Below are 108981 nucleotides of genomic sequence, written 5' to 3' on the forward strand. Positions count from 1 at the left end.
CTTGCCGGAGGTGAACATCAGATACCAACGATACCCCTTGGGCCCCTTGAGGCGGTGGAATTCAAAGGCCCAGAAGTTACAACAGCGACTGGCCTCGGTTTCCGACCACAGATAAACGGGAGGGGCATCTTTGAGGCCGGCCAGGGTCGGAGACTTGCGCATCACCAATTGGGAGGTCCAGGTGGTGGTGGTCAGGTAATAGTTGCCGTCGAAATACTCGAGCCAGGGATCGGCCCCGTTGGGGAAGATGGGATTGGTAAAGCTGCCATCGTCCTTGCCGGTGTTCAGGGCCGTGGTATCGGCACAGCCAGCCAGGGCAGCCGCCAGGGCCAGGCTCAGGGTGGTAATGCGTAGCGCTGACATATTCTTCTCTCCTGCCTCAGTCTCGATGCTGGGGTTTTAACGCCGCCTTGGCCCTGCGGTTCTGGGGCCGCTCCGTCGCAGCATTCAATTTGTATTACGATATGACTGACGAGTGTAGAGCGAAGAAAACGCAGGTTCAACACCTAAAGTTAACCTTTAGGGAATTCCGTTAACGTCAACGATGAAAGTACTGCCATGGCGGGAGCTCTGAGACTGGTCAGATAAGTTAAAGGCCCCGTTGCGGGGCCTTTGCCATCACTGCTCCAAGACGCTTTGGTAGCTGTCCAGGGCCTTGGGATCGATCACCGGCCAGCCTTGCTGCCATTGGATGGGAGCTATCTTGAGCTTCTGCAGGCCGTTATCAGCCCCTTCGTAGGCGTGGAAAACCAGCAGATCCTGGCCGTCAAAGCGATAGACGCTGTTATGGCCCAAGCCAGGCCAGGCGCTGTTGCCCTTGAGGATCACAGTGCCGCCCCCCTGGTCTAGATCCTTGCCTTCCTTGTCCAGGTAAGGCCCCGTTACCGACGCAGAACGGCCGACCGCCAGGTGGTAGGTGCTGTCCTGGCCACGGCAGCACAGGCCCAGTGACACGAAGAGGTAGTAATAGTCACCGTGCTTGAAGATAAAGGGGGCTTCCAGTTCACCTGGGCCGGCCTGGCTGTCCGGCGTGAAAGCCGGGCGGGCCTGGCGGGCAATGCTGTGCCATTGCTGGGGTTCGGCCAGGCGGGTCAGGCTGGGGTCCAGTTTGACGATCTTAAGGCCATCCCAAAAGGAACCAAAGCTCATCCAGGGGGTACCTTCATCGTCAAAAACCACTGCCGGATCAATGGCATTCCACAGATCTCGCCCCGGCACCGACTGCAGGACTATGCCCTTGTCCTGCCAGCCGTATTCAGGGCTGCTTCTGTCCAGGGTCTTGGTGACCGTGACGCCGATGGCCGAGGTGTTCTTACCGAAGGCCGATACCGAATAGTAGAGGTAGAAGCTGCCGTTGTGCTGCACCAGATCCGGTGCCCATAGGTGCCCGGCAAAGTCGGGGATGGCGCTCCTGGCCCAGCTGGGCTCAGGGTCAAACACCGGCCCATCCAGTTGCCAGTGCACCTTGTCTTTGGAGTGGTATTGGGTAATGCCAGGGCCCGTTGAAAAGAGGTAGTAGGTGTCACCGTCCTTGGCCATGACAGGGTCGTGGATACTGACTTGCTGGGCACAGGCACTGCTGGCCAGCAAGGCACAACCCAGCAACAGTTTCAGGGGGTTTGGGGGCTGCATAAAGGCTCCTTAATTAGTATTGTATTACTTTTCTGCCGGACCCAGTCTAACGGCAAGCTGGGGCCAGACAAAACCCCTGTCGCCCCATCACTCCCCCAGTAGCCTTTCTTTCTGGCGCCAGGCCGGTCAGCCGCAGGCCAAGCTCCCTATTAGGGTCTTTGCAAACTGTTAGCAGGCTTGCAACACCACACAAATTAGTAATACGATACGACTTTACGCGTACGTTAACCATTACAACCCTATACCATGACGGTGCCGTAAAGCAGCAAAAAGGTGGCACCTGCTGGTCATAACCCGGGGGAAGCGGTAGTGAAAAACCAGAAACTGTCGGTGCTGGAAAAAGTCGGTTTTGGGGCCGGCGACATGGCCGTCAACGTGGTGATGTCATCCATGATGTTGATCATCACCTTCTTCTATACCGACGTTTTCGGCCTGAAGGCGACCGATGTAGCCGTGCTGTTCCTGGTGGTGCGCCTGATCGACGCCTTCACCGACCCGATGATGGGCATGCTGACCGACCGCCACACCACGCGCTGGGGTCGCTACCGCCCCTACTTCCTGTTCCTGTCGGTACCTTTTGGTATTGCCGTCTTCCTGACCTTCAGTACCCCAAACTGGGATTACAACGCCAAGCTGGTGTGGGCTTACGCCACTTACATCTTCGTGACCCTGATGTTCACCGCCGTCACCATTCCCTACATCTCCATCATAGGGGTGCTGACCGACGATCCCAAAGAGCGACTGTCCGCCAACGGCTATCGCCTGTTCTTCGCCAAAGTGGCTGCTTTCCTGGTCACCATAGTGGTACCTATCCTGGCCGAAAGCTGGGGAGGCAAAGCGCAGCTGGCGGCCGGTTACCAGGCCGCCATGGGACTGATGGCACTGATGGCCTGCCTGCTGTTCCTGTTCTGTTTTTTCACCACCACCGAGAGGGTACAGCATCAGGTGGAGCGCAAGCCCCTGAGCGAACAGCTGGCCACCTTGTTGAAAAATGACCAATGGCTGGTGCTGTGCGCCGTCTGTGTGGTGGGCACCATAGGCTATGTGGTGCGCGGCTCGGTAGCGGCCTACTACGCCAAATATTTCCTGGGCGGGGACGCCACGCTGATGTCCATGTTCCTGTCCACCGGCGTGGTGGCGGCCATTCTGGCCATGGTGGCCTCCACCTGGATCACCAAGCGCTACTGTAAGGTCAAGCTGTTCAGGGTCAGCCAGATTGCGGTCGGAGCCATCAGCCTGGTGCTGTACTTCGCCGTCGGCCAGGGGGACGTGCTGCTGGCCTTCGCGCTCTATTTCCTGCTGTCGTTCGTGGTGGACCTGCACGCCCCCGTGTTCTGGTCGGCCATCGCCGAAGCGGTGGACTACGGCCAGGCCAAAACCGGCAAGAGGGTGTCTGGCCTGGCCTTTGGTGGCATCAGTTTTTGCCAGAAGGCAGGCATGGGCATCGCCGGCTTCCTGGTGGGCAGCCTGCTGACCTTCTTTAACTACGAACCGGACCAGGTGCAAAGCGGCTACACCCTCAACGGCCTGGCCCTGATGCTGACCATCATTCCCGGTGTTTTCCACTTCCTGATGGGGCTGCTGATGTACCGATACCGCATCACCGACCGCTTCTATCAGGAAATCAAAAAAGGCGTCTTGACCGAGGCCCCCCAGGGTGCACCGGTCAGCCAGCGCCAGATCATCAATGCCAAATAGCCTGTTGGAGCCAGACGTGACCCTACTGACGCCCCTGATTGAGCAGCGCGCCGATCCCTTTATCTACAAACACAGTGACGGCTATTACTACTTTACCGCCTCTGTACCGGCCTACGACGGCATAGAGCTGCGCCGTGCCAGGACCATTGCCGGCCTCAAAGACGCCGATACCGTGATGGTGTGGCGCAAGCCCGATGAAGGCCCCTACTCGGACCTTATCTGGGCACCGGAGATCCACTTCAACCAGGGGGCTTGGTACATCTACTTTGCCGCCGCCCCCAGCCGGGAAATCAAAGACCAGCTGTTCCAACATCGCATGTATGTGATCCGCTGCCAGGACGCCAACCCGGTGGCCGGCCACTGGGAATTTTTGGGGCAAATCGACACCGGTATCGACAGCTTCTGCCTGGACGCCACCACCTTTAGCCACCAGGGCCAGCTCTATTACCTCTGGGCCCAGAAGGCCAACGACATTGCCGGTAATTCCAACCTCTATATCGCCAAGATGGACAAGCCATGGCGCATTGCCAGCGAGCCGGTGTTACTGACCAAGCCAGAGTTCGACTGGGAATGCCGTGGCTTCCTGGTCAACGAGGGGCCGGCGGTGCTGCACCGTAACGGCAAGTTCTTCATTACCTATTCCGCCAGCGCCACCGACGAGAACTACGCCATGGGCCTGTTGTGGGCCGACGAAAACAGCGACCTGTTGGATCCCAAGAGCTGGACCAAGTCCCAAAGCCCGGTGCTGGTCAGTGCCCCCGAGCACAAGATCTTCGGCCCCGGCCACAACAGCTTCACGCTCGGCGAAGACGGCCAAACCGACTTGTTGGTCTACCACGCTCGCACCTACACCGAGATCGAAGGGGACCCCCTTTGGGACCCCAACCGCCACACCTTTGTCAAGCCGCTGCGCTGGGATGAAAACGGCATGCCCGTTTTCGGCAGCGCCGCCCTCGCTGACTAACCAGAGTACGACCCCTTCCCCGCCCCCCGGCGGGGCTTTTTTATGAGGTATGCCATGAAACGCCTGCTGTTGCTGCTGGCCCTGGCCCCCACCCTGGCCCAGGCGCTCCCCCTTGAAACCCTGCCGTTACAAGAGGTGCGGCTGCTGCCAAGTCCCTTCAAGCAGGCTCAGGATACCAACCGCCACTACCTCGACAGCCTGGACCCGGACCGCCTGCTGGCACCGTTCAGGGCCGAAGCCGGCCTGCCCCAGCCCAAGCCCGGTTACGGCAACTGGGAAGCCGACGGCCTGGGCGGGCACATGGGGGGCCATTACCTCAGCGCCCTGTCGCTGATGTATGCCAGCACCGGCGACCCGGCGCTGCTGGCCAGGCTCCAGTACATGCTCGACGAGCTGAAAAAATGCCAGGACAAGCTGGGGACCGGTTATATCGGCGGCGTCCCCGGGGGCAGCGCGCTTTGGCAGCAGATCCACCAAGGGGATATCCAGGCCGACCTGTTCACCCTCAACCAAAAGTGGGTGCCCTGGTACAACCTGCACAAGCTCTATGCCGGGCTGCGCGACGCCTACCGCTACACGGGGTCGGCCCAGGCTCTGGCCATGTGGATCAAGCTTAGCGATTGGACCGATTGGCTGGTCGAGGGGCTCAGCGACGAGCAGATGCAAGCCATGCTGGTTACCGAGTACGGGGGCATGAATGAAGTCTTTGCCGACCTCTACGAGATAACGGGCCAGGACAAATACCTGCAGCTGGCCAAGCGCTTTTCCCAGCAGCAGCTGCTGCAGCCGCTGGCCCATGGGCAAGACCAGCTCAACGGCCTCCATGCCAACACCCAGATCCCCAAGGTCATCGGCTTTGAGCGCATAGCCCAGGTTTCAGGGGACAGGGCCATGGGCGCGGCGGCCGACTATTTTTGGCACCAGGTGGTGGAGCAGCGCACCGTCGCCATCGGCGGTAACAGCGTCAGGGAACACTTCCACCCCAAGGACGACTTTTCCAGCATGGTGGAAGAGGTGGAAGGGCCTGAAACCTGCAACAGCTACAACATGTTGAAACTGGCTCGGCTGCTCTACCAACGACAAGGGGGCCTCGACTACCTGGCCTACTACGAGCGGGCCCTTTACAACCACATACTGGCTTCCCAACATCCAGACGACGGCGGCCTGGTCTACTTCACGCCCATGCGCCCCAACCACTACCGGGTCTATTCCCAGGCAGACAAGGCCATGTGGTGCTGCGTCGGCTCAGGGATCGAAAGCCACAGCAAATACGGCGCCATGATCTACGCCACCGACCAGAGCGCCCTCTACATCAACCTCTTTATCCCTTCCCGGCTGGATTGGACTGAGAAAGGGGTCAAGCTCAGCCTGGACACCCGTTTTCCCGACGATGACAGCGTCTTTATCACTTTCGAGCAGGCCAGCTCCCTGCCCCTGAAGATCCGCTATCCCAGTTGGGTCAAGGCCGGGCAACTGGAACTGCGGGTCAATGGCACACCCAGGGCCGTTACCGCCAAGCCAGGCCAATATCTGAGCCTGGCCGGCCAGTGGCAAAAGGGGGACCAGATCAGCCTCAAACTGCCCATGGCATTGTCGCTGGAACAAATGCCCGACCAGTCCAACTACTACGCCGTGCTCTTTGGGCCCATAGTGCTGGCCGCCAAGACCAATCCCTACCCCGGTGAAAAGCTCAACTTCCTGGCCGACGGTTCGCGCATGGGCCACATTGCCCAGGGCCAGCGCTGCCCCCTGGAAGCGGCCCCCATCTTCGTGGCCGACAGCACCGATTTCCTGGCAGGCTTGCAACGGCAGCAAGGCCCACTGGCCTTTAGCACCGGGGACCTGCTCTATCCCAAAGACCAGCCGCCGCTGCAGCTGGTCCCCTTCTTTCGCCTGCACGACTCGCGCTACATGCTCTACTGGCCCTACAGCACCCCGGACGGCCTGAAGGCCCTGACCGCCAAGGCCCAAAGCCGGGAAGCGGCCAGGCAGGCCTTGGCCAGGATCACCGTCGACACCATAGCGCCGGGCGAGCAGCAACCGGAGGCAGACCACTTCTTTGAGAGCCAGGGCAGCCGGGCCGGAGTAAACCAGGACCGCCATTGGCGCGACGCCAGCGGTTGGTTCAGCTACCGCATGAACAATCCACAGGGCAAGGGTAAAACCCTGCGCCTGACCTTCTTCGGCCTGGACAAGGACCGCCGCTTCAGCATCCTGGTTGACGGTCAAAAGCTGGCCGACATCACCTTGGACGGCAGCCAGGGCCCAGGCTTTTTCAGCCGGGATTTTGCCTTGCCCAAGGAGATACGGCAGCAGCCCCAGTTCAGGCTGCGCTTCGAAGCCGCCCCCGGCTCCATCGCCGGCGGCCTCTACGGCATCAGCTTGCTCAGCGAATAAAAAAAGGGCGCCGAATGGCGCCCTTTTTTACTTCTCCACAAAGCCAGGTCCGACAAAGGTACGCAGCGGCTTACCGCGTTCCAGCTCCCAATGCTGTTGCCAGCGCCGGCGTTGTTGCTGGTCCCTGGCCTGCTGCTGGCGCTCGGCGAGCTTTTGCAGCAGCAAGGCCCTGGCCAGCCGCTTGTTGGCATGCTGGCTGCGCTCTGAAGACACCGCCACCCTAAGCCCGCTCTCCAGGTGCACCGCCTGGATGGCCGACGCCGTCTTGTTGACGTGTTGGCCACCGGGGCCGGACGCCTTGCAGGCCTTGTACTGAATGCCCTCATTGAGCGCCGGTTCGCTGACGGCAAAACCCCGGCCTGAGAAAAACCAGTTCTTGCGGCCGTGGCGAGGCCTGAAGGGGCTTTGGCATACCCAGAGCAAGGTGCCCTGCCAGCGCCTGACCAGGGCCTGGGCCCCCTGCCCCGACAAGGCATAGAGCAGGGACCTGGCGTCCTCCCCCTGCTCTGACACTGGTGTCAGGGTCACGTCCAGGGCGCTGGCTTCCAGCGCCAGTTGCCGCGCCGCCAACACCAGGGCCTGCTGGCATTCCTTGGGGCCCTGGCCGGCAGACAGTTGCAATAGCATCATCCTGCGCAGCCTCCCTGGGTTTTGAAGGTCACCACCGGTTTGAGCCTGGCCACCAGCTGGACCAGGCCGGCCTGGACCAGGTCGTCGACCACACTGTGGCAGTCCTTGTAGGCCTGGGGCGCCTCGTCAAACAGCAAGGTCTTGTCGGCACAGATCACCTGGCTGCCGAAACGGGTGCGGACCAGATCTTCCCGCCGGTATTTATGGCTCAAGCGGCTCTTGCATTCGCCCCTTTGCCACTTGCGGCCAGCCCCGTGCGCCAGGGAATGTAGGGCTTTGGCGTCGGCCTTGGGCTGCACCAGGTAGCTGTAGTCGCCCCTGGAGCCGGGTATGACCACCAGCCCCTGATCGGCCGGGGTGGCACCTTTGCGGTGCAGCCAGCCGGCTTGCCCGGCCAGGCTGTAAGGGCTGACCAGGTTATGGTTCAGGTCAAACAGGCATTGCCCTTCGGCCCTAATGGCCGCCAGGAAGCGCCTGGCGATAAGCTCCCGGTTGAGCTCGGCCCAACGCACCGCTTCATCATGCTGCGCCAGGTAAGTGCCAAAGGCCGGCGTGTCTGCTGCCAGGGCTTCATGGCCGTGCTCAACAAGGTGGCGGGCCAGAATGGCCTGGCCCAGGCCGCGCGAACCGGAGTGCACCAACAGCAGCAACCGGCTCGGGTCACCGGGAAAGGCGCCAGCATCATGGAGGCAGTCCACCGCCTGGAATTCGGCAAAGTGGTTGCCACCACCTATGGTGCCCAAGGCCTGGTCGAAGTGGGCGTTATCGATACCCAGCCTGGCCTTGCCTTGTGCCACCAGCTCTGCCCAGGGTGCTCCCAGTGGGCCTTCCAGGTCCACCAGACGGCGGGCCAGCTTGTCGATTTTGACCTTGGCCAACGGCAGGCTGGTCTGCCAAAAGCCCATGCCACAGCCGATGTCATTGCCCACCAGGGCCGGGTAGATACAGCCCTGGCTGAAAAATGCGGCGCCAATGGGGTAGCCCCGGCCAGGATGCAGATCCGGCATGCCGGCGACCTTGACCATGCCGGCCAAGGCGGCGGTATGTCGCAGTTGTTGTATTGCCAGTCCCTCGACCCAAGTGGTGGGCGAGGCGATCAGGGTGATCTTGTCAGTGAGAATTTGGACGGAGTTGCCCATATCACCAATTTCCTATTGTTGCGAAATCACAGATGGAAAATTGGCAGGCCAGGGGCCGGGCAGAGCGGGTAAGTCAGGAAGTAATGCGCTTGATTACCGGCCGCGACCTGCATTGGATTGGATGCGTTTTGTCATTGCTGTTTCTCCTATGCAGTCAAATGGGCCATAAAGTGGCGGGCATCATAGTGGATACACGCTCATAAAATCAACACCTTAAATCAGGCCCCCTGGTAACGGCCCGGTTTGTGGTTGGCCGCCAGGATAAAGTTGAGGGCCAGGGCCCCAAGCACCGAACAGGCCAACAGCCAAGGGCTTATCACGAAAAACGACGCCACCACTATGGTGCAATCCAGGGCCATCTGTACCAGGCCGGCACGCAGCTGGTAACGCTCCTGCAGGTAGAGGGCAAAGATGTTAAAGCCCCCCAGGCTGGCCCTGTGGCGAAAGAAGATCAACAGCCCCACCCCCATCAACAAGCCCCCTATCAGGCCGGCAAAGGCCGGCGCCACCTGGCTGAGCTGCACCACAGTCCCCAGGTTGTCCGTAAGCAGGGACACCACCAGTATCGACAGCAAGGTGCGCAGGGTGAAAGCCGGCCCCATCTTTCGCCAAGCCAGGTAGAAAAAAGGCAGGTTTACCAGCAAGAACACCGGCCCGAACGGCCAGTGGCCCAGTTGTGCCAACAACAGCGCCAACCCGGCGGTGCCGCCGGTCAAGAGTCCCGCTTCACGCAGTAAGAAGATGCCGAAGGACACCAGGCAGGCACCGGTCAACAGGGCAGCCAGATCTTCGATAAGGGAATGGCGGGCGGCGATAGGTGGGGCAAGGCTGGACATGGACAGGGCTCTGGCAATCTGGAACCCTGCCACCTTAGCCCAGAGCCCGGCCAGGCTGAAGCCAGGCATTTTAGATAAAAACTGCATGTTCATTCACGCAGATTGTAAAGGGCCGAGAACGGCTGGCGCTTTACAAGGACAACACCCGAGGCAAAACAAAGACTAATTACATGATTTTTATTGTTATTAGTACCGAAAAACCATTCCCACCGATTATTGCACAGAGCAATGAATTAGAGTTTTTACGTAACTTTTTATTTACGGCATCATTCAGGCCTTCAATGGCGCACTATGTCACCCCTGAAATACACCTCCAGGCGCAGCTTGATCTGCCAACTGGGATCGAAATCCACTTCCCTTGGAAAGTGCAGGGACGGGGCCACATCAACAAACAGAATGCCCTTGTGAATGTCACGCCGGTAGAGGGCTTCGAGGTAGTAGTCGTCTATCTGCGGGTGATGGGCGCTTTGGCCCAGGGCCACCAGGGAATAGCGCATGGCGCTGCGGGGGTTGATCAGCTGGTTCAGTTCGCCCTTTTGGTAGAACTCCAGCTTGTCGTAGTGCTCCTGCCACTGAAGCTGGGTTAGAAAGCGCAGGTAGAAGCGCTCGTCCAGGGGCCTTCCCAGGTCGAACAAGGTGCGGGCGGAGTAGCCGTCGCTGTTGAACCAGGACAGGCGGTTGTCCATCTCCAAGCGCCAGGGGGACTGGCCCAGTTTCCAGAGCCGCTCGCTGGTAAAGCGCAGGTAAGGGTCCAGCGGCAGGCGCAGCTTGATACCCCCTGACAGGCGGTTTTCCCAGCCCTCGTCTTTACTCTGGCGGCCGGCCTTTTCCAGGCCGATCACCGAGCCTTTGGCTCCATCGAAGCGGCCGGTACGAAACTCCTGGCTGGCCTGGTCCTGCAAGGTACCCAGGCCCTCCTCTGGATCACTCTCGATGATCAGCTTGAGGCGCTTTTTGGTGGTGGGCAGTTGCAGCTTATAGCGGATCCCAAGATCGTTGTCGTTGGACAGGCGCTGGCGCAGCACCAGCTCTTCGCTGAGCCTCAGGTAGGAGTGGTTCTCGACCTTGAGGTATTCGTCGGAACCGAAGTAACCGTCGATGCTGCGGGACACGTCATCCACCCAGCCGGCCACCCACTGGTGCATGGGTTCGATCCGCTCCACCGCCCAATTGGGCAGGTCGGAGTCGTCCGGAGCAGGGATTGTCTCTTCGGCACGGGCCAAGGGGGCCAGCAACGCCAGCCAGCTAAGGCACCACCATCGGCAAGCAGGTAAGGGCATAATTGCCCCTCTTGGTTTTGTTTATACCCTGAGTATTGCAGCACCCAAGGCATTTTGCCCGGCAGATAGCAACCCAGGTTTGCTTACCTATCAATACCTTAAGAAAAAGTTAACCGGGCGAACTTCAGGCAAGGGCAAAACGCAGCACGGCGATGCCCTGCGCCAGCAAGGCCAACATGAAGACCAGCAAAGACACCAGGCCGAACTTGGGCGGGTTGCCTTTAACCCCCAACGGGAAATCCACCTTGCGGGCAAATTCGTGGCTGCCGGTTTGCGACAGCTTCCAGACCAGCCAGCCATAAGGCAGCAGGGGCAGGCACAGCAGCAAGGCCCCCGCCCCTTTGGCCAGGCCCCAGGCCGACAGGGCCTTGACACTGGCCACCGGCACAACCAGCACGAACAACAGAAAATACACCAGCTCCGCCGGCAGCTTTTTCAGCATCAGCCACAGGGCCGCCAACACCAGGTAGCCCCAACAGAGCACGGTCAACAAGGTCGCCAAGATTCAATCCTCCCAACTTGGCCGGTCATTCTAGCAATTTCGGCAGCTCAGGTTGGGAAATCAAAGCGTTAACGCCGGTCTTTGGGCTCCTCCACCAGAGCTTGGGGGCTGGCGGGCAAGTCGCCCTCGTCCTGGCCAAAATCAGGCATGCCGTCTGCTTGCCAGTGGATCAACTTCAGGCGGGCGTCCCTGTTGGGGTCCTCCAGGGGCGAGCCTTGCAGTTCTGCCTGGTAACGGGCGTGGTAAACCAAGATGTCCCGGCCTTGTTTGTCCCGGGTAAAGCTGTTGTGGCCGGGGCCGAACCGCTTGACCTTGGCGTTGGTACTGAGCACCGGTTTGGCCAGCTTGTGCCAGCTGGCCGGATCCAGCAGGTCGGCGTCTTCATCGGCCCACAGCAGGCCCATGGCGTAATTGGCGTCGGTCGCCGAAGCCGAGAAGGTGACCAGGAACTTGCCGTTGCGCTGCAGTACGGCCGGCCCTTCGTTGACCGCATAACCGACGGTTTCCCAGGACAGGGTCGGCTCGCTGATCAGGGTCTGGGGCCCCAGTTGGGTGGGGCCGGTCAACTGCGCGATATAAAGGGCCGAGTTGTAGGCCTTGCCCGGGGGATGTTGGGCCCAGATCAGGTAGTGCCTGTCCCCCTGCTGTAGCAGGGTGGCATCCAGGTTGAAGCTGTCCCATTGGGTTTGCATCTGCCCTTGCCACTGCCATTGGCCCTGGGTGGGGTCGGCGGCGCTGTTGGTCAGCACCTGGGTGCGCACCTGGAAGGGGCTTTGCTGGCTGCCGACGGCCACCAACAGATACCAGTGGCCGTCCAGGTAATGCAGCTCCGGCGCCCAGACAAAGCCAGCCAGTTTGCCTTCGGCGGGACGCTGCCAGGCGGTGATCTCGCTAGCCTGGGCCAGGCCTGCCAGGCTATTGGCCTTGCGCAGTACCACCTTGTCGAAGCTGGGCACCGAGGCGGTAAAGTAGTAGTGGCCGTCCTTCTCCAGCACCCAGGGGTCGGCCCGCTGTGGGATAAATTCGGCCAGGGCCGGGGCGGCCAGCAAGGCCGCCAGCAGCAGATACCTAGTCATGGCCTTGCACCTCGGCGTCCACCAGGCCCCGGTAAGGGGATTGGTAGATCAGCAGGCTGCCGGCAAAGGGCTCGGCCGCCAGTTGGGCGGCGCTGAGGCCGTCACGGGCAGTGGTGACAAACAGCAGGTCCATATTGGGGCCCCCAAGGGCCACACAGGTCGGCTGGGTCACCGGCAAGGGATGCAGGCTCTGCAGCTCCCCTAGCGGGGTGAAGCGCGCCAGCGCCCTGCCGCCCCAGAGGGCACAGATCAGGTGATCTTCGGCATCCACTATGGCGCCGTCCGGCTCCCCCTGGGGCACGGTGGCAAAGTGCCTGCCCTGCCCCACCTCCCCCTTGACGGGGTCAAAGTCATAGACCCGGATCGCCTTTGACGGCATGTCGGTATGGTAAAGGCGGCGGGCATCGGCGCTCCAACACAGGGCGTTGGGGATCTGCAGGTTATCCAGCTGCGCCACGCACTGGGCACCGTCCAAGCGGTAGAGCACGCCCCTTGGCTGGCCCTGTTCCTGCTCCACCATGGTGGCGGACCAGAAGCGCCCCTGGCGGTCCAGGCGGCCGTCGTTGAAGCGGTTGCCCTGGATATGGGCCTGGGGCTTGGCCAGCCATTGCAGGCGGCCGCTGTCCGGCCAACAGTAGGCAAAACCGGACTTGAAGCTTCCCAGTATCCGCAGCGGCGCCGTTTCCAGCACCACAAAGGCCGTAACCCCTTCCGGCAGCGCCCAGCTGTCCAGTTGCTGGCTGGCCCAGTCCAGCCGGTAAATGGCATTGCCATGGATATCGGTCCACCACAGGCTTTGGCTGGGCTGGTGCCAGAACACCCCTTCACCCAGCTGGTTTTTCACATCCAGGGTTTTGATGAGCTTAAGCATGGGCTTGCCTTACCGTCATGATTTTTTGAAGGGCGATGAAGACGAACAGCAGTATGCCGATGACGATCTTGGTCCACCAACTGTTGAGGGTGCCGTCAAAGGTGATGTAGGTCTGGATAACCCCCATCAGCAGCACCCCCAGTACCGTACCCAGCACATAACCGGCGCCGCCGGACAACAGGGTGCCGCCGATCACCACGGCGGCAATGGCATCCAGTTCGGTGCCTATGCCGGTCAGGGCGTAGCCCGAGAAGGTGTAGAAGGTAAAGACGATGCCGGCCAGGGCGGCCAGGAAACTGGACAGGGCATAGATGCCGACTGTGGTCCTGGCCATGGGTACCCCCATCAGGGCCGCCGATTGGCTGTTGCCGCCCAGGGCATAGATGTAACCCCCAAAGCGGCTGTAATGGGCCAGCAGCAGGACCGCCGCCAGCACCACCAGCAGCACCATGGCCGAACTGGACAACCAGGCGCCACCGGGCAGGGCCAGGCCGAAATCGGAGACGCTGTCGTAAAAGGGGTGCTCTATGGCGATGGACTCTTCACTCAACGTGGTGGCCAGGCCCCGGGCCAGGAACATGCCGGCCAGGGTGACGATAAAGGGCTGGAGCCGGTAGTGGTGGATAAGGCAGCCCATGGCGGCGCCAAAGGCGGTGCCTACCAGCAGTACCAAGGCAAAAGCCGCCAGGGGATGCCAGCCCAGCTTGGTGATCAGCAGGGCACATAGCACACCCGACAGGGCGATGACGGCCCCCACCGACAAGTCGATGCCGCCGGACAGTATGACCAGGGTCATGCCAAGGGCGGTGATCAACAAGAAGGCGTTGTCGGTAAAGAGGTTCAGCACCACCCGCAGGCTGCCAAAACCCTCGAACTGCCAGGCCCCGGTGGTAAAGAGGGCCAGCAACAGCAATGACGTGATGCCAAGGGGCAAGAATCGATGGGCCATCATGCTTTACCCCCGGTCAGGGCCTTGAGTTGACGACGAAAGGGTGCCGATTGCAACAGCAGCACCGCCAGCACCACCAGCGCCTTTATCAGCAGGTTGAAGCGGGCATCGATACCGCTGACGATGATGGTGGTGGACAGGCCCTGGATGATCAGCACCCCCACCAGCGACAAGGGCAGTGAGAAACGGCCACCGGTAAGGGCGGCGCCGCCGATCACCACCGCCAATATGGCGTCCAACTCCAGCCAAAGGCCGGTGTTGTTGGCGTCGGCGCCCTGGATGTCGGCCGTGGCGATCATGCCGGCCAGGGCGGCGCAGGCTCCGGCCAGCAGATAGACGAACAGCTTCACTCCCCTGTCGTTGACCCCCAGATAGCGGCTGGCGCTGGCATTGCAGCCCACCGCCTCCACAAAGAGGCCAAGGGCGCTGCGGCGCAGCAGCAACTGGCAGCAGGCAAACACCAGCAATACCAGCCATACCGGCATGGGCAGGCCCAACAGGCTGCCGGTGCCCAGGAAGGCAAAGCCGGGGCTTTGGAAGGTGACTATCTGGCCGGCGTTGATCAGCTGGGCTATGCCGCGCCCCGCCACCATCAGCAGCAGGGTAGCCACTATGGGCTGGATCCCCATGTAGCTGACCAGGCCGCCGTTGATAAGGCCACACAACAGGCCTGTACCCAGGCCGGCCAACAACACCAGCGCCAGGCTCGGCTCGCCGCCAGCCAGTAGCTTGGCGCACACGGCTCCGGCCACGGCCATCACCGCCCCCACCGACAGATCGATGCCGCCGGTGGCGATCACCAACGTCATGCCGATGGCCAGCAAGGCAACAGGCGCGGCGCGGTTAACGATATCGACCAGGGAGCCATAGAGGCGGCCGTCCTGGTAGCTCAGGGCAAAAAAGGATGGATCCAGCAGCAGGTTGACCACCAGCAGCAGGGCCAGGGCCAGCAGCGGCCAGCCGTAACGGGGGTTGATGCGCAGCCTTGTGCTGTTGGCCGCTGCATCCTGGGAAAGGGTCAGGGGTTTGTTCATTCTAAGCCTCGGCTATGGCGTGCAGTATGCCCTGGGGCGAGAGTGCCTCGCCGCTGAGCTCGGCCACCTTCTTGCGATCACGCATCACCACCACCCGGTTGGCGAAGGCCACCAGCTCTTCCAGTTCGGAAGAGGCCACCAGCAGCGACATGCCGTCCTGGCACAGCTGTTTGATCAGTTTGAGGATCTCGCTGTGGGCGCCGATGTCGATGCCCCTAGTGGGCTCGTCGAGGATCAGCAGCTTGGGTTGAATCGCCAGCCAGCGGGCCAGTATTACCTTCTGTTGGTTGCCCCCGGACAGCTCCCCTATGGCCTTGCTGGCGTTGGGGGTGGCTATCCTGAAGGCCTTGATAAAGTCCTCGGCCATGGCCTGCTGGCGGGCCGGGCTGATGTAACGCCACCAGCCCAACCTGGCCTGTAGCGCCAACACCAGGTTCTCGCGGATGGACAGGGGCCCTATGATGCCGTCGGCCTTGCGGTCCTCGGGGCAAAGGGCGATACCGGCGCGGATGGCATCGGCGGCCCTGGCCAGCTTGAGGGGCGCCCCTTCCAGCCGGATCTGCCCGGCCACCAGAGGGTCGACGCCGAAGGCGGCCCGGCACACTTCGCTGCGCCCCGAGCCCAAGAGTCCGGCCAGGCCCACCGCTTCGCCCTTGCCCACCGACAGCGACACCTCCTCGATGGAGTGGCGCACGCTGACATCGGCCATGTCAAAGAGCCGGGGAGCGGCCTGGCCGCCGGCAACAGCCTGGCTGGCCGTCATCTCCTGCAACTCGGCTCCCAGCATGGCTTCGATAAGCTTGGCCCTCGGCAGCTCCCGGGTCAGAAATTCCCCCACCAGGGTGCCGGAGCGCAGCACGGTGATCCGGTCTGAGACCGCATAGACCTGGTCCAGGAAATGGGTGATAAAGACGATGGCGATGCCGTCGGCCTTGAGCCTGTTGAGGATGCCAAACAGCATGGCAACTTCCCCTGCGTCCAGGCTGGCGGTGGGCTCGTCCAGCACCAGCACCTTGGCATTCATGCCCACGCCCCTGGCGATGGCTACCAGTTGCTGCACCGCCACCGAATACTGGTTGAGGGGTTTGCTGACGTCGATATCCAGCTCAAAGGGCGCCAGCAGGGCCTTGGCCTGTTCACGCATCTTGGCCCAGTGTATAAGGCCCCAGCGCTTGGGCTCGCGGCCCAGAAACAGGTTGTGGGCAACCGACAGGTTGGGCAGCAGGTTCACTTCCTGGTAGACTGTGGCAATGCCCAGCTCCTGGGCTTGCTTGGTACTGCCGGGGGACACAGGCCGGCCCGCCAGCACCATGCTGCCTTCGTCTTTTTGGTAGGCCCCGGTCATGACCTTGACCAGGGTGGATTTACCGGCGCCGTTTTCCCCCAGCAGGGCATGGACCTCGCCGGCAAAAAGCCGCAGCCCCACCGAGTCCAGGGCCTTGACCCCGGGAAAGGCCTTGTGGATACCGGACAGCGCCAGCAAAGGTTGTGGCTCGGTCATGGCCCGCTCCTTACTTGCGCTTCTGGTACTCGGTGGCGGCGGTGTCCTGGCCGAACACCTCCCCTGTGGTGCTGATGAGCTTGGGAATGCCCTTGTCACCGGCCAGCACCTTCTCCACCACCTGGTAGGCGGGAGCGCCTAGATGGGGATTGAGCTCCACCGTGATGTTGGCATCCCCTTCGGCCATGGCCTTGAAGTAGTCGGGTACACCGTCCACAGACACCACCAGCAGGTCCTTGCCGGGCTTGAGACCGGCTTCCTTGATGGCCTGGATCGCCCCCAGGGCCATTTCGTCGTTATGGGACCAAAGGGCACACAGGGATTGGGGATCTTCGGCCTTGAGGAAGCTCTCCATCACTTCCTTGCCCTTGGCACGGGTGAACTCGGCGGTTTGGCTGCGCACTATCTTGGCCTGGGGATAGGCTCCTATCACCTCGTTGAAACCCTTGGCCCTATCGATGGCGGCGGTGGCACCTACTGTTCCCTGCAGCTCGACGATGTTGCACTGCCCCTTGGTCTTGTCCATCAACCAACGGGCCGCCTTGCGGCCTTCTTCGGTGAAGTCGGAGGCGATACGGGTGACATAAAGGCCCTCGGCGGCCTTGATATTGCGGTCCAGGATAACCACCGGAATGCGGGCCCTTTTGGCTTCCTTCAAGACCGGCGTCCAACCGGTTTCCACCACCGGGGCTATGATGATGGCGTCCACCCCCTGGGCGATAAAGCTGCGCACGGCGCGGATCTGGTTTTCCTGCTTTTGTTGGCCGTCGGCGAACTTGAGGTCTATGCCTCTGCTCTTGGCCTCGTCTTTCATGTCCTGGCTGAAGCTGCTGCGCCAGCCGCTTTCGGAACCGACTTGGGAAAAGCCGACGGTGATGGCCAGGGCACTGTGGCTCAAGGCCATAAGGCCGGCTGCGAACAGGGTTTTGAGTGTCATTATTTCCCCCTTTGCTACTGCTGACTGGTTGTTATGGGTTCAGGTCACCGAGAACCGGTAGAGGCTGCGCTGCCGGTAAGGTTGGTGGGCTTTGATCAGGGTGCTGGGAAAGCCGGGATGATTGACGGCGTCCGGGTGGATATGGGGTTCCAGGCAGATCCCGCCATGGCGGATCAAGGCGTCGCCCTGCTCCCCTTTTAGGCTGCCGTCGAGGAAGTTGCCGCTGTAGAACTGCACCCCGGGTTCGGTGCTGAGCAGCTCCAAGGTGCGGCCTGATTTGGGGTCACGCAGGGTGGCCAGCAACAGCGGCTCTGCCACTTTGTGGTCCCTTGCCACCCAGAAGTGGTCATACCCTCCAGGCAGGGCTTCCAGCTCTAGCCCTATGGCTTTGGGCCGGCGAAAATCCATGGCGGTGCCGGCCACCGCCAGCAAGGCCCCGGTGGGGATAAGACCGCCGTCCACCGCCAGATAATGGTTGGCCGCCAGGGTCAACTCCTGGCCCAGCACGTCCCCTCGCCCAGCCAGGTTGAAATAACTGTGGCTGGTCAGGTTGATGGGACCGTCCTGGTCGGCCTCGGCGCTGTAATCGATGGCCAGCTCCCCGGCGTCATTCAGGCTGTAGCTGACCTGGGCCTTGAAGTTGCCGGGATAACCCTGGTCGCCGTCGTCACTGGCAATGACAAAGGTCACCCCTACCCTGTCCGCCAGCTGCCAGGACCAGCTGTCCCAGAAACGCGTGGACAGCCCCTTGGCGCCGCCGTGCAGGTGGTTGGCACCGTCGTTGCGGTCAAGCTGGTAGCTTTTGTCATTGAGGGCAAATCGGCCCTGGCCGATACGGTTGGCACAGCGCCCCACTATGACCCCGAAGTAATAAGGGTTGGACAGCCACTGGGCCTTGTCCTGGTAGTTGAGGGTCACGTCCTTGATACCGTCCCGCCCCGGCGCCTTGATGGACCAGACGGCGGCGCCGAAGTCGGCCAGGGTGACCGACAGGCCATGGCTGTTGCCAAGCTGGTAGAGGTTAACCGGCCTGTGGAAGGCCGGTTCCACCCATTGCTTTTGGCTGAGGGTAAGCGCCATCGGTTAGCCCCCGATAACGCCGTTGCTGCGCTCGCCGTTGACCCAGCGGCTGATCCCCCAGGGATTGTTATCCAAAAGGGCCGCAGGCAGCAGCGCCTGGGGGTAGTTTTGGAAACAGATGGGCCGTACGAAACGGTCGATGGCCTTGGTGCCCACCGAGGTAAAGCGGGCATCGGTAGCCGCCGGGAAAGGCCCGCCGTGCATCATGGCGTGGCACACTTCCACCCCGGTGGGGAAGTTGTTGAACACCAGCCGGCCCACTTTTTCCTGAAGCAGGGTCAGCAGTTCGGGGTAATCCCTGAGTTCATCGGCATTGGCCTGCAAGGTGCCGGACAGCTGGCCTTTGAGGCAGGCCACGGCGGCAAGAAGTTCGGCGGCGTCCTGGCATTGGACCACCACGGAGCTGGGGCCGAACACCTCTTCTTGCAGCTGGGCGTTGGCGATGAAGTCCTTGGCGTCCACCTTGAGCAGCTGGGCCTGGCCGCAAAAGCCGTTCCCCTCCTGTTGCTGGCCCTTGGCCGCCACCACAACCCCTTGCTGGCCGGCCAGGTGCTCTGCACCCTTGCCGTAGCTGCTGGCGATGCCTTCGTTGAGCATGACGCCGGCGGGCACCTGGGCCAACTTGGCGCTGGCACTATCCATAAAGGCGTCCAGTTCGGCGCCCTTGATGCCCAGCACCAGGCCGGGGTTAACGCAGAACTGCCCAACCCCCAGGGTCAGGGAGCCCACAAAGCCTTCGGCAATGGCGGCGGCATTGGCCTTCAGGGCCTGGGGCAGGACCACCACCGGGTTGACCGAGCCCATTTCGGCAAAGACAGGGATAGGTTCTGGGCGTTGGTTGGCCAGGTTGAACAGGGCCATGCCGCCAGCCATAGAGCCGGTAAAGCCCACGGCTTTTACCTCGGGGGCCGTCACCAGGGCGGCCCCCACGTCCCGGCCCGGGCCGGTGACGAAGGAAAAGGTACCGGCCGGCAGGCCGCAGGCTTTAACGGCCTTGGCCAGGGCCTGGGCCACCAGTTCACCGGAGCCGGGGTGGGAGTTGTGGCCCTTGACGATCACCGGGCAGCCGGCCGCCAATGCTGAGGCGGTATCGCCACCGGCCACGGAAAAGGCCAAGGGGAAGTTGGACGCCCCAAAGACCACCACAGGCCCAATGGGCTGTTTGTAGAAACGGATATCGGGGCGCGGCAGGGGTTGGCGCTCCGGCATGGCCAAGTCGATACGGGCATCCAGGTATTCGCCGTTTTGAATGGTGCTGGCAAAGAGTTTGAGCTGGCCACAGGTGCGGCCCCGCTCCCCTTCGACCCGGGCGCGAGGGTAGCCGGTTTCGGCCATCAAGCGCTCCAGCAGATCGTCACCCAGGGCCATGATCTCATCGCTGCAACGCTCTAGGAAGGCGCCACGTTCTTTGAGGCTGGTGGCGGCAAAAACGGGGGCGGCGGCCTTGGCGGCAGCGGCGGCGGCTTTGACCTGCTCGCCGTCGGCATAGGTCAGAGCCGGTTCTATGCTCTGGCCAGTGGCCGGGTTAACACCCTGATATTGGCCGCCCTTGCCCTCGACCCATTCGCCGTTGATGAGTTGTTTACCGGTAATGCTCATAACGCTAAATCCTTTGTCTGTGTATTAAGCCGCCTTTGGGCGACCAGCTCAGCTGGGCCAGGGGCCTCAGATCCAACCGCCGTCCACCACGAAGTCCTGGGCGGTACACATGCTGCTGTCGTCAGAAGCCAAGAACAGGGCCATGGCAGCAATGTTGTGGGGCATCAGGGGAGTCTTGATGCACTGGTTCTTCTCGATGTCTTGCTTGGTCTCTTCGGTTACCCAGAGTTTGAGCTGGCGCTCTGTCATCACCCAGCCCGGGGTCAGGGTGTTGACGCGGATATTGTCCGCCCCCATGTCGCGGGCCAGGCCCCGGGACAACCCCAGGACCGCCGACTTGGCGCTGGTGTAGCCGGGCATGCCGCCCTGGCCCTCGTGCCAGCTCATGGAGCCGAAATTGATGATGGCGCCGCCGCCCAGGGCCTGCATCTGGGGGTAAACGGCCTGGGCCGCGAAGAATTGGGGGCGCAGGTTGATGTTGAGGCGCTCATCCCAGTATTCGGGGGTGACCTCGCGAAAATCGTGGCGGCTGTCGCTGGCGGCATTGTTGACCAGCACCCCTATGTTGCCGAGGGTCTGACCCACGGCGGCGATCACCCCCTTGAGAGCGGCCACATCGATGATGTTGCAGGGGTAGAAATGGGCCAGGGGGCGGCCAAGCTCGCCGTTGAGCCTGTCCACCAGGGCCCGGCTCTCGGCCTCGAGGATGTCCACAAAGGCGACAATGGCGCCCTGGCGGCAGAAGGCCTCCACCAGGCTGGCGCCGATGCCGGAGCCGCCGCCGGTGATAAACACCACTTTGCCGTTCAGGCTGGGATATTGGTTGGATAACTGCATGGCAAACCTCGGGATCAATGGGAGTGGGCCGGTACCTCGGCGCCCCGGCAACCCACCAGGAAGTCGAAGTCGCAGCCTTCGTCGGCCTGCAGCACTCGCTCCCGGTACATTTCCAGGTAACCGCCCGTGCGCATGATGACGCGATTGGCTTTGAGTTTCTCCAATCGTGCGGCCAACTCCTGGTCAGACACCTCCAGATGCAAGACGCCGTTGTGGGCATCCAATTGAATGATGTCGCCGTTTTGCACCGCCGCCAGGGGGCCAAATTCCATGGCCTCGGGGGCCACGTGCAGCACCACAGTGCCAAAGGCGGTACCGCTCATGCGCGCGTCTGAGATACGCACCATGTCCTTGATGCCTTTTTTCAGCACCTTGGGTGGCAGCCCCATGTTGCCCACCTCGGCCATGCCCGGGTAACCCTTGGGCCCGCAGTTTTTCATGACCATGACGCAGTTCTCGTCGATATCCAGATCTGGGTCGGCAATGCGGGCCTTGTAGTCGTCGAAGCTTTCAAACACCACGGCACGGCCCCTGTGGTTCATCAGGTGCGGGCTGGCGGCAGAGGGTTTGAGGACGGCGCCACGGGGAGCCAGGTTGCCCTTGAGCACGCAGATGCCGCCGCTTTCCACCAGGGGCTTATCGAGGGGGCGGATAACATCGTCGTTGTAACAGGGGGAGTCCTTGACGTTGTCCCAGATGGCCTTGCCGTTGACGGTGAGCGCATCCTTGTTGAGCTGGCCGTTTTCTCCCAGGCGGCGCAACACCACCGGCAGGCCGCCGGCATAGTAGAACTCTTCCATCAGGTACTGGCCGGACGGTTGCAGGTTGACGATGGTCGGCACCCCTTTGCCGTGGTGCCAGTCGTCCAGGCTCAGATCCACACCGATACGGCCGGCTATGGCTTTCAAATGGATAACGGCGTTGGTGGAACCGCCGATGGCGGCGTTGGTGCGGATGGCGTTGATAAAGGCGTCACGGGTCAGCACCTTGGACAGCGTCAGATCTTCATGAACCATCTCGACGATGCGCATGCCAGACAGGTGCGCCAGTACATAGCGGCGTGAGTCCACCGCCGGTATGGCGGCGTTACCCGGCAGGCTGGTACCCAGGGACTCGGCCATGCAGGCCATGGTGGAAGCGGTGCCCATGGTGTTGCAGGTACCGGCGGAGCGGGACATGGAGGCTTCGGCGTCCATGAACTCCTGCAGGCTAACATTGCCGGCCTTGTATTCCTCGTGCATGCGCCAGACCAAGGTGCCTGAACCCACATCCTGGCCATGGTGCTTGCCGTTCAGCATGGGGCCGCCGGTAACCACTATGGTGGGCAGGTCGCAGCTGGCCGCGCCCATCAGCAAGGCCGGGGTGGTCTTGTCACAACCCACCAGCAGCACCACCCCGTCGATGGGGTTGCCACGTATGGCCTCTTCGGTGTCCATGGCGGCCAGGTTGCGGGTCAGCATGGCGGTGGGGCGCAGGTTGGACTCGCCGTTGGAGAAAACCGGAAACTCCACCGGTATGCCGCCGGCTTCACGGATGCCGTTCTTGACCCTTTCGGCGATCTGCCGGAAGTGGGCGTTACAGGGGGTGAGTTCAGACCAGGTGTTGCAGATGCCGATCACCGGCCTGCTGTCGAAGTGGTGATCCGGTATCCCCTGGTTCTTCATCCAGCTGCGATACATAAAGCCGTTTTTGTCGTTGCTGCCGAACCAGCTTGCTGACCGAAGTTTTTTCTTGTTGTCGCTGCTCATTGCGTCGCCCACTGATTATTAGTAATACAATAAGATCTATGTGTGCATCTTTACGTCTCCGGCGCCCTTTGTCAACCACACCAAAGTCGTACCCGCCTGGCGGCAGAAACCCGGAAACCCTGGCCAAAAAAGCCTTAACCCCTTGCTATTACTGGGCTGAAGACCAATCCCCTGGCCCAGGAGATGGAAAGGCTTGCCCTGACTCAACAAGTCATACAATATCACTTTAACGTTAACGGAAGGCAATGGACAGAAGCATGACAAGCAATCTCAAGACCCTGGCCGCCGGCTCCCTGATGCTGGCCGCCAGCGCCGGGGCCAATCCCCTTTTTACCGATCAGTACCGCACCGCCGATCCGGCGGCCCTGGTTCATGACGGCACGGTTTACCTCTACACCGGTCACGACGAAGCCAAAGACAACAAGGGCTTTTTCAAGATGAACGACTGGCTGGTTTTCTCTTCCACCGACATGGTGAACTGGCAGCGCCATGGGCCCAGGCTGTCGGTCACCGACTTTTCCTGGGCCAAAGGGGACGCCTGGGCGTCCCAGGCCATTGAAAAGGATGGCAAGTTCTACTGGTACATAACGGCCCGCCATAAGGACGACAAGCCCGGCTTTGCCATTGGCGTCGCAGTGGGCGATAGCCCCCTCGGCCCCTTCAAGGACGCCAGGGGCAGTGCCCTTATCACCAACGACATGACCACAGACACCCCCAACGATTGGGACGACATAGACCCGTCGGTCTTTATCGACGACGACGGCCAGGCCTACCTGTTCTGGGGTAATACCAAACCCCGCTATGCCAAGCTCAAGGCCAACATGACCGAGCTGGACGGCCCCATAGAGCCGTTGGACCTCCCTGACTTCACCGAGGCCATCTGGGTGCACAAGAAAGGGGAGCTCTATTACCTGTCCTATGCCTCGGACTTTCCGGAAAAGATCGTCTACGCCACCAGCAGCAGCATCAAAGGGCCCTGGCAATACAGGGGCATACTCAATGAAGTGGCCGGCAACAGCCCGACCAACCATCAGGCCATCATCGAGTTCAAAGGGAAGGACTACTTCATCTACCACACCGGTGCCGCCCAGCCTGACGGTGGGGAATTTCGCCGCAGCGTGGCCATAGACAGGCTCTACTACAACCCGGATGGCACCTTGAAAAGGGTGGTGATGACCAGCGAAGGGATCACCGAGGCCGCCAAATAGCAGCCCCGGAGCCAAGGGAAAGCCCTTGACCTTAAGGGTGGCCCTATTAATATAATATTGTAATACAAATATCAGTAGCAGAGGGCAGCATGCGTTTAATCCAATTCATCAGCCAGGACCAGCAAAGGGCGGTGGCCCTGGTCCTGTCCCATAGCCAAGTCCAGCCGCTCAAGGAAACGCACAGCGTTTATGAACTGGCCAAAGCCGCCATTGCCAGTAAAGCGTCCCTGGCCGACCTTATCGCCCAGCGGCTCAGCGAAGAGCGCCTCAGTTATGAGTCCATAGTGGCACAGGGCCGCTTGCTGACCCCCTTCGACCACCCGGATCCGGCCCACCTCTATGTGACCGGCACCGGTCTGACCCACCTGGGCAGCGCCGATACCCGCGCCAAGATGCATGCCCAGGCCGGCAACAAGGAAGCGGCCCTGACCGACAGCATGAAGATGTTCAAGATGGGGCTGGAAGGGGGCAAGCCAGCCGAGGGCCAACCTGGGGTACAACCCGAGTGGTTCTACAAGGGGGACGGCAGCATCGTCGTGGCTCCGGGCCAGGCGCTCACCTCCCCCGCCTTTGCCCTTGACGGTGGTGAAGAGCCGGAGATCGCCGGCTTTTACATCAACGACGAGCAGGGCCAGCCCTGGCGTATCGGCTTTGCCCTTGGCAACGAGTTTTCCGACCATGTGACCGAGCGCCAGAACTATCTCTACCTGGCCCATTCCAAGCTGCGCCCCTGCGCCGTGGGCCCTGAACTGCTGGTGGGAGAGCTGCCCCGGGATATCCGTGGCTACTCGCGGATCCTAAGAGACGGCGCGGTGCTCTGGGAAAAGCCCTTCCTGAGCGGGGAGGACAACATGTCCCACAGCATCGCCAACCTGGAAGACCACCATTTCAAATACCCGGTGTTCAACCGCCCTGGTGACGCCCACCTGCATTTCTTCGGCACCGCCACCCTGAGTTTCGGTGACGGCATCGAAACCCAGGCGGGGGATATCTTCGAGATTGGGGCACCGGACTTTGGCCGGGCCCTGCAAAATCCCCTGGCCATTGCCAGCGGACCCCAGCCCAGGGTGAAAAGCCTCTAAACAAAAAACCGGCCCTGGGGCCGGTTTTTTTCCGTTCGTTGTCAGCCGTTGGCGGCCTGCTCCGTCATCTCGTTCAGGGTCTGCACCAGGGCCTTCTTGGCATTGGTGAGGATGGCCTGCATCTCGAACTTGGCCCTGGCCGGGTCACCGTCCTTGATGGCCAGAAAGACCGCCTTGTGGCCAGGCAGGGACGCCACGAACTCGTTGGCGGTGGCACTGGACAGGCGAAAGGAGCTTTCCAGGGCCCGCTCTATGGTCATGCCAAGGGACACCATAAATTCGTTATTGGTGGCGTCCAGCAGGGCGATGTGAAAGTCCAGGTCGCTGGTGTAAACGGCATCGGTGCCGTGTTCCGCCGCTTCCATTGCCTGGTAAGCGTCGGCCAGGGTTTGGATCTGGGCCTCGGTGCGGTGCAGGGCAGCCAAGGCGGCGGCGCTGGGCTCGATGATCTCGCGCATTTCGTAGAGCGCCATGTAAAACTTGGGCTCGGGGTTGTTATCAAAGCACCAGCGCAGCACGTCGGAGTCGAACATGTTCCAGTTCTTGCGGGGCCTGACCCTGGTACCCAATTTAGGCCTGGACTCGATCAACCCCTTGGCACTGAGCATCTTAAAGGCTTCGCGCAAGGCGGTGCGGGACACCCCCATCTCTTCGCCTATGGTGGTTTCGTTGGGAATGTACTCACCCGGCGCGTAGACGCCGCTGACGATACGGGAACCCAGTTCCTGGGCCACCCAGGAATGAATGCTTTGCGGCCTGCTCTTAGCGGGACTTGCCATCAAGTATCCTTTTGCGCCCCTGACAGGGCCTTGGGAGGAACCAACCCCATTGCAGCTGGGCCGGCACAAACCTTAATACAATAACAGTAATGCTACCCCATTTAGGGCCCTACGCCTATCCACAAAGACCTTCGCCAAGGCGCCCCTGGCTGTCAAGTAAGGACTTATCAACTAGGCATCAATAAATATTAGCCATACAAACTTGCCATTTAAGGCAAGCCCCCAAAGAATGAGGTAGACAACAGAGCAGGAATCACCGATGTCCCTGGCGACCCGCCCCCCCAAGTGGCCGTGGTTGTTGGCGGCCGTGGTGTTTGTCGCCGTGTTGACCCTTGCAGAGTACGTGGTACGGCTGCAGGAGTTGCACGCCAGGGAGGCTATGCGGGCCAAGCACATGGCTGCCCTGACCGAATTAAGAGCCAATTTGGAATCCAGTTTCAACGCCCCCCTGCACCTTGGCCAGGGGTTGGTGTCTTTCCTGCGCACCCAACCCAACGCCAGCCCCGAACAGATCAACGCCATGCTGGGGGAGCTGTTCAAGGCCTCCGACCACCTGCGCAATATCGCCGCCGCCCCCGATCTGGTGATGCGCTACGTCTACCCCCTCAAGGGCAACGAAGCGGTGATCGGGGTGGATTACCGCACATTGCCGCTGCAGTGGGCCGTGGTCCAAGACAGCCTGGCCCAGAAGAAAACCCTGCTGGACGGCCCGGTCTCCCTGGTTCAGGGCGGCACAGGGGTGGTAGCCCGCAGCCCGGTGCTCCTCGACGGCGGCCAGGCCTGGGGCATGGTAGGCATGGTGCTGGACCTGGACGGCATCCTGGAGGACGCCGGTTTTCATACCCTGCAGACCGACTTTGAGCTGAGCCTGGAGAACAGCCACAAAAGCGACGGCTGGATAGCGGGGGACAAGGTGCTGCCACAGCCCCAATACCGACTGCCGGTCAAGGTGTTGACCGAGCATTGGACCTTACTGGCCAGCCCCAGGCCCCTACCTGTCCCCAGTGACGTGCCCTTCCACCTGGCCGCCCTGCTGCTGGCCGGCGCCTTTGCCGGCCTGGTCTGGCTGCTGCTGCAAGAGCACCAAAAAGCCATCTTCTGGGCCAATCATGATCACCTGACCTCCCTGCCCAACCGGCGCTGCTTTATGCACAGTCTGGAAAACGCCCTGGAGCAATGGCACCAACGCCGCAGGCCTTTCGCCCTTTTCTATCTGGATCTTAACGACTTCAAAGGGATAAACGACCGCTATGGCCATGCGGTGGGAGACGGCGTGCTGGGGGAAGTGGCCAAGCGCCTGGCCCTGTCGGCCCGCAAGCATGACCTGGTGGCCCGGGTGGGAGGGGACGAATTCGTGCTGTTATTGCAGGACCTGGCCTCCCTCAAGGACGTACAGGGCGCAGCCCAGCGTTTTGTCGACGCAGTGCAGGCCCCCATGTTTATCCGTGGCCAGGAGCTGCAGATCACCGTAGCCCTGGGCCAGGCCAGGCCGGCCAGGCAGGGGGACAGGCCCGACGATCTCATTCGCCAGGCCGACTTCGCCATGTACCGTCACAAACCCCAGGCTATTTCCTGACCCACTGGCCTTCCGGGGTCTTGATGTATTGGCCTTTGGGGGTGCGCTCTATGGCCTTTTGCCCGGCCAGGTTGGCCACCTGCTCCAGGCTGATGCCGTTCTTGCGGGCAATTTGCAGGTAGGCGTCCCGCCTTTTCTGGTTGATGTCCTGGGCCAGGGCCACCGCTTCGGGGGTGGCCTGCACCACACCTAAAAAGCCGTCGGGTTGCTCGCCGAGCAGCCCCTGGCCCTTGGCGTCATCCAGATTCAGGGCGAAAGCGGCCAAAGGTAGCATCAGGGCCGCAGCCAGGGTCCACAGTGTCTTTTTCATGGCATACCTCAGAACAGTTCGCTTTCTTTCTCAAAGAGCGCATCCAGATCCTTGTCGACCTTGACCCGGATCTCATGCTCTATCTTGACGTTCAGGTTGATGGTGATGGGTTCCTTGGGGGCTTCCAGCGCCACCCTTGGCGAACAGGCCACCAGCATCAAGGGTCCTAAGACCAGGGCCAATCGTTTCATGGCTTGCCTCGCTGTTGTTTTACTTGCTGTTCCACTTTTTCCACCACTTCTTCGCCGATACGCAGGCTGCGCAGCAACTGGCGAAGGTTTTCCTGATGAGCGTAATGGAGCCGCACCGGTAAGTCATCCTGGCGCGGATTACGGCCTTCAATCAAGACCTTGAGCTGGGCCTGGCCATCGATGTCCATATCAAAGTCAGCCTGCAGGCTGTCCACCGCCAGGTGGCCGAGGGCGTCCAGCGCCACCTGCACTCCCTGGTTGCTGGCCTTGAGACTGGCCACCGAATCCACGTCCAGCACTTCCACTGTAACAGGTCCCTGGTTATGGAGCCGGGCCCCGCTCACACTCAGGCCGCTCTCCTCCAGGCGAAGAGGGATGGTACCGGCCAGCTCGCCCCCCAAAGACACCACCGGCTTGGCTTGCAGCGCCGCCACCTGGCCAAGGTCAATGCCGCTTAAGCTTACCGCTTGCAAGGCGCTGCTGGGCCAGGTCAATTGCGGCGCAAAAAGGCTGCCCCCCAGCAGCGCCGCCTTACCGCCGCTAAGATGCAGCTGGCCCTGGCCATAAGCCAACTGGGCACTGGCCCCGGTTACCGGGGTGCCTATATCCACCAGGGCCAGGCGTAACTGGCCAGTGCCGGACCAATCCGGCCCGTAGGCCAGCTGCCCTTGCCCTTCCAATCCTTCAAAGCGGCTGGCTCCCCAAAAACCTTGGGCCTGGTGCAGCGCCAGGGTGCCCTTGAAGCGAGGAGCGGGCCAGCGCCAGCTGCCGTCCAGTTCGGCCCGGCCGCCATCCAGGGCCACCGGCAATCCCTGGCTCAAGGCGTTGTTTAAGGTGAGCCGGGCAGCCAGGCTCCCCTGCCAGCCCCCTTTGGCCTGGGTAAAAGGCCCCCCTGCGCTGGCCTGCCAGGCCGGTACCGCCAGCTGCCACTGGCCATTGTCCCCGGCCAGGGTCAACGACCCTTGCCAGGGCGGCAGGCGGCCAGTGGCCCGCACCAGGCCCTGGCCGCTAAGGCTCAGGGTGCCATGGGGGCCAGCGCTGAAGGTCAGGGGCGTTGCCAGGCTGACGCGGCTGGGCTGCACCAGGTTTTGTTGCCAAAGCCCCTGTTCAAGGCTCAGGGCACTGCCGGCCAGCAGCATGGGCTCGGGGCTTAACCGGTAGCTGCCGTTGACCGTCAGGCGCCCACCTTTGTCTAGCAGCGGCGAGCTTTGGGCGCTGATCCCCCCCAGCAGGCCTTCTGCGTCTTTGGCCAGGCTGATATCTCCGGTCAGCTGGCGCCCCTGGTATTGCCAGGCAAGGCCGAGGGCCAACGCCGGCTCGGCCAGGGCAAAGCCCTGGGGCTGGGCGCTGCTGAGCTCCCCTTGGCCATAGGGGCCGCTGACCTTGAGGCGAAAGGGCGCCAGTTGCAGCCAGTCTTGGCTAATGCGAAAGGGCAACACCCCAGCCAACTGCTGGCCCTGGTAGCCCCCGCTCAAGGTTGCTTTGGCATCCAGGGCCAGTTGTTGGCCCCAAAGGGCCTGGCCCTTGAGGGTAAATTGCAGCTGCTGGTAGCTGCCGCTGAGCTCTACGGGCGCCTGGCCTTGCGCCGCCAGGGGCAAGACGGCAGCCTTGGCCAGGCTGAGGCTGGCGCCTTGGTAGTTGAGCTCACCTTGGGACAGGGTCAGGGCATCGGCATCCAGGTTGCCGCTGGCACCGAGGCGCTCCCCGGTCAGCTGCCAGTCCAGGCGCTCAAGCCCGTTGGCCTGGGCCTTAAGATGCAAGGGGCCAAGGGGACTGCTGATATCCCCATCAAGGGTGGCGGCCAGTGTTGCTTTATCCAGCTCCCCCTGGGCGGCCAACTGCCAGGTCGCGCCCAGGCTTTGCCATGTCAAGGGGGCCAGGCTGTGGGCCGACAGCTGCCAGTGCTGGCCTTGCAGCTGCCCTTGGGCGCTAAGGGCCAACTGCTGGCCGCCATAGCCCAAGGCCGGGCTGCTGGCCTTGACGTGCAGTGACTCCAAGCTGCCGGTAAAGCGCCCCTGCCCTTGCAGCTGCACCAAGCCCTGAGTGGGGGCCCAATCCGACAACTGCCCTGCAAACTGAAAATCGCCGCTGGGCTGCCAGTGAAGGGTCAGTTGGCTTTGCTGGTGGCGAAGTTCGGCAGTGACCCTGCCCTGTTGGCTGGCCAGGGTAACGGCCAAGGGCGGTAGGGGCGGGTAATGGAGGGTGGAAAGGTGCAAGGTGCCGGTGGGCAGGGCCGGCAGGGTCACTTCCCCTCCCTGAGATGGGCACTGAGCCACGGCCAGATCCCCTACCCTGATGGCCAGGGGAACGAGCCCATCCAGGTGCAGGTCCTTGGCTTGTACCAGGGGGCAAGCGTCCAGCTGATAGCGCAGGGAGTCGGCCCTGAACCAGCCCAGGCCGCTGATGCTTAAGCCTTGGGGCCAGAACCAGGCCAGCAGCAAGGGCGGCGCCAGCAACAGCAGCAGCGCCAGGCCCCCCAGCCATTTGCCCATCTTGCCTCTCCCAATCCATGCCCCTGTTTCCTAAGGCTAACTTGGGCATAATGGGGGCACAATCCTTTCTGACAGGGAAGCATATGCATCGTCAGTTTGCCGTCATCGGCCTGGGGCAGTTCGGGCAGACCATAGCCCTGGAGCTGATGCGCCAGGGCCACGAAGTGCTGGGCCTGGACAGTGACCAGAAACTGGTGAACCAGTTGGCCCCCCAGCTCACCCAGGCCCTGGTGGTGGATGCCACAGACGAAAACGCCCTCAGCGAGCTGGGACTGAGCGATTGCGACGCCGTGGTGGTGGCCATAGGCGAAGATCTGCAGTCGTCCATTCTGTGCACCCTGCACCTCAAGAGCCTTAAGGTCAGCCAAGTCTGGGTCAAAGCCCTGAACCCGGCCCATCACAAGATCCTGGTCAAACTAGGGGCGGACCGCATCGTCCACCCCGAATACGAGATGGGCCTGCGGGTGGCCCAGAGCCTTAACTACCCCTCGGTGCGAGACTACATTGCCCTTGGCAACGAGCACTTCTTGGTGGAAGTGGCCGCCTCCGAAGCCCTGGACGGCAAGGCCGTTGCCGACCTCAAGCTCGAGGAGCGGCAACTGTCCCTGGTGGCCCACAAGCGGGGCACCGAACTGGCACAGTCACCACCGCCAGCCAAGGATCTCGCCAAAGGGGACATACTGGTGCTGCTGGGTAAATTGCCGGCCCTGCAAGCCCTGTCCAAAGACCTATGAAGCAGTGGCACCAGTCAATCCGCCCCCGCCAATGGCAGGGGCAAAGGAGCCTGGCGGCCAGCCCGCCCATGGTTCTGGCCCTGGGCTTTTTGGCGCTGATCCTGATCGGGGCCGCCGCCCTTTGCCTGCCCTGGTCCAGGGTAGGACCCCTGTCCTTCTGGGACGCCCTCTTTACCGCCACCTCGGCAGTTACCGTAACGGGTCTTGGGGTGGTGGATACCGCCAGCCATTTCACCTACCTGGGCCAAGGCATACTGCTGGTGCTTATCCAGTTGGGGGGCCTGGGCTTTATGACCTTCGGGGTGCTGGTGTTGCTGCTGCTGGCCGGCCGGGTGTCTTTCAGCCATCAGTTTTTGGTTAAGGAAAGCCTCAACCAGACCCAGCTCAGCGACGTGATGCGCCTGGTACGCCACCTGGCCCGCTTCGTGTTGGTGGCCGAAGGCGCCGGGATACTGCTGCTGGCCCTGTGCTGGGTGCCGCAGATGGGCTGGCAAAAAGGGCTCTGGCATGCCCTGTTCTATACGGTGTCTGCCTTTAACAACGCCGGCTTTGCCCTATCCTCCGACAGCCTCAGCCAGTATGTGGCGTCTGGCCCGGTCAATATCATCATCACCGCGCTCTTTATGACCGGCGGCATCGGCTTTGCGGTGGTGTCGGAGCTGGCCCAGAAGCGGCGCTTCAAGGGCCTTAGCCTGCACAGCAGGGTGATGCTGCTGGGCACCCTGGTGCTGAGCCTGGGGGGTATGGCGCTGCTGCTGCTCATTGAATGGCACAACCCCGCCACCCTGGGGGGCCTGGACACGGAAGGCAAGTTCTGGGCGGCCTGGTTCCAGTCGGTCACCACCCGCACTGCCGGCTTCAATACCCTGGACATGGGCGCGCTACTGCCCGCCTCGGTGATGCTGATGCTGCTGCTGATGCTGATTGGTGCGGGCCCCGGCTCTACTGCCTCGGGGATCAAGGTCACCACCTTTGCGGTGCTGCTCGCCGCCACCCGCGCCTTTTTGCTGCGCCGCCCCCAGACCAAGCTACTGAACAGGGCGGTACCGGCGGTGCTGGTGTTCAAGGCCCTGGCGGTGACCCTGCTGAGCCTGATGCTGATCTTCCTGGCGCTGTTCGTGCTTTGTATCAGCGACAGTGACAAGCACTTTTTGGATCTGTGCTTTGAGGTGGTGTCGGCCTTCGGCACAGTGGGCCTGAGCCGGGGCATTACCGCCGACCTGTCCCCCCTGGGCAAAGGGGTGATCATGGTGATGATGTTCCTGGGCCGGGTCGGCCCTTTGACCCTGGGCTTTTTGCTGGCCACCCCCCGCAGCCACCAGATCCGCTTTGCCGAAGAGCCGGTGGCCATCGGCTGACAAAAAAGCCCGGCTTATCGCCGGGCTTTTTATCCCCTTGTCAGACCCCTTCGCGCTGGTGGGGGCTGTCCCAGTCACAGTCAGGGCCCTTGGGCACAATGCCGGTAGGGTTGATGTTGAGGTGGGAGCCATAGTAGTGGCCCTTGATATGGCCAAAGTCCAGGGTGTCCTTGATACCGGGATACTGGTAGAGCTCCCGCACATAGTCGAACAGGTTGGGGTACTGGCTGAGCAGCTGGCGGTTGCACTTGAAATGGCCGTGGTAAACGGCGTCAAAGCGCACCAGGGTGGTAAAGAGCCGCCAGTCGGCCTCGGTCAGGTGCTTGCCTACCAGGTAGCGCTGGCGCGCCAGGCGCTCTTCCAGCGCACCCAGCGTATCGAACAGCTTGTCGTAGGCAGCCTCGTACGCCTCCTGGGTGGTGGCAAAGCCGGCCCGGTAAACGCCGTTGTTGACCCCGTCATAAACGACGCTGTTGATGTCGTCTATGTCATTGGCCAAGGCCTCTGGGTAGAAGTCCCGCTCGTTACCGGTAATGGCGTTAAAGGCGCTGTTGAACATGCGGATGATCTCGGACGACTCGTTGGAGACGATACGCCCCTGTTTTTTGTCCCACAGCACCGGCACCGTCACCCGGCCACTGTAGTCGACCTTGTTCTGGGTATAGAGCTGGTGCAGGTACTGGTGGCCAAAGAGGGCGTCACCGTCCGAGCCGGTGGCCTTGTCGAAGGTCCAGCCCGATTCACGCATCAAGAAACTGACTACCGACACCGAGATATGGGGTTCCAGGCCCTTGAGCTTTCGAAAGATCAGGGTGCGGTGTGCCCAGGGGCAGGCCAGGGACACATAAAGATGATAGCGGCCGCTTTCCGCCGCAAAACCGCCTTCGCCACTGGCGCCGGGGCTGCCGTCCGCCGTCACCCAGTTGCGAAGCTGGGCCGCCTCACGCTGGAACTGGCCACCGCTGTTGTCGGTGTCGTACCACTTATCCTGCCATTGGCCATTGACCAGAAGTCCCATGCTGCTTCTCCATTTTCTTCACTGCCTTCATGGCAACACAGCCCAAGCTTAGACGCCACCCTAAAAATTGAACAAATCCCTTCGGTTATCTGAAAGAAAGCCGATAAACAGCGGGTCCAATAGACGGTTTTTACGAGTGTCGTACCATGATGACCCTGACCTTACGCGCCTTGCTGGTGCTCTTTCTCGGCTGGCAAGGCCTGTCGACCCTGATGTCCAAGGCCATGAACCTGAGTTTCTGGCTGACCCAGGGCCCTGTGGCCATTCCCACCTGGGTAGCCATGGGCTGGGGCGGCCTGCAGCTGCTGTTGGCCCTGTGGCTGCTGACCCCCCGCTATAAGCAGGCGCTGTGGCCGGTGTTGCTGATGCTGGCCCTGCCGCTGCTGGGCATGTTCACCTACCCGGTGTGGATACAGAGCCTGGGAGGCTTCCCGGCCATAGGTGCCGGCCAAAGCATCATCAAGGAGGTGGCCCTCTGCGCCCTGCCCCTGTGGCTGCTGGGCTATCGGCGCCTGGCCGGTTGGCTGGCGGTGCTGGGCTTGGCCCTGGTGTTTGGCTGGATAGGAGCCATGAAATTTACCGCCGTCGAGGCCCAGGGCGTGGCCAAGATGATGCAAAGCTCCCCCTTCACCGCCTGGCCCTACAAGAGCCTCAGCGTACAGGGCGTGTCCTACGCCATAGGGGTGATTGAGCTGGTGCTGCTGGCCATCTTCCTGACCCCAAGGGGCCGCCGCCCCGGTACTTGGGGGCTTTGGGCCACCTTTGCGGTGACCCTGCATTTCTTTTTCTTCTACGACGCAGCCCTGATGCACTGCTGGCTAACCAGCTCAGGGACCTTCCTGCTCAAAGACGCCCTGTTGGCCGGTGCCGCCTGGATAGCCCTTACTCACGGGCCAAGAGCCAGCGTTTCATAAGGCCCGCCAACTGCTGCTGCTCGTCTTCGCTCAAGGGGGCGAGCAGCTCGGCCTCATTGGCCATGTGCAAGACCAGGGCCCGGTCGATCAGGGCCAGGCCCTGTTCGGTCAAAGACACCCTCAAGCTGCGCCTGTCCTCAGCACTTGGGCTGCGCTGCACCAGGCCACGGCTTTCCAGTTTGTCCAAACGCGCCGTCATGGCCCCTGAGCTGAGCATGGCCGACTGGTAAAGCTCGGTGGGGGTTACCGGGCCGCCACTGCGCCGCAAGGTGGCCAGCACGTCAAACTCACTGCTGGTCAGCCCCAAGGCCTTGAAGGGTTTTTCAATTTCCCGGGCCGCCATGGCCGCCATCCGCGACATCCGTCCCCAAACGCCCATGGGCTGGCAATCCAGATCGGGCCGGCACTGGGCCCATTGAGCCAACAACTTGTCTACGTGGTCCACGATTAGCCCCTGAAAAATTATCTTCACAAAAAGATACTTGATCTAAAGTTAAACTGCACGCCAAACTATCTCCACATCAAGATACTTTAACTGGAGATAACAATGCCCATCCTGATTGCCTTGCTGGCACCGCTGCTGTGGGGCAGCACCTATGCGGTGGTCAGCCTCTACCTGGTGGACTTGCCTCCCCTTTGGGTAGCGGTCTGGCGGGCCTTGCCCGCCGGCCTGTTGCTGTTGCTGCTGGCCCCCAGACGCCCACCGCTGCCCTGGGGCAAGCTGGGCTTGCTGGCTTTTTGCAACATAGGGGCCTTCTTCTGCCTGCTGTTCCTGGCGGCCTATCGCCTGCCCGGCGCCGTGGCCGGTACCCTGGGGGCGACCCTGCCCCTGACCCTGATGGCCCTGAACTGGCTCAGGTACGGCCAAAGACCGGCCCTGCGCTGGTTGCTGCTGGCCCTGGTGGGCCTGGGTGGAGTAGTGCTGCTGCTAAACCCGTCGGCCAAGTTGGACCCATTGGGGGTGGCCTGCGCCCTAGGGGCGACCGTGCTTATCGGCCAGTCGAGCCTGTGGATGCAGCGCTGGCCGGTCACAGACCTGTTGGGCCTGACCGCCTGGCAGCTGGTATTGGGTGGCGCCATGCTGGTGCCCCTGGCCTGGCTGCTGGCCGGCCCCATGCCCCTGCCAAAGCCCCAGGCCCTGCCCGGCTTGGCCTGGCTTGTCCTGGCCAATACCGCCCTGGCCTACTGGGCCTGGATCTGGGCCATCAAACGCCTTGGCTCCCAGGTGATGGGCATGCTGGCCCTGACCAACCCCCTGGTGGCGGTCAGCCTGGGTACCCTGCTGGTGGGGGAAGTGCTAAACCTGAGCCAGTGGCTGGGCATAGGGCTTATCCTGGCCAGCCTGCTGCTGATGAAATGGCCGCTGGGCTCTCCTTCCCTCAAGCCCGCCAAGGGCCAGCCCTGACGGCCCCTGGTCAATAAAGAAGGGGCCCTGTCACAGGCCCCTTGAGTGGAAGTGGTTGCTGTTATTGCCCGCCAGCATCAGCCCTGGCCAGCTTCTGGTTGGCGGCCAGTTTCAGGCTGCCGCAGGGGGCATACCAGTCCTTGTCAGCCTGGTAGAGCTGGGTCTTGACCTTCATGATCCCCAGCAGGGAATGGAAGACATCGTCCTGGGAATGAGGCTCGGCGGCCCTTTCCTTCAAGCAGCCCTGGTCCAGGCCCAACTGGGACTCCAGGCCCGCCGACAACCAGGTCACACCGGGTACATGGGTCTGCTGGTCGGGTGCCAGCCACTTGGGGGCGCCGTGCAGGTAGAGGTTGTATTCCCCCAGGGACTCGCCATGATCCGACACGTAGATCATGCCGGTGTCGTAGCCTTTGACCCCTTTTAGGAAACCGATCACCTGGGCCAATACATGGTCGGTGTAGAGGATGGAGTTGTCGTAGCTGTTGACCAGGGCCTCAGTGGTGCAGTCTTTGGGCTCGTTGCTGGCACAGACGGGGGTGAACTGCTCGAAGGCCTTGGGATAGCGTTTGTAGTAGGCCGGCCCATGGCTGCCTTTTTGGTGCAGCACGATCAGGGTGTCCTGGGGATTGGCCGGCAACTGCTGGTCCAACTGGTAGAGCAGTGCCATGTCCAAGCAGTCGCCGTCACAGTCTGGGACGGCCATCTGGGCGGTCTCCTGGTAAGGCACCCGGGTGCACACATCCTTACAGCCGGAGTTGTTGTCCCGCCACAATACCTTGACCCCGGCCCGGGCCAGGATATCCAAAGCGTTGTCACTGAACTTGGCCTGCTCCACGTCAAAATCGGCCTGGGTCTGGTAGGAGAACATGCAGGGCACCGAAATGGCGGTGGCGGTGCCGCAGGAAGTAAGCTGGCTGAAATTCACCACGCCAGCCTTGGCCAATTCGGGGGTGGTGTTCTTGCCATAGCCGTCCAAACCGAAGTTCTGGGCGCGGGCCGTTTCCCCCACCACCATGATCACCAGCTTGGGCTTGGTTTCGGCGCTGCGTTTGGCGTCCAGGCCCAGTTGCTGGAACTGGCGGGGAGCCTGGGTCAGGCTAGCGATATACTTGGCCGAGCCCACTAGCCAGTTGGCCGGGCTGACGTCATGGCGCAGCACCCGGTAATTGCGCACCGGGCCGGCCAGCAGATCGTATTGCAGCCAAGGCACCGCCAGGGTGGCCACCAAAGTAAGACCCAGCATCAAGGCGCGGGCGCCCATCCCCTTAAAACCACGGGGGTAGACCAGGGGCAGGCGCCACAGCAGCCAGATAGCCCCTGCTACCAGGGCCAACACCGCCAGCAGCTCCAGGCTCAGCAGGTCTCCAACTTCCGCCACGTCGGTTTCCGCCACGTTGCGGATCATGTCTGCATCGATGCTGATGCCGTAGGTCCAGGCGAAATAGCTGGCCAGGCTGGTGGCCAGCAGCAACAGGGCCAGCACAGGTTTGAACAGGGGTTTGAAGGTCAGCAGGATAAGGGGCAGGGCCAGCAGCCCAGTCAGCAGCCAGGTGAGCACCAGGCTCAAATCCAGGCGCTCAGCGATGGGCAGGGGAAGCTGGGCAATTTTGCTGTATAGCACCAGGTTGCCCAGCAAGACGATGAGCAGGGCAGACAACAGGGCCCAGAACAGGGAATGGCGAAACATGGCGTGACCCTCAAAATAACTGGGCCACAGCCTAAGAAGGTCCCCTTAAGCACCTCTTAAAACAACGACGGCGGGATTTAAGCTTGGCTTAAGACTGGCGCTCTTCCTCCCGCAAGGTCAGCACCTCTACCCCACTTGGGGTCACCAACACCGTATGTTCCCACTGGGCCGACAGGCTGCGGTCGCGGGTGATCACCGTCCACTGGTCCTTGAGCACGCTGACCGCCGCCTGGCCGGCGTTGATCATCGGCTCTATGGTGAAGGTCATCCCCGGCTCCAGCACCAGGCTCCGCCCCGGCACCCCGAAATGCAACACGTCAGGCATCTCGTGCATGCGTCGCCCTATGCCGTGGCCGCAGTATTCCCGCACCACCGAATAACCCTTGGCCTCGGCATGGGACTGGATGGCATGGCCTATGTCCCCCAGGCGGGCGCCGGGCTTGACCACCTCTATGGCCCGCCACAGGCATTGGTGGCTGACCTCCAGCAGGCGCCGGGCCGGGTCACTGACTTGGCCCAGGCTGTACATCCTTGAGGTATCGCCGATAAAGCCGTCCTTTTCCACCGTCACGTCTATGTTGACGATGTCCCCTTCCTTGAGCCTGTCCTCTTCCTTGGGGATACCATGACAAACCACCTGGTTGATGGAGGTGTTGATGGCCTCGGGAAAGCCGTACTGACCCTTGGTGGAAGGCCTGGCCTTGAGATCCTCGACGATAAAGCGCTCCGCTTCCCTGCTCAGGGCCAAGGTGCTGACCCCGGGCTTGACCAGCGGGATAAGGTGGCTCAGTACCTGGCCGGCCAGGCGGCCCGCCACCCGCATCCGGGCTATGTCATCGTCGGTCTTTATCATGCTCACTCCTGGCCTCCTCGACTAACAACTTGAGCAATTCGGCACCACTCAGGGTGGGGTTTAGTTCACAGGCCCGGCCCAGCTTGAGCCAGAATTCGGCCTGAGCGTTGATGGAGCGGCAAAGCCCCTGGCTGGCCACCCGCACTTCGTCGTGCAGGGCGTCACTGATCTTGACGATACCCACAAGCACCTCAATATACAAAACATATATAAATCGTATATCGATAGGCGCGCCTTGCCAAGGCCGGTACAATGCCCCCTTTAAGCCAAGGGAGAGCCCCATGACCATCTGGGTCGACGCCGACGCCTGCCCCCGCGTCATCAAGGACATTCTCTTTCGCGCCGCCGAGCGCACCCAAACCCAGGTGATACTGGTAGCTAACCAGCCCCTGGCGGTGCCCCCCGGCAAGTGGGTACGCAGCCTGACCGTACCTAAGGGGTTTGATATCGCCGACAACCATATCGCCGCCGAGGTGCAAAAAGGCGACCTGGTGATCACCGCCGACATCCCCCTGGCTGCCGAAGTCATGGAAAAAGGCGCCCAGGCCCTTAACCCTCGTGGCGAGCTGTACCGGGACGACACCATACGCCAGCGCCTTAACATGCGCGATTTCATGGACACCCTGCGCGCCAGCGGTATCCAGACCGGCGGGCCACCGCCCATCAGCCAGAGCGACCGCCAGGCCTTCGCCAATGCCCTGGACAGTTACCTGCAACAACAAAAAGGCCGGCCCTAAGGGCTTGCCCCAGCCGCAAAAGCTTGCCAAGCTGGCCAGAGACTGACCTCTGGAGTGAAGGATGCCGACAGCCGATACCCTTCTGGTCAAACAGGGACGATACGCGCTGCCGCCTTTGGCAGATTCGTCCCCGGCCAACGCCCTGTTCCATCGCTACCCCATCATCGCCATGCGCTACTGGGTGGCCCTTGGTTGGCTGATGAACCGCTACCGGGCCCAGTTCCACCCCGACAATCCCCATTGGCCCCACAACGCCATTGACCCCATCTCCCTGCATTACAACAAGCTGCTGGCGCTGAGTGAGCGCCCAGAGGCCGATCCCCAGGATGCCCTTTGCCACTTGGGGTTTAGCTTCCTGTTGGGGCCAAGCCTGGGGCTGCGCCTGGATCTGCAGGCCGAGGGAGAATCCCTGGCGCCCATGTCCATGGCCAGTTGGTTTTTCGAGGCCCTGCAGGGCTTTGCCCGCAAGTTGGACGCCCTGGTGCAGGTGGATAACCAGGTGGAGCTGCGCCAAGACTTGTCACTGAAAGCCCTGGACGAGGTGCTGCTGAGCCTGACGCCCCTGGTGGCCAGGGCCATAAAAAGCCCCCACCCCTTCCACGACTCAGATTGGCTGGCGGTACGCGACCCCGGGGTCAAACTGAGCCGCCAGCAACTGCTTGACAGGGGCTACCGCCAGCGCCTTTGCAACCAGGAAAGGGACCCGACCCAGCGCCACAAGCTGGCCTACTACCGCCTGAAATGGCAGGCCCACGGCGGCGAGCTGACCTTTTGCCGGTTAAGGCGCAAAGGGGAAACAGTGCCGGCCGAGGTCTTTAACGCCAGCCCTGTCCATTAAAAAAGCCGCCCTTGGGGCGGCTTTTTGTTGTTAGCGCAGCTGGCCTTTAAGGACCTTGGCGTACGCCTCCATCAGGCGGCGATGGCCTTGGGTGGGGGTGTCAGGGTCCAGCTTGCCAAGCTCGGGGAAGCGCTCAGTGCCAGCCACCAGGCCCTTGGCCAGGGCCAGTTTGTCGGCGCCGAAGTAATTCACCAGGCTGGGTTCGAAATCGCTCAGGTCTTTACCTTCCACTGTCAGTTCCAGCACCGCGAAGATGGCGCGGTACAGCAGGCGCTCGTCATCGGTGAGGTGGCCGGAGGCCAGCACCGAGCCCAGCTGCTCGTAGGCTTCTTCCTGCTCGGAAAGGGCCAGCAGCAGCCACAGGCGCAGCTCGCCGATACGCAGGCGCGCCCAGGGGGTGCCCTTGTCGCCGACGATGCCGGCCCATTCCAGTACCCGAAGCTGGTCGTTAACGGAGTATTGGTCCAGGGCTTCGAGGAGCTCGCGATGGTCTTCCTCGGTAGCGCCGTTCAGGTCGAACAGCACAGGGCGGAAATCCAGGGCCTGGTTGTTGTTGTGCCACACCAGCTCGTCGGCCGGGTAGATGTCGGAGAAACCCGGCACCAGGATGCGGCAGGCATAGGCGCCGAGGGCGGTATGTTCGGCGATGTAGACCTGGTGGCCTTCGTCGTGCAACAGCTCAATCAGTGCCTGGCGCTCGAAGGCGTTGTCGTGCTGGTCGTCCCAGTCGGCAAACTCAAAATCGGGCTTGTCGGACAAAAAGCCCCAACCCACGTAGCCGGAGCTGTCGATAAAGTGCAGCTCCAGGTTGTGGGGGTCGGTGACCTGCTCCATGTCGGTGGTGGGAGCCGGGAAGCCCTCCAGCTCGTCCAGGGCGCGGCCTTGCAAGAGCTCGGTCAGGGCCCGCTCCAGGGCTACGCCAAATTTGGGGTGGGCACCGAAGGAGGCGTAGATACCGCCGTCTTTGGGGTGCTGCAACACCACACACATCACCGGGTAGCGGCCGCCCAGGGAGGCGTCCAGGGCGCGGATGCCAAAGCCTTCGGCTTGCAGGGCCTTGATACCGGCGTCGATATGGGGGTAGCGGTCCAGCACGCTTTGGGGCACAAGCGGCAGGGCGATGTCTTCGACGATGATGCGGTTTTTGATGGCCCGCTCGAAAATTTCGGACAGGCCCTGCACCTGGGCCTCGGCCTGGGTGTTACCGGCGCTCATGCCGTTGGACACGAAGATGTTGCCGATCAGGTTGACCGGCACATAGACGGTCTGACCGTCACTTTGGCGCACATAAGGCAGGGCGCAGACGCCTTTGCCGGAGTCGCCGCCGTTGTGGTCGATAAGGTCGGAAAGCTCCAGGTCACCTTCCGGGTCATAGATGGCGCGGCAGTGCTCGTCTAAGAGCTCTTCGGGCCACTGTCCGTCCACGTCGTACCAACGCTCGTCACTCTGATGGACGTGGCCAAATTCGTTAAGGGCGGAGGTCAGGCGGAAATCGGCCCACAGATAGCGGGTGGACAGGCGCTCGATCAGCTCGCCGTAGGCGGAAGCCAAAGAGGCTTCGCGGGTGGCGCCTTTGCCGTTGGAGAACACCTGGGGGCAGTCCTTATCGCGGATATGCACGGACCAGATGTAAGGCGCCGGGTTCAGCCAGCGAGCTTCTTCGATGGTAAAGCCCAGCGCTTCAATGGCGCCGCCGATACGGGCGATGGAGTCTTCCAGGGCCGCGTCTTTACCGGGGATAAAGGTCTTTTCCATGGGGTTTCTCAACGGAATGCACAAAGGGCCGGATTTTAGCACGTCTTTATGTCAGTCGCCCTCCAACCAGCGATAAAGGGTGCGGCGGGTCACGCCCAGGATCTCGGCGGCTTGTGCCTTGTTGCCCGCCGTTTTTTCCAACACGTAACGCACATAATCCATCTGCACCTGCGACAGGGGCGGCAGCTCGGCATCGGCCAGGGTCCCGAACAGGCAGCCCTCCCCTCTGGCCACCTCCTCCCTGATCCTGGCCGGCAGGTGCTCCGGGCCAATCTCGTCTCCCTCGCAGAAGACGGCGGCCCTTTCCATGGCGTTTTGCAACTCCCTGACATTACCGGGAAAACCGTAACCCAGCAGCCGCTGCCAGGCGCTGTGACTGAGCTGGCGGGCCTGGGTCTTGCCGGCTGCCTGCTGGTTTGCCAGAAAATGGCGGGCCAATAGCGGGATGTCGTCGCCCCTGTCACGTAGCGGCGGCACCTTGAGGCTGAAGGTATCGAGCCGGTAAAACAGGTCCTGGCGAAAAGCGCCCTGGGCCACCTGCTGTTCCAAGTCCCTGTGGGTGGCGGCCAGGATACGCACATCCACCTGTACTTCCCTGTCCGAGCCCACAGGGCGCAGCTGCCCTTCCTGCAAGACCCGGAGCAGTTTGGCCTGCAAGGCCGGCGGCATTTCCCCGATTTCGTCCAGCAGCAGGGTGCCGCCGTCGGCTTCGCGTAACAGGCCCTGGCGGGCCTTACTGGCCCCTGTGTAAGCACCGGCGGCGTGGCCGAAAAACTCGCTTTCCAACAGTTCGCTGGGAATGCCGGCACAATTCACTGCCAAGAATGGCCCCTGGCACCTGGGGCTTTCCTGGTGGATGGCCCTGGCCACCAGTTCCTTGCCGGTACCGCTCTCCCCCAGGATAAGCACCGGGCCGTCGGCCTTGGCCACCTGGCTTATGCTCTTGAACAGCCGTTGCATGACCGGGCTTTCGCCCCGGATACCGTGGAAGTGCTGCCCCGCCACCTTGGCCTTGAGCTGGCGGTGCTCCAGCAACCGTTTGACGGTCAGCAGGCAGTGGTCCATGTCGAAAGGTTTGGTCAGAAAGTCATCGGCCCCGGCCTTGAGGGCGGCTACCGCCTGATCGACCGTGCCAAAGGCGGTGATCAACAGCATGGCCGGAGCCTGGGGCCTGGCCTTAACCCGGGGCAGAAGATCCATACCGCTCTGCCCCGGCAAACGCAGATCCGAGATCACCAGCGCCAGATCTTCGGTATCCAGCAAGGCCTGGGCCGCCTCGGCCGACTCGCTCTTAAAAACCCGGTGACCATCGGCTTCCAGCTCGTCGGCCAGCAGCTCCGCCAGATCCAAGTCGTCTTCAACGATAAGGATGCTCATTCATTCTCCTTGGGAAACCTCAGGGTGACCAACAGCCCGCCCGCCGCTGCTGGCGCCAGGGCCAACTGGGCGTCGTGGTCGTTCAAGATGTTGTGGACTATCGCCAGCCCAAGGCCGGTGCCCTGGCCTTTGGGCTTGGTGGTAAAGAAGGGCTCGAGCAGGCGCGCCGGGGTCAGGCCGGCAGGCAGGCCGGGGCCGTCGTCCCAGATCTCGATGCCAATGCTGGTACCAGCAAGCCAGGCTCTGACACCGATACGGCTGTTGGCTGCCTGGCAGGCGTTGCGCAGCAAGTTCACCAGGGCCAGCTCCAACCGGGAGCCGTCTGCCGACAACCACAGCCCATCAGGCAGTACCAGGTCTTGCTGGGGCATGGCTCCCAGTTGCTCCTGGGCAACAGACGCCAGGGCTTCTTCGACCAGGGATTTGAGATGCACCGGGCGGCGGGTGACGCCACTGCGGCTGACATCCAGCAGTTGGCGCACCATACGGGTCAGGCGCCCCACCTGGGCACGGATCGCAGCCAACTCCTTTTGGCCATCTGCAGGTACGCCCATTTTGGCCAGACGATAGGCCCGACCGTCGATAACATTGAGAGGAGCGCCCAACTCGTGGGCTATGCCGCTTACCCATTGGCCCAGGGCCGCCATACGTCGCTGGCGTTCCAACTGCTGGTTTAAGGCCGCTTCCTGGCGCTGATGGTCACGGATCGCCTGCTGGGCCTTGGCCATGTCGTCCAACATCAGGTTCAGGGCCCGGGCTATGGCCCTTAGTTCGGCGGCGCCGTCTTCCGGGGCCCTCAGCCCCTGCTGCCCTTGGCCTATGGCGGCCATGGTGCGGGTAAGGCGCTGCACTTCCCGGCCCACGGCCTGGCGGTTACCCCAAAGCACTATGGCCAGGGTCAGCCCGCCCAAGGCAACCCAGGCCAGCCAGGAGCCGATGGCCAACCTGTCGAGGCTGCTGCTGAAATCACTGGCTTTACGGGTCACCTCCACCAGGCCGGTGATCTGGCCGCCGGTGTCGGTAACGGGCACAAAGTGGGAGAACACCCGCCGCCCGGCCTGGCGCTGGTAGGCGTCTTTGTCACGGCCCGTGCTCACCAACTGCTGGGCCAGGGGATTGTCGTCATTGTCACGGCGGGCGATGCCGGCTGCGGCAATACGCTGGCCTTCCCTGTCGTAGACGGCGGCGCCATAAATCTGCCCCAGGCTGAAAACCGCATCCAGGGTATGGCGCACCGTTTCCAGATCCCCCTGGTTGATGGCTTCACCTATAGGCGCGCGGATGGCGCGGGCCACCAGTTTAAGGTCGTCTTTTAACCTACGGGTCTGCTGCTCGCCCAGGTAGTGGGTACCCAGGCTGATGGATAACCCCGAAAGCAACCAGAGTGGCAGGAACACCAACAACAACATCCGCCACGTCAGGTTGAGGCTGTATCTTTTTGTCACTTCGCCTCCCAAATACTGTGTCATAAGGACACAGCAAAAGGCGCGACAACCCCAGCACTACCGGTGGCAAGTTTAGGTTCTTGTCATTAAAAACAGTAAGTTATTGAATTTTTCAACGGACTGGCACGGTTCTGGCTCTGGTATTGGTCCCAAAGAGCCAAAGGAGATGTCCTTATGCGTAACCTGATGCTGTCTTCCCTTTTGACCGTTTCCCTGGCAGGCCTGCCCATGGCCAGCCTGATGGCGGCGCCGGCCCCCCAGGGGCAGCAAGCCCAAGCCCTGAGCGACAGCCAGTTGGAGCAGTTTCACGATGCCCAGAAGGCCATCAGCGGTATCCGTGACAGCGCCATGGAGAAGCTGAATGCCAGTGAAAATCCGGACGAAGCCCAACAGATCCAGCAACAGGCCAACGAGCAGATGATTGCTGCCGTCAAAGATGCTGGCCTGACTGTGGAGGACTACAACCAGATAGCCAGGGCTGTGCAGACCGATCCCACCTTGCGTGCCCGCCTCGGCGACATGGACTGATTCAAAGATAAATCAAGGCGCAGCCAAGCTGCGCCTTTTTCAGATCAGTTCCATGTCCAGCCACACCGGCCTGTGATCGGAACTGTGCGGCCCCTCCACCAAGGCCCTCTGTGCCTGGTGTTGTCCCGGCCAAAACACCCCGCCGCCTTTGACCCTGATCCCCCGGCGCGACGGCAGCACATAATCAGCCCTTAGACCCCAATCGGCAGTGATTGCCGGCCTGCCCCGCTCGGTGCCCCCCGGGCTTACCGGTAACAATCCGCTGTTGATCCCCTCGTGCTTGAGCAACTGCGTTATGGCGCCAACCGCCCCCTCACCTCGCTCCGGGTCGGCGTTAAGATCCCCAAGAAGCACAAAAGGTGACAGGCCCCTAAAGCCGCCCCGAATACCGGCGTCATCCTGGATATAGTCACCCCGGCCGGTCGCCAGGTAGTCGGCCCAAAAGCGCAGCTCATCATGATTGCGATGCTGGTTGCGCCGCTCCGGCCCGTCAAACACCGGCGGTGTGGGGTGGCAGGCCAGCACGTGGAGCCGCTGCCGTCCTACCTGCAAGGGGATATCCCAGTGGGATTTTGACGAGAGCCGCAGCTCGGCCCAAACCTCTGGTGGGTAATAAGGATGGCCGTCCAGTTGCGGCTGGCGGGCACCAGGCATTTGCGCCCAGCAAAAGTGCTGGAAGGTACGCACCTGTTCGGTCAGCACAGGAAAGCGCGACAGCAACACCATGCCGTACTGGCCCTGATAATGGCCAAAGCCATGAACTTCGGATGGGTCGGCCGATAAGGGTACTCCGGTGTTAACCGGCGCCAGGTAGTAGTAGGGGTAAGCATCTTTACCGAGATAGTTGTCGATAAAGCGGCGAATGCCCCGTTGCGGGTCGGCAATGTAATCAAACTCGTTAAGCAGCAGTATGTCTGCATCCAACGCTTGAATGGTGTTAGCCACTTGATACAGCCGAGGGTGGCCAGGCCAATCCAACGCCTTAATAAGGGTTTGCGGATCAAGAGCTTGATCACTTTTTTTGCAAAAAGCGCATGCCTCTAAAGCGGCATTAAAGGTTGCTATCCGTAACATCAAACCTCGACATTCGCCGAAGATGCTTGCAAGAAAACCGAAGCAAAGCAGATTTTCGGCACATTTAGCCACAAAGAGAACGTTTTCTCCGGCACTTTCGCGACTCATTTAAAGCCGTTCATGCAGATGACAGCACAGTTTCTCTTTTGTTACAGTTGGCGCCCGACGCTGTAAGGGTACATAAAACTGTCAAAAACCTTGTGTAAAACAGTGGCCGTTGCAGCGTCTGAATGCAGCAGAACAACAACAAAGCAAACGTGTTCTAACCTTCATTTTCACAGGAAACTGACATGATCAAGGGACTCGTAAAAAGTCGCCTGGCATTGGCCCTCACCCTTGCCTTGGGCGCGTCGTCCGTTGCTTTCGCGGATGACACCACCTCCTCCATGCGCGGTACCATCACTGGCCCCTCCGGCCAACCCGCCGCCAACACCAAAATCACCCTGATGCACCAACCCACTGGTACTGTTACAGAAGTAACGACCAATGAAAATGGTAGCTTTAGCGCAACTGGTCTGCGCGTGGGTGGCCCTTACTTGGTAGTGATCGACTCCGACACCTTCCAGGACACCACTAAAGAAGACATCTTCCTGCAGCTGGGCCAGACTTTCCGTCTGAACGAGCAGCTTAAGACCGCCGGTGACGACACCGAAACCCTGACCGTATACGGCGCGGCTATTGCTTCCAACAAAGGCAGCTCCAGCCTCTTCGGTGCCGAAGACATCCAGGACACCCCGACATTCAACCGTGACCTCAAAGAAGTGGCACGGATGAACCCCTACGCCAACCTGCTGCCCGGCTCTGACGCACCGATGAGCTTTGCCGGCTCCAACCCGCGTTACAACAGCATCACCATCGACGGTGTTGGTGTTAACGACGACTTTGGTCTGAACAGCAACGGCTACCCGACTCAGCGCTCCCCTATCTCTATCGATGCCATCGATCAGGTTGCTGTTGAAGTCGCTCCTTTCGACGCTTCCGAAGGTGGTTACACTGGCGGCCGTATCAATGCGGTAACCAAGTCCGGTACCAACGAATTCCATGGTTCACTTGCTTACGAAAAGATGAGTGACTCCTGGGCCGGCACCCCCAAGGACCCCAACAGCGGCGAAGATATCCCGCTGGATTTCAAGCGCGACACCTATAGCCTGACCCTGGGTGGCCCGCTGATCAAAGACAAGCTGTTCTTCTTCACTTCCTATGAGAAGTCCAAAGAACCTGTCCAGGTTGAATGGGGCCCTGCCACATCCGGTGCTGCCAACGAAAGCAACGTCACCGAGGAAGACTACCAGCGCATCAAGCAGATCGCTCAGGATGTTTACGGTGTAGACATCGGCACCTGGAACTCTGCTCCTGACACCGAGAACGAAAACCTGCTGGTGAAGCTGGACTGGAACATCAACAGCGACCACCGTATGGCGCTGACCTACAACCGTACCGAAGGTAACGTTGTACGTAACCAGTCCAATGGTCCTTACACCCTGCAGCTGGATACCAACTGGTACGATTACCAACAGAACATGGACCTGTATACCCTGCAGCTCTATTCTGATTGGAGCTCTGATTTCTCCAGCGAACTGTACCTGAACTACAAGAAAGTTGATTCCGTCTCCGGTCTGAAAACCAAAGCCTTTGGTGACATCGACGTTGACATCGACAGCAGCGCGACCTTGAACTTTGGTCCTGACTACAACCGTCATGCCAACGAGCTGAACAACAAGACCTGGAAACTGGGCGCTAAGTTCAACTACCTGGTCGGCGATCATCAGCTGAAGTTCGGTGGTGAGTACGAGAAGCTGGATGTTTTCAACATCTTCGTCCGTAACTCCCTCGGTAGCTGGTCCTTCGACTCCATCGAAGATTTCCAGAACCGCAAAGCCAGTTCTTTCTACTACGAGAACGCTTACACCAACAACGCCACTGACGCTGCCGCTGATTTCAGCCTGGGCACGGCTAATGCCTATATCCAGGACAACTGGTACATCAACGACGCTTTCGAGCTGGGCCTGGGCCTGCGTTATGAGCGTTACATGGTCAGCGACAAGCCGACCTTCAACCAAAACTTCTATGACCGCTACGGTTTCTCCAACCAGGAGAACCTGGACGGCCTGGATATCTGGCTGCCCCGCGTTGACCTGACTTGGTTTGCCAACGACGATGTGACTGTCCACGGTGGTTTCGGCCGCTTCTCCGGTGGTCGCCCCAACGTTTGGATTTCCAACTCCTTCTCCAACGATGGCTACACCCTGGTTCAGTTTGACCGTGGCAACCTGACTCCCGACCAGTACCTGGACAACGTGGATATCACCAAGGTTCCAGATGCTGTTAAGGCTGAAATGTATGCTGGTGACGGCTCTACCAACGTTATCGACCCGAACTTCAAGCTCCCGTCTGACTGGATCGCTCGTCTTGGTGTCGACTACCGCTTCGATATCCCTTCAGTAGGCAACGATTTCTACTGGACTACCGAAGTGATGCGTAAGTGGATGACCGACAACACCCAGTGGAAAGACATTTCCCGCTGTGTGTCCGGCCAAACCTCTGCCGGCGTCAACATCTACGCTCCTTGTAACTCTGACGCACCTAATGGTCACTACGACCTGATGCTGACTAACGAGAGCAAGGACGGTAAGGCCTGGATCTTCACCACCACCCTGCAGAAAGAGTGGGACAGCGGTGTCAGCCTTTACGCTGCCTACACTCACCAGGACATCGATGAAGGTAACCCCGGTACTTCTTCCACTGCGACCTCTAACTACCAGTACAACATCGTTAAGGATCGCAACGTAGAAGAGATCGGCACTGCCGACTACGAGATTGAGCACAGCTTCAAACTGAGCCTTGGCTACCGCCATGAGTTCATTGACGGCTATGCCTCTAAGTTCAACCTCTTCTTCCAGCGTCGTTCCGGTACCCACTACAGCTATGTATGGCGTCAGAACCGTCGTGGTGATTACGGTGACCAGTCTACCTTTAACAACGGTAGCGCTTACCTGCCCTACATCCCCACTGGCGCCAACGATCCGAACATCAGCCCTGAGAGCTCCATGACCTACGACCAAATCATGGACGTGGTCAACCAGGCTGGCCTGGCGGGTTATGCCGGTGGTTTTGCACCTAAAGGTGTGGGCACTGGTCCTTGGGTTAGCACCCTGGACTTCCAGTTCCAGCAGGAAATCCCCGGCTTTGTTGAAGGTCATAAAGGTATCTTCTACTTCACCATCAACAACCTGGCCAACCTGCTGAACGACGATTGGGGTCAAGTGAAGCGTCAGAACTACACCAACAAGAGCTTGTTCAACTTCGAAGGCTTGGATGCCGAAGGTCGTTACAAGTACGGTGCTCTGACCAGCCTCGACACCAAGAACTGGGATACCTTCGAAGCCGAAGAGTCTACCTGGCGCATGAAAGTGGGCGTGAAGTACACCTTCTAATCCCGCTCCCTGCGAGCCAAAAGCCAGCCCCTTGGGCTGGCTTTTTTATTGTCTTGCAAAGACAAATAAAAAAGCGGCCCAAAGGCCGCCTTCTTCGTTACTGTCTACTTACTTGAGGGCCGGCAGCAAAGGGGTTATCTCGCCGTCGATGGGAGCCAGCAGGGGGATACCCAACACCTTGGCCACCATGGGGTAGACGTCGATGTTGTCGAAAGGCGCCAATGTCACTCCCTTCTTGAAGGCCGGGCCTTCAGCGACAAACAGGGCACCCATGTCCTTGGTATAGCTGTAGCCGTGGTTGCCGCCGCCGTGACGGTCTTTCAGATCCTTGTCGGTAAAGAAGCGAGGGGCGGCCAGCTCCAGGATGATGTCGGCGATACGGGGGCTGTCAACGTAATGGCGCTCGGCCAGTTCGGCGTCACTGCGGACCACAAAGCGTGGGTCTTGTTGCAGCTTGGCCTTCTGACGGGCTATGGCCACGGCGTCCACCCCGGGTTTGGCGTAGAGCATCAGGCGGGTGCTGGCATTGACCACTTTGAAGTCGCCACTAATGGGCAGTTGGCGGTAGTCAACGGCGGCCTTGGGATCAACGGCGGTCATGCCATGGTCGGAAACAATCACCAGATTGACCGGTTGGGCCACTTCCTTTTGAATGCGCTCGCGCAGCTCACCGATAAGGCCGTCGACCAGCTGCACAGCTTCATGGGTCTGGGGAGCGTCGGGGCCGAAACGATGGCCCATGGTGTCCACCAGGGAGAAGTAGCCGGCCACAAATTGGGGACGCTTGTTGGCAGGCAGTTTCAGCCAGTCGATGATCTGGCTGACCCTGTCGTGGTAATCGGACTGCTGGGAGAAATGGTAGAAATAGCTGGGGGTCATGCCGCCGTACTGGGCGTCTGATTCAGGCCAGAAATAGGTGGCAGCCTTGAGGCCGTTGAGCTCAGCCAGATTCCAAAGGGGCATGCCCTTAAGCCAGGTGCTGTCCTTACCGCCATCCCCAAGGGCATAACACTGTTGGCGGCCTTTGTCGCAGAAGTGGTTGTCCACTATGCCGTGGTGGCTGGGGTAGAGGCCGGTGATAAGGCTCAGGTGATTGGGGAAGGTCTTGGTGGGATAAGCCGGGCGCATCTGCTCTGCCCTGACTCCCTGTTGGGCCATGGCGGCCAGATTGCTGGCCCCATGCTTCTCGATGTAGTCCCAACGGAATCCGTCCAGGGAGATCATCACTACACTTTGCTGCGTTGCCGGTGGCAGGTTGGCCTGGGTGCTCTGACAGCCTCCCAACAGGCCGGCCATAACCAGACTAAGCCAGGTTTTTTTCATCGTTCCATTTCCTGTGTCCAAAAAGCCATTTTTATCCATTTCTTATGTCATTAATTGCATCAGTCGATAAAAGACTGGCCTAGCGCTATCAACGGTTTACCCACCGCTTTGCCATCGCTTTGGGCTCAGCCCCATCAACTGCCTGAAGGCCTGACAGAAGGCACTGACGCTGTCGTAGCCCACTGCCAGGGCGACATCGCCGACTCGTACCCCCTCGGCCAGCAGCACCAGGCTCTGGTGCACCCTGGCCAGCTGCAACCATTGGCCATAGCTCATACCGGTTTCCAATTTGAAGTGGCGCGAAAAGCTGCGCCTGGACAGGGCCACCTGGGCAGCCGCCCGCTCCAAAGGAGGAGCTTTGGCAGGGTCATGGGCCAGGGTTTCACAGAGTCGCTTGAGGCGGGGGGCGCCAGCCAGAGGCAACCCTACGGACAGTGCCTTGGCCAGGCGCACCTCATCAGCCAGGGCAGCCAGGCGGCGAGCCTGCACAGCCCCCGCTGCCGGCTGCAGCAAGGCCTTGAGCAGGGCGCGGCCAAGCTCGGAGCCGTCGAACACCGTCGGGTAGCTCAACCAATCATGACGGACATAGAGGCTGATGCCAGAAGCCGGTCTCAGTACCCTGCCCCTATGGGGCTCGCGCCCGGGAAACCACCCCATGCGTCCGGCCGGTACCAGCCAGCGTCCTCTGCTGGTTTCCATACTCATGCAGCCCTGAGTCACCCAGACCAGCTGCGACTCTTGGTGGGCATGCCAACCAACCTCTTCCTGCTCTGCAAAGAGCTGAAGGCCGGCTGGTTGTTCCAGAGCCTGTTCAGGATCGCTGCTGGCAAAGCTGAGCGCCATGGCTTTTTGGCCAATTTGAAACATTTATTGGCAACCTGTCGATAATGGGCAAACCGCTTTCCAGGCTATCTTAGCGGTTCAAAGGAGGAAAGTGATGAAAGCAAGTGAGCTATTGGCCGACGATCAAGACAGCCTGGCACTGAACGACCGGCTCAGTATCCGAAAAGGCAGCGTCGGGGCCTTTTTACACAATGCGAGGCTCTTGATGGACAAGAACACCGGCGCTGAACAGCGCCAACAGCTGGAAATGGACACCCGCGAGCTGCTACCGGCGCTGGATGCCCTGGGGCTATTTGAAATCCTCGGGATCCGGGAAGAGGCCTTGGCCCTTTGTATCGAGCGCCTGCGTCAAGACACAAAAAAGCCCGCTTAAGCGGGCTTTTTCTTAGAGGATGCGGTTTTCCTGCCAGACGGCCTCTTTGGCCTTACGCTTGGCTTCTTCCTTGGCCATGCGCGCCTTGCGTTTGTCGCAGGGGTCAGGGCAGTCACAGGCTTTTTCCATGCCAAGCCCCGAGATCCCGCCGCAGGATCCGGAAATGCTCTTCTTCTGGAAGATATAGCCCACTGCCATGGCAGCCACCACCAGCAGGAACAGGCCGAAGGTGTACACAAAAACCATCATCAGTCTCTCGCAACCAGATAGGGTTTGAAGGCGTCAGTGTAACGCTCTTCGAAGCCGGAGTCAGTCTTAACGATCATAAAGACGGCAAGTCCCTGATCCTTGGCCAGCGCCAGCCCCTGCTCAGGCCCCAGCACGCTGATGGCGGTGGACATGCCGTCCGCTTCCATACAGCTGGGCGCCAGCACCGTAACCGACACCAGGCGGTTTTGGATAGGCTTGCCGGTACGGGCGTCGATAAGGTGGGAGTAACGGACGCCGTTCTCTTCAAAGTAGTTACGGTAGTCACCGCTGGTGGCCACCGCCATATTGCCGGGGGTAACCACTTCTTGGATGGCTTGCTCGCCGTCACTGGGCTTTTCGATGGCGATACGCCAGGGCTGCTGCTGGGGCTTGCTGCCATGGCTACGGAGCTCACCACCGATTTCCACCACATAGTCCTCAATCCCCAGAGATTCGAGGTATTCGGCCACCACATCCACTCCATAGCCCTTGGCGATGGATGACAGGTTGAGGTTGATATCGCCCCTGTCTTTGACCAACTCGTTGCCGGACAGGTGCAGTTTGTCCTGCCCCACTTCCGACAGCCGCTGGGCCAGTTCCTGGTCGCTGGGCACCTGGTCGGGGCGCTTCTCGGGGCCAAAGCTCCAGAGATTGACCACGGGCCCAAGGGTGATGTCATAAGCGCCGCCGGAGAGCCGCCCGATACGCAGCGCCTCACCAACCACCTTGGCAAAGCCGGGGCTTATCTTGAAGGGGACGGTGCTGGTCGAGGCGTTGAAAAGGGAGATCTCGGAGTCGCCCTGATAGTGGGACATCTGGTTGTTCACTTCCACCAGGCGGGCATCTATCTCGGCCTGGATATCGGCCGGCAGGGCCAGGGTGCCGTCGTGGAAGAAGCTCACATGATAGCCGGTTCCCATGGTGCGGCCGGCCAGTTTGACCTCGGCCGGAGGCTGGGAACAGGCCCCTAATAAAAAGGCTAGCCCGAGGGCCAGCCATTTGATTACTGCGTTGGATCGCATGGGTGATTAACCACCAAAGTCGTCAAGCAGGATGTTTTCGTCTTCGACGCCCAAGTCTTTGAGCATCTTGATGACGGAGGCGTTCATGATCGGCGGACCACACATGTAGTACTCGCAATCTTCCGGCGCATCGTGGTTCTTGAGATGGTTCTCGTAAACCACGTTGTGGATGAAGCCGGTGTAGCCGTCCCAGTTGTCCTCGGGCTGAGGATCGGACAGGGCCACGTGCCACTTGAAGTTCTCGTTCTCCGCCTGGAGCATGTCGAAGTCTTCCACGTAGAACATTTCACGCTTGGAACGGGCACCGTACCAGAAGGTGATCTTACGCTTGGACTTGAGACGACGCAGCTGGTCGAAGATGTGGCTACGCATAGGGGCCATACCGGCACCACCACCGATGAAGACCATCTCGGCGTCGGTGTCCTTGGCGAAGAATTCACCGAAGGGACCGGAGATGGTGACCTTGTCGCCGGCCTTGAGGGACCAGATGTAGGAAGACATCTTGCCGCAGGGCAGGCTCAGGTTGTTCGGCGGCGGCGTAGCGATACGCACGTTCAGCATGATGATGCCGGCTTCGTCCGGGTAGTTGGCCATGGAGTAGGCGCGGATCGTGGTGTCGTCAACCTTGGATTCGAGGTTGAAGAAGCCAAAACGCTCCCAATCCGGGCGGAATTTCTCCGGTACGTCGAACTCTTTATATTTGACGTGGTGCGGCGGCGCCTCGATCTGGATGTAACCACCGGCACGGAAAGGCACAGCCTCACCGGCAGGGATACCCAGCTTGAGTTCCTTGATGAAGGTAGCCTTGTTGTCGTTGGAGATAACAGTGCATTCCCACTGCTTCACGCCAAAGATCTCTTCAGGCACTTCGATGTTCATGTCTTGCTTCACAGCAACCTGACAGGACAGGCGGCAGCCTTCGTTGGCTTCACGCTTGTTGATGTGAGATTGCTCGGTCGGCAGTATGTCGCCGCCGCCTTCGTGGACTTTTACGCGGCACTGGCCGCAAGTACCACCGCCGCCACAGGCGGAGGACACGAAGATACCGCTGGAGGCCAGGGCGCCCAGCAGTTTGCCACCGGCAGGCACTTTGATGGCCTTGTCCGGATCGTTATTGATGGTGATGGTCACGTCACCGCTGGAGACCAGCTTGGCACGGGCAGCCAGGATAATGGCTACCAGTACCATGACGATCACGGTGAACATACCTACGCCGAGAATGATTTCCATCGACTTATCCTTTGCGTTTTGGGCGCGGCAGAGCCGCGCTTACAACTGAACCCCTGAGAAAGACATGAAACCCAGTGCCATCAGGCCGGCAGTGATGAAGACACTGCCCAGGCCGCGCACGCCTTCAGGCATGTCGGCATACTTGAGTTTCTCGCGGATACCGGCCAGCAGCACGATAGCCAGGGCCCAACCCACACCAGAACCGAAACCGAACACCACGGACTCGCCGAAGGTGTACTCGCGCAGGGCCATGAAGGACACGGCACCGAAGATGGCGCAGTTTACGGTGATGAGCGGCAGGAAGATGCCCAGGGCGTTGTAAAGCGCAGGGACATACTTATCCAGGACCATTTCCAGGATCTGCACCAGGGCGGCGATAACGCCGATCCAGGTGATGAAGCTCAGGAAGCTCAGATCCATGCCTTTGACCAGGGCATCGGGAGCCAGGATGTAATGGGTAACCAGTTGGTTAACGGGTACGGAGATGGTCAGTACCACGATAACGGCAATACCCAGGCCCAGGGCGGTGGAGATCTTCTTGGACACGGCCAGGAAGGTACACATGCCCAGGAAGAAGGACAGCGCCATGTTCTCGATGAAAATGGAGCGAACCAGAAGGCTGATGTAATGTTCCACGGCGATTACTCCTTAGGCTCTACTTGCTCAGGGCGGAAGGTACGCAGTACCCAGATCAGGCCGCCGATGATAAAGAAGGCGCTGGGGGGCAACAGCAGCAGGCCGTTGGCTTCGTACCAGCCACCGTTCTTGATGAGCGGCAGTACTTCGAAGCCGAACAGGGTGCCGGAACCAAGCAGCTCGCGGATAAAGCCAACGGTCATCAGCAGAGCGCCGTAGCCCAGGCCGTTACCTATACCGTCCAGGAAGGACATCAACGGCGGGCTCTTCATGGCGTAGGCTTCGGCACGGCCCATCACGATACAGTTGGTGATGATAAGGCCGACGAACACCGACAGCTCCTTGGAGAGCTCATAGGCGTAGGCACGCAGGATCTGGTCAACCACGATAACCAAGGACGCGATGATGGCCATCTGCACGATGATCCGCACGCTGTTGGGGATGTGGTTACGGATCAGCGAGATGAACAGGTTGGAAAAGCCGGTTACCAGAGTCAATGCCAGGGACATGACGAAGGCTTTGTCCATACGGCCGGTTACCGCCAGCGCCGAACAGATACCCAGCACCTGAAGGGCGATGGGGTTGTTGGCGAGGATGGGGCCCAGCAGGACTTTCTTCATTTCTTTGCTGTTAGCCATTGTTAGCTTCTCCGTTACGGACCTTGGTCAGGTAAGGGCCAAAGCCGTTCTCACCCATCCAGTAGGTAAAGGTGTGCTGTACACCGTTACTGGTCAGAGTAGCGCCGGACAGGGCGTCGATCTGGTGGTCACCGGAGGCACCGCCTTTGACCACCTGGATGGCCGGCTTGCCGTCAGCAGCGAACAGTTCCTTGCCCTTCCACTTGCCACGCCAGGTGGGGTTTTCCACTTCGCCGCCCAGTCCAGGGGTTTCACCCTGCTCGTAGTAGGTCAGGCCGGAAACGGTGTTGCCGTCGGGCTGAACCGCCACGAAGGCGTACATCATGGACCACAGGCCATAGCCGTGAACCGGCAGCACCACAGAAGTCACGGTGCCACTATCGTCCTTGGCCAGGTAAACGGAGGCAAAGTTGGAGCGACGTTTGATGGAGGCAACGTCTTCACCGGCCGGGATCTCGGTATTGAACTTGGGATCCTTGGAGGCTTTGCGCTGGTCGAAGGTGTCGGCTTTCTTGCCGTCGACTTCTTCCACGTAGTTGCCGGTGGCCAGCTCAACGATGCGAGGCTCGATATGCTGGGCATAGGCCTCACGGATATCCTTGGCGCTCATACCGGCCTTGTACAGGCCAGCGGCGTCCAGGATGTTGCGTTGCTTGTCCAGCTGCTTGTTCTGCTGCTGGGTCGGCTTGAGGGCCACGGCGGCACCGGATACCACCACGGAACAAACCAGGCTGATGGCCAGAACCACGCCTATGGTCTTGCCGATGCTTTCATTAGACATTGCGCGCGAGCCTCCGCTTGATGTTGGCCTGAACGACAAAGTGGTCAAACAGCGGCGCGAAGAGGTTGGCGAACAGGATGGCCAGCATCATGCCCTCGGGGAAAGCCGGGTTAACCACACGGATAAGAACCACCATGACACCGATGAGGATGCCGTAGGCCCACTTACCCTTGTCAGTGAAGGAAGCAGAGACAGGATCGGTCGCCATGAACATCATGCCGAAGGCAAAGCCACCAAGCACCAAGTGCCAGTACCAGGGCATGGCGAACATGCTGTTGGTGTCGGAACCGATCTGGTTGAACAGGGTTGCCGTTGCGGCCATGCCCACCAGGGTACCCAGCACGATGCGCCAGGAGGCGATGCGCAGGAAGATGATGGCCAGGCCGCCGATCAGGATGGCCAGGGTGGAGGTTTCACCCATGGAACCTTGGATGTTGCCGTAGAAGGCATCCCACCAGGCGGCGTTCATGGCGTAGTCCAGCTGGCCGGCAGCAGCCTGGCTCAGTTGGGTCGCGCCGGAGAAACCGTCAACGGCGGTCCAGACGGTGTCGCCAGACATGAAGGCCGGGTAGGCGAAGAACAGGAAGGCACGACCCGCCAGGGCCGGGTTCAGGAAGTTACGACCAGTGCCGCCGAAGATCTCCTTGGCCATCACCACACCAAAGGTGATACCCAGGGCAGCTTGCCACAGGGGAATGGTGGGGGGCAGGATCAGGGCAAACAGGATGGAGGTAACGAAGAAGCCTTCGTTGACTTCGTGCTTGCGGATAGAGGCAAACAGCACTTCCCAGAAGCCGCCCACCACGAACACAGTGGCATAAACGGGCAGGAAGAAGCAGGCGCCGTACCACATCATGCTGGCCCAGCCGGAGTTGGCACTCAGTTCACCGCCCAGGGCGTGGAACAGGCCTACCTGCCAGATGTCAGCCAGTTGGGCACCGGCAGCCAGCGCTTGCTGGGCCTGGTGACCGATGTTGTACATGCCGTAGAACATGGCCGGGAACACGGACATCCACACCAGGATCATGATGCGCTTCAGGTCGATAGCGTCACGAACGTGGGTTTGGCCACGGGTTACCTTGCCGGGGGTGTAGAGTACGGTGGCCACGGCTTCATAGAGCGCATACCACTTCTCGTACTTGCCGCCCTTTTCGAATTGCGGCTCGATTTTCTCGATGAAGTTCTTCAGGCCCATGATTAACCTTCCTTCTCGATTTTGGTCAGGCAAGCACGCAGGGCAGAGCCGTAGTCGTATTTACCCGGACAAACAAAGGTACAGAGCGCCAGATCTTCTTCATCCAGTTCGAGGATGCCCAGTTGTTGCGCACTGTCGGTATCACCGGACAGGATGTCGCGCAGCAGCAGGGTCGGCAGGATATCCAGCGGCATCACGCGCTCATAGTTGCCGATTGGCACCATGGCACGGGAAGAACCGTTGGTGGTGGTGCTCATGCCGAACAGCTTCTTGCCAAAGTGGCCAAGATAGGCACGGGTCACGGAGAACTTGTCGGAGCCCGGAGTAGCCCAGCCCAGGAACGCCTTGTCACGACCTTCGGACAGCACGCTGACCTGAACGTGATAACGACCCAGGTAGGCGTGGGGGCCAGCGGCCACGGAGCCGGACAGGACGGAACCGGATACCACACGGTTTTCGCCTTCGTGCAGCTCACCCGCTACCAGCTCGGCCAGGTTAGCACCCAGTTGGGTACGGACCAGGCGCGGCTTTTTAACGCTGGGGCCAGCCAGGGCAACGACGCGGCTGCTGTCCAGCTTACCTTCTACGAACAGCTTGCCGATGGCGATCACGTCCTGGTAACCCAGGTGCCAGGCAACGCGGCTAGAAGAAGCGCCATACAGCTTGTGGATTTGGGTACCGACCAGGCCAGCAGGGTGCGGGCCAGTCACGTCTTCCAAAGTCACCTTGGGCGCCTGTGCCTTGATGTCGCTGTTAGCGGCTTTGGACACATACACCTTGCCTTCGCTCAGCACAGACAGCACGGCCAGGCCGTTATTGAAAGCGTCTTGCTGCTCTTTGATGACAACGGCCGGATCAGCTGCCAGGGGATTGGTATCCAAGGCAGAAACGAAGATGGCGGCAGTGGTGCTGTCGATGGCGGGGATTTTGGAGTAGGGACGGGTACGCAGGGCGGTCCAGAGACCGGACTCTACCAGTTGGTCCACCACCAGTTGGCGGTCGAGGCTGGCCAGTTTACCGGCGTCGAAAGCTTGGAAGCTGACTTCGTCATTGCCATCGAGTTCGATGACAACAGACTGCAGCACACGCTTTTCGCCACGGTTGATGGCCACCACCTTGCCGGCGGCGGGGGCAGTGAATTTCACGCCCGGGTTCTTTTTATCATCGAAAATGATCTGGCCTTTCTTGACAAGATCACCTTCCCGGACGTGCATGGTCGGCCGCATGCCGATGTACTCTTCGCCCAGGACGGCAACTGTCTTGATGGCTGGACCATCGTGGATCACTTGCTCAGGCGCTCCGCTGATAGGAACGTCCAGTCCTTTCTTGATGGTAATCATACGCACTTTGCACAACAGTTAAGGGAATTCTGTAGGCTGACCGCCACCCCGACTGTCGCGACTCATCAAGGCGGCGAAAAAGCGTTGTGTGCCGGAGTCATAACTCCGGTCTTTTACAAGCGGCGTATTTTAGCACCCCTTCCCGGACAGTTACCATGGCTATTAAACGCCGCTGGGGAACTTTTCCCGTACAGACTGTCTTCTTGCCACAATTACAAAGGCGGCGCATCTGCGCCGCCTTCTTGCTTTATTGGCCTTGTCCATCCCTTGTAGAGCAAGGTTTGTCAGCCTAAGCGGCTGCCTCCCAAACAGGCTGGAGAGGCCGGTACCTGGCCGTAGTACTGCTCCCACTCCTCGGGCGTATAAGTATGCAGTGCCAACGCATGGACAGGGCCGGCCAGTTCGTCGGCCAGGATCTGGTTGACGGCCCGGTGGCGGCTGACCAGCCGTTGCCCCTCGAACTCACCCGAAACGATCACCACCTTAAAGTGGGTCTCGGCATCCGCCGGCACCGCATGCATATAGGACTCGTTGGTCACCGACAGGTGGGCCGGCTGGAAAGCCACATGCAATTTATCCTCGATATGACGCTGGACAGACATAGGTTTGGCTCCTTGTTGCTGGGGGATGGCTTTCTACGCCTTCAGGCCCGCTCACGCAAGGCCTTGACCTGACGAAAGGTCAAACTGATGCGCCCGCCGGTAACCCGGGCGCGGTTGGGCAGGCCATGTTGCCAGCCCTGCTGCAGCCCTGGGCCCATCAGCAGCAGGCTACCGCTGGGCAAGGCTACTTTGAAGGAGGCCCCAGGCCCCCTCGGCCTGAAGGCCAGATCCCGCTGGGCCCCCAGGCTAATCATGGCGATCACCGGCCCCAGTTCCGGCTCATCGTCGCTGTGCCAGCCCATATGATCTTTACCGTCACGGTAGTAGTTGGCCAGCACCGAATTGAAGGGCTGTTTGAAAAAAGCCGACAATTGCTGTGCCAATCCCTGCAATAGCGGGTGCCAGGGCGCCGGTGCAAAGGGCCGGGAAGAATAAGTATAGTGAGCCTCAGGATCCCCGACCCAAGCCTGCATGCGCGGAATGGGGTGGCTCTTGCCGAAGACGGTGAGCTCAGGCTGGGTCCAGTTGAGCTGCTCCTTGAGCTGGCCGTACAGGCACTCGGCCTCGGCCTGGTCCAGCACCGCCGGCCACAGGGCAAGCTGGTCGGGGGCAAGGCACTGCTGAACGCTGCGGCCCAATGTGTCAAAATGCAACTTTATATTTGCTGGAAGCTGGCCGTGCCCGCCTTGACCCATCATCTTTCCCTTCTCGAGCGCTACCCTCCCAACCCCCAGGATGACCTCCAGGCCTGGGACAGCGCCGACGAATACCTGTTGCAAAGCCTGGTGGCAAGCCAGTTGGACCCACAGCGCCCTATTCTGGTGCTGGGAGATCAATTCGGCGCCCTTAGCTGCGCCCTGGCCGGTAGCCATGTTAGCGTGGTTAACGACTCCTACGTTAGCCACAAGGCAATAGAACACAACCTGAACCGCCAGGGTCTGGCCCAGGTGCAGCTGCTAAGCCCTCTGGATGACTGGCCCCAGCAACCGCAACTGGTATTGGGGCGCCTGCCTAAACAGCTGTCCATGCTGGAGTTTTATCTCGCCAAGCTTAAACCACTACTGGCACCTGACAGCCTGGTGTTCTTTGCCGGCCGCGACCGGGATATTCCCGAGCGGGCCGAAGCCCTGCTCAGTCGCTATCTTGGCCCCACCGACCGCCTGCTGGGCTGGAAAAAAGCCAGAGCCTTTGTCAGCCGCAGTGACGGCAAGGCTCCCCTGCCCCAGCCGGCCCCCCTGAGTTGGCCTCTGGAAGGCACGGACTACCAGTTGGTCAATCATGCCAATGTGTTTTCCCGCCAGAGCCTGGATATTGGCGCCCGGCTGCTGTTGGCCAACCTGCCACAAGGCCGTTTTGACCGGGTGATCGACCTGGGCTGTGGTAATGGCGTGCTGGCACTGATGATGGCCAGCCAATACCCCGAAGCCCGTTATCAACTGGTGGATGAATCCTACCTGGCAGTGGCATCGGCCAAGGCCAATATGGCGGGCAATCTGCCGACGGTTGCGGCAGACTTTATCGCCAACAACTGCCTGGATGGCTTCGAGCGGGCTAGCGCCGATCTGGTGCTTTGCAACCCGCCTTTCCACCAGCAACAGGTGGTCACTGACCATATCGCCTGGCAGATGTTCAAAGACGCCTTCAAGGTACTGCGCCAAGGCGGCCAGCTGTGGATCGTCGGTAACCGCCACCTGGGGTATCAGATCAAGCTCAGCAAGCTGTTCGGGGGCTGCCAGGTGGTCGCCACCGATCGCAAGTTCATCGTACTTAAAGCAATAAAAAGGAGAACCTCATGAGAGCCCTGCTTTTGGCCCTGCTGCTGCTCGGTGGCTGCGCCAGCCTGCCCCAAACCAGTTGGTTGGACCCTGCCGCACCGGCCGTCACCCAGGCCAGTAGCCTGATCCCGGTGCGTTTTGACTTCCAGGACAACAGAACGGACAACGCCGTTTTGCATCTGGCCAAGGCCGCCATTGCCAGCGATCCTGGCCTGGCTCAGCGCCTTAGCCAACGCCTGCGAGAAGGCCTGAGCGCCAAAGGCTACGCCATTACCCCGGCCACCGGTGCCCGCCTGTCTGTGCGCTTGCTGACCTTGCAAGCCGTGGTGGATGAAGGCCTGGCCAGCCACAGCAGCCAACAGAAGGTCGTGATGGAAGTCTATGCCGAGCGAGACGGCCACACTCTGACCAAGCGTTTTACCAGCACAGGTGCCTTCGAAGCGCCCTTGGGGCCTGACCTGGGCCGCCTGGAAGGGGAACTGAACCGCCTGCTGGAACAGACCATGACCAGCCTGGTCAACGATCCCCAGTTGACCCAGATGTTCCAGGGCTGAACTACACTGGCAACAGGACCCCTTGCACTGGAATGCTATGGTTGCTGTCGCCCTGCTGTTCGATCCCAATGGTTTTCAGGAAGAGGCCACCGTCAAAGCCAACTGGTTAGCCCGTTGGCCCCAGGGCCAAGGCAAAAGAAAGGGCCCCTTCCTGTTACTGGCCAGCCAGGCCAGCCTGTTCACACCTAGCCCACAAGGGCCGGCGCTACTGCTGGGTGAGCCCCTGGCCGGACCCGATATCGGCGCCCTGCTCAAGACCCCTCTGGTTACCCTGCCCCATTGCCAGGGGCATTTCGCTCTGTTGGCGCCGGTGGGCAACCACTACCTGGCAGCCGGGGATCGCCTGGGACTGGTCCCGCTCTACAAGCGCGATTGGCATCACAGCTGGCTGATCAGCTCCGACCCCGGCTTCCTGGCGGCCTTTCCCGGCCTGACCCTGGACCCCGAATCCCTATTCGATTGGTTAAGCCTGGGTGCGCCTTTGGAACAACACAGCCTGTACCGGGAACTGTTGGCCCTGCCATGCCAGCACTATTGGCTAGATGGCCGGCTCTATCCCTACCAGCACAAAGCTGCCCCCAAACCGGCTGATCCCAGGCCGGTATTGGACTGGCATTGGCAAGCCGAAGCCCAGCCCCAATTGCCGGAGCCCAACCCCAAGCTGGCCCGCTGGTTACTGGGTGACAGCGACTGGGCCCTGGCCCGGCAACGTTGGCGCCTGGAGCGCTGGCACCAGGACCAGGCCTTGCAGGCACACCTGTGGCGCTGGCACTGGCAGGACAAGGCCGCCCGCCAGGGCCTAAGCCTGGCCCAGTGGGCCTTGCCCAGACTGGCCACTTTGCCCAGCGCCATCGACGGCTATCCCAGAGGGCAACGCAGTGGCCCCTGGCCGCTGTTGCGCCAGAGCCTGCTGGCCGGGCGCCCTGGCCTGGCAGCCCTGTTCAACCCGGAGGAAAGACGTCGGCGCCTTGCCAGAGAACATTGGCTTTTCAAGCCCTTGGCACTAACCTAGGGTCTTTTACGCGACGGAATTGCCCATGATCCGCTTATTGGCCTCCCTCCTGCTGCTGGCCAGCACCTTGTCCCAGGCCGCCATCAAGACCGACGACCTGCAGCCGGACAACCTTTTCCCCAGAGTGAAAATGGAAACCAGCCTGGGCACCCTGGTGGTGGAACTGGACCGTACCCGGGCCCCCATTACGGTGGACAATTTCCTGCGCTACGCCGTGGACGGCCACTACAACGACAGCCTGTTCCACCGTATCATCAAGGACTTCGTGGTGCAGGGGGGCGGCTATGACCTCAAGTTCAACGAACGCCCGACCCGTGAGCCCATCTTCAACGAGTCAGGGAACGGTCTTTCCAACAGCCTAGGCACCATCGCCATGGCCCGGGAGGACGCGCCCTACACCGCCACCAGCCAGTTCTATTTTAATGTCGCCAACAATGACCGCCTCGACCCCTCGCCCCGTCGCTGGGGCTATGCGGTGTTCGGCGAGGTGGTGGAAGGCCTGGAAGTGCTGGAAGCCATGGCCGCAGTGCCCACGGAGCTCGACGCCAAGACCGGTTTTTCCGACGTGCCCTCGGCCCCTGTGATACTGCGCAAGGTCACACTTTTGCCGCCCCTCTGAGGACCAGATTGACGACAGATTAAACAGAGCGTTTCAGGAGCGGCAGCCGGGACCTGGCTGCCTATACTGAGGCATATGATCGATACCTCATCTCAATATCAGCAAGAGCGCCTTGGCGCCTTTCTGCAGGCCCAGATCCCGGCTCTGCTGTCTTTGGCAGAGTCGGTGTTGGCGTTCGAGTCAGATACCGCTCAGGTGGATGCCCGCGTCTGGGATCTGTTGGAGAGCTGGCAGCAGTTGGGCCCGGCCCAGGGTCCGGCCACTGAGCTGGAACAGGCCTTTTGGGACCTGCTGGGGCTGATGCACCGCCATCAGCCCTACCAACTCCGTGGCCACAGGGTGTTGCGCCAGCACCTGGAAGCCAGCATCCGCTTTCTAAAGGGCCAAGCTGAATACCGCCCCGACGGCATCGCAGTTAGGCCCTGAAAGGTTTGCCATGAGCCACAAGGATGTTTACCTTGCTGCCTCATAGTTTGACGATTTCATAAAGGCCCTTCCTTGACTGACGCCCCCTGGTGGCAACTGGTATTCACCCGGCGCATGTTGCTGTGCATCCTGACCGGCTTTGCCTCGGGCCTGCCGCTGTTCTTCCTGTTCCAATTGGTACCGGGCTGGCTGAGGGACCTGGACGTGGACTTGGGCACCATTGGGCTGCTGGCCCTGGTGCAGTTCCCCTACACCTGGAAATTCCTCTGGTCCCCATTGATGGACAGGTTTGAGCTGCCCTTGCTGGGGCTGCGCCGGGGCTGGATGCTGCTGACCCAGTTGGGCCTGCTGCTGTCTCTGGCTTCTTTCGCCTTTATCGATCCCCAGCACAGCCTGACCCTGGTGGTGATCGCCTCTATATTGGTGGCCGTTTTTTCCGCCTCCCAGGACATTGTCATCGACGCCTATCGCCGGGAAATACTGCCAGATCGGGAGCTGGGCCTGGGCAACGCCGTACATGTCAATGCCTACCGCCTGGCCGGCCTGGTGCCGGGCTCCCTTTCCCTGATCCTCGCCGATCACCTGCCCTGGTCCAGCGTCTTTTTAATAACCGCCGCCTTTATGGCCGTTGGCCTAGTGCTGACCGCCATCGCCGACGAACCCAACCACGACCGCCACCCCATGAAGCTTTACCAAGCGGTAGTGGAGCCTTTTGCCGAGTTTTTTGACCGTCTAGGTGGGCGCCAGGCCCTGCTTATCCTGGTGTTTATGGTGCTCTACAAACTGGGGGACAACATGGCGGTAGCCCTGCAAACCCCCTTCTACCTGGATATGGGCTACACCAAGTCCGAAATAGGGCTGGTGGCCAAGCATGCGGCGCTTTGGCCTGTGCTTGTCGGCAGCCTGTTGGGGGGGCTGGTGATGCTCAAGATCGGCATCAACCGCTCACTGTGGCTCTTTGGCCTGATCCAGGTGGCCAGCATCGCCGGCTATGCCCTGCTGTCGTCCCTTGCTCCCGAGGCACGCAACCTCTGGTGGCTGGGGGGCGTGGTGGCGGCCGAATACTTCGGCGTCGGCCTGGGGGCCGCCGCCCTCACCGCCTTTATCGCCCGGGAGGCCAGCCGTACTTACCTGGCCACCCAGTTGGCCTTGCTCACCGCCCTGACCGCCGTGCCCAGGGTGCTGGCCAATGCCGGTACCGGTTTTATGGTGGAGGCCATGGGCTGGCCGCTGTTTTTCATGCTGTGCATGGTGGTGGCACTGCCCGGCCTGCTGCTGCTGCCCTGGGTCGCTCCCTGGAAGAGGCGGGCCGATTAAGCTTTGCGGCCGTTCACCCTTGAGCCAGGGCCGGGGCACTAGTTTACAATGGCACCAGATAACCAAGCGGAGAGCGGATGCAGGCTGTGCTGATCTCACCTAGAACCTACCAATTACTCCTGGCCCTAGCCGTATTGGCTACGGCCATGCTCGCCATTACCAAATCCAGTTACCCCCAGCCAGGGGGCGACAAGGTAATGCACTCTTTGGCCTTTTTCGTGTTGAGCCTGTTGGCCTTCGGCGCCTGGCGCCGCCCCTTGTGGCCGCAGATGCTGGCCCTGGCCGGCTATGGCGCTCTTATCGAAGTGGTGCAATGGTACCTGTCCTACCGTGAAGCCAGTATCCGCGACTGGAGCGCCGATCTGGTGGGTATAGGCCTGGCCTACCTGCTGGTGGCCTTGGTGAGCAAATGGCGACGGTCGGGATCCTAGGAGACGGCGCCATAGGGCGCCTTATCGCCAAGCGCCTGGCTGACCAAGACATCGATGTTTGCCTAAAAGGGCGCCCCCCCCATCCGAAAGCGCAGGATGCCGACCTGTGGTTGGTCTGCACCAAGAGCCACCAGGCAGAATTGGCCCTGGCGGCCCTGGCTCCCCGCCCGGAACTGCCCCTGGTATTGCTCTGTAACGGCCTTGGCCCACACGAACGGCTGGCCCAGCGCCTCAGCAACCCCTTGTTCCTTGGCACCACAACCTATGGCGCCAAACGCCAGGGTGAGCAGGTGCTGATGACAGGCCGGGGCCATTGCGGTTATGGCCAGGTCAGTGGCAGCCTCCAGGCCCTGCCACAGGTCCATTGGGCCCTGCATCGGGCCCTGCCCCCAGCCAGGTACTTCCCCCAGGTGATGGAACCCTTACTGCAAAAGCTGGCCATCAATGCCGTCATCAACCCCCTGACCGCCCGGGATCAGGTGCCTAACGGCGCCTTGCTGGCAAGCCAATACCGCCAGGAAATCATTGCCCTGATAGCGGAAATGACGCCGGTGCTGCAACACGAAGGTTTGGCCTGCACTGCCCAAGAGCTGCTGGATAACATTCTGGCGGTGGCACAAGCCACCGCCGCCAACACCTCTTCCATGCTGGCCGATCGCCAGGCTGGCAGAAAAACCGAGGTCGACGCCATCAACGGCTATCTTTGTGAAAAGGCCCAACACCACCAGCTGCCCGCCCCTTTGCATAGGCTGCTGTGGCAACAGATCAGGGAGCTGACCACATGAGCGCCGCCTGGATAGCCTGCGCCAAGGGCTCGGAAGAATTGGAAGTGGTGGGGGTAGCCAATGTGCTGCGCCGCGCCGGTATCGACACCGACATCGTCAGCATGGAAGACGAATTGGAAGTGAGCTGCGCCCGCCGGGTAACCTTGAAGGCCGATCGCCTCTGGCCCCAGGACCCAAGCGAGGCCGAGCGTCCCGATATCTTGATCCTCCCAGGTGGCCTGGAAGGCACCGAACGCCTGGCCCAACATGGCGCCCTGGTGGCCAGCCTGCAGGCCAGGCAGAAGGCCGGCCGCTGGTTGGCCGCCATGGATACGGCGCCGGTGTTGGTACTTAAGACCCATGGCCTGTTGCCCGACAAGGCCCAGGTGACGGGGCACCCCGGCTTCCACGACCGCCTACCTGCACAGGGCCTCAAGGCCGACGCCCTGACCGTTACCGACTACCGTCACCGGTTGATCACCAGCCAAGGCCCGGGTACCGCCATGCTGTTCGCCCTGTCCATCATAGAGGTATTGGCTGGGGAAGATGTGGCCCAGCGCATCGCCGCGCCCCTGGTGCTGCCCTGACAAAAAAGGCGCCCCAAGGCGCCTTTTTCAGTGGGGCCGGTAGACCCGCACATTGTTGAAGCCCTGCTCCTGCAGGTACAGGGCCTGGAGCTTGCTCATCACACCCTTGGCGCAGTAGAGGTAATAGAGCCGGTCTTTGGGCAGGTCGCCAAACTGGGTGGCCAGCTTGTAGAAGGGCAGCGTCTTGACCTCGACCCCGTCCAGCTCCAGGGGGCTGTCTTCTTCTTCGTCCGGGGCGCGAATGTCGAGGATAACCCCATCCTTTGGCACCTGGCTGAAGGCTTCCACTTCCACCACTCGTTCGTCGGCTTCCTGGGCGATGTCGCGGATATCCATGACCTTGGCGTCGGCCAGGGCCTGCTCCAGCACCGCGAAATCAAAATCTTCCTCGGTGGCTTCCACCTTCTTGATGTCGGCCCTGACGTTGGGGTTCTTGGAGATCACGCCGCAGAATTCCGGCATGGTCTCGGCGATCTCGAAGGTGCCGATGGCCCGGGCGGTATCGACGATATCCTGCTTGTCGGTGAAGATCAGCGGCCGCAGGATCAGGGTGTCGACGGCGCGCTCGATCACCGTCAGGTTGGTGAGGGTCTGGCTGGACACCTGACCCACCGCCTCACCTGTGACCAGGGCCTGGATGCCCATGCGTTCGGCTACCTTGGCGGCGGCGCGCATCATCATCCTTTTCAACACGACGCCCATCAGGCCGTCGTCAATCTTCTCGAGGATCTCCCCCACCACCCCTTCAAAGGGCACTGTGATGAATTTGACCCTGTGGGAGGCACCGAAGCGGTCCCACAGATGGTAGGCCATCTGCTTGGTGCCAATTTCGTGGGCATTACCGCCGAGGTTGAAAAAGCAGTAATGGGTGCGCGAGCCACGGCGAATGGCCTGGTAGCTGGCCACACCGGAGTCAAAGCCGCCGGAGATAAGGCTGAGCAGGTCTTCCTGGGTCTTGATGGGAAAGCCCCCCAGACCACGGTGGCGAGCGCTGACCAGGTAGACCTTGTCCCCTTCAATCTCCAGGTTCAGGGTAATGTCGGGGTTTTTCAGGCGCACACCGCCGGTGGCGTTGTTCTGGTTAAGGCCGCCCCCTACGTAGCGTTCCACCTCGATGGAGCTGAATTCGTGTTTGCCGCTGCGTTTGACCCGCACACAGAAGGTTTTGCCGGCCAGGGTATGGCCCCAGGCGGCCTGGGCCACTTCGTAGATGTCATGAAGGGAGCTGAAGGGATGCTCGGCCACTTCCAGGGCGTGAGCCACACCTGGGGTGGAGCAGATCTTCTCAATCACCTGCGCCCGGTCTGCACTGTCAGGGACCCTCAGTTCCAGCTTGTCCCAGAACCGGTCAACCTTGGTTTCTTCCTCCACCCGGCGCAGGGCCACCCGTAGGTTGGACTCCAGCAACTTGATAAAGCGCAGCCTGACCGACTTGCTCTTGATGGTGATTTCCGGATGGAGCTTGATGATGAACTTCACGAGATTACCCTGACAGACGCAAAAAGCGTGCGGATTATACCCGCACGCCGCTTTGCTTTCACCCCACAGCTGCTCAGGGCTGGTCGGCAGGGATCTCGTCGGTGATCTTCGGCTTGCCCTGGTTGATGGCGATCTCCACCCGCCGGTTGATACGGCGGTTGTCTTCGGAGACGTTGGGCTTTATGGGTTTAGTGTCGGCAAAGCCCCGTACAACCAAGCGGTTATGATCCAAGCCGTCCACCTTCAGCAGCTCGTCTGTCACCGCCAGGGCCCGCTGGATGGACAGATCCCAGTTGGAACTGTACAGCTCTGAGTGCACCTTGAGATCGTCGGTATGGCCCGACACTGTGATCTCTCCTGGCACGTCTTTGAGCAGCTGCCCTATCTCGCGGATGATCGGCCTGAACTTGGGTTGCAGGAAGGCCGAGCCGGAAGGGAAGGAGCCTTTTTCACGAATACGGATGACGATCTGTTGGCCCAGGGCCTCCAGTTCTATGGCGCCGTCCATGATCTCGGCGTTCAGCGCCTGGGCCATGTTGCGGGCCAGCTCGTTCATCTGCTCTTGCTGTTCCTGGGGTTCGCTGGTGCTGCTCTCTGAGCCGGCACTGGCAGACTCGCCGCCCACCTTGTTGTCCCGCTGCTTGGTTTGGCCGCCTACGTACTGACTTTCGCCGTCCTGGAATTCCAGGCTCTGCTCAGTCATTTCCATGGTCTGTTGTTGGATGGTTTCGATAGGGGTAGGCTCAGGCTTGCCGGGACTGAACTCCTGGGCGATCACCGAGGTACCCTTGGGGATGTCTTTGACCTCCACCCGGTTTTGCACACCGAAGGCGTACTTCATGGAGCCGGCGATCTGCTTGAACTTGAGCACGTCCATCTCGGAAAAAGACAGCAGCAGCACGAAAAAGCACATCAGCAATGACATCAGGTCGGCAAAGGTGCCCATCCAGGGCGGCAACCCCGGTGGCGGGCACTTGCACTTGGGTCCGTTGCTCATGCCTTAATCGTCCGTAGTCTTCACCTGGCGCTTGGACTCGGCCAGGTAGTTCTTGAGCATGCCTTCGATAACACGGGGGTTAAGGCCGGCCTGGATGCCCATGACGGCGTCGAGGATAAGGCGGCGGTTGAGCATTTCTTCGTTCATGCGCAGCGCCAGCTTGTCGGCGATGGGGGTGGCCACCATGTTGGCCAACACGGCGCCATAGAGGGTAGTCAACAAAGCCACCGCCATGGCCGGGCCTATGGCTTTGGGGTCATCCATGTTCTTGAGCATGGCCACCAGGCCGATCAGGGTGCCTATCATGCCCATGGCCGGGGCCACGTCGGCCATGGCCCTAAATACCGCCATGCCGCGCAGGTGGCGCTCTGTGGTTTCGTCGATGTCCTTATTGAGGTTGTCACGCACCACTTCGGCGTCGTGGCCGTCCACCAACAGGTCTATGCCCTTGCGGAAAAAGCTGTTATTGACCTCCGCCTCTTCCAGGGCAAGGAAGCCGCCTTTACGGGCAGCGTCGGCCATCTCCACGGCTTTCTCGATCAACTCCTCCGGCTTTTCCAGCTTGAACATGAAAGCCTTCATGGCAATCTTGGTCGCGCCAAAAAACTGTCCCATGTTGAACTTCATCAACACCACGCACAGAGAGCCGGCGATCACGATGAGGACTGAGGGGGTATCGTAGAAGCTGCCCAGTTCACCGCCTTGCAGCATAGCCATGACGATGAAGGCGAAGGCCCCGATAATGCCAATAAGTGTTGCCAGATCCAAAGGATACCTCTCCCAAAAACTTTACGCTTGTCGCATTACGTTATAGCGTGGCAGCAGCTATTTTTGCGTGACAGCCCCCCAAGGACAAGGGCAGAAGTTTGCGTTCGCGCCTGCTTGGCAGTAATTTGTGCGCCCAAACCTTCATCGACCGCATGCGGCCAGGACTTAAGGGTAAAAGATGGCAAAAAAGCAGCCGGAAAACATGACCTTTGAAGAGAACCTCAAGGAATTGGAGGCTGTGGTCACCCAGCTCGAACAGGGCGAACTCAGCCTGGACGAGGCTTTGCGCCAGTTTGAACGTGGCGTAGCACTGAGCCGGGAAAGCGAACAAAAGCTCAAGGCGGCCGAGCAGAAGGTACAGATGCTGCTGGGTGATGGCCAAACTCTGGCCCCCTTTGCCAGCGAGCCAGACGCATGACCCTGCAGGACCAGCAACAGCATTTTCGCCAACGCATCGACAACTATCTCGGTCAGTGCCTTGACCAGCAACCGGCCCTGGCACCGCGCCTGCTGGGGGCCATGCGCCACGGCCTGCTGCTGGGGGGCAAAAGGGTCAGGCCTTTCCTGGTCTACAGCACCGGCACCATGTTGGGCCTGGCTGAAGAGGCCCTAGACCCGCTGGCTGCGGCCGTGGAAAGTATCCACGCCTATTCCCTGATCCACGATGACCTGCCGGCCATGGACGACGACGAGCTGCGCCGTGGCCAGCCGACGGTACATGTGGCCTTCGATGAAGCCACCGCCATCCTCGCCGGTGACGCCCTGCAGGCCCTGGCCTTTGAAGAGCTGGCCAAGGCCCAGGTCGCCGATGCCGCCACCTTCAAGGCCCTGCTGCTGTTGCTGTCCCGCGCCGCCGGTTTTGCTGGCATGGTGGGCGGCCAGGCCCTGGATATCGCCGCCACCGGCCAGGCCCTTGACCTTAAGGCCCTGGAACAGGTCCACGCCCACAAGACCGGCGCCCTGATCCGGGCCAGCGTTTTGCTGCCAGCCCTGGCGGCGGGCATCAGTGATGCCCAATATCAGTCGCTTGCTACCTTTGCCGAGAAACTGGGCCTGGCCTTCCAGGTACAGGACGATATCCTCGACATTACCGCCGACACCCAGGTACTGGGCAAGACCCAAGGCAAGGACCAGCGGGATGACAAGGCCACCTACCCGGCCCTGCTGGGACTGAACCAGGCCAAAACCATGGCCCAGTCTTTGGTGGACGAAGCCCTGTCCTGCCTGGCGTCATTGCCCTACAATAGCGAACATCTAGCTGCCCTCGCCCGCTACGTCATTACCCGCGAGCGTTAACATCGCCAGCACTGCATATGAGCATTGATAATAAAAATTACCCTTTGTTAAGCGCCGTCCCCTCGCCTGAGGCCCTGCGTAAACTGCCCCAGGAACAGCTACCCCAGGTGGCTGATGAGTTGCGTCGCTATCTGCTCGAGTCGGTGAGCCAGTCTTCTGGCCACCTGGCATCTGGCCTGGGCGCCGTCGAACTGACGGTGGCCCTGCACTATGTCTACCAGACCCCCTTCGATCGCCTTATCTGGGATGTGGGCCACCAGGCCTACCCCCACAAGATCCTCACAGGTCGGCGCGATCGCATGGGTTCCATTCGCCAGAAGAACGGCCTGCATCCCTTCCCCTGGCGGGAAGAGAGCGAATACGACGTGTTGTCGGTGGGCCACTCTTCTACCTCCATCTCGGCGGCCCTTGGCATGGCCATCGCCGCTGACAAGGAAGAGGCCGGCCGCAAGGTGGTGGCGGTGATCGGTGACGGCGCCATAACCGCCGGCATGGCTTTTGAGGCCATGAACCACGCCGGTGACCTGGGCAAGGACATGGTAGTGGTGCTCAATGACAACGAGATGTCCATCTCGGAAAACGTCGGGGCACTCAATAAACACATGGCGCGGCTGCTGTCCGGCAGCCTCTATACCTCCATCCGCGAAGGAGGCAAGAAGGTACTGTCCGGCCTGCCCCCCATCAAGGAGCTGGCCAAGCGTGCCGAGGAACACCTCAAGGGCATGGTGGTACCCGGCACCCTCTTTGAAGAGCTGGGTTTCAACTACATAGGCCCCATCGACGGCCATGACGTGGAAGGGCTGGTGGACTGCCTGCGCAACATGCGCAACCTCAAGGGCCCCCAGCTGCTGCACGTGATGACCAAAAAAGGCAAAGGCTACGAGCCTGCCGAAAAAGACCCCATCGGTTACCATGGGGTGCCCAAGTTCGACCCCAGCAAGGACTGTTTGCCCAAATCCAAGGGCGGCAAGCCGACCTTCTCCAACATCTTCGGCGACTGGCTGTGCGACACCGCCGCCAGCGACCCCAAGCTGATGGCCATTACCCCGGCCATGCGCGAAGGCTCCGGCATGGTGCGTTTCAGCCAGAACTATCCCGGCCAGTACTTTGATGCCGCCATAGCCGAGCAGCACGCCGTTACCCTGGCGGCCGGCTTTGCCATCGAAGGCCTCAAGCCTGTGGTGGCCATCTATTCCAGTTTCCTGCAGCGGGCCTACGACCAGCTGATCCACGATGTGGCCACCATGAAGCTGCCGGTGCTGTTCGCCATCGACCGCGCCGGTGTGGTGGGCGCCGACGGCCCCACTCACCAGGGTGCCTTCGATTTGAGCTACCTGCGCTCTGTACCCAACCTGGTGGTGATGGCGCCCAGCGACGAGAACGAGTGCCGTAACATGTTGCACACCGGCTACCAGTTGGATCTGCCTGCAGCAGTGCGCTACCCCCGTGGTAGCGCCACTGGCGCTGCCCTGGACTCCGCCCCCAGCCTGCTGCCCCTGGGCAAGGCCGTGGTACGCCGCCAGGGCAGCAAGGTGGCCATCCTCGCCTTTGGCACCCTCCTGGCAGCCGCCTTGGAAGCCGGTGAAGCCCTGGACGCCACAGTGGTGGACATGCGCTTTGTCAAACCCCTGGACGAGGAACTTCTTAAAGAACTAGCCGCCAGCCACGAACTGCTGGTGACGGTGGAAGACAACGTCATCAAAGGCGGCGCCGGCTCAGCCGTGGCCGAGTACCTGCTCAGCGCCAACGCCATCAAGCCGATGCTGATGCTGGGGCTGCCCGACGAGTTCATCAAACACGGCGGCCAGGAAGAGATCCTCGCCGAACTGGGGCTGGACAGCACAGGTATTACCCAGGCCATAAAGACGCGCCTTTCCTGACCAAACCCCGCCTCGGCGGGGTTTTTTCATGGTGACGCCTTCTAACCTTGGCCTTTATGAACAGGAGCTTCATCTAGGACCTTATGGTGCACTCTTGCTGAGCAAAAGGTGGCTGCTCTTGTGCTAATGTCGGGAAGATAGCCATTGATCCTTTGGCATAGGACGCCCATGTACCGCCGCTATCCCCTTATCCGACTGGCCCTGGCATTGACGGTGCCCCTTGCCATATTGGCCTTGGCCAGTGGCCTGCTTGTCCTGCTGTCCTATCCACTTGAGATAACAGTACTTATCAGGCCAGAGCCCTTGGGTCCCGGCTCTCACCCCCTATCAGCCCTGGGGATAATCCTACTGGCAGCATCCATGCTGCTCTACCACCATCGTTTACCAAGCCTGGTACTGGCGTTGCCTGTTTGGCTGCTGATGCTGAGCCGTCTTCTAATGCCTGACGCCAGCCAGGCACTGTTGCAGGCCCTGACCCCCTTTACCCGCTCCCTGGCCCTTATCAATGAAAGCGGCCACCCCGTTGCCCTGGGGGTACATACCGCGCTTTGCCAATGGCTTATCGCCAGCGCCATCCTCAGCTACCAGCTCTACCATCCCAAGTGGGCACAGCTGCTGTCGACCCTGGCTTTTGCCGTCGCCCAGGTTGCCTTGACGGGCTATGCCTTCGGCCTTAGCCACTTCTACGGGGAAATGTCCCTCACCACCATGATGATGGTCACCCCCATGAGCCTGGCCATCCTGGTACGCACCGCCAATAGGGGAGGTCTAAGGGCATTGCTCAGCCCCTGGACCGGGGGCAAGATAGCCCGGCTGCAACTGGTGGTCGGCATGGTTACCCCCTTCCTCATCGGACTGCTGCTGGTGAAAACGGCCGATCGAGCCCCGGATCTCTCCTTTGGCATGCTGATCGTCGCCGTCAGCCAGGCCAGTGCCCTGCTGATCGCTGTTTCGGCCATTCTTTACGAGACCATGGACAAGGAAAGGCGCAGTTACCACAGGCAGATGGAATTGATGGCCACGCGCGACCCACTGACCGCCAGCTTCAATCGTTACGCCCTGGAAAGACGGGCCGAAACCGAGCTGGCCCGCAGCCGTCGTCACCGCTACCCCCTGTCGGTGCTGGTGGTAGATGCCGACCATTTCAAGCAGATCAATGACAACTTCGGCCATCCGGTCGGAGACCTGGTGTTGCAACAACTGGCGTCGCTGCTGCGTCGGCATTGCCGAGCCCAGGACACAGTCGCGCGCTGGGGAGGAGAAGAGTTTGTGGTGTTATTGCCCGATACGCCTTTAAACAAGGCATTCCAGGTTGCCGAGAAGCTGCGCCAACTGGTGGCCCAGCAGGATCTGCATGACCTTGCTCCAGGATTGAGCCTTACCATTTCGGTTGGATGCGCCCAGTTGACCGCCCAAGAGAACATCAGCGACTTGTTGCGCCGCGCCGATATCGCCCTTTATGCGGCCAAAGACCTGGGTCGTAACAAGGTTAGCGAAGCCCGCCTGGCCAGCTAGAGGAAGTAAATCAGCCCCTGCAGGCAGCAGAAGGCCACATCCCCGCCAAAAATCCCCCCACCGGTTGGCACGGGGTGCCCAAGTTCGACTCCAGCAAGGACGGTTTAGCTAAGTCCAAAGGCGGTAGCCAACTTCCACCTACATCTTCGGCACAGTCCCCAAGCGGATGGCCATTTTTCCCAGCCATGCACCAAGACTCCGGTATGGTGTATTTCCAATATCCCAGCCAATACTTCGACGCCGCCGTGGCGAGCAGCACGCCGTTACCCACGAGGCAGCCTTTACCATCGAAAGTCGGCCTTGCCGAGCTGCTGTTTAGCATTGCCCCATCATACCTACGACACTGTCAGACCTATCCGACGAGTTCATCAAGCGCGATTTTGCAGGAGTTCCTGGTCGAATTGAGGCGAGACAGCGTCAGCATCCAAACCGGTATCGAAACCAGGTTGAACTAAGCCCAAAAAAAGCCCCGCTATGCGGGGCTTTGGGAGGCCAAAGGGCCATGGCTACCTTTTGTTAGTCACCGAGCTGTTGGTTCAGGAAAGTCAGCACGGTACGGTAGTAGAGCGCACGGTTTTCAGGATCGCGAAAGCCATGGCCTTCCTTATCCAGTACCAGGCTCTCAAAAGGCTTTTTAGCAGCCTTAAGGGCGGCAGCCAGCGCTTCATACTGCTCGATAGGAGCCCGCTTGTCCTGCGTCCCGTGGGTCAACAGCAGCGGCACTTGAAGGCGCGCAGCTTGGGCAGCCGGAGAAAATGCCCGCAACTGAGCCTCGTCCATTCCCAAGGCCTTCTCCAAGTAGGCCTCACCATTATAAAACTCTGGAATTTCTCCTTCTTCCTTCATCAGGGGTAAGTCATAAATGCCTGCATTGGCCACTGCACAGTGATACTTGTCAGGATAAGTAATCGCACTCATCACTGCCGAGTAACCACCAAAACTGCCACCCATGATGCACACCTTTTCCTTGGCGATATTCTTCTCTCGAATGGCCCAATCTACAGCCTCGGCAATATCCTGCTGGATCAAGTCACCCCAATGACGATAACCGGCCTCCAGGAAGGTTGTACCGTAACCTCCAGAGCCCCGGTAGTTGACGCGCAATACTGCGTAACCATGCTGGGAAAGGATATGAACATCACGGTCGAAGGCCCAGTGGTCTCTGATCCCATGAGGACCGCCATGGACCAAGACTACCAGCTTGTGATGTTTACCGGCCCGATCAGGTCTTGGCGGCGTGTAGTACCCGTGCAGCGTCAAACCATCGGATGACTTGAAGCTGAAAGGTTCAGATGGCATCAAGGTTTTACGGTCAAGATTGGCGTAAAAAGAAAATAGCTGGGTAACGCTAAGTTTTTCTTGGTCAAATAGATACAAAGAACCGGGATCAGTATCCGTTTCCGTCAAAAATACGTATTTACTGCCATCAGGAGTTGAACTGGTGATAGTTAGGTCAGTTCCAGGGAAAGCAGCCAGTAGCTCTTTGAAAGCTATCGCTTCCGGATGCTTACCGTTGACCATCAGATAAGATGGTAAGCCATCCTCTACCTTAAGCCCATAGACCAAATGATCATCTTGGGACGTCAGGACTCCCGTAACATTGGACACGGGATCGACGTAAAGTTTCTTAAATTTCTCTTGGTCCAATTCGTATTTGTACAGACCTAGTGGGCCGCCATTCTCTCCACGCAGCACATAAAGAGCTTTACCGCTATTATCGAAACCCAAAGGCGCAACATCTTCAGCAGCCAGCGGTTTCCAAGGCTCTTTACCCTCTTGACGCAAGTACACCTGGAAGTTTGCATTCCTGTCAGACCCATATGCAGCACCGACAGATTGGTCCGGACGCAATAAGAACCCCGCATCCGCTACCGGGGCCATGATGTTAATACTCCTTTCTAGACCTCGGTAAATATCTAATTTTACAACCCGAGCAAGACTGCCCTGATCACCGCTCATGGGTTGCGATGCAATCAATATATGCTTGGGATCATTGGGTAGAGGATCAATAAAACTGGCCCAGCCATCCGTACTCTGAGTACGCTTTATATGACTTCCTGTCTCACCTTCCCCGGCACTGTAGCCGTATATCATTTTGCCTTTCCTGCCATCCCAGTTGAACGCAAACAACTCTCCATAGTAGACAGGCTCTTCTTGCCAACTCAGCTTTTGCATTACCTTGGCAACGAGACGCTCATCATTGGCCCAGTAAAAACTGCCAAATTCCTTGGCTCCACCAAGGCGTACACCGCCGATAAACTTCATGTCCTTAGTGGCGGCAACTTTGATCGTGCGCTCATCATTATCGACGACGGCAAGAGCCAAATAATTGCCATCTGGAGATATCTTGGCCTCCTGTAGAGGCGATCGGGCGGATAGCTGGTTAATTAGCTCATCATCGAGGGAGGTGGCAAAAGCGGGGACTGGGCCAACACTGACTACACAAGCCAGGGCGGGCACCAACAGTCGGTACAGGTCCATCTGAACATTCCTTTTGTTAAACTCTAATCAAGTCAATAATTTCAACAACTTGAAAACATTAGAGATAACACATTTAACAATTAAAGGAAAGTGCTCAGCCCAGCCAGGCCAACAACCCCTGCAGGCAGGCAAAGGCGAATACGCCGGCCAGGACGTCGTCGATCATGATGCCAAAGCCGCCGTGCAGGTGCTTGTCACACCAGCTGATGGGCCAGGGTTTGAGGATGTCGAAAAAGCGGAACAGCGCAAAGCCTGCCAGCAGCCATTGCCAGGTCAGGGGCACCATAAAGAGGGTGATCAGCATGCCGGCCACTTCGTCCCAGACGATGGCGCTGTGGTCGTGCACGCCCATGTCGCGGCTGGCCCGGGCACAGATGTAAACGCCGCCGACAATAGCCAGCAGGGTCAGTGCCAGGTAGGCCAGCCAGGGCAAGGGGCTTAGCAGCAAAAAAAGCGGGATGGCCGCCAGGCTGCCAAAGGTGCCAGGGGCCTTGGGGGCCAGTCCAGAGCCAAAGCCCAGGGCCAGGAAATGCCAGGGGTTTGTCAGGCTGAGGCGTTTTACCGGATTGTTGCTGTCACTCATGACCAGTTGTGCTCGTACCCGCAGACATTGAGATCCACTGTTTGGCCGTGATTGAGGTAACTGATGCCTTCCCCACCACGCAACTGGCCGACGCAGCTGTGCTTGACGCCGCAGTGGGCAAGCGCCGTGTCCAAGGCGCCTTTTTGGGCCTCTGGCACGGTAAAGAGCAGCTCGTAGTCGTCACCGGCGCCCAGGGCATAATGCCAGGCCGCTTCCAAAGATACCGTGCCCAGCAGAGCCTGGCTCAAGGGCAATTTGTCCAGGAACAGGTTGGCACCGCAATGGCTGGCCTTGAGGATATGGCCAAGGTCCGAGGCTAGGCCGTCGGAGATATCGATAGCGCTGGAGGCCACGCCGCGCAGGGCCTGGCCGGCCAGCAGCCTGGGGGTGGGGTAGCAGTGGCGGTTGATCAGATATTCGCGGTGATCGCTGCTGGCCTCTTCCCGGCCTTGGAGCAGGGCCAGCCCCAGGCCGGCGTCCCCCAAAGAGCCGGTGACATAGAGCCAGTCGCCGGGCTTGGCACCGCTGCGAGTCAGTTGCTTGCCGGCGGGGATTTTTCCTTGGGCGGTGATGGTCACCGACAGGGGGCCACGGGTGGTATCGCCACCCACCAGGGTCACACCGTAATAGTCGCAGACTTCAATGACGGCACCGGCGAATTCCGCCAGCCACTTGTCGTTGGCGTCCGGCAGGGTCAGGGCCAGGGACAGCCAAGCCTGGTCGGCGCCCATGGCCGCCAAGTCCGACAGGTTCACTGCCACCGCCTTGTGGCCAATGGCCCTGGGGTCCATATCCGCCAGGAAATGAACACCGCTGACCAGGGTGTCGGTGGTGACCGCCAGCAGGGTATTGTCATTGACGCTGAGCAGGGCGCAATCGTCGCCAATGCCCAACACCACATCCTTGCGTTGGTGGCCTTTGCCTTTGAAGTAGTTGTCGATCAACGAGAATTCACGGCTTGCCATCAATAAAAAGCCAGCATTGCTGCTGGCCCTCCGTACGGTTCCTCACAGGCTCATTTGCCCTGCTGGTCCCGGATAAACTTGTCCAGTACGCCGTTGACGAACTTGTGGCTGTCCTCGGCGGCGAAGGTCTTGGCCAGTTCGATGGCCTCATTCAGGGCCACCTTGTAAGGCACGTCCTTGCGGCGGGTCAGCTCGTAAAGACCCAGGCGCAGGGCGGCCTTTTCCACCAGATCTACGTCATCCAGCGGGCGGCTGACATAGCGGGTGAGGATGGTGTCCAGCTCATCGGTGTGGGTGGCAACGCCGACGATAAGGTCGCGGAAGTAATCCACGTCCACTTCGTTCATGTCCTGCTCGGTCAGGAACTGGTGCTCCACATCGGCGATGGGATCGTTGGTCATCTGCCACTGGTACAGGGCTTGCAGCGCCAGGCGGCGCGCTTTGCGACGAAATGCCGGTTTCATCAACCCTCCAGGGCGTCTATGACGTTGACCATTTCCAGGGCGGACAGGGCCGCTTCGGCGCCCTTGTTACCGGCCTTGGTACCAGCACGCTCGATGGCCTGCTCTATGGTGTCGGTGGTCAGGACACCGAAGGCAACGGGAATGTCGTAGTCCATGGCTACGGAAGCCAGGCCCTTGTTGCACTCGGAGCAGACGTAGTCAAAGTGGGGAGTACCGCCACGGATCACGGCGCCCAGGGAAATGATGGCGTCGTATTTTTTGCTGGCAGCCACTTTCTTGGCAGCCAAAGGCAGCTCTACCGCACCGGGCACACGCACTATGGTGATGTGCTCGTCCGGCACCTGGCCGTGACGTTTCAGTGCGTCGATAGCGCCGTCCACCAGGGAATCGACGATAAAGCTGTTAAAACGGGACACCACCAGCGCAAATTTGTGCGTGGGGGCCGCAAAACCGCCTTCAATGATCTTCATAGCGTGACTCTTGACCCGAGAAAAACGGCGCTATGGTAGCACAGCGCCTGACAATGGCCTACTGCTTACAAGGCCCCTTATTCGGCGACGTATTCCACCACTTCCAGGCCGAATCCTCCCAAGGCGTGGTAGCGCTTGTCGGAGCTGGACAGCAGCCGCATTTTGGCCACCCCCAGGTCGGCCAAGATCTGTGACCCTACCCCCACCCGGCGGCTGGTGCCGCTCCACTGAGCCGGTTGCGGCTCCTGGCCGCAGTCCTGGGCGGCAAAGTGCAGCAGCTTTCTCACCAGATCGCTGTCGCTCTCTTCCGAGCCCAGCAGCACCAGCACCCCACCTTCTTTGCCGATCCGCTCCATGGCCTTGTACAAAGGCCAGCTGCGGGACACGCTGCGGTCAGACAGCAGCAGGTCGGTCAGGCGGTTATGCAGATGCACCCGCACCAGGGTCGGGGTCGCCTCTGACACCTCGCCCTTTTTCAGGGCGAAATGCAGGCGGCCGTCGATAGTGTCGCGGTAGGTAAACAGGTCAAAGTCGCCGTACAGGGTCGGCAGCTTGCACTGGGTGATGCGCTCTATGGTGGTCTCATGCAAGGAGCGGTATTCGATAAGGTCGGCAATGGTGCCCACCTTGATGCCGTGCTTCTCACCAAAGACTTCCAGCTGGGGGCGGCGGGCCATGGTGCCATCTTCGTTGAGGATCTCGACAATAACCCCGGACGCCTCAAAGCCGGCCAGGCGGGCCAGGTCGCAGCCGGCTTCGGTGTGGCCGGCGCGGGTCAGCACGCCGCCGTCCTGGGCCATGATCGGGAAGATGTGCCCCGGCTGCACCACATCGGCTGCCACCGCGTCCTTAGCCACGGCGGCCTGCACGGTGCGGGCCCGGTCGGCGGCGCTGATCCCGGTGGTGACCCCTTCGGCCGCCTCGATGGAAACGGTAAAGGCGGTGCCGAACTGGGCGTTGTTATCCTTGGCCATCAACGGCAGATTCAGGCGCTGGCAGCGGTCGCGGGTCATGGTCAGGCAGATAAGGCCGCGGCCGTGGGTGGCCATGAAGTTGATGATCTCGGGAGTGACCTTTTCGGCGGCCACGATGAGATCCCCTTCGTTCTCTCTGTCTTCGTCATCCATAAGGATGACCATCTTGCCGGCACGGATATCGTCGATGATGTCTTTGATGGGTGACAGGGCCATGCTCAGTCCTTATTTCAAAAAGCCGCTACGGGCTAACAAGTCCAGTGTAACCGTTTCTGTTTTGTCCAGGCTCGGGGCCAGTAACCGTTCTACGTAACGGGCCAGCAGATCCACTTCAAGGTTGACCTGGCTGCCGGGCTGCCAGTCCTTGATGGTGGTCTCCCCCTGGGTGTGGGGCACTATGGTCAGCATGAAGCGCGCCCCTTCAACGGCGTTGACGGTGAGGCTGATGCCGTCCATGGTCACCGAACCTTTCTCGGCGATATAGCGGCCAAGGGCCGGCGGCGCCTTAACCCAGAATTCGATGGCCCGGCCGGTGTTGTGGCGGCTTTCAATTTCGGCCACCCCGTCCACATGGCCGGACACCAGGTGCCCCCCCAGGCGGGTGCTGGGCAGCAGCGCCTTCTCAAGGTTTACCGGGCTGCCGGCCTTGAGCTTGGCAAAGCCGGTGCGTTTGAGGGTCTCGCCGGAGACATCGGCACTGTAGCCGTCGCCATGCAGTTCGGTCACCGTCAAACAGACGCCGTTGGTGGCAATGGAGTCCCCCAGTTTGACGTCCCCAAGATCCAACTTGCCGCTGGCAATACGCACCGTGGCGTCGCCACCGCTGGCCTTGATGCTGGCCACCTTGCCTACCGCTTCGATAATACCGGTAAACATCACACCTCCAGGGTCAGGCGGAGATCGTCCCCTACCCGACGTACATCTTTGATTGTAAAGCGCGGCGCCTGGGCCATGTCGCTAAAGACCGGCAACGCCAGCAGGCCACGGCTGACATCCCCCATCAGGGTGGGGGCCAGGTAGAGCACCAGTTCGTCCACCAGGCCTTCCGCCAGGAAGGCGCCGCTCAGCTCGGCACCGGCTTCCACCAGCACCGAGTTCACCGGCAGCTTCTTCAAAAGGGTCTTGAGAAAGTCCTTCTCCCCCAGGCGCAACCTTTCCACATGGTCGGGAAAATCCCGGTGGTCGTTATGGTGGCTGACCACCCAGGCCGGGGTCGGTACCTGGAAAAAGCCGTTATCGGATCCCAAACGCTGGCGCCTGTCCAGCACCACCCGCAAGGGCTGGCGCAGCTCGGGCAGCGGGTAAGGGTCAGGGAATTGGCTTTGCCGTACGTTAAGGGACGGCTCGTCGACAAGCACTGTACCGGCGCCGGTAATGATGGCGCCGCTCATGGCCCGCAGGCGCTGCACGTCGGCCCGGGCATCGGGCCCCGTTATCCACTTGGACTGGCCGTTTTTAAGGGCGGTGCGGCCATCGAGGCTGGCCGCCAGCTTCATGCGCACCAGCGGCAGGCCGGTTTCCATCTTCTTGATAAAGCCCGGGTTTAGGGCCCTGGCGTCGGCTTCCAAGAGGCCATGCTGGGTGGCAATGCCGGCGTCTTCGAGAATTTTCAGGCCCTTGCCCGCCACCTGGGGATTGGGGTCCACCATGGCGGCAATCACCTTGGCCACCCCGGCTTTGACCAGGGCCTCGGCGCACGGCGGGGTGCGGCCATAATGAGCGCAGGGCTCCAGGGTCACATAGGCGGTGGCACCACGGGCACGCTCACCGGCCATATTAAGGGCGTGTACCTCGGCGTGCGCAGTACCGGCCTGCTGGTGCCAGCCTTCCCCCACCAACTCGCCGTTCTTGACGATAACGCAGCCGACAGCGGGGTTGGGTTCGGTGGTGTAGCGGCCCTGGGCCGCCAGTTTGATGGCACGGGCCATCCATTGGGCATCTGTCATCTTGAGACTCAATCTTCCAGGCGGGCGATGGCCTCGCCGAATTCCTTGACGTCTTCGAAACTGCGGTACACCGAAGCAAAGCGGATATAGGCCACTTTATCCAGGCCCTTGAGGGCGTCCATGACCAGTTCCCCTATCATGCCGGAGCCTATTTCCCGCTCGCCGGTGGCGCGCAGGGTGCTTTGAATTTTGTTGATGGCCTGCTCGACCTTCTCGGCTGGCACCGGGCGTTTTTCCAGGGCCCGCATGATGCCGCCGCGCAGCTTCACCTCGTCGAAGGGCACCCGGATGCCGTCGCGCTTGATGACCCTGGGCATCACCAGTTCGGCGGTTTCAAAAGTGGTAAAACGCTCGTGACAGGCCAGGCATTCGCGGCGACGGCGTACCTGGTGGGCGCCGGCCCCCAGCCGTGAGTCAATCACCTTGGTGTCGTCGGCGCTACAGAAAGGGCAATGCATTAAGGGGCCTCCCAAAGAAAACTGGCCGCTTGCGCGGCCAGTGAAGGATACCCGAATCAGCGATTTTTATTAACCGTAAACCGGGAAGCGGCGGCAAAGATCAAGCACTTGGCCTTTAACCCGCTCAATGGTGGCTTCGTCGTTGATGTTGTCCAGCACGTCGCAGATCCAACCGGCCAGGACAGTGACTTCGGCTTCGCCGAAACCACGGCTGGTGACCGCCGGGGTGCCCAGGCGCAGGCCTGAGGTCACGAAAGGCGAGCGGGGATCGTTGGGCACGGAGTTCTTGTTGACGGTGATGTTGGCGCGGCCAAGGGCGGCGTCGGCATCTTTACCTGTGATGTCTTTGTCGATGAGGTCGACCAGGAACAGGTGGTTCTCGGTGCCGCCGGACACAATTTTGTAGCCGCGCTCTTGCAGCACCTTGACCATGGCCTTGGCGTTTTTCACCACTTGCTGCTGCATGGCCTTGAACTCGGGGCTCAGGGCTTCTTTGAAGGCCACGGCTTTGGCGGCAATCACGTGCATCAGCGGGCCGCCCTGACCGCCGGGGAAGACGGCGGAGTTCAGCTTCTTGTAAACCGCTTCGTCACCACTGGCAGAAAGAATCAAACCGCCACGGGGACCGGCCAGGGTTTTGTGGGTGGTGGTGGTGACCACATGGGCGTGGGGCAGCGGTGACGGGTAGACCCCGGCGGCGATAAGGCCAGCCACGTGGGCCATGTCTACGAACAAATAGGCACCCACTTCGTCGGCGATTTCACGGAACTTGGCCCAGTCGATGATTTGGCTATAGGCGGAGAAGCCGGCGACGATCATCTTCGGCTGGTGCTCCTTGGCCAGGGCACGGACTTCTTCGTAGTCGATAAGGCCGGTTTCTTCGTTGATGCCGTACTGCACCGCCTTGTAAATCTTGCCGGAGAAGCTGACGGAGGCGCCGTGGGTCAGGTGGCCACCGTGGGCCAGGCTCATGCCCAGCACGGTGTCGCCCGGCTCACAAAGAGCCATGTAAACGGCGCTGTTGGCCTGGGAGCCGGAGTGGGGCTGGACGTTGACGTAGTCGGCGCCGAACAGTTCCTTGGCACGGTTGATGGCCAGTTCTTCGGCGATGTCCACATATTCGCAGCCGCCGTAGTAACGCTTGTGGGGATAACCTTCGGCGTATTTATTGGTCAGCTGGGAGCCCTGGGCGGCCATAACCCTTGAAGAGGTGTAGTTCTCGGACGCGATCAGCTCGACGTGCTCCTCCTGGCGGCGCACCTCCTGCTGCATGGCTTCCCAGAGTTCGGGGTCAAATTCGGCGATGGACAGTTTTGAATCCAGCATGGTTTCTCCAGGGCTAACTAGCCGTCAGTTCGTCAATAAGGAAAAAGTGGGCGGTATTTTACCCCGATACGCAATCGGTTTCCTATCCCGGATCGCTGGCAAGGGCCATTTGATGGGATACAATAGGCCGCAATCAATACCCTCAATAGAGAGAGTCCTATGGCTCAGTACATCTACACCATGAGCCGGGTGAGCAAGGTCGTACCACCCAAGAAGTACATTTTGAAGAACATTTCATTGTCCTTCTTCCCGGGTGCCAAGATCGGCGTACTCGGCCTTAACGGTGCCGGTAAATCCACGTTGCTGCGCATCATGGCAGGCATCGACAAGGAAATCGACGGCGAAGCCCGCCCCCAGCCCGGTATCAACGTCGGCTACCTGCCCCAGGAGCCGCACCTGGATCCCAATAAGACGGTGCGTGGCAACGTCGAAGAAGCAGTGCAGGACGTCATCGACGCCATGCGCCAGCTCGACGAGGTCTACGCCGCCTACGCCGACCCGGACGCGGATTTCGACAAGCTGGCCAAGAAACAGGGCGAGCTGGAAAACCTCATCCAGGCCAAAGACGGTCACAACCTGGACAACACCCTGGAGCGGGCCGCCGAGGCTCTGCGCCTGCCGGCCTGGGATGCGGACGTCACCAAGCTGTCCGGTGGTGAGCGCCGCCGCGTGGCCCTGTGCCGCCTGCTGCTGTCCCGCCCTGACATGCTGCTGCTGGACGAACCCACCAACCACTTGGACGCCGAGTCCGTGGCCTGGCTGGAGCGCTTCTTGCACGACTACACCGGCACAGTGGTAGCCATTACCCACGACCGTTACTTCCTGGATAACGTGGCCGGCTGGATCTTGGAACTGGACCGCGGCGAAGGTATTCCCTGGGAAGGCAACTATTCCTCTTGGCTTGAACAGAAGGAAAAGCGCCTGGAGCAGGAAGAAAAATCCGAAGCAGCCCGCCAAAAGTCCATCCAGAAGGAATTGGAGTGGGTGCGCCAGAACCCCAAAGGTCGCCAAGCCAAGTCCAAGGCCCGTATGGCCCGCTTTGAAGAACTGCAAAACCAGGACTTCCAAAAGCGCAACGAGACCAACGAGCTCTTTATTCCCCCTGGCCCACGCCTGGGTGACAAGGTGCTGGAAGTGGCCAACCTGCGTAAGAGCTATGGCGACAGGGTACTGATTGACGATCTGAGCTTTAGCGTGCCCAAGGGTGCCATCGTCGGCATCATCGGCCCCAACGGCGCCGGTAAGTCCACCCTGTTCCGCATGATCCAAGGCACCGAGAGCCCGGATTCCGGCACTATCTCCCTGGGTGAAACCGTGCAAGTGGCGGCAGTGGACCAGTTCCGCGACGCCATGGACGGTAAGAAAACCGTCTGGGACGAAGTGTCCGGTGGCCAGGATATCCTCAAGGTCGGCAACATCGAGATCCCCAGCCGCGCCTACGTGGGCCGCTTTAACTTCCGTGGCAACGACCAGCAAAAGCGGGTTGGCGAACTGTCCGGTGGTGAGCGTGGCCGTCTGCACCTGGCCAAGCTGCTGCAATCAGGCGGCAACTTCCTGCTGCTGGACGAACCCACCAACGATCTGGACATCGAAACCCTGCGCGCCCTGGAGAACGCCCTGCTGGACTTCCCCGGCTGCGCCATGGTCATTTCGCACGACCGTTGGTTCCTTGACCGGGTGGCCACCCATATCCTCGACTACCGTGACGAGGGCCAGGTGAACTTCTTCGAAGGCAGCTACACCGACTACGAAGAGTACATGAAGGCCAAGTTCGGGGCTCAGGCCATGGAACCGCACCGTATCAAGTACAAAAAACTGGGTTAAGCCAAGGCTTTGCCTGATAAAAATGCCGCCCTTCAGGCGGCATTTTTGTTGGTCGCTTCTATACTAAGGCAACCTTCAACGGAAACGAGCCATGGTTGAGCGAAGTCGTTTCATCCAATTCGTTGGCAACACCCCGGTGCGCCTTTGCAAAGGCGAACGCTGCTGGGACTTTTCCCTTCTGGACCTGTCGTTGCAGGGAGCCGTGATCGGCGGCGCCCTACCCTCGGAACTGCTCATCGGCGACCACGCCACCCTCAGCCTGCGCCTCCCCGAAGGAGACGCTTTCATCCTTATGCACACCCAGATCCGCTTTCTGCAAGAAGGTCGCCTGGGCGTGGAATGCCTGAGCATTTGCCCCGACTCGTCCGGTCATCTCAAAAGGATGGCAGCCCTTTACCTGGGGTCAACCAACTGGCTTTACCGGGACTGTTTTACCCTGTGGGAGGACCAATGGTAACCATCGAGCGCCGCGATTTTACGCGGATCCCCGTCGACCGCCTGGCCAGCCTTTGCCTGGGCTCCAGCTGTTGGTCGACAGAAGTACTGGACCTGTCGCTCAAAGGCGCCCTGGTACGCAAGCCGGAAGAATGGCCGGCCCGCATCGGCGAGCTGTGCTCCCTGGTGGTAGCCCTGGACGACATTGGCGACGACATCAAGCTGCACTGCACCCTGGTGGGCACCAGTGACGGGCGCCTGCATTTGCTGGTCAACGAAATGGACTTGGACTCCGCCAGCCGGCTGCGCCGCCTGGTGGAACTCAATCTCGGTAGCCCCGAACTATTGGAGCGAAACCTAGGCAAGTTGATAGACAATCAGCTGCACCATTAAAAAAGCCGCCCCCAGGGCGGCTTTTTTACATCAGCGCTTCCAAAGCCTCGGACAACTTGGTGACCCCTATCACTTCCATACCCTTGGGCAGGGTCTTGGGCAGGTTGGCCTTGGGCACTATGGCACGGGTAAAACCGTGTTTGGCTGCCTCGTTAAGGCGCTCGGAGCCAGAGGGCACCGGGCGAATTTCCCCGGACAAGCCCACTTCTCCGAAGATCACCATATCCCTTGGCAGCACCTTATTGCGAAAGCTCGACACCATGGCCAGCAGCATGGCCAGATCGGCGCTGGTTTCACTGACCCGCACCCCACCGACGACGTTGACGAACACGTCCTGATCGGACATCTGCAGGCCACCATGGCGGTGCATCACCGCCAGCAGCATCGACAGGCGGTTTTGCTCCAGCCCCACGGCAATGCGCCTGGGGTTATTGAGGGGAGAGGCATCCACCAGGGCCTGCAATTCCACCAGCAGCGGCCTGGTGCCTTCCCAGATCACCATGACAATGGAACCGGGGGCCTGTTCTTCGGCTCGCTGCAGGAAGATAGCCGACGGATTGGACACTTCCTTGAGGCCTTGGCCGGTCATGGCAAAGACCCCCAGCTCGTTGACGGCGCCAAAGCGGTTCTTCTGGCCGCGCAGGGTGCGAAAGCGCGAGTCGCTGTCCCCTTCCAGTAGAATCGAGCAGTCGATGCAGTGTTCCAGCACCTTGGGGCCGGCCAGGGTGCCGTCTTTGGTGACGTGGCCCACCATGATGATGGCCACGTTGTTCTGCTTGGCAAAGCGGGTCAGGTAAGCGGCCGACTCCCGGACCTGGGACACCGAGCCCGGGGCCGACTGGATATCGGCCATGTGCATCACCTGGATGGAGTCAATGACCATCACCTTGGGTTTTTCCCGCTCGGCGATGGCCATGATGGTCTCGATGCTGGTCTCGGTGAGCATCTTGAGTTTGCCGGTGGGCAGCCCCAGGCGGTTGGCGCGCATGGCCACCTGCTGCAAGGACTCTTCCCCTGTGACATAGAGGGTGGGCATCTGTTCGGCCAGGGCGCACATGGTTTGCAGCAGCAAGGTGGATTTGCCGGCGCCGGGATGGCCGCCGATCAGCACCGCCGAGCCTGGCACTATGCCGCCCCCCAGCACCCGGTCAAGCTCGCCAAAGCCGCTATGGATACGGGGCAGATCGGTCAGGTCCACGTCCGCCAGGGTAGTGACCTGGGCAGTGCTGGCCCCGGCATAACCGGTGCGGCTGGCCGGCCCAGAAGGGGCGGGGGCAACCCGCATTTCGCTGATGGTATTCCAGGCCCCGCACTCGCTGCACTGGCCCTGCCAACGGGGGAAGTCGGCGCCACAATCGCTACAGACGTAGCAGGTCTTGCGTTTCACCATGGTCAGCCTCTCGAATACAATGTTAACAGGCTACTCGACAGCCCTGATCTGGCGCCACATAATGGACATAATGCCTAGCTCTGTCGATGATCCTGTGTTTGAAATCCGCTCCGAATTCAAGGATGTATCCAACCATCCCATTATCAGCCAGCTGCGCGCCCTGGTGGGCGAGCCCGAGTTTGAGTCGCTGTTTACCCAGCTGACCGAGGATGAAGACACCAACACCCGCTTCCTGCTGCGCATGGAGCTGCGCCGGGTTGCGGCCCCCTGCCAGCGGGTCATCGATCTGCGCCTCAAGGGCGTCAAGCGATGCCAACTGGTCGAGCATAATGGCCAGACCCATTATATGGATGAGGGCGCCCGCCGTATCTTCGAAGCCGGCCTCAAGGAATTTGCTGGCCGCTACACCATGGCCATCTATGACGATGTGGAGCGCTACGCCCAGGCCGCCCGCAAGGAAGGCCGCCAGGCTGACGATGAGGAGCCTGAGGTCAATTGGCTGGAGCTGGTGCGCTTTGGTAGCCTGCTGACCCGGGACAGCGAGCGCATGCATTTTGCCACTCCTGTGCTCATTCGCCAGGGGGGCATGGTGGAGCTCAGCGGCTCCACCTCCGATATTTCCCTAAGTGGCCTGCAGGTGCACCTGGCCGACGCCGCCTACATCAACCCCGAGACGGAACTGGAGCTGAGCTTTCCCAAGCTCACCGATGCCAACAAGCGCCCCTGGCCGCCCCTTAGGTACCAATTTATTTCCCAGCAGGATCAGCGTATCCGGCTGCGCCTGCTGGACACCGAGCCCCACATCACCGGCCTTATCAAGGCCCTTATCGAACACAACCAGCGCCGCTACAAGCTGGACATCCGCCATATTCAGGAAACCACCCGCTCTCGGGGCTTTGAGCAGATGCTGCTCAGCCACAGCCCGGCACTGCCGGTGTTTTTCGACGCAGAGCAACGGGCCTGCTATTGCCTCAGCACAGTGCATAACCAGCCGCTGCAGCAGCTGCTATTCAAGGACGAGTTGAGCCTGCTGTCCGAACTGCTGGGGCCGCGACGGATAAAAGCCATGCTGGCCAGGGACGAGAGCCAGCAGGAGAGCTACCTGCTGATGTTCGAACACCACCAGCAAGGCCGGGTTTTCCCCTTCGCTGGCGAATTGGAACAGCTGCGCGAGCAAGGCCTGTTGGACGGCTTCCTGCGCTTCGGGGTCAACAAACCGGGCTGGCGGGTACTGAAGGTCAACCTCTTTACCACCCATGTCCAGGCCCTGGCCGGTCTGGATCAGGATCCCAATACCAGCGGTGCCGATCTGCAACTCACCGACACCCCTGTGGCACCGGTACCCAAAGAGATCCAAGAACTGAGCTGTGTGGCCTTGCTCAGGGATGTAACCCAGGACTGGTTGACCGAGGCGGCCCAGGCCCTGCCCGGCCAGGTCCAGGATCCCAATGTGCTGGCCCCCTACTGCATCCAGTGGCGGCCGGGGATCCAGCGTATCGCCATGCGCTTTAACGACATGCGCATCGAGCCCAGGTTCAGGTACAAGACCCCAGTGCAGCTTTACTTCGATGGCAAGACCATCGAAACCGAGCTTCAGGACTTCTCCACCCAAGGTCTTTGCCTGCGTCTGAATGAACCCATCGACAGGTTGCCCAGCGAACTGGACGTGGCCCTGCCCAAGTTGCAGCGCCTGTCTACCCGCTTCGACCTGATGCAGATGCCCTACCGGGTTGTTCATTACGACCAGCCCAGCCTGAAGCTGCACCTGATGATCCAGGACACCGGCCAGGTGCACCCGGCTAAGCGTTTCTTCAGCCAGTTGATCAGTGCCAACGACGGCCGCCTGCAACCCCTGGATGAGGATGAAAGCACCTTTGCCATAGCCCGCGCCTTGCGCCAGAGCATAGTGGCATCGGCCCTGCCCACCTGCCTTTTTGTGCAAAAGCACAACGGCAAGGTGCGCCCCAACTGGCTGGGTGTGCCGGTCAGTCCCATGCCTCTGCCCAGGTTGCTTTCTAGGCTCAGCCAGGCCAATGGTGGCCAGGTGGCCATGGACAGCCTGATGAGCCATCAGCAGTTTCGCATGTTGTTGCAAGACTGGCGCGACAACCAACGCCCCCATCAGAGCCTGTTGGTGGCCTTGGATACCAAAGGCCTGCCGGTGATGAGTCGCCTACAGGGACAGCTGCCAGGGGAAGAGGCCCTGCGCTTTTTGCAACAGGCCAGGGAGAAGGGCTATTGGGGGGTATGGTTGCTGGAGTTTGCCCGCACCCCTAAACCAGATATGCACTTTATCCAAAATGACCTGAACTACATCAGCCGCCAGGCCCTGCACAGAGCCAAGCGCCTGGAGCAGGATCTGTGGGGCACGGTGGCCATGGTGGAGGTGACCGACATCACCCCCTTGGCCAACGTCATGCTGGGGCTAAAAGCCAGGTCTTGACCCGGGGAAAAATGTCTTCTGCCGCGTCCTGGCCCACCAGCATGTTTAAGTGGTCGTAGTTGCGGCGAAAACCCTGGCCTTTGGCTAGCAAAGTCAGCTCCCCCTTGGCGCCCATTTCCGCCTTAAAGCGGGCCACATCCGCCGGGTTGCCAAGGGCCCTGTCCCCCTTACCCGCCAGCATCCAAAGCCTTGGCCAGGGCACTGTCGCGGCAGCGGCCTGGTAATCAAAACCATCTTCAGGGTCCACCCAGGGCCCTGTCTTCACCCAGGCGATGGAATGGCGCAACGAGGCAGCGGTTTCGTCGTCGGCCCCAATGCCTTTGGCCTTGGCGGGCAGGTAGCCGTGCTTGGCCACCCAGCGCGGTGCCAGACGGTTCCACACCAGCTCCACCTTAAGCAGCCGCTCGGCACTCCAACTGTGAATGCTGCGCTTGCTGCCGAAAAAGGTCAGGCTGGCCACACCGGCGCACAGGGCCGGGAAACGGGCCAGGGTGGAGGCCATCAGCACCCCGCCCCAGGAATGGGCCAGCCAGTGCACCTGCCGGCGCGGGTGGCGGCCCTGAATAAACTCCTGCACTGCCGGCAGGTCGTCACGGATGCTCTCCAACTGGCCATGCTCGGCGCCAGCCCCTATGGCCGGCTCGCTCAGACCCCGGCCACGGAGATCCAGCACATAGACACAAAAACCCGCCTCGGCCAGGTAAGGCCCCAGGCCCTTGCCGGAGTCGGAGTAAAAGACCCGGCCGTTACTGATGGCCCCATGCAGCATCAACGCCGGCTGGCCCTCTGCCGGGCCCAGACGGCGCAGGTGCAGCCGGTGTTGCCCCTGGCTGAGAAACAGGGACTCACTCATGGGCCGGTTCCAACAAGGCCTGCACCGCTGCCATATCCTGGCTGACAATGGCGCCCTTGGCCGCCAGCCGTACCTTGGGCTTGCCGTGGTAGGCGATGCCCAGGCCCGCTTCATCCAGCATCAACAGATCGTTGGCACCGTCCCCCAGCGCCAGCACCTGGCCAGGAGCCAGCCCTGCCTGGTCGCGCAGGCGCACCAGCATGTCCTTTTTGAACTGGGCATCGACAATTTTGCCCAGCACCAGGCCAGACAGCTTGGCATCAATGATCTCCAGCACATTGGCCTCGGCCCAGTCCAGGCACAGATGCTCCTGCACCCTGTGGGCAAAGAAGGTAAAGCCGCCGGACACCAGGGCCGTTTGCCAGCCGGCGTCCTGCAGCCTTTTCACCAGGCCCTCGATGCCCGGGGTATAGCGGATATTCTCCGCCACCTTTTCCAGCACTTCGGTGGGGGTGCCGGCCAGGCGCGCCACCCGCTCGGTCAGGCTTTGGGCAAAGTCGAGCTCGCCGCGCATGGCCCGGGCGGTCACCTCGGCCACCGCCTGACCACAACCGGCCAACTCGGCGATATCGTCAATGCACTCCCCTTCGATGGCGGTAGAGTCCATGTCCATGATCAAGAGGCCTGGCTCGTCCAGGCTGGGAAATGGCCCTTCCATCAATTCCAGGCCCAACTCGGTCGCCCTTTGAAGATAGAGGGCCTTGTCGGGTTGGCTGGCAAAGGCCAAGTCGAAGCAATCCCCCTGGCGCCAGCGCAGCTCGCTCCAGGCCAAGCCCTCCAGGAGGCGGCCCAAATCCGCCAGGTTCAGTTGCGGTGCATAGAGCCGGTAGTGAAATTGGCTGACACGGGGTTCGGCCTTGGCAGGGACCAGAGGCCAACCGGTACGGGCCAGGGCCTTGGAGTCCGCCAGCACCGGCCCTTGGGAGCCAGGATAGAAAACCCGCTCACCGGCGGGCAGGGCTTGCACCACCAATGCCAGGGGCATCTCGGGGGGGAGCTGAAAAAAGTCCTGCTGAGTCAATGCACTGTTCCAAATAGGGGTCCTGCGGCTATCATAGCGCCATGATGAAAAAGGCAACACCTACTTTCCCCGGTCGCCGCCGCCGTTGGCTGCGCCTTGTCGCCCTGGCCTTGGCCCTGAGCCTGCTGGGTGTGCTGCTTTGGCGCTGGCAGAACCTGGCCCAGGCCGGCCTGCAGGTTGAGCGCCAGCAGATCAGCGTCATGGCCAGGGCCCTCACTTCCCAGGCCGCTTATGCCGCCGGCCAGCTGATGAGTAACGGCGAGGACAAGGCCCTGCAGGGCCTGGCCGATCGCCTGGCCAAGGAACCGCAGCTGCTGGACGCCGCCATTTACGACGCCACCGGCTCGGTGCTGGCCCGCAGTGGCAGCGACAAACCGGTATTGAGCCTGTTGGAAAAGGCCGATGAGAACCGGCTGATCCCCTATGTGTCGGAGATCCAGAGCGCCGGCCAGGTGCTGGGGTACCTGCGCATCACCCTTACCGAAGACGAAGTGGTACACGACGCCCGTACCTACCGCAAACAGGTGGGGGAAAGCCTGCGGCTGATGCTGCTGATGGCCATCTTGATGGGTTTCTTGCTGGCCCTGGTGGTCAGGCGATAAAAAAGGCGCCCTTGGGCGCCTTTTTTAATGGGACAAGGCCTTAAGCGGCGTCGCCCAGCAGCACAGACTCGAGGGCCACTTCAATCATGTCGTTGAAGGTATTCTGGCGCTCTTCGGCCGTGGTTTCTTCACCGGTACGGATGTGGTCGGACACGGTGACGATACAGACCGCCTGGGCACCGAACTCTGCCGCCACGCCGTACAGGCCGGCCGCTTCCATCTCTACCCCCAGGATGCCGTGTTTTTCCATGACGTCGAACATGGAGAAATCCGGGTTGTAGAACAGGTCGGCAGAGAAGATGTTGCCCACGCGCACCGACACGCCCTTGGTGGCAGCGGCGTCAACGGCGTTTTTCACCAGGTTGAAGTCGGCCAGGGCGGCAAAGTCGTGGTCACGAAAACGCATGCGGTTGACCTTGGAGTCGGTGCTGGCACCCATACCGATGATCACGTCCCTGACCTTGACCTCGGTGCTGATGGCACCGCAGGAACCGACCCGGATCAGCTTCTTGACGCCGTACTCGGTGATCAGTTCCTTGGCGTAGATGGACACCGAGGGGATCCCCATGCCGTGGCCCATGACCGAGATCTTACGGCCCTTGTAGGTGCCGGTGAAGCCAAGCATGTTGCGCACGTTGGTGACTTCTTTGACGTCGTCCAGGAAGGTTTCGGCGATGTACTTGGCGCGCAGGGGGTCACCTGGCATCAGTACCACGTCGGCGAAATCACCCGGGTTGGCGTTAATATGCGGCGTTGCCATAAGGGTTCCTTTTATCTCTCAAAAGCAGTTTATGGTTTCTAGTGTATAAAGCTTTGCCCATGGTCCATGGACGGCAAGCCAAAATATGCCGCCAGGGACTGGCCAATATCGGCAAAGCTGTGGCGAAGGCCCAGGCTGCCTGGGCTAAGCCCGGCCCCTATCGCCAGCACCGGGATATGTTCCCGAGTGTGGTCTGAACCCGGCCAGCTGGGGTCGCAGCCGTGGTCGGCGGTGAGGATCAACAGATCCTCCGGAGCCAACAAGGCCAGCAATTCTGGCAGCCGGGTGTCGAAGGCTTCCAGGGCATCGGCATAACCGGCGATGTCCCTTCTGTGCCCATAACTCGAATCAAAATCCACAAAGTTGGTGAACACCAGGCTCTGGTCGCCGGCGTCTTGCACGGCGGCCAGGGTGGCATCGAACAGGGCGTCGATGCCGGTGGCCTTGATCTTGTGGGTGATGCCGCTGTGAGCGTAGATATCGGCAATCTTGCCCACCGACACCACCTGGCCGCCGGCGTCCACCAGCTTGTTCAGCACAGTGGGGCTGGGGGGCTCGACGGCGTAGTCGCGGCGATTGCCGGTACGCTCAAAGCCGGTCTCCACTGAGCCGACGAAGGGCCGGGCGATGACCCGGCCTATGTTGTAGGGCTCCAGCAGCGCACGGGCCAGCTCGCAAAGACGGTAGAGACGCTCCAGCCCGAAGCTCTCCTCGTGGGCGGCAATTTGGAACACCGAGTCCGCCGAGGTGTAGAAGATGGGCTTGCCGGTGTTCAGGTGCGCTTCCCCCAGCTCCTCGAGGATGGTGGTACCCGAAGCATGGCAGTTGCCAAGGTAGCCGGGCAACTGCGCCCCTTGCACTAGGGCGTCCAGCAGTTCGGCCGGGAAGCTGTTTTGCTTGTCGGTAAAATAGCCCCAATCGAACAGCACCGGCACACCGGCGATTTCCCAGTGGCCGGACGGAGTGTCCTTACCGGAGGACAGCTCCTCGGCATGGCCGTAAGCCCCTTGCACAACCGCCGGCAGGGTCACCCCGGCCGCCGGGGCGCCGGTGCTTTCGGCATGGGCGTGGAACAGGCCGAGCTTGCCGAGGTTGGGCAGGGTCAGGGGTTGGCCCTTGTCGGCACGGTAGCGGGCAATGGCCCCCAGGGTGTCGGCGCCCACGTCGCCAAAGCGGTCGGCGTCGCGGGTGGCCCCCAGGCCAAAAGAATCCAGTACCAGAATGATGGCGCGCTTCATGAGATCACCTCGTAAACCACGGGCTTGTCCTGGTGGTCACCCAGGGTGATGGCGGCCTTGACCGCCGCTTCGGCGGCGTCCAGCTCCGCTTCGCTGCGGCCATGGACTCGTGCCAGGGGCCTGTCGGTGCCCTGCCCCAAGGCGATAAGTTCGGTCAGACCGACGCTGTGGTCGATGGCGTCTTCGGCGCGGCGCCGGCCGCCTCCCAAGCCCACCACCGCCAAGCCAAGGGCGCGGGTGTCCATGGCCGCCACAGTGCCTGCCTGATCGGCATAGACCAGGCGGCTAAGAGGCGCCTTGGGCAGGTACAGTTCGCTCTTTTCCAGAAAATCGCTGGGGCCACCCAGGCCTGCCACCATCTTGGCAAAGCGTTCGGCAGCGGCGCCACTGGCCAGGGCCTGGTCCAGCTTGGCCAGGGCCTGGCTGTCGTCGTCGGCGAGCTTACCCAGCTTGAGCATCTCGGCCCCCAGCTGCATCACCACCTGGTGCAGGCGCGGGTTATGGCCTTCGCCCTTGAGGTAGCGCACCGTCTCGGCGATCTCCACGCCGTTACCGGCGCTGGCGGCCAGCACCTGGTTCATGTCGGTCAGCAGGGCCCGGGTGCGGGTACCGGCGCCATTGGCCACCTCGACGATGGCGCGGGCCAGGTCTTTGGAGGCCTGATAGCTGGGCATAAAGGCACCGGAGCCCACCTTGACGTCCATCACCAGAGCGTCCAGGCCGCAGGCCAGTTTCTTGGACAGGATGGAGGCGGTAATAAGGGGAATGGACTCGACGGTGGCGGTGATATCCCGGGTGGCGTAGAAGCGCTTGTCGGCCGGCGCCAAGCTGCCGGTCTGGCCTATGATGGCGATGCCGCAGTCTTTGACCAGGCGCCTGAAGGTGGCGTCGTCCGGGGTGACGTTATAGCCGGGAATGGCTTCGAGCTTGTCCAGGGTGCCGCCGGTGTGGCCAAGGCCACGGCCGGAGATCATCGGTACATAGCCGCCGCAGGCCGCCACCAGGGGGCCCAGTACCAAGGACACCAGATCCCCCACGCCGCCAGTGGAGTGCTTGTCCAGCACCGGGCCAGGCAGATCAAGGTCGTCCCAGCTCAACACTTGCCCGGAGTCGCGCATGGCCGCCGTCAGGGCAACCCGCTCGTCCAGGTTCATGTCGTTAAAATAGATGGCCATGGCCAGCGCGGCGATTTGCCCCTCGCTGACCTTGTTGTCCCTGATGCCGTTGATGAAAAAGCGCAGCTCTTCACCAGACAAAGGCAGGCCATCCCGCTTTTTGCGGATGATTTCCTGCGCCAGCATCAGTAGCCCCCTTGTTGCTCCGCTACCTGTACACCCAGGGTGTTAAGGAGGTTGCCCAGCAGGCTGGACGCACCGAAGCGAAAATGCGCCGGGCTCAGCCAGCCTGGGCCCATGATCTGCTCGGCCAGGGCCAGGTACTGGGCCGCCTCGGCGGCGGTGCGCACACCACCGGCGGGCTTGAAGCCGATGTCCTTGCCGCTGTCCTTGATGGCGTTGAGCATGATCTCGGCCGCTTCCAGGGTGGCGTTGACGGCCACTTTACCGGTGGAGGTCTTGATAAAGTCGGCGCCGGCAGCGATGGAGAGATCAGAGGCCTTGCGGATGAGGGCCGGATCTTTAAGCTCACCGCTTTCGATAATGACCTTGAGGGTCACGGCGCCACAGGCGGCCTTACAGGCCTTGACCAGCTCAAAGCCCAGTGATTCGTCACCGGCCATCAGGGCGCGGTAGGGGAAGACCACGTCCACTTCGTCGGCGCCATAGGCAACGGCGGCGCGGGTCTCGCTAACGGCGATGTCGATATCGCCGCCGCCATGGGGAAAGTTGGTGACGGTGGCAATCTTCACTTTGCCTTCCACACCCAGCTCCTTGAGGGCCTTGCGGGCCGCCGGGATAAAACGGGGGTAAATGCAAATGGCGGCGGTGTTGCCCACGGGGGTGACTGCGTCCTGGCACAGGGCGATAACCTTGGCGTCGGTGTCGTTGTCGTTCAACGTGGTCAGATCCATCAGGCCAAGGGCCTGCTGGGCAGCAGTTTGGATATCAATCATGGGGTGTCCCCTACGTTGTTGAACCTGGGATGCCTGGGGCCGGCCGAAGCCAAAAAAGGGCCGACATAAACCCAGCCAGGTGCAGCATGCCTTAGCTCGACCTGCCGGGGCAGGCCACTGGGGGCGGACTTGGTTCCGTGAAGATTGTAGACAGGTTGCGGAAAATCCATTTTCCCTCGCCAGTATCTTTTTTAGCCCCTGAGGGCGCCGAGAGTATGCCAGAATGGCATTTCAAGTGATACTTCCTGCATCACAGATGGACGACAAAAACAATCAGAACGACGGAACAGGATATGTACAAGAAATTCGCCCTACCCGCCCTGCTGCTGGGGCTGTCCCTACCGGCCCTGGCCGCCGAGGTGGCCCAGGTCACCCTGCCCAACGGCATGGTGGTGCGCCTCAAGGATGACTTTACCTGGGAATATGTGATTGCCAAGACTCCAGACCAGCATCTGGCCCCCCAGGCCCTGGCCCAGGCCGAACTGCTGGCCAGCACCGCCAAGGACAGGGTCAAGCTCAAGCTGGCCCGCCACCAGTGGCAAGACGGCCGCCTGGGGCTGGTGTTCAACCTGGAGAACGACAACAGCGAGAACGTGGTCAAGGTGGTGGCCGACGCCCAGTTCTTCGACGACCAGGGCAAGCCCATCAAGCGCCAGTCCCTGGTGGTCTGGCAGGCCGAATACCGGATGCCCGAGTCTTACCTGCGCAAGGGCCAGTCCCGAGACAGCCGAGAGCTTTGGGTGGAGGGCATAGACCCGGCCCAGTGGCAAAAAGGCCTGGTCAGCCTCAGTATCAGCAAGCTGCAGTTCCGTTAAAAAAAAGCCCTCCGATTGGAGGGCTTTTTCGTTAGAACTTGTAGTTCACACTGAAGTAGTGACCGAACCCAGAGGTGTCCTGGCGGACGCCGGTGGCACTGGAGTTGTCGGTGAAGAAGGCCATGTTGTTGTAGTACTTGAGGCCATAACCCACGGCGTAGCGGTCAGTGTGGTAGTAGATACCGTTGAACCACTCGGTGCTGTTTTTGCTGCGGCCAGGCTGGCTGCCCACTTCGTCACCGCCGAATTTGTAGTCCAGGTAGCCCTGGTAGGCGATGAAGGAACCGTCGGCAAAGGTTGCCACCGGTTTGAACCAGTTGGTGGAGGCCATGTAGCCGTCCCACTTCTTCTCGTCGGCGCCGCTGTAGTTCTCACGGACGTAACGGGCGTAGAGGTTCACCCCCATCTTGCCGAACCAAGGCACCTGCACATCGGAACCCAGGCCGATGTAGTGCTCCCAAAGCCCGCCGAAGGCGCCGTGGTCACCGATGTTGGTGACGGTGGCGATGTACAGCTCCTTGACCGGACCGAAAGACAGGTCCTTGCCGGTCATGGCATCGAGGGAAAAGCGGGGCGCCAGCTTGGCAAAGAAGTTATCACCGTTGTTCAGGTCATCACTGCCGTCATCCAGGACGTCGAAGAAATCCACGTAGCCATACAGGTCAACAATGCCGGAGCGGCCACCGAATTCCATTTCCAGGTAGGTATCTTTATGGTTTTGGAAAGGAAGGCGGTTGTCCTCACTGTGCATGAGGTTGAAGGTCAACCATTTGTAGTCGTTGGCGTGGATGTCGCTTGAATAGTCAGCCGCAAAGGTCGGAGCGCTCAGGGCACCCGCAGCCAATGCAAGGGCGGCAAACTGCTTTTTCAGTTTCATTGGAATCATCCTGTGAACAGCACTTATTAAGTTTATGGTCCGGCACAGGGCCGGTGTGAAGCCGGCGGCGATTAAAATGAAATCTGTCGATCAGTTCAAGAGCATTCTTTCAGAATTATGACATAGCTAATACAAGGGCTGAGAATGGTAGTGAGCATTAACTTAAAGGTAAAAAAAAGAGGGGCATCAGCCCCTCTTTTTTTAACAGTTCGATGACGTCTTACAACGCAGCCAGGGCGATGAACAGACCAGCCAGGGTGGCACTCATCAGGTTGGACAGGGAGCCTGCCAGTACCGCTTTGATACCCATGCGGGCGATGTCGTGACGACGGGTGGGGGCCATGCCGCCCAAGCCGCCAAGCAGGATGGCGATAGAGGACAGGTTGGCAAAACCACAGAGGGCGAAGGTCACGATAGCCTGGGTGTGGGCGGACAGCTCTTTAGCCTTGCCGATGAAGTCGATGTAGGCCACGAACTCATTCACTACCAGCTTTTGACCGATGAAGGAACCAGCGGTGATGGCTTCGTTCCAGGGCACACCGATCAGGAAGGCCAAGGGAGCGAACACATAGCCCAGCAACAGTTGCAGGGACAGCTTGTTGCTGGCCGCAGCCAACAGGGTCTGGGCGGCGCCTTGAGCGTCGCCTTGGAAGCTACCCATGGTGCTGTTCAGGGTGTTAATGACCAGATCACGGTCCAAGCTGGTGAACTGATTAGCCACGTCCGCAACCGGTACCTTGGCGACATCGGCCAGGGCGCTCAGGAAGGCGGCGAAGTTGGCTTCAGAGGCGCTGCTTTGCAGGGCGATAAAGGCAGCCTGGGTGGCTTCGTTACCGTAGCCGAACAGGTGGCCGGCACCGGCCATCAGGGAGTTAAGCAGGGCGATAAGGCCGATGAAGGCCAACAACATGGCCCCCACGTTCAGGGCCAGCTGCATACCGGAAGCGGCGCCAGAAGCAGCAGCGTCGATGACGTTGGCAGGCTGGTCGTCGTTGTCTTCCATCACCTGTTCCAGGTTCTGGTTGGGGGTCTCGGTTTCCGGCTTGATGATCTTGGCCATCAAAAGGCCACCTGGGGCCGCCATAAAGGAAGCGGCAATCAAGTACTTGAGCTCGACGCCCAAAGAGGCATAACCGGCCAGTACGGAACCGGCTACGGAGGCCAGGCCGCCCACCATGATGGCAAACAGCTCAGACTGGGTCATCTTGGCGATGAAGGGGCGAACCACCAACGGCGCTTCGGTCTGGCCAACGAAGATGTTGGCTGTAGCGGACAGGGACTCGGGGCGGGACGTACCCAGGGCTTTTTGCAGGGCGCCACCGATAACGTTGATCACCAGCTGCATCACCCCCAGGTAATAGAGCACGGCAATCAAGGAAGAGAAGAAGACGATGATCGGCAGTACCCGCAGGGCGAACACGAAGCCGCCGCCGCCGAACACTTCAAACATCTTGCCAGACACCAGGCCGCCGAACAGGAAGTCGATACCTTCCTGAGAGGCGTTGATCACCCCTTGAACGCCGCTGGACACGGATTGCAATACGGTCTGGCCGAAAGGCAGGTAGAGAACGAAAGCAGCGAAGGCCGCCTGGATAATGAAAGCACCTATTACGGTGCGCAGGTTGATCGCCTTACGGTTGTCAGACAACAGCACAGCGATGGCAAGCAGGGTGATGATCCCCACCAGACCCATCAAAATATTCATGAAGCCACCATTCCTCAGAGTTTGTTTTTTAGTAAGCCCTGTTACTGACGAACAGGTCGCGCGCATTATAACGAAAGGCATACGCTTGCCCAGCCTCAGACAAGCGTTTTTCTTGACGCCTATCCCGTTTCGGCACCTTGAAAAAGGCGCCTTGCATTGGCAGTAAGCACTAGCCCCAAGTCATCAAGGGGTACTTGCAGCGCCTCTGATAATGCCTTGTGAATCAGGGGTAAAAAAGCCGGACTGTTGTGTGCCGCCGATATTCCCTCCGGCAACATGCTGGGCGCATCGGTCTCCAGCAGCAAGGATGCCAGGGGCACCTGGGCCAGGGCCTGGCGGGTCTTGGTGGCCGAAGCTCGGGTGATAACCCCGCCCACCCCCAGGTAAAACCCCAGGCGTACAAAGTCCCGGGCCTGTTCGCCACTGCCGGAAAAGGCATGGACAACCCCCCGCGCTCCCGGGTGGTTTTTAAGGATGGCAGTCAATCTGGCATGGGTGCCGACGCTGTGCAGTATGATGGGTTTGTTAAGGCTGGCCGCCAATTCCAGCTGGCGCTCCAGCCACCATTCCTGAGTGGCGGCGTCCGGGCCCTTGAACTTATCGAGCCCCGCTTCCCCTATGGCCACCAACTCCCCGGCATGACGGCGGGCAAAATCTTCCAGCACCCCGAAGGCGGCCTTGTCCGCTGGCAAATACCAAGGGTGAAACCCCGCCGCCGGCCACAGCATGGGGTGCTGCCTGGCCAACTCCAGCGGCCGGGAAAGATGATCGAGGCTGACCCCGGGTACCACCAAGGCTTCGACCCCCACTTGGCGGCAGGCATCCAGCAGCGGCCCCAAAGGGGCAAGCTCGTCAAAATCGATATGGCAGTGGCTGTCGATGAGCATAAAAAAGCCCCGCAACGCGGGGCTTCTCCTTTAGTGTTCCCGGGTCTTATGCAAGATGATATCCGGGTAACGCTCGGCGGTCAGGTTCAAATTGACCATGGTGGGGGCGATGTAGGTGAGGTTGTCGCCACCGTCCAGGGCCAGGTTCAAGGAGCACTTGCGCTCGAACTCGTCCAGCTTCTTGGCGTCTTTGCACTCGACCCAGCGGGCCGTGGCCACGTTGATGTGCTCGTAGATGGCTTCAACGTTGTATTCGGCCTTGAGGCGGGCCACTACCACGTCAAACTGCAGCACACCGACGGCGCCCACGATAAGGTCGTTGTTGTCGATGGGGCGGAACACCTGCACGGCGCCTTCTTCGGACAGCTGTACCAGGCCTTTGAGCAGCTGCTTTTGCTTGAGCGGATCTTTAAGGCGGATGCGGCGGAACAGTTCAGGGGCAAAGTTGGGGATGCCGGTGAACTTCATCTTCTCACCCTGGGTAAAGGTGTCACCGATCTGAATGGTGCCGTGGTTGTGCAGGCCGATGATGTCCCCCGGGTAGGCTTCTTCAACGGCGCTACGGTCCCCTGCCATAAAGGTCAGGGCGTCGGCGATGTTCACGTCCTTACCGATGCGCACATGGTGCATCTTCATGCCCTTTTGGTACTTGCCGGAGACTATGCGCAGGAAGGCAACCCGGTCCCGGTGCTTGGGGTCCATGTTGGCTTGGATCTTAAAGACAAAGCCGGAAAAGCCTTCGTCGGTAGCGGTTACCTGGCGGTCATCGGTCTGGCGAGGCTGGGGCGTGGGTGCCCAGTCGGTGAGGCCGTCGAGCATATGGTCGACACCGAAGTTACCCAGGGCGGTGCCCCAGAACACCGGGGTCAGTTCGCCTTTGAGGAAAGCCTCCCGGTCAAACTCGTTGGAAGCGCCCTGCACCAGTTCCAGCTCGTCGCGCAGATCCTGGACGCTGCCACCCAGCAGGGTATCAAGCTCGGGGTTGTCCAGGCCCTTGATGACCCGGCGCTCCTGAATGGTGTGGCCCTGGCCGGATTTGTAGAGAATGATTTCGTCGTTGGCAATGTGGTAGACCCCCTTGAAACCCTTACCACAGCCAATAGGCCAGGTAATGGGCGCGCAGCGGATCTTCAGAACGTTCTCCACTTCATCCATCAGCTCCATGGGGTCGCGGATCTCGCGGTCCATCTTGTTCATGAAGGTAAGGATAGGGGTGTCGCGCAGCCGGGTGACTTCCATCAGCTTGATGGTGCGGTCTTCTACACCCTTGGCGGAGTCGATAACCATCAGGCACGAGTCCACCGCCGTCAGGGTACGGTAGGTGTCTTCGGAGAAGTCTTCGTGGCCGGGGGTGTCCAGCAGGTTCACCAGGCTCTGGCGATAGGGGAACTGCATTACCGAGGTGGTCACGGAAATGCCCCGCTCTTTTTCCATCTCCATCCAGTCGGACTTGGCGTGCTGACCTGAGCCACGGCCTTTGACGGTACCGGCTTTCTGCAACGCCTGTCCGAACAGCAGCACCTTCTCGGTGATGGTGGTCTTACCGGCGTCGGGGTGACTGATAATGGCAAAGGTGCGGCGCTTGGCGACCTCGGCAGGGATGGACATGAGCTACTCACCAACTGTCTAAACGTAAGCCGCGAATTATAGCCTGGACCCGCGCTATTCTTAAACAGCGCCGTTAGGGCCCCTTAGCTCAGGCTAAGGGCCATCACCACGGCGTCTTCCCGGCCGTCATGGCAGCGATAATAGCCCTTGCGCCTGCCTACCTCGCTAAAACCGCTTTTTAGATAAAGGCCGATGGCCGTCTGGTTGCTGGCCCTGACTTCCAGGAAGATAACGCTGTCGGATGCCGCTTTGGCGTCCTCTATCAGGTCGGCCATCAATACCTTTCCATAACCCAGCCCCCTGCATTGGGGCAGCACGCAGAGGTTAAAGAGGGTGGACTCGTCCAGCACCCGCTGGCAGATGGAAAACCCCACCACCTCGTCGTCTTGCCACAGCAGCCTGACCCGGTAACCACTGTCAAAACAGCTGGCCAGTTGATTGTCGGTCCAAGGATAGTGCTGGCTGGCTTCCACATGGGCCAGCAGCGACAAATCGGCCTTAGAAGCCGTGCTGAGCATCATAGGCGCTGTAGAGTTGTTGCCAGAGTTGCCGTTTGGCGGCGGCGCTTTTTAGGCACTGGGCCGGATCTTGGGTTACCTCCCCTTGTGGCCCCCAGTGCAGGCCACGACCTTCTTCCACCAGGGGCAGGCCCAGGCTGTCGGCCACCGCCTGGCAAAAGGCCCGGGCGGCACCGTCTAACGGGAAGCTGACACCCAGTACCAGGTCAGTAGAGGAGGCCCTGGGCACGTAGCGGGTCAGGCCCAGGGCATTGAAGTAATCCACAGCGCGCGTCTCTTGAAAGGAAGCGCCCAGTATAGAAGCAGGCCCTTGGGATGCAAAGGGCCTACGCCTTAGTCGATGACTTCGGTTTGGTATTGCAGGGCCTTGGGCAGGGCGCTACCACGGTGCTGGATCTCCACCTGGAAGTCGGCAGCCTTGATCTCCTCTTCACTAAGATCGGAGAGGTCAAAGAAGGCTTCCACCCCAAGGTGGGTCTGGCAGTTCTGACAATGCTTGACGTTCCAGCGGCTCAAGATGGATTGGTAGCCCAGGAAGTGCCTCTTGCCGTGGATAACGGCATAAGCACTGATCACAAAGGAACCGGAGAACAGATCCCGGTTGATGCCATAGACCCGCAGCTTTTTCACCGACTTCTCTGCCAGGCTGGCAAAGCGCAGCTTTTTAGCCACCAAGGAACCGGGGCTGTAGGTGACCCCCAGCTGTTTTTCGATATTGATGCAGTCACGGGAGCTGAAAAAGCTGTGGGGGTCGCCTGGGTCCTTGAGGAAGGGATAGAGGTGGCTGTCCATGGTCAGCTCCTCGTCCGCATGCTGACCCACTGCCGGGCCCTGCCCTGCCGGCAGGTTGCTGGAGCTGGTACCGGCATAACCGGGAATGATATCGAAGTGCTCGGTATAACCGTTCTGTACCTGCCACAGCCAAAACATCCGGTCGACATTGCAGTGGTGGAAGAAAAAGATGGGATCCAGGCCGGCGGTGTTGTTCTCCCCCATGTCACCGTTTGCACCGGGGATTTGCCCGGCCTGGCCCTGGTTTGGCACATCAAAGCCCCCTACTGCCAGATGCACGTCGTTGTGAGGCGCTTCAAGGGCAGTAGTCAGGCCCTTGTTGGCTTTGTTCCATGCTGCTGCTGACGTGGTGTTGGAAAACGCCGTGTAGTTGGGAGCGCTGAGGCAGTTTTCAAATTGCCAGTAGATACCGAACTTGCTGGGATTGGGGTCGGTTGGGGACACATCCTTGCCCTTAAGCCAGGCCAACACGTTCTGGTTCAGCAGTTCGGTGTTTTTTACCGGATCGGGGAAGTCGGCATTGTGGGCCCGGGTTTCTTCCCTTGCCTCTGCAGTGCCCACCAGGCCAGACAGGGGATAACGCACGGTTTCATAACCGACCGGTTTGGTATAGCGGTTTTCATCCCCTTGGACGGCGTCATTTACCTGCTTTTGCAGCACGTAGGAATAGAGAGGGTTTTTGATCTGCTGGCCGTCGAGGGGGAAGGTCTTGCTGGTCAGCACCTTGGGTATGCCTAGGCGCAGCGTCTCGTCACTGGTCTCGTCCCAATAGGCCATGGCCACCCCCGGCACCATGGCGTTTAAGGCCTGTTCGATACGCAGCATGTACACCCGGTGCCAGGTGGGGAAGAGCACATTGCCGTGGTTGCAGTAGCCTCCCCAATAGCTGGGATCCGTTGCCCCTTGGCCAGCGAAGGGCTCACCATGATAGCCACCGATAACGAAAAAGGAATTAAGGTCGTCAGGGGAAAGCAGGCAGATCTTGTGCCAAGCCCGCACCAAGTCTTCCAAGGGCTTCTTGTCGCCCCTGTCGTACCTGTCCTGCAATTCCCTGACCGAATAACGAACCTTTAGCTGTGCCATAACCTGTCCTTAGTTGATGAGCCCTTACCGCAGAAGGCCCGCTGATGGGGCCGAGTGCCAAAGGCGCCCGGCCAAAGAAAGTCCTATTACCATGCCAATACCCTCCCCCAGAACCATGCCGGCCAACATAGCCAGGTGGCTAGCCAGGCCCATGGGTAGCCACTGCACCAGCAAGGCCGCACCCTGATGGCCAGCCACCATGCCCAGCAGCATCAAGATGGTTGCCAGGCCATGGATCAGGGCCTGCTGTGCCAAAGGGCGCTTAGTACAGCTGAGCCAGCATACCGGGACGCAAAGCAGCAGCATCCAGGCAAACCCCCAGAACGCCATGCCACCATGATGGTGGTGCACCAGCCCCTGCCCCAAGGCCATACCAGCACCACCCAGCCCAAGGGCCGCCAAGCAGCAGAGGGCGACCTCTCCCAAACGGCGGGCCCCGCCGTAAACAAGCCAGGCCGGCAGCAACAGCAATAAAGCCCACAGCAGCAGAGGTAAGGGGTAATAAAAATGAACCATGGCCCCATGACCAAGGAGGCCAAAGGCAATCAAGATGATAAAAAGGGAGTGATGAGGTGCGACCCTGTCCATGGCCCGGCTCCGTCTGTCCTGACTGTCGCCTTATAAAGGCGGAGGCTTTAAAGGGTAGAAGATGAACAGGTGGCCAGCAAACGGACAACAGCAAAGAATACTTTGAAGCTGCGTCAAGCAATCCGAGATGGTACTCGGCAACGCTGGCAGTCTAGAAGACCGGCCGAGGGCATTCAGCAAGGTGGGTAGACAACAAAAAAACACTTCTAAGAATAGGTTTTTGTATATGGCAGGGGCGGAGGGACGCGAGGGTCCGGCCACCGGCCCACAACAGCGCCCAGCGCGCAGGTGTTGGGTCCCGAAAAGCAAAAAAACCACTCCGAAGAGCAGGTTTTTTGTATATGGCAGGGGCGGAGGGACGCGAGGGTCCGGCCACTGGTCCACAACAGCGCCCATCGCAAGGGTGTTGGGTCCCTAAAAGCAAAAACCCCGCTCCGAAGAGCAGGGTTTTTTGTATATGGCAGGGGCGGAGGGACGCGAGGGTCCGGCCACCGGCCCACAACAGCGCCCAGCGCGCAGGTGTTGGGTCCCGAAAAGCAAAAAAACCACTCCGAAGAGCAGGTTTTTTGTATATGGCAGGGGCGGAGGGACGCGAGGGTCCGGCCACCGGCCCACAACAGCGCCCAGCGCGCAGGTGTTGGGTCCCGAAAAGCAAAAAAACCACTCCGAAGAGCAGGTTTTTTGTATATGGCAGGGGCGGAGGGACGCGAGGGTCCGGCCACCGGCCCACAACAGCGCCCAGCGCGCAGGTGTTGGGTCCCGAAAAGCAAAAAAACCACTCCGAAGAGCAGGTTTTTTGTATATGGCAGGGGCGGAGGGACGCGAGGGTCCGGCCACCGGCCCACAACAGCCCCCATCGCAAGGGTGTTGGGCCCCGAAAAGCAAAAACCCCGCTCCGAAGAGCAGGGTTTTTTGTATATGGCAGGGGCGGAGGGACTCGAACCCCCAACACCCGGTTTTGGAGACCGGTGCTCTACCAATTGAACTACGCCCCTAAAGCGGATGCCATTATAGCTATTAGGACATGGAGGTAAAGGGCTTTTCGCTCCAAAACCAACTGTTTGCTTCCTTTTTAATCGGCCGGCAAGAAGGGGCTACCATCTCGAAGAACCGCATCCCTGGCGGAAAGCAGCGAGTTCCATTCCAGCCCCAATACCTTGGCAATGTCTTCTGGCCAATGGGCTGGAGGTTCGGTGGCCAGAGCCTCCCAATCCAACCCCAGAGTCAGCGCCAGGTGTTCCGACCAAGCCTCCTGCCCTCCAGCCAAAGCACCATGGTCTAGCAGCCAAGTGCTGAGAAACACCAAGGCGGCTTCCGAGCTGAAAGATCCGCTGGAAATGGGATCGAACTGGTGTTTTAAGCCTGCCACCACAGGCTCCGGAAACTGCCAGCGCTGCGCCAGTTCGGCACCGATATCTGCTGTAGTAAATCCCAACAGGGACTGCTCGGCACTGGCCCTGCCCTGGCGGGTGGCCAAAGTGGCCACATCGTCTGCCCGGGCAGGGAAGGTGACCACCAGGATCAACTTGCCCAAATCATGGAGCATGCCACAGGTAAAATGCTGCTCGGCAGGTAACCCTGCCGACACTGCCAGTTGGCGACAGAGTTCGGCTGTCAGGAAGCTGCGGTTCCAGAAGGCGTGCAAGTCGATGCCCTGCATAGCTTTGGTCGCCGAGATCAAACCTGAAGCTATCACCAGGGTGCGCAGTCGCTCCAGCCCCAGGCGAATGGCCGCCTCTTTCACTGATCCTATCTCTCGGACACCACCAAAACGGGAAGAATTAGCCAGTCGCAATACCTTGGCAGAAAGCACAGGGTCCATGCTCAGTTCACTGACGATATGACCCATGTCAGGCTCTGATTCGTTGAAGGTGGCGATCAGATCTTTGACCACTTCCGGAATGTTGGGCAGCAACTGGGGTTTGCTAAAGCAGTCTTGTAATTGCATTTCCATGCTTCCTGTGTCGGCTGGGCAAGAGCCCATAAGGTAAGGTCCAGAAACCCAAAGCTTAGCTGCCTGCCGCCAGGCTGCATGGCACAGGCCATGGTGTAGCCGAAAACAAGGCTGATGACTCTGTCCCACGGGAGCCAACACGTTTAAGAATATCGAGATGGTAAGACGCCAGATTGGAAGGGGGGAAGGAGCTGCTCTGCTGGAGCGCCTCTCTTGCTGGGCAGACAAGACTGGAGTGTTTTGCACCCAGCCCAGCAGGATCGTAAGGCGCTTTTCCGAGGCTTTAAACGCAAAAAA

The 108981-nt window shown here is 60.6% G+C and carries 105 protein-coding genes and 1 tRNA gene; 34 read left to right on the forward strand and 72 right to left on the reverse strand.

All coding sequences use genetic code 11. From position 1 onward, the window contains the following. Both B3C1_RS10800 and B3C1_RS10805 read right to left on the reverse strand, forming a co-directional pair. Positions 1-363: family 43 glycosylhydrolase (locus tag B3C1_RS10800; protein ID WP_008484804.1), on the reverse strand; the 363-nt coding region annotated here is incomplete at its 3' end. A 255-nt stretch (positions 364-618) separates the two neighbouring features. After that, positions 619-1632, reverse strand: coding sequence for an arabinan endo-1,5-alpha-L-arabinosidase (locus B3C1_RS10805; protein WP_008484805.1), 1014 nt, complete (start codon positions 1630-1632; stop codon positions 619-621). A 309-nt stretch (positions 1633-1941) separates the two neighbouring features. On the opposite strand from B3C1_RS10805, the gene B3C1_RS10810 reads away from it, so the two are divergent. Genes B3C1_RS10810 through B3C1_RS10820 form a run of 3 tightly spaced genes read left to right on the forward strand, consistent with a single transcriptional unit; the run spans position 1942 to position 6691 of the window. Beyond that, on the forward strand, positions 1942-3330 hold the full coding sequence (locus B3C1_RS10810; RefSeq protein WP_008484806.1) for an MFS transporter: 1389 nt from the start codon (positions 1942-1944) through the stop codon (positions 3328-3330). Then, complete coding sequence (locus B3C1_RS10815) at positions 3320-4294, forward strand: glycoside hydrolase family 43 protein (protein WP_035481895.1); 975 nt, start codon at positions 3320-3322, stop codon at positions 4292-4294. The genes B3C1_RS10810 and B3C1_RS10815 overlap by 11 nt, the downstream gene beginning before the upstream one ends. 54 nt (positions 4295-4348) lie before the next feature. Then, complete coding sequence (locus tag B3C1_RS10820) at positions 4349-6691, forward strand: glycoside hydrolase family 127 protein (protein WP_008484808.1); 2343 nt, start codon at positions 4349-4351, stop codon at positions 6689-6691. Between the two features lie 27 nt (positions 6692-6718). Here the strand turns inward: B3C1_RS10820 and prfH are convergent, their stop codons facing one another. The 15 genes from prfH to B3C1_RS10895 all read right to left on the reverse strand — a co-directional run bounded on the left by prfH (position 6719) and on the right by B3C1_RS10895 (position 22710). Next, positions 6719-7321 carry a peptide chain release factor H gene (gene prfH / locus B3C1_RS10825; protein ID WP_008484810.1) on the reverse strand — a complete coding sequence of 201 codons (603 nt, stop codon included), beginning with the start codon at positions 7319-7321 and terminating at the stop codon, positions 6719-6721. Then, positions 7318-8460 carry an RNA ligase RtcB family protein gene (locus tag B3C1_RS10830; RefSeq protein WP_008484812.1) on the reverse strand — a complete coding sequence of 381 codons (1143 nt, stop codon included), beginning with the start codon at positions 8458-8460 and terminating at the stop codon, positions 7318-7320. The genes prfH and B3C1_RS10830 overlap by 4 nt, the downstream gene beginning before the upstream one ends. A gap of 218 nt (positions 8461-8678) precedes the next feature. Then, the gene (locus B3C1_RS10835) at positions 8679-9296 is read right to left on the reverse strand and encodes a DUF6198 family protein (protein WP_035481918.1); all 618 of its coding nucleotides are present in this window, start codon (positions 9294-9296) and stop codon (positions 8679-8681) included. Positions 9297-9574: 278 nt separating this feature from the next. After that, positions 9575-10576, reverse strand: a complete 1002-nt coding sequence (locus B3C1_RS10840; RefSeq protein ID WP_035481897.1) for a hypothetical protein — start codon at positions 10574-10576, stop codon at positions 9575-9577. A 124-nt stretch (positions 10577-10700) separates the two neighbouring features. Beyond that, positions 10701-11078: a hypothetical protein gene (locus B3C1_RS10845; RefSeq protein ID WP_008484815.1), complete on the reverse strand. Its 378-nt coding sequence runs from the start codon at positions 11076-11078 to the stop codon at positions 10701-10703. A gap of 68 nt (positions 11079-11146) precedes the next feature. Next, on the reverse strand, positions 11147-12154 hold the full coding sequence (locus tag B3C1_RS10850) for a glycoside hydrolase family 43 protein (protein WP_008484816.1): 1008 nt from the start codon (positions 12152-12154) through the stop codon (positions 11147-11149). Beyond that, positions 12147-13025, reverse strand: coding sequence for an SMP-30/gluconolactonase/LRE family protein (locus B3C1_RS10855; RefSeq protein ID WP_008484817.1), 879 nt, complete (start codon positions 13023-13025; stop codon positions 12147-12149). Before B3C1_RS10855 ends, B3C1_RS10850 begins: the two co-directional genes overlap by 8 nt. Beyond that, positions 13018-13974, reverse strand: coding sequence for a galactofuranose ABC transporter, permease protein YjfF (gene yjfF, locus B3C1_RS10860; protein WP_336391119.1), 957 nt, complete (start codon positions 13972-13974; stop codon positions 13018-13020). The genes B3C1_RS10855 and yjfF overlap by 8 nt, the downstream gene beginning before the upstream one ends. After that, positions 13974-15008, reverse strand: a complete 1035-nt coding sequence (locus B3C1_RS10865; protein ID WP_008484819.1) for an ABC transporter permease — start codon at positions 15006-15008, stop codon at positions 13974-13976. The genes yjfF and B3C1_RS10865 overlap by 1 nt, the downstream gene beginning before the upstream one ends. Position 15009: 1 nt before the next feature. After that, entirely contained in the window at positions 15010-16509 is a 1500-nt protein-coding gene (locus B3C1_RS10870; RefSeq protein ID WP_008484821.1) for a sugar ABC transporter ATP-binding protein, read from the reverse strand. 10 nt (positions 16510-16519) lie between these two features. Continuing rightward, positions 16520-17446: an ABC transporter substrate-binding protein gene (locus B3C1_RS10875; protein WP_008484822.1), complete on the reverse strand. Its 927-nt coding sequence runs from the start codon at positions 17444-17446 to the stop codon at positions 16520-16522. 39 nt (positions 17447-17485) lie between these two features. Further along, the gene (locus B3C1_RS10880) at positions 17486-18526 is read right to left on the reverse strand and encodes an aldose epimerase family protein (protein WP_008484823.1); all 1041 of its coding nucleotides are present in this window, start codon (positions 18524-18526) and stop codon (positions 17486-17488) included. A gap of 3 nt (positions 18527-18529) precedes the next feature. Then, positions 18530-20125, reverse strand: a complete 1596-nt coding sequence (locus tag B3C1_RS10885) for an aldehyde dehydrogenase (NADP(+)) (protein ID WP_008484824.1) — start codon at positions 20123-20125, stop codon at positions 18530-18532. 66 nt (positions 20126-20191) lie between these two features. Then, a complete protein-coding gene (locus B3C1_RS10890) occupies positions 20192-20962 on the reverse strand; it encodes an SDR family NAD(P)-dependent oxidoreductase (protein WP_008484825.1) in 771 nt (256 codons plus the stop codon). 14 nt (positions 20963-20976) lie between these two features. Beyond that, entirely contained in the window at positions 20977-22710 is a 1734-nt protein-coding gene (locus tag B3C1_RS10895; protein ID WP_008484826.1) for an IlvD/Edd family dehydratase, read from the reverse strand. A 257-nt stretch (positions 22711-22967) separates the two neighbouring features. Between B3C1_RS10895 and B3C1_RS10900 the strand changes: the two genes are divergently transcribed. Together B3C1_RS10900 and araD1 are read left to right on the forward strand one after the other, a co-directional pair. Further along, the gene (locus B3C1_RS10900; protein ID WP_008484828.1) at positions 22968-23918 is read left to right on the forward strand and encodes a glycoside hydrolase family 43 protein; all 951 of its coding nucleotides are present in this window, start codon (positions 22968-22970) and stop codon (positions 23916-23918) included. 89 nt (positions 23919-24007) lie between these two features. Continuing rightward, the gene (araD1, locus tag B3C1_RS10905) at positions 24008-25000 is read left to right on the forward strand and encodes an AraD1 family protein (RefSeq protein ID WP_008484830.1); all 993 of its coding nucleotides are present in this window, start codon (positions 24008-24010) and stop codon (positions 24998-25000) included. 41 nt (positions 25001-25041) lie between these two features. Here the strand turns inward: araD1 and B3C1_RS10910 are convergent, their stop codons facing one another. Next, a complete protein-coding gene (locus B3C1_RS10910) occupies positions 25042-25779 on the reverse strand; it encodes a FadR/GntR family transcriptional regulator (RefSeq protein WP_008484831.1) in 738 nt (245 codons plus the stop codon). Positions 25780-26038: 259 nt separating this feature from the next. On the opposite strand from B3C1_RS10910, the gene B3C1_RS10915 reads away from it, so the two are divergent. After that, entirely contained in the window at positions 26039-27355 is a 1317-nt protein-coding gene (locus B3C1_RS10915; protein ID WP_008484832.1) for a diguanylate cyclase domain-containing protein, read from the forward strand. Here B3C1_RS10915 and B3C1_RS10920 read toward each other — a convergent pair. Genes B3C1_RS10920 through B3C1_RS10930 form a run of 3 tightly spaced genes read right to left on the reverse strand, consistent with a single transcriptional unit; the run spans position 27345 to position 30348 of the window. After that, on the reverse strand, positions 27345-27665 hold the full coding sequence (locus B3C1_RS10920; protein ID WP_008484833.1) for a YdbL family probable chaperone protein: 321 nt from the start codon (positions 27663-27665) through the stop codon (positions 27345-27347). The two genes, B3C1_RS10915 and B3C1_RS10920, sit on opposite strands and share 11 nt — an antisense overlap. Positions 27666-27673: 8 nt before the next feature. Further along, positions 27674-27856, reverse strand: a complete 183-nt coding sequence (locus B3C1_RS10925; protein ID WP_035481901.1) for a YnbE family lipoprotein — start codon at positions 27854-27856, stop codon at positions 27674-27676. After that, entirely contained in the window at positions 27853-30348 is a 2496-nt protein-coding gene (locus B3C1_RS10930; protein ID WP_008484835.1) for an intermembrane phospholipid transport protein YdbH family protein, read from the reverse strand. The genes B3C1_RS10925 and B3C1_RS10930 overlap by 4 nt, the downstream gene beginning before the upstream one ends. Before the next feature lie 83 nt (positions 30349-30431). On the opposite strand from B3C1_RS10930, the gene B3C1_RS10935 reads away from it, so the two are divergent. Together B3C1_RS10935 and B3C1_RS10940 are read left to right on the forward strand one after the other, a co-directional pair. After that, on the forward strand, positions 30432-31082 hold the full coding sequence (locus B3C1_RS10935; RefSeq protein WP_008484836.1) for a potassium channel family protein: 651 nt from the start codon (positions 30432-30434) through the stop codon (positions 31080-31082). Then, positions 31079-32440, forward strand: a complete 1362-nt coding sequence (locus B3C1_RS10940; RefSeq protein WP_008484837.1) for a TrkH family potassium uptake protein — start codon at positions 31079-31081, stop codon at positions 32438-32440. The genes B3C1_RS10935 and B3C1_RS10940 overlap by 4 nt, the downstream gene beginning before the upstream one ends. 40 nt (positions 32441-32480) lie before the next feature. On the opposite strand, the gene B3C1_RS10945 is transcribed toward B3C1_RS10940, so the two are convergent. Then, entirely contained in the window at positions 32481-33458 is a 978-nt protein-coding gene (locus tag B3C1_RS10945) for a glutathione S-transferase family protein (protein WP_008484839.1), read from the reverse strand. A gap of 146 nt (positions 33459-33604) precedes the next feature. On the opposite strand from B3C1_RS10945, the gene B3C1_RS19405 reads away from it, so the two are divergent. Further along, complete coding sequence (locus B3C1_RS19405; RefSeq protein ID WP_008484841.1) at positions 33605-34372, forward strand: DUF417 family protein; 768 nt, start codon at positions 33605-33607, stop codon at positions 34370-34372. Here the strand turns inward: B3C1_RS19405 and B3C1_RS10955 are convergent. Next, on the reverse strand, positions 34341-34817 hold the full coding sequence (locus B3C1_RS10955) for a MarR family winged helix-turn-helix transcriptional regulator (protein ID WP_336391118.1): 477 nt from the start codon (positions 34815-34817) through the stop codon (positions 34341-34343). The two genes, B3C1_RS19405 and B3C1_RS10955, sit on opposite strands and share 32 nt — an antisense overlap. Positions 34818-34919: 102 nt before the next feature. On the opposite strand from B3C1_RS10955, the gene B3C1_RS10960 reads away from it, so the two are divergent. Further along, on the forward strand, positions 34920-35777 hold the full coding sequence (locus B3C1_RS10960) for a DMT family transporter (protein ID WP_008484844.1): 858 nt from the start codon (positions 34920-34922) through the stop codon (positions 35775-35777). 61 nt (positions 35778-35838) lie between these two features. On the opposite strand, the gene B3C1_RS10965 is transcribed toward B3C1_RS10960, so the two are convergent. The 3 genes from B3C1_RS10965 to B3C1_RS10975 form a co-directional block, all read right to left on the reverse strand. Further along, the gene (locus B3C1_RS10965; protein WP_008484846.1) at positions 35839-37467 is read right to left on the reverse strand and encodes a phosphoethanolamine transferase; all 1629 of its coding nucleotides are present in this window, start codon (positions 37465-37467) and stop codon (positions 35839-35841) included. Positions 37468-37555: 88 nt separating this feature from the next. After that, complete coding sequence (gene map, locus B3C1_RS10970) at positions 37556-38320, reverse strand: type I methionyl aminopeptidase (RefSeq protein ID WP_008484848.1); 765 nt, start codon at positions 38318-38320, stop codon at positions 37556-37558. Next, positions 38301-38504: a ParD-like family protein gene (locus B3C1_RS10975; RefSeq protein ID WP_035481933.1), complete on the reverse strand. Its 204-nt coding sequence runs from the start codon at positions 38502-38504 to the stop codon at positions 38301-38303. Before B3C1_RS10975 ends, map begins: the two co-directional genes overlap by 20 nt. A 97-nt stretch (positions 38505-38601) precedes the next feature. Here B3C1_RS10975 and B3C1_RS10980 point away from each other — a divergent pair, with 97 nt between their 5' ends. Then, a complete protein-coding gene (locus B3C1_RS10980) occupies positions 38602-39057 on the forward strand; it encodes a YaiI/YqxD family protein (RefSeq protein ID WP_008484853.1) in 456 nt (151 codons plus the stop codon). A gap of 61 nt (positions 39058-39118) precedes the next feature. Beyond that, positions 39119-39895, forward strand: coding sequence for a hypothetical protein (locus tag B3C1_RS10985; RefSeq protein WP_008484854.1), 777 nt, complete (start codon positions 39119-39121; stop codon positions 39893-39895). 30 nt (positions 39896-39925) lie between these two features. On the opposite strand, the gene ycaO is transcribed toward B3C1_RS10985, so the two are convergent. The 3 genes from ycaO to B3C1_RS11000 are packed head-to-tail and all read right to left on the reverse strand — an operon-like array spanning position 39926 to position 44472. Further along, entirely contained in the window at positions 39926-41650 is a 1725-nt protein-coding gene (ycaO, locus tag B3C1_RS10990; RefSeq protein WP_008484855.1) for a 30S ribosomal protein S12 methylthiotransferase accessory factor YcaO, read from the reverse strand. A gap of 51 nt (positions 41651-41701) precedes the next feature. After that, positions 41702-43027, reverse strand: coding sequence for a sigma-54-dependent transcriptional regulator (locus tag B3C1_RS10995; protein ID WP_008484856.1), 1326 nt, complete (start codon positions 43025-43027; stop codon positions 41702-41704). Further along, on the reverse strand, positions 43024-44472 hold the full coding sequence (locus B3C1_RS11000; protein WP_192813370.1) for a sensor histidine kinase: 1449 nt from the start codon (positions 44470-44472) through the stop codon (positions 43024-43026). The genes B3C1_RS10995 and B3C1_RS11000 overlap by 4 nt, the downstream gene beginning before the upstream one ends. Positions 44473-44646: 174 nt before the next feature. Here B3C1_RS11000 and B3C1_RS11005 point away from each other — a divergent pair, with 174 nt between their 5' ends. Continuing rightward, positions 44647-45000 carry a DUF4168 domain-containing protein gene (locus B3C1_RS11005; protein WP_008484858.1) on the forward strand — a complete coding sequence of 118 codons (354 nt, stop codon included), beginning with the start codon at positions 44647-44649 and terminating at the stop codon, positions 44998-45000. 39 nt (positions 45001-45039) lie between these two features. On the opposite strand, the gene B3C1_RS11010 is transcribed toward B3C1_RS11005, so the two are convergent. Beyond that, entirely contained in the window at positions 45040-45945 is a 906-nt protein-coding gene (locus tag B3C1_RS11010) for an endonuclease/exonuclease/phosphatase family protein (RefSeq protein ID WP_051012914.1), read from the reverse strand. Positions 45946-46364: 419 nt separating this feature from the next. Here B3C1_RS11010 and B3C1_RS11015 point away from each other — a divergent pair, with 419 nt between their 5' ends. Next, a complete protein-coding gene (locus B3C1_RS11015; RefSeq protein ID WP_008484861.1) occupies positions 46365-49508 on the forward strand; it encodes a TonB-dependent receptor in 3144 nt (1047 codons plus the stop codon). Between the two features lie 108 nt (positions 49509-49616). On the opposite strand, the gene B3C1_RS11020 is transcribed toward B3C1_RS11015, so the two are convergent. Both B3C1_RS11020 and B3C1_RS11025 read right to left on the reverse strand, forming a co-directional pair. Further along, positions 49617-50831 carry an alkaline phosphatase family protein gene (locus tag B3C1_RS11020; protein WP_008484862.1) on the reverse strand — a complete coding sequence of 405 codons (1215 nt, stop codon included), beginning with the start codon at positions 50829-50831 and terminating at the stop codon, positions 49617-49619. Positions 50832-50927: 96 nt separating this feature from the next. Continuing rightward, entirely contained in the window at positions 50928-51698 is a 771-nt protein-coding gene (locus B3C1_RS11025) for a helix-turn-helix domain-containing protein (protein ID WP_008484863.1), read from the reverse strand. 70 nt (positions 51699-51768) lie between these two features. On the opposite strand from B3C1_RS11025, the gene B3C1_RS11030 reads away from it, so the two are divergent. After that, on the forward strand, positions 51769-52047 hold the full coding sequence (locus B3C1_RS11030) for a hypothetical protein (RefSeq protein ID WP_008484864.1): 279 nt from the start codon (positions 51769-51771) through the stop codon (positions 52045-52047). A gap of 12 nt (positions 52048-52059) precedes the next feature. On the opposite strand, the gene nqrM is transcribed toward B3C1_RS11030, so the two are convergent. The 10 genes from nqrM to B3C1_RS11080 form a co-directional block, all read right to left on the reverse strand. Then, positions 52060-52296: a (Na+)-NQR maturation NqrM gene (gene nqrM, locus B3C1_RS11035; RefSeq protein WP_008484865.1), complete on the reverse strand. Its 237-nt coding sequence runs from the start codon at positions 52294-52296 to the stop codon at positions 52060-52062. Continuing rightward, positions 52296-53318, reverse strand: a complete 1023-nt coding sequence (locus B3C1_RS11040; RefSeq protein ID WP_008484866.1) for an FAD:protein FMN transferase — start codon at positions 53316-53318, stop codon at positions 52296-52298. Before B3C1_RS11040 ends, nqrM begins: the two co-directional genes overlap by 1 nt. A 6-nt stretch (positions 53319-53324) precedes the next feature. Further along, complete coding sequence (gene nqrF / locus B3C1_RS11045) at positions 53325-54548, reverse strand: NADH:ubiquinone reductase (Na(+)-transporting) subunit F (protein WP_008484867.1); 1224 nt, start codon at positions 54546-54548, stop codon at positions 53325-53327. Between the two features lie 39 nt (positions 54549-54587). After that, positions 54588-55184, reverse strand: a complete 597-nt coding sequence (gene nqrE / locus B3C1_RS11050) for an NADH:ubiquinone reductase (Na(+)-transporting) subunit E (protein WP_008484868.1) — start codon at positions 55182-55184, stop codon at positions 54588-54590. Positions 55185-55189: 5 nt separating this feature from the next. Then, positions 55190-55822 carry an NADH:ubiquinone reductase (Na(+)-transporting) subunit D gene (locus tag B3C1_RS11055; RefSeq protein ID WP_008484869.1) on the reverse strand — a complete coding sequence of 211 codons (633 nt, stop codon included), beginning with the start codon at positions 55820-55822 and terminating at the stop codon, positions 55190-55192. Next, complete coding sequence (locus B3C1_RS11060) at positions 55815-56603, reverse strand: Na(+)-translocating NADH-quinone reductase subunit C (protein WP_008484870.1); 789 nt, start codon at positions 56601-56603, stop codon at positions 55815-55817. The genes B3C1_RS11055 and B3C1_RS11060 overlap by 8 nt, the downstream gene beginning before the upstream one ends. Continuing rightward, positions 56596-57798 carry an NADH:ubiquinone reductase (Na(+)-transporting) subunit B gene (locus B3C1_RS11065; protein WP_008484872.1) on the reverse strand — a complete coding sequence of 401 codons (1203 nt, stop codon included), beginning with the start codon at positions 57796-57798 and terminating at the stop codon, positions 56596-56598. The genes B3C1_RS11060 and B3C1_RS11065 overlap by 8 nt, the downstream gene beginning before the upstream one ends. A 2-nt stretch (positions 57799-57800) precedes the next feature. Beyond that, a complete protein-coding gene (locus B3C1_RS11070; protein ID WP_008484874.1) occupies positions 57801-59138 on the reverse strand; it encodes a Na(+)-translocating NADH-quinone reductase subunit A in 1338 nt (445 codons plus the stop codon). 284 nt (positions 59139-59422) lie between these two features. Then, positions 59423-59740, reverse strand: coding sequence for a transcriptional regulator BolA (bolA, locus tag B3C1_RS11075; protein WP_008484876.1), 318 nt, complete (start codon positions 59738-59740; stop codon positions 59423-59425). Between the two features lie 41 nt (positions 59741-59781). Then, positions 59782-60393: an alpha-ketoglutarate-dependent dioxygenase AlkB family protein gene (locus B3C1_RS11080; RefSeq protein ID WP_008484877.1), complete on the reverse strand. Its 612-nt coding sequence runs from the start codon at positions 60391-60393 to the stop codon at positions 59782-59784. On the opposite strand from B3C1_RS11080, the gene B3C1_RS11085 reads away from it, so the two are divergent. From B3C1_RS11085 to B3C1_RS11125, 9 genes are all read left to right on the forward strand, one after another. Next, complete coding sequence (locus B3C1_RS11085) at positions 60388-61536, forward strand: methyltransferase (RefSeq protein WP_008484878.1); 1149 nt, start codon at positions 60388-60390, stop codon at positions 61534-61536. The two genes, B3C1_RS11080 and B3C1_RS11085, sit on opposite strands and share 6 nt — an antisense overlap. Then, complete coding sequence (locus tag B3C1_RS11090) at positions 61533-62069, forward strand: YajG family lipoprotein (protein ID WP_008484879.1); 537 nt, start codon at positions 61533-61535, stop codon at positions 62067-62069. The genes B3C1_RS11085 and B3C1_RS11090 overlap by 4 nt, the downstream gene beginning before the upstream one ends. A 37-nt stretch (positions 62070-62106) precedes the next feature. Further along, entirely contained in the window at positions 62107-63081 is a 975-nt protein-coding gene (locus B3C1_RS11095) for a class II glutamine amidotransferase domain-containing protein (RefSeq protein ID WP_008484880.1), read from the forward strand. A gap of 25 nt (positions 63082-63106) precedes the next feature. Next, a complete protein-coding gene (locus tag B3C1_RS11100; protein ID WP_008484881.1) occupies positions 63107-63700 on the forward strand; it encodes a peptidylprolyl isomerase in 594 nt (197 codons plus the stop codon). 75 nt (positions 63701-63775) lie between these two features. Further along, a complete protein-coding gene (locus B3C1_RS11105; protein WP_008484882.1) occupies positions 63776-64126 on the forward strand; it encodes a hypothetical protein in 351 nt (116 codons plus the stop codon). Positions 64127-64198: 72 nt separating this feature from the next. Then, positions 64199-65443, forward strand: a complete 1245-nt coding sequence (locus B3C1_RS11110) for an AmpG family muropeptide MFS transporter (protein WP_008484883.1) — start codon at positions 64199-64201, stop codon at positions 65441-65443. 77 nt (positions 65444-65520) lie between these two features. Then, positions 65521-65874 carry a VanZ family protein gene (locus B3C1_RS11115; protein ID WP_035481902.1) on the forward strand — a complete coding sequence of 118 codons (354 nt, stop codon included), beginning with the start codon at positions 65521-65523 and terminating at the stop codon, positions 65872-65874. Continuing rightward, positions 65853-66659 carry a ketopantoate reductase family protein gene (locus B3C1_RS11120; protein ID WP_008484886.1) on the forward strand — a complete coding sequence of 269 codons (807 nt, stop codon included), beginning with the start codon at positions 65853-65855 and terminating at the stop codon, positions 66657-66659. The genes B3C1_RS11115 and B3C1_RS11120 overlap by 22 nt, the downstream gene beginning before the upstream one ends. Further along, on the forward strand, positions 66656-67225 hold the full coding sequence (locus tag B3C1_RS11125) for a DJ-1 family glyoxalase III (protein ID WP_008484887.1): 570 nt from the start codon (positions 66656-66658) through the stop codon (positions 67223-67225). Before B3C1_RS11120 ends, B3C1_RS11125 begins: the two co-directional genes overlap by 4 nt. Positions 67226-67252: 27 nt before the next feature. Here the strand turns inward: B3C1_RS11125 and thiI are convergent, their stop codons facing one another. From thiI to pomA, 3 genes are all read right to left on the reverse strand, one after another. Further along, positions 67253-68704, reverse strand: coding sequence for a tRNA uracil 4-sulfurtransferase ThiI (gene thiI, locus B3C1_RS11130; protein WP_008484888.1), 1452 nt, complete (start codon positions 68702-68704; stop codon positions 67253-67255). A 73-nt stretch (positions 68705-68777) separates the two neighbouring features. Further along, positions 68778-69701, reverse strand: a complete 924-nt coding sequence (locus tag B3C1_RS11135; protein WP_035481904.1) for a flagellar motor protein MotB — start codon at positions 69699-69701, stop codon at positions 68778-68780. A gap of 3 nt (positions 69702-69704) precedes the next feature. Beyond that, positions 69705-70469, reverse strand: coding sequence for a flagellar motor protein PomA (gene pomA / locus B3C1_RS11140; protein ID WP_008484892.1), 765 nt, complete (start codon positions 70467-70469; stop codon positions 69705-69707). 178 nt (positions 70470-70647) lie between these two features. Between pomA and B3C1_RS11145 the strand changes: the two genes are divergently transcribed. The 4 genes from B3C1_RS11145 (at position 70648) to B3C1_RS19410 (ending at position 75160) form a co-directional block, all read left to right on the forward strand. After that, on the forward strand, positions 70648-70887 hold the full coding sequence (locus B3C1_RS11145) for an exodeoxyribonuclease VII small subunit (RefSeq protein ID WP_008484893.1): 240 nt from the start codon (positions 70648-70650) through the stop codon (positions 70885-70887). Beyond that, on the forward strand, positions 70884-71765 hold the full coding sequence (gene ispA, locus B3C1_RS11150) for a (2E,6E)-farnesyl diphosphate synthase (protein ID WP_008484894.1): 882 nt from the start codon (positions 70884-70886) through the stop codon (positions 71763-71765). Before B3C1_RS11145 ends, ispA begins: the two co-directional genes overlap by 4 nt. A gap of 17 nt (positions 71766-71782) precedes the next feature. Then, entirely contained in the window at positions 71783-73645 is a 1863-nt protein-coding gene (dxs, locus tag B3C1_RS11155; protein ID WP_008484895.1) for a 1-deoxy-D-xylulose-5-phosphate synthase, read from the forward strand. Positions 73646-73813: 168 nt separating this feature from the next. Further along, positions 73814-75160 carry a GGDEF domain-containing protein gene (locus B3C1_RS19410; protein ID WP_008484896.1) on the forward strand — a complete coding sequence of 449 codons (1347 nt, stop codon included), beginning with the start codon at positions 73814-73816 and terminating at the stop codon, positions 75158-75160. 516 nt (positions 75161-75676) lie between these two features. Here the strand turns inward: B3C1_RS19410 and B3C1_RS11170 are convergent. From B3C1_RS11170 to glyA, 10 genes are all read right to left on the reverse strand, one after another. Next, the gene (locus B3C1_RS11170; protein ID WP_008484898.1) at positions 75677-77641 is read right to left on the reverse strand and encodes an alpha/beta hydrolase family protein; all 1965 of its coding nucleotides are present in this window, start codon (positions 77639-77641) and stop codon (positions 75677-75679) included. Positions 77642-77735: 94 nt separating this feature from the next. Next, complete coding sequence (locus B3C1_RS11175; RefSeq protein ID WP_008484899.1) at positions 77736-78224, reverse strand: phosphatidylglycerophosphatase A family protein; 489 nt, start codon at positions 78222-78224, stop codon at positions 77736-77738. After that, on the reverse strand, positions 78221-79189 hold the full coding sequence (thiL, locus tag B3C1_RS11180; RefSeq protein WP_008484901.1) for a thiamine-phosphate kinase: 969 nt from the start codon (positions 79187-79189) through the stop codon (positions 78221-78223). Before thiL ends, B3C1_RS11175 begins: the two co-directional genes overlap by 4 nt. A gap of 50 nt (positions 79190-79239) precedes the next feature. Continuing rightward, positions 79240-79653, reverse strand: a complete 414-nt coding sequence (gene nusB, locus B3C1_RS11185) for a transcription antitermination factor NusB (RefSeq protein WP_008484902.1) — start codon at positions 79651-79653, stop codon at positions 79240-79242. Continuing rightward, positions 79653-80123: a 6,7-dimethyl-8-ribityllumazine synthase gene (gene ribH, locus B3C1_RS11190; RefSeq protein WP_008484903.1), complete on the reverse strand. Its 471-nt coding sequence runs from the start codon at positions 80121-80123 to the stop codon at positions 79653-79655. Before ribH ends, nusB begins: the two co-directional genes overlap by 1 nt. Before the next feature lie 77 nt (positions 80124-80200). Further along, positions 80201-81313 (reverse strand): bifunctional 3,4-dihydroxy-2-butanone-4-phosphate synthase/GTP cyclohydrolase II, encoded by a 1113-nt coding sequence (gene ribBA / locus B3C1_RS20175; protein WP_008484904.1) that lies wholly within the window; start codon positions 81311-81313, stop codon positions 80201-80203. Positions 81314-81322: 9 nt separating this feature from the next. Then, complete coding sequence (locus B3C1_RS20180) at positions 81323-81973, reverse strand: riboflavin synthase (RefSeq protein WP_008484905.1); 651 nt, start codon at positions 81971-81973, stop codon at positions 81323-81325. After that, entirely contained in the window at positions 81973-83043 is a 1071-nt protein-coding gene (gene ribD, locus B3C1_RS11205; protein WP_008484906.1) for a bifunctional diaminohydroxyphosphoribosylaminopyrimidine deaminase/5-amino-6-(5-phosphoribosylamino)uracil reductase RibD, read from the reverse strand. The genes B3C1_RS20180 and ribD overlap by 1 nt, the downstream gene beginning before the upstream one ends. 8 nt (positions 83044-83051) lie before the next feature. Then, positions 83052-83501 (reverse strand): transcriptional regulator NrdR, encoded by a 450-nt coding sequence (gene nrdR / locus B3C1_RS11210; protein ID WP_008484907.1) that lies wholly within the window; start codon positions 83499-83501, stop codon positions 83052-83054. Positions 83502-83570: 69 nt separating this feature from the next. Continuing rightward, positions 83571-84827, reverse strand: a complete 1257-nt coding sequence (glyA, locus tag B3C1_RS11215; protein WP_008484908.1) for a serine hydroxymethyltransferase — start codon at positions 84825-84827, stop codon at positions 83571-83573. Between the two features lie 159 nt (positions 84828-84986). On the opposite strand from glyA, the gene ettA reads away from it, so the two are divergent. The 3 genes from ettA to B3C1_RS11230 all read left to right on the forward strand — a co-directional run bounded on the left by ettA (position 84987) and on the right by B3C1_RS11230 (position 87479). Next, positions 84987-86651, forward strand: a complete 1665-nt coding sequence (gene ettA / locus B3C1_RS11220; RefSeq protein WP_008484909.1) for an energy-dependent translational throttle protein EttA — start codon at positions 84987-84989, stop codon at positions 86649-86651. A 91-nt stretch (positions 86652-86742) separates the two neighbouring features. Further along, positions 86743-87108 carry a PilZ domain-containing protein gene (locus tag B3C1_RS20185; RefSeq protein WP_008484910.1) on the forward strand — a complete coding sequence of 122 codons (366 nt, stop codon included), beginning with the start codon at positions 86743-86745 and terminating at the stop codon, positions 87106-87108. Then, a complete protein-coding gene (locus B3C1_RS11230; protein WP_008484911.1) occupies positions 87102-87479 on the forward strand; it encodes a PilZ domain-containing protein in 378 nt (125 codons plus the stop codon). The genes B3C1_RS20185 and B3C1_RS11230 overlap by 7 nt, the downstream gene beginning before the upstream one ends. 25 nt (positions 87480-87504) lie before the next feature. Here the strand turns inward: B3C1_RS11230 and radA are convergent, their stop codons facing one another. Next, positions 87505-88869, reverse strand: coding sequence for a DNA repair protein RadA (radA, locus tag B3C1_RS11235; RefSeq protein ID WP_008484912.1), 1365 nt, complete (start codon positions 88867-88869; stop codon positions 87505-87507). Positions 88870-88930: 61 nt separating this feature from the next. Here radA and B3C1_RS11240 point away from each other — a divergent pair, with 61 nt between their 5' ends. Continuing rightward, positions 88931-91312 (forward strand): PilZ domain-containing protein, encoded by a 2382-nt coding sequence (locus B3C1_RS11240; RefSeq protein WP_192813371.1) that lies wholly within the window; start codon positions 88931-88933, stop codon positions 91310-91312. Here B3C1_RS11240 and B3C1_RS11245 read toward each other — a convergent pair. Beyond that, positions 91284-92165 carry an alpha/beta fold hydrolase gene (locus B3C1_RS11245; protein ID WP_008484914.1) on the reverse strand — a complete coding sequence of 294 codons (882 nt, stop codon included), beginning with the start codon at positions 92163-92165 and terminating at the stop codon, positions 91284-91286. The two genes, B3C1_RS11240 and B3C1_RS11245, sit on opposite strands and share 29 nt — an antisense overlap. Then, a complete protein-coding gene (gene serB, locus B3C1_RS11250; protein WP_035481949.1) occupies positions 92158-93150 on the reverse strand; it encodes a phosphoserine phosphatase SerB in 993 nt (330 codons plus the stop codon). Before serB ends, B3C1_RS11245 begins: the two co-directional genes overlap by 8 nt. A gap of 80 nt (positions 93151-93230) precedes the next feature. On the opposite strand from serB, the gene B3C1_RS11255 reads away from it, so the two are divergent. Next, entirely contained in the window at positions 93231-93788 is a 558-nt protein-coding gene (locus B3C1_RS11255) for an AhpA/YtjB family protein (RefSeq protein WP_051012915.1), read from the forward strand. 40 nt (positions 93789-93828) lie between these two features. On the opposite strand, the gene deoD is transcribed toward B3C1_RS11255, so the two are convergent. Genes deoD through deoC form a run of 4 tightly spaced genes read right to left on the reverse strand, consistent with a single transcriptional unit; the run spans position 93829 to position 97857 of the window. Continuing rightward, entirely contained in the window at positions 93829-94548 is a 720-nt protein-coding gene (gene deoD / locus B3C1_RS11260) for a purine-nucleoside phosphorylase (protein ID WP_008484917.1), read from the reverse strand. Positions 94549-94586: 38 nt separating this feature from the next. Further along, positions 94587-95786, reverse strand: a complete 1200-nt coding sequence (locus B3C1_RS11265; protein ID WP_008484918.1) for a phosphopentomutase — start codon at positions 95784-95786, stop codon at positions 94587-94589. Next, a complete protein-coding gene (gene deoA, locus B3C1_RS11270) occupies positions 95783-97087 on the reverse strand; it encodes a thymidine phosphorylase (RefSeq protein WP_008484919.1) in 1305 nt (434 codons plus the stop codon). The genes B3C1_RS11265 and deoA overlap by 4 nt, the downstream gene beginning before the upstream one ends. Further along, positions 97087-97857, reverse strand: coding sequence for a deoxyribose-phosphate aldolase (gene deoC, locus B3C1_RS11275; protein ID WP_008484921.1), 771 nt, complete (start codon positions 97855-97857; stop codon positions 97087-97089). The genes deoA and deoC overlap by 1 nt, the downstream gene beginning before the upstream one ends. A gap of 293 nt (positions 97858-98150) precedes the next feature. On the opposite strand from deoC, the gene B3C1_RS11280 reads away from it, so the two are divergent. Then, the gene (locus B3C1_RS11280) at positions 98151-98672 is read left to right on the forward strand and encodes a DUF3157 family protein (protein ID WP_008484922.1); all 522 of its coding nucleotides are present in this window, start codon (positions 98151-98153) and stop codon (positions 98670-98672) included. Positions 98673-98703: 31 nt separating this feature from the next. On the opposite strand, the gene B3C1_RS11285 is transcribed toward B3C1_RS11280, so the two are convergent. The 10 genes from B3C1_RS11285 to B3C1_RS11330 form a co-directional block, all read right to left on the reverse strand. Further along, positions 98704-99549, reverse strand: coding sequence for an outer membrane protein OmpK (locus B3C1_RS11285; RefSeq protein ID WP_008484923.1), 846 nt, complete (start codon positions 99547-99549; stop codon positions 98704-98706). Between the two features lie 220 nt (positions 99550-99769). Next, positions 99770-101254 (reverse strand): NupC/NupG family nucleoside CNT transporter, encoded by a 1485-nt coding sequence (locus tag B3C1_RS11290; RefSeq protein ID WP_008484924.1) that lies wholly within the window; start codon positions 101252-101254, stop codon positions 99770-99772. Between the two features lie 119 nt (positions 101255-101373). Further along, the gene (locus B3C1_RS11295; protein ID WP_035481954.1) at positions 101374-102141 is read right to left on the reverse strand and encodes a TatD family hydrolase; all 768 of its coding nucleotides are present in this window, start codon (positions 102139-102141) and stop codon (positions 101374-101376) included. Positions 102142-102171: 30 nt separating this feature from the next. Beyond that, positions 102172-103749 (reverse strand): peptide chain release factor 3, encoded by a 1578-nt coding sequence (gene prfC, locus B3C1_RS11300; protein WP_008484926.1) that lies wholly within the window; start codon positions 103747-103749, stop codon positions 102172-102174. A gap of 83 nt (positions 103750-103832) precedes the next feature. After that, entirely contained in the window at positions 103833-104270 is a 438-nt protein-coding gene (rimI, locus tag B3C1_RS11305; RefSeq protein WP_035481911.1) for a ribosomal protein S18-alanine N-acetyltransferase, read from the reverse strand. Continuing rightward, positions 104248-104532, reverse strand: coding sequence for a hypothetical protein (locus tag B3C1_RS11310; RefSeq protein ID WP_008484928.1), 285 nt, complete (start codon positions 104530-104532; stop codon positions 104248-104250). Before B3C1_RS11310 ends, rimI begins: the two co-directional genes overlap by 23 nt. A 68-nt stretch (positions 104533-104600) precedes the next feature. Then, positions 104601-106142, reverse strand: coding sequence for a tyrosinase family protein (locus tag B3C1_RS11315; protein ID WP_008484930.1), 1542 nt, complete (start codon positions 106140-106142; stop codon positions 104601-104603). 24 nt (positions 106143-106166) lie between these two features. After that, entirely contained in the window at positions 106167-106730 is a 564-nt protein-coding gene (locus tag B3C1_RS11320) for a hypothetical protein (protein ID WP_035481914.1), read from the reverse strand. Between the two features lie 919 nt (positions 106731-107649). Then, positions 107650-107725, reverse strand: a tRNA-Trp gene (locus B3C1_RS11325). 77 nt (positions 107726-107802) lie between these two features. After that, positions 107803-108678: an HDOD domain-containing protein gene (locus B3C1_RS11330; RefSeq protein ID WP_008484932.1), complete on the reverse strand. Its 876-nt coding sequence runs from the start codon at positions 108676-108678 to the stop codon at positions 107803-107805. Positions 108679-108981: the final 303 nt, after the last annotated feature.

The organism is Gallaecimonas xiamenensis 3-C-1 (genome assembly GCF_000299915.1).
GTDB classification, from domain to species: domain Bacteria; phylum Pseudomonadota; class Gammaproteobacteria; order Enterobacterales; family Gallaecimonadaceae; genus Gallaecimonas; species Gallaecimonas xiamenensis.

What these genes read in the sequence shown, in the direction of transcription:
- B3C1_RS10805 (WP_008484805.1), bottom strand. Translation starts at nt 1,632, where the DNA reads ATGCAGCCCCCAAACCCCCTGAAACTGTTGCTGGGTTGTGCCTTGCTG.
- B3C1_RS10815 (WP_035481895.1), top strand. Translation starts at nt 3,320, where the DNA reads ATGCCAAATAGCCTGTTGGAGCCAGACGTGACCCTACTGACGCCCCTG.
- B3C1_RS10820 (WP_008484808.1), top strand. Translation starts at nt 4,349, where the DNA reads ATGAAACGCCTGCTGTTGCTGCTGGCCCTGGCCCCCACCCTGGCCCAG.
- prfH (WP_008484810.1), bottom strand. Translation starts at nt 7,321, where the DNA reads ATGATGCTATTGCAACTGTCTGCCGGCCAGGGCCCCAAGGAATGCCAG.
- B3C1_RS10830 (WP_008484812.1), bottom strand. Translation starts at nt 8,460, where the DNA reads ATGGGCAACTCCGTCCAAATTCTCACTGACAAGATCACCCTGATCGCC.
- B3C1_RS10835 (WP_035481918.1), bottom strand. Translation starts at nt 9,296, where the DNA reads ATGTCCAGCCTTGCCCCACCTATCGCCGCCCGCCATTCCCTTATCGAA.
- B3C1_RS10840 (WP_035481897.1), bottom strand. Translation starts at nt 10,576, where the DNA reads ATGCCCTTACCTGCTTGCCGATGGTGGTGCCTTAGCTGGCTGGCGTTG.
- B3C1_RS10850 (WP_008484816.1), bottom strand. Translation starts at nt 12,154, where the DNA reads ATGACTAGGTATCTGCTGCTGGCGGCCTTGCTGGCCGCCCCGGCCCTG.
- B3C1_RS10855 (WP_008484817.1), bottom strand. Translation starts at nt 13,025, where the DNA reads ATGCTTAAGCTCATCAAAACCCTGGATGTGAAAAACCAGCTGGGTGAA.
- yjfF (WP_336391119.1), bottom strand. Translation starts at nt 13,974, where the DNA reads ATGGCCCATCGATTCTTGCCCCTTGGCATCACGTCATTGCTGTTGCTG.
- B3C1_RS10865 (WP_008484819.1), bottom strand. Translation starts at nt 15,008, where the DNA reads ATGAACAAACCCCTGACCCTTTCCCAGGATGCAGCGGCCAACAGCACA.
- B3C1_RS10870 (WP_008484821.1), bottom strand. Translation starts at nt 16,509, where the DNA reads ATGACCGAGCCACAACCTTTGCTGGCGCTGTCCGGTATCCACAAGGCC.
- B3C1_RS10875 (WP_008484822.1), bottom strand. Translation starts at nt 17,446, where the DNA reads ATGACACTCAAAACCCTGTTCGCAGCCGGCCTTATGGCCTTGAGCCAC.
- B3C1_RS10880 (WP_008484823.1), bottom strand. Translation starts at nt 18,526, where the DNA reads ATGGCGCTTACCCTCAGCCAAAAGCAATGGGTGGAACCGGCCTTCCAC.
- B3C1_RS10885 (WP_008484824.1), bottom strand. Translation starts at nt 20,125, where the DNA reads ATGAGCATTACCGGTAAACAACTCATCAACGGCGAATGGGTCGAGGGC.
- B3C1_RS10890 (WP_008484825.1), bottom strand. Translation starts at nt 20,962, where the DNA reads ATGCAGTTATCCAACCAATATCCCAGCCTGAACGGCAAAGTGGTGTTT.
- B3C1_RS10895 (WP_008484826.1), bottom strand. Translation starts at nt 22,710, where the DNA reads ATGAGCAGCGACAACAAGAAAAAACTTCGGTCAGCAAGCTGGTTCGGC.
- B3C1_RS10900 (WP_008484828.1), top strand. Translation starts at nt 22,968, where the DNA reads ATGACAAGCAATCTCAAGACCCTGGCCGCCGGCTCCCTGATGCTGGCC.
- araD1 (WP_008484830.1), top strand. Translation starts at nt 24,008, where the DNA reads ATGCGTTTAATCCAATTCATCAGCCAGGACCAGCAAAGGGCGGTGGCC.
- B3C1_RS10910 (WP_008484831.1), bottom strand. Translation starts at nt 25,779, where the DNA reads ATGGCAAGTCCCGCTAAGAGCAGGCCGCAAAGCATTCATTCCTGGGTG.
- B3C1_RS10915 (WP_008484832.1), top strand. Translation starts at nt 26,039, where the DNA reads ATGTCCCTGGCGACCCGCCCCCCCAAGTGGCCGTGGTTGTTGGCGGCC.
- B3C1_RS10920 (WP_008484833.1), bottom strand. Translation starts at nt 27,665, where the DNA reads ATGAAAAAGACACTGTGGACCCTGGCTGCGGCCCTGATGCTACCTTTG.
- B3C1_RS10925 (WP_035481901.1), bottom strand. Translation starts at nt 27,856, where the DNA reads ATGAAACGATTGGCCCTGGTCTTAGGACCCTTGATGCTGGTGGCCTGT.
- B3C1_RS10930 (WP_008484835.1), bottom strand. Translation starts at nt 30,348, where the DNA reads ATGGGCAAATGGCTGGGGGGCCTGGCGCTGCTGCTGTTGCTGGCGCCG.
- B3C1_RS10935 (WP_008484836.1), top strand. Translation starts at nt 30,432, where the DNA reads ATGCATCGTCAGTTTGCCGTCATCGGCCTGGGGCAGTTCGGGCAGACC.
- B3C1_RS10940 (WP_008484837.1), top strand. Translation starts at nt 31,079, where the DNA reads ATGAAGCAGTGGCACCAGTCAATCCGCCCCCGCCAATGGCAGGGGCAA.
- B3C1_RS10945 (WP_008484839.1), bottom strand. Translation starts at nt 33,458, where the DNA reads ATGGGACTTCTGGTCAATGGCCAATGGCAGGATAAGTGGTACGACACC.
- B3C1_RS19405 (WP_008484841.1), top strand. Translation starts at nt 33,605, where the DNA reads ATGATGACCCTGACCTTACGCGCCTTGCTGGTGCTCTTTCTCGGCTGG.
- B3C1_RS10960 (WP_008484844.1), top strand. Translation starts at nt 34,920, where the DNA reads ATGCCCATCCTGATTGCCTTGCTGGCACCGCTGCTGTGGGGCAGCACC.
- B3C1_RS10965 (WP_008484846.1), bottom strand. Translation starts at nt 37,467, where the DNA reads ATGTTTCGCCATTCCCTGTTCTGGGCCCTGTTGTCTGCCCTGCTCATC.
- map (WP_008484848.1), bottom strand. Translation starts at nt 38,320, where the DNA reads ATGATAAAGACCGACGATGACATAGCCCGGATGCGGGTGGCGGGCCGC.
- B3C1_RS10980 (WP_008484853.1), top strand. Translation starts at nt 38,602, where the DNA reads ATGACCATCTGGGTCGACGCCGACGCCTGCCCCCGCGTCATCAAGGAC.
- B3C1_RS10985 (WP_008484854.1), top strand. Translation starts at nt 39,119, where the DNA reads ATGCCGACAGCCGATACCCTTCTGGTCAAACAGGGACGATACGCGCTG.
- ycaO (WP_008484855.1), bottom strand. Translation starts at nt 41,650, where the DNA reads ATGGAAAAGACCTTTATCCCCGGTAAAGACGCGGCCCTGGAAGACTCC.
- B3C1_RS10995 (WP_008484856.1), bottom strand. Translation starts at nt 43,027, where the DNA reads ATGAGCATCCTTATCGTTGAAGACGACTTGGATCTGGCGGAGCTGCTG.
- B3C1_RS11005 (WP_008484858.1), top strand. Translation starts at nt 44,647, where the DNA reads ATGCGTAACCTGATGCTGTCTTCCCTTTTGACCGTTTCCCTGGCAGGC.
- B3C1_RS11015 (WP_008484861.1), top strand. Translation starts at nt 46,365, where the DNA reads ATGATCAAGGGACTCGTAAAAAGTCGCCTGGCATTGGCCCTCACCCTT.
- B3C1_RS11020 (WP_008484862.1), bottom strand. Translation starts at nt 50,831, where the DNA reads ATGAAAAAAACCTGGCTTAGTCTGGTTATGGCCGGCCTGTTGGGAGGC.
- B3C1_RS11025 (WP_008484863.1), bottom strand. Translation starts at nt 51,698, where the DNA reads ATGTTTCAAATTGGCCAAAAAGCCATGGCGCTCAGCTTTGCCAGCAGC.
- B3C1_RS11030 (WP_008484864.1), top strand. Translation starts at nt 51,769, where the DNA reads ATGAAAGCAAGTGAGCTATTGGCCGACGATCAAGACAGCCTGGCACTG.
- nqrM (WP_008484865.1), bottom strand. Translation starts at nt 52,296, where the DNA reads ATGATGGTTTTTGTGTACACCTTCGGCCTGTTCCTGCTGGTGGTGGCT.
- B3C1_RS11040 (WP_008484866.1), bottom strand. Translation starts at nt 53,318, where the DNA reads ATGCGATCCAACGCAGTAATCAAATGGCTGGCCCTCGGGCTAGCCTTT.
- nqrF (WP_008484867.1), bottom strand. Translation starts at nt 54,548, where the DNA reads ATGGAAATCATTCTCGGCGTAGGTATGTTCACCGTGATCGTCATGGTA.
- B3C1_RS11055 (WP_008484869.1), bottom strand. Translation starts at nt 55,822, where the DNA reads ATGGCTAACAGCAAAGAAATGAAGAAAGTCCTGCTGGGCCCCATCCTC.
- B3C1_RS11060 (WP_008484870.1), bottom strand. Translation starts at nt 56,603, where the DNA reads ATGTCTAATGAAAGCATCGGCAAGACCATAGGCGTGGTTCTGGCCATC.
- B3C1_RS11065 (WP_008484872.1), bottom strand. Translation starts at nt 57,798, where the DNA reads ATGGGCCTGAAGAACTTCATCGAGAAAATCGAGCCGCAATTCGAAAAG.
- B3C1_RS11070 (WP_008484874.1), bottom strand. Translation starts at nt 59,138, where the DNA reads ATGATTACCATCAAGAAAGGACTGGACGTTCCTATCAGCGGAGCGCCT.
- bolA (WP_008484876.1), bottom strand. Translation starts at nt 59,740, where the DNA reads ATGTCTGTCCAGCGTCATATCGAGGATAAATTGCATGTGGCTTTCCAG.
- B3C1_RS11085 (WP_008484878.1), top strand. Translation starts at nt 60,388, where the DNA reads ATGCAACTTTATATTTGCTGGAAGCTGGCCGTGCCCGCCTTGACCCAT.
- B3C1_RS11090 (WP_008484879.1), top strand. Translation starts at nt 61,533, where the DNA reads ATGAGAGCCCTGCTTTTGGCCCTGCTGCTGCTCGGTGGCTGCGCCAGC.
- B3C1_RS11095 (WP_008484880.1), top strand. Translation starts at nt 62,107, where the DNA reads ATGGTTGCTGTCGCCCTGCTGTTCGATCCCAATGGTTTTCAGGAAGAG.
- B3C1_RS11100 (WP_008484881.1), top strand. Translation starts at nt 63,107, where the DNA reads ATGATCCGCTTATTGGCCTCCCTCCTGCTGCTGGCCAGCACCTTGTCC.
- B3C1_RS11105 (WP_008484882.1), top strand. Translation starts at nt 63,776, where the DNA reads ATGATCGATACCTCATCTCAATATCAGCAAGAGCGCCTTGGCGCCTTT.
- B3C1_RS11115 (WP_035481902.1), top strand. Translation starts at nt 65,521, where the DNA reads ATGCAGGCTGTGCTGATCTCACCTAGAACCTACCAATTACTCCTGGCC.
- B3C1_RS11120 (WP_008484886.1), top strand. Translation starts at nt 65,853, where the DNA reads ATGGCGACGGTCGGGATCCTAGGAGACGGCGCCATAGGGCGCCTTATC.
- B3C1_RS11125 (WP_008484887.1), top strand. Translation starts at nt 66,656, where the DNA reads ATGAGCGCCGCCTGGATAGCCTGCGCCAAGGGCTCGGAAGAATTGGAA.
- B3C1_RS11135 (WP_035481904.1), bottom strand. Translation starts at nt 69,701, where the DNA reads ATGAGCAACGGACCCAAGTGCAAGTGCCCGCCACCGGGGTTGCCGCCC.
- B3C1_RS11145 (WP_008484893.1), top strand. Translation starts at nt 70,648, where the DNA reads ATGGCAAAAAAGCAGCCGGAAAACATGACCTTTGAAGAGAACCTCAAG.
- ispA (WP_008484894.1), top strand. Translation starts at nt 70,884, where the DNA reads ATGACCCTGCAGGACCAGCAACAGCATTTTCGCCAACGCATCGACAAC.
- dxs (WP_008484895.1), top strand. Translation starts at nt 71,783, where the DNA reads ATGAGCATTGATAATAAAAATTACCCTTTGTTAAGCGCCGTCCCCTCG.
- B3C1_RS19410 (WP_008484896.1), top strand. Translation starts at nt 73,814, where the DNA reads ATGTACCGCCGCTATCCCCTTATCCGACTGGCCCTGGCATTGACGGTG.
- B3C1_RS11170 (WP_008484898.1), bottom strand. Translation starts at nt 77,641, where the DNA reads ATGGACCTGTACCGACTGTTGGTGCCCGCCCTGGCTTGTGTAGTCAGT.
- B3C1_RS11175 (WP_008484899.1), bottom strand. Translation starts at nt 78,224, where the DNA reads ATGAGTGACAGCAACAATCCGGTAAAACGCCTCAGCCTGACAAACCCC.
- thiL (WP_008484901.1), bottom strand. Translation starts at nt 79,189, where the DNA reads ATGGCAAGCCGTGAATTCTCGTTGATCGACAACTACTTCAAAGGCAAA.
- nusB (WP_008484902.1), bottom strand. Translation starts at nt 79,653, where the DNA reads ATGAAACCGGCATTTCGTCGCAAAGCGCGCCGCCTGGCGCTGCAAGCC.
- ribH (WP_008484903.1), bottom strand. Translation starts at nt 80,123, where the DNA reads ATGAAGATCATTGAAGGCGGTTTTGCGGCCCCCACGCACAAATTTGCG.
- ribBA (WP_008484904.1), bottom strand. Translation starts at nt 81,313, where the DNA reads ATGGCCCTGTCACCCATCAAAGACATCATCGACGATATCCGTGCCGGC.
- B3C1_RS20180 (WP_008484905.1), bottom strand. Translation starts at nt 81,973, where the DNA reads ATGTTTACCGGTATTATCGAAGCGGTAGGCAAGGTGGCCAGCATCAAG.
- ribD (WP_008484906.1), bottom strand. Translation starts at nt 83,043, where the DNA reads ATGACAGATGCCCAATGGATGGCCCGTGCCATCAAACTGGCGGCCCAG.
- nrdR (WP_008484907.1), bottom strand. Translation starts at nt 83,501, where the DNA reads ATGCATTGCCCTTTCTGTAGCGCCGACGACACCAAGGTGATTGACTCA.
- glyA (WP_008484908.1), bottom strand. Translation starts at nt 84,827, where the DNA reads ATGCTGGATTCAAAACTGTCCATCGCCGAATTTGACCCCGAACTCTGG.
- ettA (WP_008484909.1), top strand. Translation starts at nt 84,987, where the DNA reads ATGGCTCAGTACATCTACACCATGAGCCGGGTGAGCAAGGTCGTACCA.
- B3C1_RS20185 (WP_008484910.1), top strand. Translation starts at nt 86,743, where the DNA reads ATGGTTGAGCGAAGTCGTTTCATCCAATTCGTTGGCAACACCCCGGTG.
- B3C1_RS11230 (WP_008484911.1), top strand. Translation starts at nt 87,102, where the DNA reads ATGGTAACCATCGAGCGCCGCGATTTTACGCGGATCCCCGTCGACCGC.
- radA (WP_008484912.1), bottom strand. Translation starts at nt 88,869, where the DNA reads ATGGTGAAACGCAAGACCTGCTACGTCTGTAGCGATTGTGGCGCCGAC.
- B3C1_RS11240 (WP_192813371.1), top strand. Translation starts at nt 88,931, where the DNA reads ATGGACATAATGCCTAGCTCTGTCGATGATCCTGTGTTTGAAATCCGC.
- B3C1_RS11245 (WP_008484914.1), bottom strand. Translation starts at nt 92,165, where the DNA reads ATGAGTGAGTCCCTGTTTCTCAGCCAGGGGCAACACCGGCTGCACCTG.
- serB (WP_035481949.1), bottom strand. Translation starts at nt 93,150, where the DNA reads ATGCCCCTGGCATTGGTGGTGCAAGCCCTGCCCGCCGGTGAGCGGGTT.
- B3C1_RS11255 (WP_051012915.1), top strand. Translation starts at nt 93,231, where the DNA reads ATGAAAAAGGCAACACCTACTTTCCCCGGTCGCCGCCGCCGTTGGCTG.
- deoD (WP_008484917.1), bottom strand. Translation starts at nt 94,548, where the DNA reads ATGGCAACGCCGCATATTAACGCCAACCCGGGTGATTTCGCCGACGTG.
- B3C1_RS11265 (WP_008484918.1), bottom strand. Translation starts at nt 95,786, where the DNA reads ATGAAGCGCGCCATCATTCTGGTACTGGATTCTTTTGGCCTGGGGGCC.
- deoA (WP_008484919.1), bottom strand. Translation starts at nt 97,087, where the DNA reads ATGCTGGCGCAGGAAATCATCCGCAAAAAGCGGGATGGCCTGCCTTTG.
- deoC (WP_008484921.1), bottom strand. Translation starts at nt 97,857, where the DNA reads ATGATTGATATCCAAACTGCTGCCCAGCAGGCCCTTGGCCTGATGGAT.
- B3C1_RS11280 (WP_008484922.1), top strand. Translation starts at nt 98,151, where the DNA reads ATGTACAAGAAATTCGCCCTACCCGCCCTGCTGCTGGGGCTGTCCCTA.
- B3C1_RS11285 (WP_008484923.1), bottom strand. Translation starts at nt 99,549, where the DNA reads ATGAAACTGAAAAAGCAGTTTGCCGCCCTTGCATTGGCTGCGGGTGCC.
- B3C1_RS11290 (WP_008484924.1), bottom strand. Translation starts at nt 101,254, where the DNA reads ATGAATATTTTGATGGGTCTGGTGGGGATCATCACCCTGCTTGCCATC.
- B3C1_RS11295 (WP_035481954.1), bottom strand. Translation starts at nt 102,141, where the DNA reads ATGCTCATCGACAGCCACTGCCATATCGATTTTGACGAGCTTGCCCCT.
- prfC (WP_008484926.1), bottom strand. Translation starts at nt 103,749, where the DNA reads ATGTCCATCCCTGCCGAGGTCGCCAAGCGCCGCACCTTTGCCATTATC.
- rimI (WP_035481911.1), bottom strand. Translation starts at nt 104,270, where the DNA reads ATGATGCTCAGCACGGCTTCTAAGGCCGATTTGTCGCTGCTGGCCCAT.
- B3C1_RS11315 (WP_008484930.1), bottom strand. Translation starts at nt 106,142, where the DNA reads ATGGCACAGCTAAAGGTTCGTTATTCGGTCAGGGAATTGCAGGACAGG.
- B3C1_RS11320 (WP_035481914.1), bottom strand. Translation starts at nt 106,730, where the DNA reads ATGGACAGGGTCGCACCTCATCACTCCCTTTTTATCATCTTGATTGCC.
- B3C1_RS11330 (WP_008484932.1), bottom strand. Translation starts at nt 108,678, where the DNA reads ATGCAATTACAAGACTGCTTTAGCAAACCCCAGTTGCTGCCCAACATT.